This window comes from Pontibacter saemangeumensis, assembly GCF_039541895.1.
Taxonomy (GTDB): domain Bacteria; phylum Bacteroidota; class Bacteroidia; order Cytophagales; family Hymenobacteraceae; genus Pontibacter; species Pontibacter saemangeumensis.
Window position 1 is genome coordinate 230,287 of record NZ_BAABHC010000004.1, and the last position, 115,343, is coordinate 345,629.

At 50.8% G+C, this 115,343-nt stretch carries 99 protein-coding genes and 2 tRNA genes (1 of these 101 running past the window's edge); 41 read left to right on the forward strand and 60 right to left on the reverse strand.

Annotated elements, in window-relative coordinates; all coding sequences use genetic code 11:
- Positions 1–2,338, reverse strand: the 5' portion of a protein-coding gene (locus ABD920_RS05620) for an MBG domain-containing protein (RefSeq protein ID WP_345157411.1). 3,122 nt of this gene lie to the left of the window's left edge; 2,338 of the gene's 5,460 nt are visible here — the first part of the coding sequence; its start codon is at positions 2,336–2,338; the stop codon falls past the left edge of the window.
- A gap of 427 nt (positions 2,339–2,765) precedes the next feature.
- Between ABD920_RS05620 and ABD920_RS05625 the strand changes: the two genes are divergently transcribed.
- Complete coding sequence (locus tag ABD920_RS05625) at positions 2,766–3,626, forward strand: DUF2911 domain-containing protein (RefSeq protein WP_345157412.1); 861 nt, start codon at positions 2,766–2,768, stop codon at positions 3,624–3,626.
- 80 nt (positions 3,627–3,706) lie between these two features.
- On the opposite strand, the gene ABD920_RS05630 is transcribed toward ABD920_RS05625, so the two are convergent.
- The 5 genes from ABD920_RS05630 to mnmA all read right to left on the reverse strand — a co-directional run bounded on the left by ABD920_RS05630 (position 3,707) and on the right by mnmA (position 10,430).
- Complete coding sequence (locus tag ABD920_RS05630) at positions 3,707–6,142, reverse strand: TonB-dependent receptor (protein ID WP_345157609.1); 2,436 nt, start codon at positions 6,140–6,142, stop codon at positions 3,707–3,709.
- Positions 6,143–6,151: 9 nt separating this feature from the next.
- Positions 6,152–6,808, reverse strand: coding sequence for a ribulose-phosphate 3-epimerase (gene rpe / locus ABD920_RS05635; protein ID WP_345157414.1), 657 nt, complete (start codon positions 6,806–6,808; stop codon positions 6,152–6,154).
- Between the two features lie 69 nt (positions 6,809–6,877).
- Positions 6,878–8,398, reverse strand: a complete 1,521-nt coding sequence (locus ABD920_RS05640; protein WP_345157415.1) for a S8 family serine peptidase — start codon at positions 8,396–8,398, stop codon at positions 6,878–6,880.
- Positions 8,399–8,550: 152 nt separating this feature from the next.
- Positions 8,551–9,300 (reverse strand): hypothetical protein, encoded by a 750-nt coding sequence (locus ABD920_RS05645; RefSeq protein ID WP_345157416.1) that lies wholly within the window; start codon positions 9,298–9,300, stop codon positions 8,551–8,553.
- On the reverse strand, positions 9,300–10,430 hold the full coding sequence (mnmA, locus tag ABD920_RS05650) for a tRNA 2-thiouridine(34) synthase MnmA (protein WP_345157418.1): 1,131 nt from the start codon (positions 10,428–10,430) through the stop codon (positions 9,300–9,302). Before mnmA ends, ABD920_RS05645 begins: the two co-directional genes overlap by 1 nt.
- Before the next feature lie 240 nt (positions 10,431–10,670).
- On the opposite strand from mnmA, the gene trpF reads away from it, so the two are divergent.
- Positions 10,671–11,294, forward strand: coding sequence for a phosphoribosylanthranilate isomerase (gene trpF, locus ABD920_RS05655; RefSeq protein WP_345157419.1), 624 nt, complete (start codon positions 10,671–10,673; stop codon positions 11,292–11,294).
- Positions 11,295–11,407: 113 nt separating this feature from the next.
- Complete coding sequence (locus ABD920_RS05660; protein WP_345157421.1) at positions 11,408–12,337, forward strand: alpha/beta hydrolase; 930 nt, start codon at positions 11,408–11,410, stop codon at positions 12,335–12,337.
- 84 nt (positions 12,338–12,421) lie between these two features.
- On the opposite strand, the gene trmB is transcribed toward ABD920_RS05660, so the two are convergent.
- From trmB to ABD920_RS05710, 10 genes are all read right to left on the reverse strand, one after another.
- Positions 12,422–13,090 carry a tRNA (guanosine(46)-N7)-methyltransferase TrmB gene (gene trmB, locus ABD920_RS05665; RefSeq protein ID WP_345157422.1) on the reverse strand — a complete coding sequence of 223 codons (669 nt, stop codon included), beginning with the start codon at positions 13,088–13,090 and terminating at the stop codon, positions 12,422–12,424.
- A gap of 6 nt (positions 13,091–13,096) precedes the next feature.
- Entirely contained in the window at positions 13,097–14,389 is a 1,293-nt protein-coding gene (locus tag ABD920_RS05670) for a bifunctional folylpolyglutamate synthase/dihydrofolate synthase (RefSeq protein WP_345157424.1), read from the reverse strand.
- Between the two features lie 22 nt (positions 14,390–14,411).
- Positions 14,412–15,338 (reverse strand): hypothetical protein, encoded by a 927-nt coding sequence (locus ABD920_RS05675; protein ID WP_345157426.1) that lies wholly within the window; start codon positions 15,336–15,338, stop codon positions 14,412–14,414.
- A 10-nt stretch (positions 15,339–15,348) separates the two neighbouring features.
- Positions 15,349–15,744 carry an ExbD/TolR family protein gene (locus ABD920_RS05680; RefSeq protein WP_345157427.1) on the reverse strand — a complete coding sequence of 132 codons (396 nt, stop codon included), beginning with the start codon at positions 15,742–15,744 and terminating at the stop codon, positions 15,349–15,351.
- A gap of 2 nt (positions 15,745–15,746) precedes the next feature.
- Positions 15,747–16,451 carry a MotA/TolQ/ExbB proton channel family protein gene (locus ABD920_RS05685; protein ID WP_345157428.1) on the reverse strand — a complete coding sequence of 235 codons (705 nt, stop codon included), beginning with the start codon at positions 16,449–16,451 and terminating at the stop codon, positions 15,747–15,749.
- Position 16,452: 1 nt separating this feature from the next.
- Entirely contained in the window at positions 16,453–17,607 is a 1,155-nt protein-coding gene (locus ABD920_RS05690) for an HU domain-containing protein (RefSeq protein ID WP_345157429.1), read from the reverse strand.
- A 10-nt stretch (positions 17,608–17,617) separates the two neighbouring features.
- Positions 17,618–19,312 carry a porin family protein gene (locus ABD920_RS05695; RefSeq protein ID WP_345157430.1) on the reverse strand — a complete coding sequence of 565 codons (1,695 nt, stop codon included), beginning with the start codon at positions 19,310–19,312 and terminating at the stop codon, positions 17,618–17,620.
- A gap of 47 nt (positions 19,313–19,359) precedes the next feature.
- Positions 19,360–22,539 (reverse strand): tetratricopeptide repeat protein, encoded by a 3,180-nt coding sequence (locus tag ABD920_RS05700; RefSeq protein WP_345157432.1) that lies wholly within the window; start codon positions 22,537–22,539, stop codon positions 19,360–19,362.
- A gap of 242 nt (positions 22,540–22,781) precedes the next feature.
- Positions 22,782–23,828 (reverse strand): DNA polymerase III subunit delta, encoded by a 1,047-nt coding sequence (holA, locus tag ABD920_RS05705; protein WP_345157433.1) that lies wholly within the window; start codon positions 23,826–23,828, stop codon positions 22,782–22,784.
- A 157-nt stretch (positions 23,829–23,985) separates the two neighbouring features.
- Positions 23,986–24,996 carry a nucleoside hydrolase gene (locus tag ABD920_RS05710; RefSeq protein ID WP_345157434.1) on the reverse strand — a complete coding sequence of 337 codons (1,011 nt, stop codon included), beginning with the start codon at positions 24,994–24,996 and terminating at the stop codon, positions 23,986–23,988.
- Between the two features lie 296 nt (positions 24,997–25,292).
- On the opposite strand from ABD920_RS05710, the gene tyrS reads away from it, so the two are divergent.
- Positions 25,293–26,597, forward strand: a complete 1,305-nt coding sequence (tyrS, locus tag ABD920_RS05715; RefSeq protein ID WP_345157436.1) for a tyrosine--tRNA ligase — start codon at positions 25,293–25,295, stop codon at positions 26,595–26,597.
- Positions 26,598–26,674: 77 nt separating this feature from the next.
- Here the strand turns inward: tyrS and ABD920_RS05720 are convergent, their stop codons facing one another.
- Together ABD920_RS05720 and ABD920_RS05725 are read right to left on the reverse strand one after the other, a co-directional pair.
- Positions 26,675–26,866 carry a histone H1 gene (locus tag ABD920_RS05720; protein ID WP_345157438.1) on the reverse strand — a complete coding sequence of 64 codons (192 nt, stop codon included), beginning with the start codon at positions 26,864–26,866 and terminating at the stop codon, positions 26,675–26,677.
- 105 nt (positions 26,867–26,971) lie between these two features.
- On the reverse strand, positions 26,972–28,210 hold the full coding sequence (locus tag ABD920_RS05725; protein ID WP_345157439.1) for an aminotransferase class I/II-fold pyridoxal phosphate-dependent enzyme: 1,239 nt from the start codon (positions 28,208–28,210) through the stop codon (positions 26,972–26,974).
- Positions 28,211–28,420: 210 nt separating this feature from the next.
- Between ABD920_RS05725 and ABD920_RS05730 the strand changes: the two genes are divergently transcribed.
- A complete protein-coding gene (locus tag ABD920_RS05730) occupies positions 28,421–29,929 on the forward strand; it encodes an acetyl-CoA carboxylase biotin carboxylase subunit (RefSeq protein WP_345157440.1) in 1,509 nt (502 codons plus the stop codon).
- 71 nt (positions 29,930–30,000) lie between these two features.
- Here ABD920_RS05730 and bshB1 read toward each other — a convergent pair whose 3' ends face one another.
- The 8 genes from bshB1 to ABD920_RS05770 form a co-directional block, all read right to left on the reverse strand.
- Positions 30,001–30,720: a bacillithiol biosynthesis deacetylase BshB1 gene (gene bshB1 / locus ABD920_RS05735; protein ID WP_345157442.1), complete on the reverse strand. Its 720-nt coding sequence runs from the start codon at positions 30,718–30,720 to the stop codon at positions 30,001–30,003.
- A 12-nt stretch (positions 30,721–30,732) separates the two neighbouring features.
- Complete coding sequence (locus tag ABD920_RS05740; protein ID WP_345157443.1) at positions 30,733–31,779, reverse strand: peptidoglycan DD-metalloendopeptidase family protein; 1,047 nt, start codon at positions 31,777–31,779, stop codon at positions 30,733–30,735.
- Between the two features lie 141 nt (positions 31,780–31,920).
- Positions 31,921–32,859, reverse strand: a complete 939-nt coding sequence (gene trxB / locus ABD920_RS05745; RefSeq protein ID WP_345157444.1) for a thioredoxin-disulfide reductase — start codon at positions 32,857–32,859, stop codon at positions 31,921–31,923.
- Between the two features lie 148 nt (positions 32,860–33,007).
- Complete coding sequence (locus ABD920_RS05750; protein WP_025605096.1) at positions 33,008–33,871, reverse strand: sigma-70 family RNA polymerase sigma factor; 864 nt, start codon at positions 33,869–33,871, stop codon at positions 33,008–33,010.
- A 189-nt stretch (positions 33,872–34,060) separates the two neighbouring features.
- Positions 34,061–36,202: a polyribonucleotide nucleotidyltransferase gene (gene pnp / locus ABD920_RS05755; protein WP_345157453.1), complete on the reverse strand. Its 2,142-nt coding sequence runs from the start codon at positions 36,200–36,202 to the stop codon at positions 34,061–34,063.
- A gap of 136 nt (positions 36,203–36,338) precedes the next feature.
- Entirely contained in the window at positions 36,339–36,614 is a 276-nt protein-coding gene (gene rpsO, locus ABD920_RS05760) for a 30S ribosomal protein S15 (protein ID WP_345157455.1), read from the reverse strand.
- A 114-nt stretch (positions 36,615–36,728) separates the two neighbouring features.
- Positions 36,729–38,150: an LptF/LptG family permease gene (locus ABD920_RS05765; protein WP_345157457.1), complete on the reverse strand. Its 1,422-nt coding sequence runs from the start codon at positions 38,148–38,150 to the stop codon at positions 36,729–36,731.
- Positions 38,151–38,249: 99 nt separating this feature from the next.
- Positions 38,250–38,654 (reverse strand): START-like domain-containing protein, encoded by a 405-nt coding sequence (locus ABD920_RS05770; protein WP_345157459.1) that lies wholly within the window; start codon positions 38,652–38,654, stop codon positions 38,250–38,252.
- Positions 38,655–38,788: 134 nt separating this feature from the next.
- Between ABD920_RS05770 and ABD920_RS05775 the strand changes: the two genes are divergently transcribed.
- The 3 genes from ABD920_RS05775 to treZ all read left to right on the forward strand — a co-directional run bounded on the left by ABD920_RS05775 (position 38,789) and on the right by treZ (position 42,681).
- Positions 38,789–38,862: transfer RNA gene (locus tag ABD920_RS05775), tRNA-Met, on the forward strand.
- A 295-nt stretch (positions 38,863–39,157) separates the two neighbouring features.
- Positions 39,158–40,765 (forward strand): alpha-amylase family glycosyl hydrolase, encoded by a 1,608-nt coding sequence (locus ABD920_RS05780; protein ID WP_345157460.1) that lies wholly within the window; start codon positions 39,158–39,160, stop codon positions 40,763–40,765.
- 68 nt (positions 40,766–40,833) lie between these two features.
- Positions 40,834–42,681 (forward strand): malto-oligosyltrehalose trehalohydrolase, encoded by a 1,848-nt coding sequence (gene treZ, locus ABD920_RS05785; protein WP_345157461.1) that lies wholly within the window; start codon positions 40,834–40,836, stop codon positions 42,679–42,681.
- A 125-nt stretch (positions 42,682–42,806) separates the two neighbouring features.
- Here the strand turns inward: treZ and ABD920_RS05790 are convergent, their stop codons facing one another.
- On the reverse strand, positions 42,807–44,741 hold the full coding sequence (locus ABD920_RS05790) for an ABC-F family ATP-binding cassette domain-containing protein (protein ID WP_345157462.1): 1,935 nt from the start codon (positions 44,739–44,741) through the stop codon (positions 42,807–42,809).
- 352 nt (positions 44,742–45,093) lie between these two features.
- Here ABD920_RS05790 and ABD920_RS05795 point away from each other — a divergent pair, with 352 nt between their 5' ends.
- Positions 45,094–45,645, forward strand: coding sequence for a 2'-5' RNA ligase family protein (locus ABD920_RS05795; protein WP_345157464.1), 552 nt, complete (start codon positions 45,094–45,096; stop codon positions 45,643–45,645).
- A gap of 324 nt (positions 45,646–45,969) precedes the next feature.
- Here ABD920_RS05795 and ABD920_RS05800 read toward each other — a convergent pair whose 3' ends face one another.
- The 8 genes from ABD920_RS05800 to ABD920_RS05835 all read right to left on the reverse strand — a co-directional run bounded on the left by ABD920_RS05800 (position 45,970) and on the right by ABD920_RS05835 (position 53,731).
- The gene (locus ABD920_RS05800; RefSeq protein WP_345157466.1) at positions 45,970–46,941 is read right to left on the reverse strand and encodes a deoxyhypusine synthase family protein; all 972 of its coding nucleotides are present in this window, start codon (positions 46,939–46,941) and stop codon (positions 45,970–45,972) included.
- A 222-nt stretch (positions 46,942–47,163) separates the two neighbouring features.
- Positions 47,164–47,703, reverse strand: coding sequence for an ATP-dependent protease subunit HslV (gene hslV, locus ABD920_RS05805; protein ID WP_345157468.1), 540 nt, complete (start codon positions 47,701–47,703; stop codon positions 47,164–47,166).
- Between the two features lie 244 nt (positions 47,704–47,947).
- On the reverse strand, positions 47,948–48,280 hold the full coding sequence (locus ABD920_RS05810) for a cytochrome C (protein ID WP_345157470.1): 333 nt from the start codon (positions 48,278–48,280) through the stop codon (positions 47,948–47,950).
- 252 nt (positions 48,281–48,532) lie between these two features.
- Positions 48,533–49,816 carry a sulfite oxidase gene (locus ABD920_RS05815; protein ID WP_425568553.1) on the reverse strand — a complete coding sequence of 428 codons (1,284 nt, stop codon included), beginning with the start codon at positions 49,814–49,816 and terminating at the stop codon, positions 48,533–48,535.
- A 180-nt stretch (positions 49,817–49,996) separates the two neighbouring features.
- A complete protein-coding gene (locus tag ABD920_RS05820) occupies positions 49,997–50,527 on the reverse strand; it encodes a hypothetical protein (RefSeq protein WP_345157472.1) in 531 nt (176 codons plus the stop codon).
- Positions 50,528–50,603: 76 nt separating this feature from the next.
- Positions 50,604–51,086, reverse strand: coding sequence for an RNA polymerase sigma factor (locus ABD920_RS05825; protein WP_345157473.1), 483 nt, complete (start codon positions 51,084–51,086; stop codon positions 50,604–50,606).
- Between the two features lie 159 nt (positions 51,087–51,245).
- Positions 51,246–52,982 (reverse strand): pyruvate dehydrogenase complex dihydrolipoamide acetyltransferase, encoded by a 1,737-nt coding sequence (locus ABD920_RS05830; RefSeq protein WP_345157474.1) that lies wholly within the window; start codon positions 52,980–52,982, stop codon positions 51,246–51,248.
- 110 nt (positions 52,983–53,092) lie between these two features.
- Positions 53,093–53,731 (reverse strand): histidine phosphatase family protein, encoded by a 639-nt coding sequence (locus ABD920_RS05835; protein ID WP_345157475.1) that lies wholly within the window; start codon positions 53,729–53,731, stop codon positions 53,093–53,095.
- Between the two features lie 112 nt (positions 53,732–53,843).
- Here ABD920_RS05835 and ABD920_RS05840 point away from each other — a divergent pair, with 112 nt between their 5' ends.
- The 10 genes from ABD920_RS05840 (at position 53,844) to ABD920_RS05885 (ending at position 63,374) form a co-directional block, all read left to right on the forward strand.
- Positions 53,844–54,209, forward strand: coding sequence for a PaaI family thioesterase (locus ABD920_RS05840; protein WP_345157476.1), 366 nt, complete (start codon positions 53,844–53,846; stop codon positions 54,207–54,209).
- 129 nt (positions 54,210–54,338) lie between these two features.
- Positions 54,339–55,433, forward strand: a complete 1,095-nt coding sequence (locus tag ABD920_RS05845; protein WP_345157478.1) for a chorismate-binding protein — start codon at positions 54,339–54,341, stop codon at positions 55,431–55,433.
- Positions 55,434–55,615: 182 nt separating this feature from the next.
- Positions 55,616–57,319 (forward strand): 2-succinyl-5-enolpyruvyl-6-hydroxy-3-cyclohexene-1-carboxylic-acid synthase, encoded by a 1,704-nt coding sequence (gene menD / locus ABD920_RS05850; protein ID WP_345157479.1) that lies wholly within the window; start codon positions 55,616–55,618, stop codon positions 57,317–57,319.
- A gap of 213 nt (positions 57,320–57,532) precedes the next feature.
- Positions 57,533–57,991: a DoxX family protein gene (locus ABD920_RS05855; RefSeq protein WP_345157480.1), complete on the forward strand. Its 459-nt coding sequence runs from the start codon at positions 57,533–57,535 to the stop codon at positions 57,989–57,991.
- A 226-nt stretch (positions 57,992–58,217) separates the two neighbouring features.
- Entirely contained in the window at positions 58,218–58,673 is a 456-nt protein-coding gene (locus tag ABD920_RS05860) for a DoxX family protein (RefSeq protein ID WP_345157481.1), read from the forward strand.
- 239 nt (positions 58,674–58,912) lie between these two features.
- On the forward strand, positions 58,913–59,737 hold the full coding sequence (gene menB, locus ABD920_RS05865; protein ID WP_345157482.1) for a 1,4-dihydroxy-2-naphthoyl-CoA synthase: 825 nt from the start codon (positions 58,913–58,915) through the stop codon (positions 59,735–59,737).
- A gap of 197 nt (positions 59,738–59,934) precedes the next feature.
- A complete protein-coding gene (locus tag ABD920_RS05870) occupies positions 59,935–61,047 on the forward strand; it encodes an AMP-binding protein (protein WP_345157483.1) in 1,113 nt (370 codons plus the stop codon).
- 172 nt (positions 61,048–61,219) lie between these two features.
- A complete protein-coding gene (locus tag ABD920_RS05875; RefSeq protein WP_345157484.1) occupies positions 61,220–62,140 on the forward strand; it encodes a DUF1835 domain-containing protein in 921 nt (306 codons plus the stop codon).
- A gap of 78 nt (positions 62,141–62,218) precedes the next feature.
- Entirely contained in the window at positions 62,219–62,638 is a 420-nt protein-coding gene (locus ABD920_RS05880) for a hypothetical protein (RefSeq protein ID WP_345157486.1), read from the forward strand.
- A 106-nt stretch (positions 62,639–62,744) separates the two neighbouring features.
- Positions 62,745–63,374 carry a class I SAM-dependent methyltransferase gene (locus ABD920_RS05885; RefSeq protein WP_345157487.1) on the forward strand — a complete coding sequence of 210 codons (630 nt, stop codon included), beginning with the start codon at positions 62,745–62,747 and terminating at the stop codon, positions 63,372–63,374.
- 381 nt (positions 63,375–63,755) lie between these two features.
- Here the strand turns inward: ABD920_RS05885 and ABD920_RS05890 are convergent, their stop codons facing one another.
- The 13 genes from ABD920_RS05890 to ABD920_RS05950 all read right to left on the reverse strand — a co-directional run bounded on the left by ABD920_RS05890 (position 63,756) and on the right by ABD920_RS05950 (position 78,064).
- On the reverse strand, positions 63,756–64,709 hold the full coding sequence (locus ABD920_RS05890; RefSeq protein ID WP_345157488.1) for a sugar phosphate isomerase/epimerase family protein: 954 nt from the start codon (positions 64,707–64,709) through the stop codon (positions 63,756–63,758).
- 47 nt (positions 64,710–64,756) lie between these two features.
- Positions 64,757–65,569 carry a hydroxypyruvate isomerase family protein gene (locus ABD920_RS05895; RefSeq protein WP_345157490.1) on the reverse strand — a complete coding sequence of 271 codons (813 nt, stop codon included), beginning with the start codon at positions 65,567–65,569 and terminating at the stop codon, positions 64,757–64,759.
- Positions 65,570–65,668: 99 nt separating this feature from the next.
- On the reverse strand, positions 65,669–66,934 hold the full coding sequence (locus tag ABD920_RS05900) for a nucleoside permease (protein WP_345157492.1): 1,266 nt from the start codon (positions 66,932–66,934) through the stop codon (positions 65,669–65,671).
- 112 nt (positions 66,935–67,046) lie between these two features.
- The gene (locus tag ABD920_RS05905) at positions 67,047–67,682 is read right to left on the reverse strand and encodes a 3-keto-disaccharide hydrolase (protein ID WP_345157494.1); all 636 of its coding nucleotides are present in this window, start codon (positions 67,680–67,682) and stop codon (positions 67,047–67,049) included.
- Positions 67,683–67,797: 115 nt separating this feature from the next.
- The gene (locus ABD920_RS05910) at positions 67,798–68,358 is read right to left on the reverse strand and encodes a c-type cytochrome (RefSeq protein WP_345157496.1); all 561 of its coding nucleotides are present in this window, start codon (positions 68,356–68,358) and stop codon (positions 67,798–67,800) included.
- A gap of 24 nt (positions 68,359–68,382) precedes the next feature.
- Positions 68,383–69,435, reverse strand: coding sequence for a sugar phosphate isomerase/epimerase family protein (locus ABD920_RS05915; RefSeq protein ID WP_345157497.1), 1,053 nt, complete (start codon positions 69,433–69,435; stop codon positions 68,383–68,385).
- Between the two features lie 9 nt (positions 69,436–69,444).
- Positions 69,445–70,620 (reverse strand): Gfo/Idh/MocA family protein, encoded by a 1,176-nt coding sequence (locus ABD920_RS05920; protein ID WP_345157498.1) that lies wholly within the window; start codon positions 70,618–70,620, stop codon positions 69,445–69,447.
- Positions 70,621–70,753: 133 nt separating this feature from the next.
- Entirely contained in the window at positions 70,754–71,317 is a 564-nt protein-coding gene (locus tag ABD920_RS05925) for a gluconate 2-dehydrogenase subunit 3 family protein (RefSeq protein ID WP_345157499.1), read from the reverse strand.
- Between the two features lie 81 nt (positions 71,318–71,398).
- A complete protein-coding gene (locus tag ABD920_RS05930; protein ID WP_345157500.1) occupies positions 71,399–72,865 on the reverse strand; it encodes a Gfo/Idh/MocA family oxidoreductase in 1,467 nt (488 codons plus the stop codon).
- A 108-nt stretch (positions 72,866–72,973) separates the two neighbouring features.
- Positions 72,974–74,653 (reverse strand): GMC oxidoreductase, encoded by a 1,680-nt coding sequence (locus ABD920_RS05935; RefSeq protein ID WP_345157502.1) that lies wholly within the window; start codon positions 74,651–74,653, stop codon positions 72,974–72,976.
- Positions 74,654–75,211: 558 nt separating this feature from the next.
- The gene (locus tag ABD920_RS05940; protein ID WP_345157503.1) at positions 75,212–76,072 is read right to left on the reverse strand and encodes a pirin family protein; all 861 of its coding nucleotides are present in this window, start codon (positions 76,070–76,072) and stop codon (positions 75,212–75,214) included.
- A 181-nt stretch (positions 76,073–76,253) separates the two neighbouring features.
- Positions 76,254–77,135 carry a cysteine synthase CysM gene (gene cysM, locus ABD920_RS05945; RefSeq protein ID WP_345157504.1) on the reverse strand — a complete coding sequence of 294 codons (882 nt, stop codon included), beginning with the start codon at positions 77,133–77,135 and terminating at the stop codon, positions 76,254–76,256.
- A gap of 248 nt (positions 77,136–77,383) precedes the next feature.
- Positions 77,384–78,064, reverse strand: coding sequence for a type 1 glutamine amidotransferase domain-containing protein (locus tag ABD920_RS05950; protein WP_345157505.1), 681 nt, complete (start codon positions 78,062–78,064; stop codon positions 77,384–77,386).
- Positions 78,065–78,447: 383 nt separating this feature from the next.
- Between ABD920_RS05950 and dinB the strand changes: the two genes are divergently transcribed.
- The 13 genes from dinB to lepB all read left to right on the forward strand — a co-directional run bounded on the left by dinB (position 78,448) and on the right by lepB (position 91,708).
- Positions 78,448–79,536, forward strand: a complete 1,089-nt coding sequence (dinB, locus tag ABD920_RS05955) for a DNA polymerase IV (protein ID WP_486357929.1) — start codon at positions 78,448–78,450, stop codon at positions 79,534–79,536.
- Positions 79,537–79,822: 286 nt separating this feature from the next.
- Positions 79,823–81,436, forward strand: coding sequence for a CTP synthase (pyrG, locus tag ABD920_RS05960; protein WP_345157508.1), 1,614 nt, complete (start codon positions 79,823–79,825; stop codon positions 81,434–81,436).
- Positions 81,437–81,467: 31 nt separating this feature from the next.
- Positions 81,468–83,300: a membrane protein insertase YidC gene (gene yidC, locus ABD920_RS05965; RefSeq protein WP_345157509.1), complete on the forward strand. Its 1,833-nt coding sequence runs from the start codon at positions 81,468–81,470 to the stop codon at positions 83,298–83,300.
- Positions 83,301–83,387: 87 nt separating this feature from the next.
- On the forward strand, positions 83,388–83,987 hold the full coding sequence (locus tag ABD920_RS05970; protein WP_345157511.1) for a hypothetical protein: 600 nt from the start codon (positions 83,388–83,390) through the stop codon (positions 83,985–83,987).
- Positions 83,984–84,496, forward strand: a complete 513-nt coding sequence (locus ABD920_RS05975; protein ID WP_345157512.1) for a DUF6438 domain-containing protein — start codon at positions 83,984–83,986, stop codon at positions 84,494–84,496. The genes ABD920_RS05970 and ABD920_RS05975 overlap by 4 nt, the downstream gene beginning before the upstream one ends.
- 169 nt (positions 84,497–84,665) lie before the next feature.
- Positions 84,666–85,241, forward strand: a complete 576-nt coding sequence (locus ABD920_RS05980) for a YsnF/AvaK domain-containing protein (protein ID WP_345157513.1) — start codon at positions 84,666–84,668, stop codon at positions 85,239–85,241.
- Positions 85,242–85,289: 48 nt separating this feature from the next.
- On the forward strand, positions 85,290–86,129 hold the full coding sequence (locus ABD920_RS05985) for a DUF2382 domain-containing protein (RefSeq protein WP_345157514.1): 840 nt from the start codon (positions 85,290–85,292) through the stop codon (positions 86,127–86,129).
- 660 nt (positions 86,130–86,789) lie between these two features.
- Positions 86,790–87,470: a metal-dependent hydrolase gene (locus ABD920_RS05990; protein ID WP_345157515.1), complete on the forward strand. Its 681-nt coding sequence runs from the start codon at positions 86,790–86,792 to the stop codon at positions 87,468–87,470.
- Between the two features lie 7 nt (positions 87,471–87,477).
- The gene (locus ABD920_RS05995) at positions 87,478–88,260 is read left to right on the forward strand and encodes a ParA family protein (RefSeq protein WP_345157516.1); all 783 of its coding nucleotides are present in this window, start codon (positions 87,478–87,480) and stop codon (positions 88,258–88,260) included.
- Positions 88,261–88,273: 13 nt separating this feature from the next.
- Positions 88,274–89,188, forward strand: coding sequence for a ParB/RepB/Spo0J family partition protein (locus ABD920_RS06000; RefSeq protein WP_345157519.1), 915 nt, complete (start codon positions 88,274–88,276; stop codon positions 89,186–89,188).
- A gap of 7 nt (positions 89,189–89,195) precedes the next feature.
- Positions 89,196–89,873 carry a DUF5683 domain-containing protein gene (locus tag ABD920_RS06005; RefSeq protein ID WP_345157520.1) on the forward strand — a complete coding sequence of 226 codons (678 nt, stop codon included), beginning with the start codon at positions 89,196–89,198 and terminating at the stop codon, positions 89,871–89,873.
- Entirely contained in the window at positions 89,870–90,586 is a 717-nt protein-coding gene (gene dapB, locus ABD920_RS06010; RefSeq protein WP_345157522.1) for a 4-hydroxy-tetrahydrodipicolinate reductase, read from the forward strand. The genes ABD920_RS06005 and dapB overlap by 4 nt, the downstream gene beginning before the upstream one ends.
- Positions 90,587–90,601: 15 nt before the next feature.
- Positions 90,602–91,708 carry a signal peptidase I gene (gene lepB, locus ABD920_RS06015; RefSeq protein WP_345157524.1) on the forward strand — a complete coding sequence of 369 codons (1,107 nt, stop codon included), beginning with the start codon at positions 90,602–90,604 and terminating at the stop codon, positions 91,706–91,708.
- A gap of 764 nt (positions 91,709–92,472) precedes the next feature.
- Here lepB and arsC read toward each other — a convergent pair.
- A complete protein-coding gene (gene arsC, locus ABD920_RS06020; RefSeq protein ID WP_345157526.1) occupies positions 92,473–92,814 on the reverse strand; it encodes an arsenate reductase (glutaredoxin) in 342 nt (113 codons plus the stop codon).
- 90 nt (positions 92,815–92,904) lie between these two features.
- Positions 92,905–93,567, reverse strand: a complete 663-nt coding sequence (gene ung, locus ABD920_RS06025; RefSeq protein ID WP_345157527.1) for a uracil-DNA glycosylase — start codon at positions 93,565–93,567, stop codon at positions 92,905–92,907.
- Positions 93,568–93,664: 97 nt separating this feature from the next.
- On the opposite strand from ung, the gene apaG reads away from it, so the two are divergent.
- On the forward strand, positions 93,665–94,051 hold the full coding sequence (gene apaG, locus ABD920_RS06030; RefSeq protein WP_345157528.1) for a Co2+/Mg2+ efflux protein ApaG: 387 nt from the start codon (positions 93,665–93,667) through the stop codon (positions 94,049–94,051).
- 99 nt (positions 94,052–94,150) lie between these two features.
- On the forward strand, positions 94,151–94,936 hold the full coding sequence (locus tag ABD920_RS06035) for an O-methyltransferase (protein WP_345157529.1): 786 nt from the start codon (positions 94,151–94,153) through the stop codon (positions 94,934–94,936).
- 68 nt (positions 94,937–95,004) lie between these two features.
- On the opposite strand, the gene kdsA is transcribed toward ABD920_RS06035, so the two are convergent.
- Together kdsA and ABD920_RS06045 are read right to left on the reverse strand one after the other, a co-directional pair.
- On the reverse strand, positions 95,005–95,817 hold the full coding sequence (gene kdsA / locus ABD920_RS06040; RefSeq protein ID WP_345157530.1) for a 3-deoxy-8-phosphooctulonate synthase: 813 nt from the start codon (positions 95,815–95,817) through the stop codon (positions 95,005–95,007).
- A 141-nt stretch (positions 95,818–95,958) separates the two neighbouring features.
- Positions 95,959–96,555 (reverse strand): methyltransferase, encoded by a 597-nt coding sequence (locus tag ABD920_RS06045; RefSeq protein ID WP_345157531.1) that lies wholly within the window; start codon positions 96,553–96,555, stop codon positions 95,959–95,961.
- 110 nt (positions 96,556–96,665) lie between these two features.
- On the opposite strand from ABD920_RS06045, the gene ABD920_RS06050 reads away from it, so the two are divergent.
- The gene (locus tag ABD920_RS06050; protein ID WP_345157532.1) at positions 96,666–97,607 is read left to right on the forward strand and encodes a hypothetical protein; all 942 of its coding nucleotides are present in this window, start codon (positions 96,666–96,668) and stop codon (positions 97,605–97,607) included.
- Positions 97,608–97,887: 280 nt separating this feature from the next.
- On the opposite strand, the gene cphA is transcribed toward ABD920_RS06050, so the two are convergent.
- The 8 genes from cphA to tsaD form a co-directional block, all read right to left on the reverse strand.
- Positions 97,888–100,515 carry a cyanophycin synthetase gene (gene cphA, locus ABD920_RS06055; protein WP_345157533.1) on the reverse strand — a complete coding sequence of 876 codons (2,628 nt, stop codon included), beginning with the start codon at positions 100,513–100,515 and terminating at the stop codon, positions 97,888–97,890.
- 354 nt (positions 100,516–100,869) lie between these two features.
- Positions 100,870–100,940, reverse strand: a tRNA-Cys gene (locus ABD920_RS06060).
- Positions 100,941–101,069: 129 nt separating this feature from the next.
- Positions 101,070–102,962, reverse strand: coding sequence for a 30S ribosomal protein S1 (gene rpsA / locus ABD920_RS06065; RefSeq protein ID WP_345157534.1), 1,893 nt, complete (start codon positions 102,960–102,962; stop codon positions 101,070–101,072).
- Positions 102,963–103,486: 524 nt separating this feature from the next.
- The gene (locus ABD920_RS06070; protein WP_345157535.1) at positions 103,487–103,990 is read right to left on the reverse strand and encodes an HNH endonuclease; all 504 of its coding nucleotides are present in this window, start codon (positions 103,988–103,990) and stop codon (positions 103,487–103,489) included.
- Positions 103,991–104,072: 82 nt separating this feature from the next.
- The gene (locus ABD920_RS06075) at positions 104,073–104,849 is read right to left on the reverse strand and encodes a C40 family peptidase (RefSeq protein WP_345157536.1); all 777 of its coding nucleotides are present in this window, start codon (positions 104,847–104,849) and stop codon (positions 104,073–104,075) included.
- 117 nt (positions 104,850–104,966) lie between these two features.
- Positions 104,967–105,434: an SsrA-binding protein SmpB gene (gene smpB / locus ABD920_RS06080; RefSeq protein ID WP_345157537.1), complete on the reverse strand. Its 468-nt coding sequence runs from the start codon at positions 105,432–105,434 to the stop codon at positions 104,967–104,969.
- The gene (locus tag ABD920_RS06085) at positions 105,435–105,821 is read right to left on the reverse strand and encodes a thioesterase family protein (protein ID WP_345157538.1); all 387 of its coding nucleotides are present in this window, start codon (positions 105,819–105,821) and stop codon (positions 105,435–105,437) included.
- 165 nt (positions 105,822–105,986) lie between these two features.
- A complete protein-coding gene (gene tsaD / locus ABD920_RS06090) occupies positions 105,987–106,994 on the reverse strand; it encodes a tRNA (adenosine(37)-N6)-threonylcarbamoyltransferase complex transferase subunit TsaD (protein ID WP_345157539.1) in 1,008 nt (335 codons plus the stop codon).
- A 3-nt stretch (positions 106,995–106,997) separates the two neighbouring features.
- Between tsaD and ABD920_RS06095 the strand changes: the two genes are divergently transcribed.
- From ABD920_RS06095 to ABD920_RS06120, 6 genes are all read left to right on the forward strand, one after another.
- On the forward strand, positions 106,998–111,548 hold the full coding sequence (locus tag ABD920_RS06095; protein WP_486357928.1) for a translocation/assembly module TamB domain-containing protein: 4,551 nt from the start codon (positions 106,998–107,000) through the stop codon (positions 111,546–111,548).
- A 115-nt stretch (positions 111,549–111,663) separates the two neighbouring features.
- The gene (locus ABD920_RS06100; RefSeq protein ID WP_345157541.1) at positions 111,664–112,548 is read left to right on the forward strand and encodes a cell division protein FtsX; all 885 of its coding nucleotides are present in this window, start codon (positions 111,664–111,666) and stop codon (positions 112,546–112,548) included.
- 1 nt (position 112,549) lies between these two features.
- Positions 112,550–112,768, forward strand: coding sequence for a DUF3098 domain-containing protein (locus ABD920_RS06105; RefSeq protein ID WP_345157542.1), 219 nt, complete (start codon positions 112,550–112,552; stop codon positions 112,766–112,768).
- Complete coding sequence (locus tag ABD920_RS06110) at positions 112,769–113,602, forward strand: undecaprenyl-diphosphate phosphatase (protein WP_345157543.1); 834 nt, start codon at positions 112,769–112,771, stop codon at positions 113,600–113,602. It abuts the gene before it with no gap.
- Positions 113,603–113,604: 2 nt separating this feature from the next.
- The gene (gene truB / locus ABD920_RS06115) at positions 113,605–114,303 is read left to right on the forward strand and encodes a tRNA pseudouridine(55) synthase TruB (RefSeq protein ID WP_345157544.1); all 699 of its coding nucleotides are present in this window, start codon (positions 113,605–113,607) and stop codon (positions 114,301–114,303) included.
- Entirely contained in the window at positions 114,287–115,219 is a 933-nt protein-coding gene (locus ABD920_RS06120) for a bifunctional riboflavin kinase/FAD synthetase (protein WP_345157546.1), read from the forward strand. Before truB ends, ABD920_RS06120 begins: the two co-directional genes overlap by 17 nt.
- Positions 115,220–115,343: the final 124 nt, after the last annotated feature.

Consider the following 115,343-nt stretch of genomic DNA (forward strand, 5'->3'; position numbering starts at 1 on the left):
CATCCAATCCACCCGCTCCTGTCACGTTGGCAGAACCTGCTTTAGATGAACCATCATATGTAGCATTGCTTACAGTTACTAAAATTGTGGTATGAGCTTTAGCAATTACAAGAGATCCTGTACCGTTGGGAGCTGTGTAGTTGCTGTTGTTCAGGGCAGCTACCACAGCGTAAGTGCCGGCAGCGGTTGGAACATTGGCAGAACCAGCATACGTCACGTTCACTGATAAACCTTCAGGTGAAGTGGTAGCTGTGGCACCTTGGGCAGATCCGTTGTAGGTCTTCTGCAGGTCAGCCAAAGTGATCCTTGCCTGTGCCGGAGTGATTGTTACTGTAGCAACTTTGCTGCTGCCGGAATGGTTGGCACCACCTGCGTAAGTAGCCGTCACACTGTAAGTACCTGCATTAGTTGGAGCAGTGGCACTGGATGGGTAAATAGTTGAACCGGTTCCTGCGTAGCTGTAAGTGATGTCTTCAGCTGTGTTCAAACCACCAGCACCAGTTGCCGTAGCAGAAGCAGCGTGAGCACTACCGTTATAAGTGGCCGTTACGTTTTCCATGCTTACAACAGAAGAGGCCTTGCTGATGCTAAGCATGCCGCTTACAGCAGTGGCCGTGTAGTTGGCATTGTCAAGGGAAGCATTTGCTTCATAAGTACCGAAGTCAGTACCGGAGCCAGACACACTCACACCAGTTAAACCTACTGGATAAGTAGTTGCCGTAGCTGACTTCTCAGTACCATCATACACATGAGACAGAGTAGCCAGAGTAAGTGTAGCAGTTGCTTTGTTGATAGTGAAGTTCTTGCTGTCGGAAGAAGCCAGGTAGTTGGCACTCTCAGCATAAGAGAAAGAAGCCGTGGCCAGGCCGGCATTGATGTTGTTGCTGTAAGCGGCAGCGGGCGTGATGGCCAGACCAGGACCTGTTACGCTTACGGAAGCGGGCGTGATAGCCTCACCGGTGTAAACGAAAGGAGTTCCAGTGATAGTTACTATTGTAGTAGTAGAAGCCTTATTAACTGTTAATGCAGCATTACCACTACTAGCTGAATAAGCTGCATCAGCTGCAAAACTTGCTGTAACTCCAGTTGGATAAGAATCTGCATTTATACCTGCTAAACTGGTTCCGCTGAGTGTTGCAATGCCAGCGCTATTAGTTACAGCAGTTACTACAGAGTTTCCATTCAAGGAAAATGAAATTGTTTTACCCGCTACTCCATTAGTATTTGAAGTTAAAGTAGCTGAAAGAGTAGTTGTACCACCATAAGTTCCAGTTGCAGGGGCTACAGCAAGAGAAGTAGGCCATATATTATTAATTACAACATTAACTGTACCTGCTAGACTTGTACAGCTTCCCACTGTTGCAGTTACCGAATATGTTCCACCAGCTGTAGAAGTGATATTCGAAATAGAAGGCTCTCGTAAATTTGATGTGAAATTATTTGGTCCAGTCCAAGAATAAGTAGCTCCAGATATTGCTGAGGCTGATAAATTTAAAGTTCCGCCTACAAAAAGTGGGCTGTTGCTCGAAGCTGTAGGGGCAGAAGGAACTGGATTAATAGTAAAATTTATTCCATTAATGGGGTTATTAGTTTCAGGATTTATTGATCTTATTCTTACTCGATATGATGTGCCTTGAGCAGCTGTGGGTATCGCTCCCTCTATAGTTAAACCTCCGTTACCACCACCTGTATCAGTAATTCGACCAATCTCACCTAAATTAGATGTTCCAGCCGTATTTGTAAGTTCTGCAATAAAAGTGGCCCCTGCTTTAAATTGGCCAGTCACACTATTATTTTGAGCAGAAATTTTATCAAAGCTAATGGAAATAGGACCTCCTATACAGAATGTAGAGCCAACTACTGTAACATTACTAATTCCAGCATCCGTGAAGTTTGTTACAGCTATACTTCCAGACTCACCAGTAGCCGTTAACACAAAAGCAACCCCTAAGTGATTTTCCTTAACTAAAAACTGGTTATTAAAAATATTTCCATTCTGATCCGCAATAGCAAAGAGGTCATGAGGATTAACGCAGGTAGCTGGCTTGGGAGTTTCTTCGAAGCTGAAGTCCACTCTTTCACCCGGCTGCCAGCCTGAGCCGGTAATGGTCACATATTGACCTGGAGAATAATCATCTTTGTCAGTCGTGACCGTTTGCGCCTGTGCTCCAAAAGCACTAAGCAGAAAGAACACCAGCACCAGCAGCCCCCGCTGGAAGTTTAGATTATCCCGTAAATGTTTATTGCGTAAAAATTCTACATTCATGTGTAAAAAATTAAGTTGTTGAATTTGATTTTCACGCAGCAATGCCCTTACCAGGGCAAAATGCTGCGGCATCAGGCGTAGCTGTCCTTATGTCTTCCTGGAAGCAAACGGGACTACAGTGGAACTCTCTGAAATTAATTGATATATTTTAAGATAAAATGAAATGCTATTCGGAATGAAACTTTAGCAATGACTCGATAGTTCAAATTTACGTTAGTATTATACCAAAAACCAAACTATTTGTTTCAAATATTTATATATTTAATTTATATATTTATATATACGAGTTCAATAAGTTATATTATATTATGATAAGTTGTTCATAGTCAGGCCGGTATGAAATCCATTTAATTCATATACATCTTACTTTAGCATTTAGTGAGCCGCCATCTGAGCTGCTTTTATGCTATCTTTGCTGCTTCTGAAAAAATGGTTACTCTGGCATAATTTTTTCTCTTGCACCAGCTATAATTAACATCGCTAAAATTTCTTTTTCACTATGAAAAAACGTCTTTCCCTCCTCTTGCTGTTTTTCTTCTTCGGCCTATATGCTGCCTCCGCACAGGTTGTGTTGCCGCAGGCCAGCCCGGCAGCAATGGTGAAGCAAACAATCGGTTTAACAGATGTTACCGTTAATTATCACGCCCCGAGCGTGAAAGAAAGAAAAATATTTGGCGACTTGGTGCCCTATGGCTCTTTATGGCGGGCGGGTGCTAACGAGGCTACTCTTATCACTTTTACTGACGAGCTGTTTCTGAACCACGAGCGAGTGCCTGCCGGTACGTACTCCTTCTTCATCTTTCCACAAAGCGATTCGCTGTGGCAGGTGGTCTTGAACAAGGATACCGGCCTATGGGGACTGGAAGGATATAATGAGTTGGATGACGTGGCGTACCTGGAGGTAGAGCCAGTGAAAAATGAATTCAACGAGACCATGCAGTTCTCCTTCTCCGACATTAGTGCCAACAAGGGCAAGCTAAACCTGGTGTGGGAAAACATGAAAGTGAGTCTTGATATCGAGACGGAGGTAGAGAAAAAAGCGCTGGCTAACATCAACGATGCGCTTGCCAAAGCAGCTCCGGACGATTGGTATGTTTGGGCGCAGAGTGCCGAGTATATGCTCTCCAGAAAAGAGCATCACCAGAAAGCGCTGGAGTGGATCAATAAATCCATCTCCATCAAAGATAATTTCTTTAACAACTGGATCAAAGCCAAGCTTTATGCTACGAACAATGAGTACCAGATGGCTTCGAATCTTACGGCCAAAGCCATTAAGTTGGGATCATCTGAGCCGGAAAGCTACAAAGAGTATGCAAGCCAGATAGAAACGGCTTATAACGACTGGAAAAAGCGCAGGTAATACCTGTAAAGAGTCAGAACGAGCAGCGGGAAGTATATTTCATATATACTTCCCGCTGCTCGTTTAAGCCATCATCAACGTCAGAATTTTGCTACAAAACGAAGGTTGAGGCGCCGGCCGGTCAGGAAGTTCGGAACGGCATATGTCAGACCGTTGACATCACTCACGTAGGTATAAGACACCCTGTTTTTCGCGTCAATCAGGTTCAGCACCTCCAGCCCGATCCAGAGGCTTTCGAGCGATACCGTTTTCCGCTCCACAAGGTCGCTTTCCAATACAATGAGTTTGGAGAAACCCAGATCAACGCGCTTGTATGATTTGCCTTCAAACGCATTGCGGTACTCCGGGCGCCGGGGCGGGCCAAAAGGAAGCCCGCTTCCATAAACTAAGTTGAGGTACATCCGGATGGTCGGGTTGTCGGGCAGATGGTCCTGGAAAAATACGCCCACATTCACCAATTGGTCAGATGGCCGGCGGATGTAGCCCTGCTCCTGCTTCCCGGTCACCTCACCCTGTGGGTTATATATAGTTAATGAATCGCCCTGCACATCCTCCCTCGTCGTTAAAAGCCCAAGGCTCAACCACGATTCTGCCCCTGGTATAAACTCGCCGTTCACCCGCACATCAAATCCTGCGGCATAGGCTTTGGCGTTGTTTTTAGCATAGTAGCGCAAGCGCACGTTGTCAATGTCATAGGGAATAACATTGGTCATCCATTTATAATACGCCTCTGTCGTGAGCTTAAAGTCCCGGCCCCAGGCTTTGAACAGGTAATCGCTCCCCACGATGGCATGCACCGCCCGTTGCGCTTTCAGCTGTGGGTTGAGCTCCCCGGCAAAATTGCGCAGTTCCCTGTAAAAAGGCGGCTGATAATACAACCCGAGTGCTGCCTTGAATGAGAGATCCGGATTATGGCGTGTGATGAAGGCATACTGTACGCGGGGTGAGATGTTCAGTTCACGGTTATAATTCCAGTAGGTGGCACGTAGGCCATAGGTAACCGTTTTCAGCGAATCCAGTTCTAAGGTATGTTGCATATAGCCACTGTAGCGCATCGTGCTCAGGTCGAGCTGCGAACCTAAGAAATAATTTTGAGAGACATAATCAGCTGAATCCACAAAGCCGTACTCCGCTAGCTCATCCGAAATATTCTCTGCGCTTGCCTTGGCACCGAACTGCAGGTGGCTGCCCTGGTGCAGGCGCCAGCTGTTGCGGATCTCCGCGGTGCCAAGGCGCGCGCGCAGTGTGTTGCGGGCATGGTCATACTGTGTGCCAAATCCTAATTCCTGCTGACACTCGCCTATGTTGCTGCCTGAGGTGCTCACATCGCAGAGACGGTAGTACGCCTCCACATCCCGGAATTCGCGCTCCCATGAATGCACGGCCGAGAGCAGCACTTCCGTGGTATAGGTCTCCGAAAAGCGGTGCGTCAGGTTCAGGCCCGCCTGGTAGGTAGTGTATTCCATCAGCTCCTGCCCGTCAAAGCCTACCTGTAAGCGCAGCGGCGCCTGCCGTGTGCCAAAGGTCGTAACCTGCGTCTCGGGCTCTACCGTATAGTTGTTGCGGGCATAGCTCCCCAGGATGCCCAGCGTAGTGCGGCCTTGGGGAACAGTGTCTTTGCTGAGGTCAATAGTTATATAGGCTTGCGCATCTGTAAATACAGGATTGTACTTGCCATCTACGGGCAGCCCCTGCAGCAGGTACCTGCCGTTTTTGTGACGGGCCCCGAAGAGGTAAGAAACCTTTTTATTCTTTGAGGCAGATTCCAGGTGGAGGGTGCCTCCCGTTAAGCCGCCGCTCACCGAACCGGCGAATTTAAGGGGCTTTTTGTATTGTATGTTGAGGACGGAAGAAAGCTTGTCGCCGTATTTTGGCTGCCATCCCCCAGAAGAGAAGGCAATGTCCGCTACAAGGTCAGGGTTAACAAAACTGAGCCCTTCCTGCTGCCCTGCCGTAATCAGAAACGGGCGGTAAATCTCTATGTTGTTGACGTAGACCAGGTTTTCGTCGTAATTTCCGCCCCGAACCGCATATGTGCTGGATAATTCGTTGTTGCTGGTAACTCCCGGAAGCGTGATCAGCACCTTGTTGAAATCGCCGTAGGCAGAGGGCAGTGTTTTAATGTCGCGCGGGTCCAGTTTTGTGACACTCACCTGCTCGCGCGTATCCTGCTCGTTCTTGCCGCGTACGTCTAATGTTCCCAGTTGCTGGTTGTTCGGCTGCAGTACCAGTTCCAGGTTCAGGGTTTCTCCCGGCATCAACAGTACCGGACGCTCCAGTACCTGATAGCCCAAATATCTTACCAGCAGCACGAGCTCTTTCTGCGCCGCTACCCGCAGTTCAAAAGCACCGGTGGCATTAGTCTGTGTGGCCAGCGAAGTGCCCTTCACCGCGACTGTTGCCAGCTCCAGGGGCTGCTGCTCCGGATTACGTAAGGTACCCTTGATCAGGGCATTTTGTGCTGAAGCGGCTAACGGTAAAAGCAGCAAGACCCACACCGACAGGTATTTCAGCATCACAGAAAACTATTTGGAAGAAAGCTTGAGATCTGCAATGGTCTGCAGCGGATCTGAAGAAGTGAAAACAAAACTCCCGGCCACCAGCACATCCGCGCCTTTTTCCAGCAGCAGCGGGGCATTGTCCTGGTTTACTCCGCCGTCAATCTCAATAATCGCCTTCGAATTCCGGGTAATGATGAGGTCTTTCAACGCCTCTATCTTGCGATAGGTGTTATGGATAAACTTCTGGCCGCCGAAACCAGGGTTGACCGACATCAGGAGCACCATATCCAGATCCTGGATCACATCTTCCAAAAGCTGCACCGAGGTATGCGGGTTCAGCGCCACACCGGCTTTGGCCCCGGTGGCCTGGATCTGCTGCACGGTGCGGTGCAGGTGGTTGCAGGCTTCTATATGCACGGAAATGGTGTCTGCGCCAGCTGCCCTGAACCGCTCTATATATAGCTCAGGCTCCTGGATCATCAGGTGCACGTCCATCGGCTTCTGCGCATAGCGTTGAATTGCCTCCATCACCGGAAAGCCAAAGGATATATTAGGCACAAATCGGCCATCCATGATATCAATATGCAACCAGTCGGCCTGGCTCTTGTTGAGCATCTCTACTTCTGCCTGCAGGTTCGCGAAGTCAGAGGCAAGTACTGAAGGAGCTATAAGTGGGGTCATGGCTGCAAAGGTAAATCTTTAATTAAACTAAGGAAGAAAATTTGCCACGGATTATGGCGCTAAAGGCTGTTATAACTTCACGAAACGGAGCGTAACCACACGGCTGCCCGAGCGTAGCCGGCACAAATACAGGCCCGTTTTCAGTTGCCGGGGCTCCGCCTGCAGTACCTGTTCTTTTCCTGCGTTTGCAAAATCCTGCCTGTACAGCACCTTCCCGGTCATATCCAGAATATGCACCTGCACCGGTTGGCTCCACCAGTCCTGCCCAAGGGCCAGAACGATGGCCTGATCCTGAACCGGGTTCGTGATATAAGCGGTGCTGCTTAACGGCATTTGTGGCAAAGCGGTTAAGGTTCTGCTGTAAACCGGTATGCCATACCCGACAGCGCTGTCCGGTGCGGCCGCATTACTCCCGCTCTGGCGCAGGAGCTGTATCATTTGCATATTTGTTTTGCGCGGATTGGCCTGCCAAAGGCTTGTGACGAAGCCTGCCATAATGGGGCCTGCAAAGGAAGTGCCGTTGGATTGGACTACAGCACCGCTCGTAGAAAGCACATACGCATTGCGACCAAGCGCCACCACATCCGGCTTCACCTGCCCGTCTGCGGATGGGCCGAAGGAACTAAACCCTGCTTTCACGCCAAGGGAATCCACAGCCCCAACCGCAAGCACGGAGTCCGCATCGGCGGGTGCGCTTATATAGTGCCAAGGTTTGCTGCCGTCGTTTCCGGCACTTACGACTACCAGCATACCGGTGGCCGCGGCCATATCGGCTGCTCTTGAAACCAAGGTGGTGTTTCCGTTGAGGTCTTGGTAGGTATAACTGGTGGAGGGGCTGTCGAAAGTGGTGTAGCCTAAGGAAGAGTTGATGACGTCGGCTCCGGCGCTATCGGCAAATTCCGCGGCCAGCAGCCAGTTGATTTCTTCAATGTTATGCTCCGTGGCGGCGTCTTCGGTGCGCAGCAGCAGGTAACTAGCCGCGTAGGCCGTACCTATTATACTGCCGGGTGCATAAGCGGCCATTGTCGACAGTACAGCTGTGCCGTGTCCGTCGGCGCCAAAGGCATTCTGCTGCTTCTGCACAAAATCATAAGTGCCAACCATTTTTTCCTGCTGGAAAAGATGCGAAAAAGCAACCAGCGTATTCACCTCCGGAAAGCCAGCATCCAATACCGCAATGGTCATGCCTTCTCCGGCATACCCGGCTTCGTGCAAGGCTGTTGCCCCCAGCATAGCCGCCTGGTGAAAAGCCGGCCCGTAGTCTCCTTCTGCCGGGGCAGTCTTGGCAAGAGCTGTCAGAGGTTGCACGTCCAGGTCCTGCATTGATTTTGACAGCAATCCCTTAGAAGGTGCGGCAATTCTATTCAGGGTCCGGGTGCTTTGCACAAAAGGCAAAGCTTCTATTTCCTGCAGTTTCCCTACCTCGCATTCCACCACGGCTGCATTGAACCACCGGGAGGTATACCAGACCTGTACGCCCAGCGACTTTAAGCCTTCCACGTAGGCAGGATTCACGGGTAAGTCCCGTGATGAGAGCGGTATATGCTGCCGCTCGCGCCGCTCCAGCGCCTTGGGAGAAAGAAAAGCCAAGGGCTCGTTGAGGGAATAAGGCGTATTCGCCTTATCCGTAAAATAAATCAGACGCTTTTGCTCCGCTTTACCTGCCTCACTTGTTGACTGCCCATATGCAGAAAGGAATGTTAAATACAGGATGCTGAATAAGAGGAGCCGCTGTCGCATTGCTATCTTGTTCCGTAGGTAATCAATTCTTCGTGCCGCTCATGGCCGTCCAGTTTATAACCTTCACCAAACTCACATTGATCATCAGCACAAGGTTCAAATACAACCCGGTTGTATATTCTATATACAAGTCCTACTCCCTCAGCATAGACTTCCTTGCGCTCATCAATTCTTATTGGGTAAGTTTCAGGGCTATTTTGTATAACAGTAACTGTATTAGGAAAATTTATTTCACCTACATCATATGAGGCACCAACATTAGCATAAGTATATAATTCTTTACCATCACGAATTTTAGAATTCCGTATCAATACAACATTATCATTATAAAAATGGTCATTAAAAGCATCGCCCACCCATTCACCACCTTCTTTTATAGGAAATACAAGCTTTACATATTTTGTATTATCTCGTGTTAACTGTACCATATTATTTGAAATTGATACAGTCATAACTGAGTCATCCTTCCAAATACTGTTTTCATTAGTTCGAACTGATCTTATAACTTTGTAGACTAATGCGTTAGTCTGATCATAAAAAGAGGTGTCAATGCGCTCACGCATTTGAAAGCGTAAAGTATCACCCTTATTGAATTTAAACTTGATATCGGTCACATTGTAAATGCGATAGGCACCGATCTCGAGTGGGTAATAGTCGTAGCCCATGGCCTTCGGGTCAGGGTCTTTGTACTTATCTTCACAACCGGCCACGATGCCAGCCAATACCACCAGGAGCAACAGCGCTTTTCTCATTATTGTAACACGTCGAGTTTGATATAATCCAGATTGTAATTCGACTCTATCCAGCCACCGCCAACCACATCGTCGCCTTCATAAAATACTGCTGCCTGTCCTGGAGCAATGGCATGTACACCCGACAGGAAATGCACTTTCATCTTGTCGCCTTCCTGCTCAATAATCGCCTCGGTGCCGGCATCGTTGTAGCGTACCTTGGTTACTGTAGGAATTGGCTGATCAATCAGGTGCTCGTATTTAGAGAGGCTGAGCTTGCCAACGGTCATCGCGTTTTTTGACAGCTCCTCGTAGTTCCCAAGCACTACCTGATTTTTATCCTTCTCAATGCGTGTTACATAGGCCGGAAAACCTAAAGCGATGCCTAAGCCTTTGCGCTGCCCTATGGTGTAGAAAGGATAGCCCTCATGCTTGCCTACCACCGTGCCATCCTCCAGCACAAACTCGCCTCCGGCCACCCTTTCCTCCAGGCCTTCAACGCGGCGCTTCAGGAACCCACGGTAGTCGTTGTCCGGGATAAAGCAAATTTCGTATGACTCCGGCTTGTTCACGAGTTCGGTGAAGCCACGGTCCAGCGCCATCTGCCTGATCTCTGATTTATGCAGTTTGCCCAGCGGGAAAATTGTGCGGCTCAGGCTCTTCTGGGAGATACCCCATAGCGCATAAGACTGGTCTTTGTGCTCATCGAGCCCCTTCGATATGATATAACGCCCGTTCTCTTCGCGCACGTTGGCATAATGCCCGGTCGCGATAAAGTCGCAGCCCAGTTGGTCAGCGCGGCGCAGCAAAGCGTCCCATTTTATATGGGTGTTGCACAGCACGCACGGGTTGGGGGTGCGGCCGGCCAGGTACTCGTCAGTGAAATGGTTGATCACATAGTCGCCAAATTCCTCGCGGATATCAATGATATAATGCGGGAACCCCAGCTGTACGGCAATGTTACGGGCGTCGTTAATGGAGTCGAGACTGCAGCAGCCGGTTTCTTTCTTGCTGGCGCCGCTGGAGGCGTAGTCCCAGGTTTTCATGGTCATCCCCACCACTTCGTAGCCCTGCTCGTGCAGCATCACGGCAGCCACCGAACTGTCGATGCCGCCGCTCATGGCTACCAATACCCTTCCTTTGTAACTCATCTATATAAAAAGTGTATTTCTGCTTAAATATTTTAATTTCATGCAAATATAGCAACAACTATACAGTTATAAAGATTCAGGAATGCAAAATTGGCTCATCGGTTCTGCCCCTTCTTCCTATTAACCAGCTTATCCTACAAAAAAGACATAAAAAATTGGCATGGTTCGGGAAATGGGATTTACTTTGAGTGACAATACGAGTATATATACTTTTTACATATAAACAAAGCAAACAGTACCATGGGCTTACGTACCTCTGTGATAGTGAATGGCATAAACAACCTGAGTGACGCTCGTTACTGCGCCGGCATGGGTGTGGATATCATCGGCTTCAACCTGAAGCTGGACGACCCGGAGCGCATGAAACCGGATAATCTGAAAGAAATAACTGGCTGGCTGTCCGGCGTTCAGATAGCCGGGGAGTTTACCCGTGCGCGGCCGGAGGTGATCAATGATATGGCGGAAGAGTTCGGCCTGAATTATATACAGCTCGACACGCCATACCTGATCGATGAGATCGAGGAAATAAACCGGCCGGTTATCCAGAAGATTTTCATCAATAAGGACACCGTGGAGAGCGAGCTCCTGGAGATGATGGAGCTATATAGCCCGGTGGTGCATTCCTTTATCGTTTACTCCGATGATTTCGTGACAGTGGACGAGACAAACATGAAATTCCTGAAGAGCCTCGCCAGGGAGTATAACGTGTACATCGGCTTCGGCATCGACAAATCGAACATCAGCACTATTCTGCGCAAAATAAAGCCAGCCGGCATTGGGTTACACGGGGGCCATGAGATTAAGCCGGGCCTCAAGGACTTTGATGAACTGCAGGAAATTTTTGAGGAAATAGAGGAAGCCTGACTTACTTCATTCATCGCTTTTGCAGTTTCTTGCTGATTTACAACCAGATCCCATCTTACATTAAGTTGCTTTTTTACAGGTAATTAATGCTACACATCTAAACGTTAAATATAATGAAGAAGCAACAACTGCTCCTGCTTTTGCTCACACTCTTCTGTATGCCGCTCCTAAAAGCCCAAAGCCAGAATGACAGGGTTGAAATTCCGCTATATGGCACTAAAATTCCGAATGAAGTTGCAGGACCGGATGAAGAAACTGCCTCGACAGAAGGTGGAATCCTTCGCTACAGCAAAGTGCGTAAGCCGACGCTTGCCGTTTACCTACCGCCCAAAGGGAAAGCCACCGGTACCGCCGTCCTGATATGCCCCGGCGGAGGCTATGGTATAATTGCGGCGCAGCATGAAGGGTATGATGTCGCGAAGAAGTTCAATGAGCAAGGAATCGCGGCATTCGTACTGAAATACAGGTTGCCAGATGTTAAAACATCCTCTCAGCCGGAAGTTGCACCGCTGCAGGACGCGCAACAGGCCCTGCTCCTCATCCGTGAGCGGGCAAAGGAATGGCAGGTGAATCCTAATAAAGTGGGCATCATGGGCTTTTCCGCAGGCGGGCACCTCGCCTCCACCGCCGGGACGCACTTTCAGAAGTCTTATATTAACAACCCAAAGCAGACAAACCTGCGTCCCGACTTTATGCTGCTCCTGTACCCCGTGATCAGCAGCGACACAAGCATCGCTCACCAAGGGTCTTTCGACAACCTGGTCGGTAAGAACGCTCCTGCGGATGAAGTAAGTGAATTCTCAAATGAGACAAAGGTGACCGCTAAGACACCTCCAACCTTTCTGGTGCATGCCTCCGATGACAAGGGGGTGCCGGTGCAGAACAGCCTCGTCTTTTACGAGGCGCTACTCGAGCATGAAGTACCGGCAGAACTGCATGTTTATCAAAACGGTGGTCACGGATTCGGTTTGAATAATAAAACTACGACTGATGCCTGGTTTGAACGTTGCATCAACTGGCTAAAGAGCAACAAATTCATATAGCAAGTAGCTTATAAAGTTTATATATAAAAAAGGGCCCGTGAAGAGTTTAAGCTCACGGGCCCTTCTTTTATATATAGGAAACAATTACCTCAAGTTGAATTTGAACTGCAGGTATTTAATCGGCATTCCCTCAGCTATATAGTGTCTCTCGTACGTGGTGTAAATCCCCATTGTGTGCTGCTGCAGGTCCGATTTATATAAGTCTGAGGTGCAGCGCAGGTCTTTTATATGAGCACTACGCTCCTGCAGCACTTCAAGTGTATATTCGTATAGCAACAGGTTATCGGTTTTGAGGTGCAGGATCCCCTCAGGCTTTAGGATCGTCTTATATAACTCCAGGAATCGTGGCGAAGTAAGGCGGCGCTTGATATCACGGTCGCGCGGGCGCGGATCCGGAAAGGTCACCCATATCTCATCCACCTCCTGTGCCGCGAAGTTATCATCCAGCTGTTCTATAAATGTGCGCAGGAAGGCTACATTATTCAGTTCCTCCTCCTCCGCCATGGTGCTCCCTTTCCAAAGGCGGGCACCTTTTATATCGCTCCCGATAAAGTTTTTGTCCGGGAACAGGCGAGCCATCCCAACCGTATATTCCCCGCGTCCGCAGCCCACTTCCAGCAGGATCGGGTTATTATTCTGGAACTGAAGTTCACCCCACTTTCCTTTTATCTGTCCGTAAAGATCATCCCCCGGCTCTATTACATTATCCCGCTCTCCGATGGCGGCAAACTTTGCTAACTTAGATCTTCCCATGAAGTGTTATAGTTCCTCAATTTCTGCGACTACAAAGGTACTGCCTCCGATAAAAATAACCTCATCCGGGGCAGCATTTGCTTTGGCCGCGGCTACAGCCTCCGACACGGTGTAAAATTTTGCCCCCTCCAGCCCAAGGCCCTGTGCTTTAGCATATAAGTCCTGCACAGGTAATGCCCTCGGAATAATTGCCTGGCAGAAATAATACCTGTAGCGCTTTGGCAGCAGGTGCAGAATGGCGGTGATATCCTTGTCGTTTACAGCGCCGAACACCATGTGGACCTGCTTTGGCTTTAATCCCTCCAGCTGCTTTAGCACTTGTTTAATACCGTCCTCATTGTGACCTGTATCACAGATTGTTAAGGGTAAATGATTCAGCACCTGCCATCTGCCCTTAAGCCCTGTCAGCGCCTTCACATTGGCAAGTCCACTGCGCAGGGAGGTATGGGTAATGTGATACCCTTTCTCATGAAGCAGCACCAGTGTGAGCAATACGCCAGGCAGGTTGTATTTCTGATAATTGCCTGCCAAGTCCAGCTCTAACCCCGGCAGAAACGACTTTTCATTCCGGTATACCTGCATTACCTGCCGCTCCAGGTTGGCTTCCGTCACTTCTATCCTGAACTGATCGGGTGCAAAGAACAAGGGAGCGCCTGCTTCCTCCGCCCTTGCCTCGAAAACCTCCTGCGCCTCCAGCTGCCGGGTACTTATCACGGCTGGCACACCGGGCTTGATGATGCCGGCTTTTTCAGAAGCGATGGCGCTGATGGTGTTGCCGAGCAGGGCCTCATGGTCGTAGCCGATGTTGGTAATCAGGGAAATGTCCGGGTGAATGATGTTCGTGGAGTCTAAACGGCCGCCAAGCCCTACTTCTATCACGGCCACGTCTACCTGCTCCTCTGCAAAATACTTGAAGGCAAGCGCGACCGTCATCTCGAAAAAGGAAGGCTGTATCCTTTCAAACAGTGGCTTGTGTTCTGCTACGAATTGAACCAGGTAAGCCTCCGGCAATTCCTGCCCATTGATGCGGATACGCTCTGTGAAAGACTTGAGGTGCGGTGAAGTGTAAAGCCCGGTCTTATAACCTGACTCCTGCAACACGGCCGCTAGCATATGCGAACTGCTTCCTTTGCCGTTGGTACCAGCCACGTGGATCGTTTTGAACTGTTGCTGCGGTTGCCCCAGGGCCTCGCAAAGAGCAATTGTGTTATGCAGGGTTTTCTTAAAAGCAGCATTGCCGATGCGGTGAAACATCGGCAATTGCTGGTATAAGTAATCAAGACACTCTTGATAAGTCATATATAAAATGTACTAACGCGGCTTAGCGCGAGGTAATCCTGAAAGTAACGACACCGGAAGCCCCGGAGTTTGCGGCTCCTGAACCTGTGCGGCTGAATGTTGTTTTCTGAAGCTGCTCTTTGTACCAGGCAACCACTTGCGGCGAAACATTGCTCTCCACCACATTGATCCCGGTCAGGTTGCCATCCGCATCAATCTTGATAGAGAATTTGATGATGCCGGTCACATTGCTATAGGGGTCCTTGCGGGGCTCAATATCATACCGCCACCCAGGCATGTTCAACGATCCTCCTGCTCCGCCTCCGGCTTTACCGTACAATGATTTGGCGTCTACTTTGCCTTCAGGGTCTCCTTTGTCTCCTACCGCCCCGTCGTCATCCCCATTGTTGTTGCCTGTGGCTGCATCCGTTGTGCCGCTTTTTCCGTTGCCGGTGCTGGTTGTGGGCTTGCCGGGATATAGAGATTTTGGCTTTTCAGGTTCCTTCTTCACCACTTCCTCTGTCGGCTCCGCTTTCGGCTGCGGCTTTACCTCTTCCTTGGTAGGTTGGGGCTTGGGCTGTGGTTTGGTAACCTCCTTCACAGAGACAGGAGCTTCGGCTGTGGTGGTCGTAACTTTTGGTGTCTCGACCGGCTGAGGAGGTGACGGGGGCGTTGCCTTGGCAACAGGCTCAGGTTCCGGTAAAGGATCCGGCTGCGTAGGGGCTGGTTTGCTGTCCTCCACATTTTTAGAAACGTTTGCCGCCGCCATGGTCTGCACATCACCGCTCCCCACGGCATCCAGGCCAAAATTCAGCTCTATCCCATATTCCGGGGCAGGTGGGTCCGGCGCACGCCAGGCCAGCATATAGATCAAGAAAAGCAAGAGCAGCACGTGCATCCCGATGCTGACACCAGCTGCGATGCGCCTGTTCTTTTCTTCCTCCTCTGATTGGTATTGGGCAATAGCCATATCTACGTAATTATTCTGTTGGTACGGTAGCCAATGTTACACTCGCGTTCAGGTTTTTAGCGATACCTGCCACTTTTACCAGGTGCTCTACCGGCACGCTTTTGTCTACATGTAACACCACAGCCCCCTCTTCTGTTCCTTGCAGTAGCGCCGTAAGCTGTGGCTCGATTTCCTCGAGTGCGATCGGCTTCTCATTCAAGTAATACTTTATGTCTTTGGTAATGGTCACGCTTACCTTTTGCATGACGATATCGGAGGTCTTGCTGCTTGGTAAACTAACCGGGAGGCCGGACGGGGTTACAAAGTTGGAGGTAAGCATGAAGAAAATCAGCAACAGGAAAATGATGTCAGTCATAGACGACATGCTGAAATCGGCGTTTATCCTGTTTTTAGAGCGAATATTCATTACTATAGCTGTGGTTCTTGTAAAAGATCAAGGAACTCAATAGAAGAGTATTCCATGGCGTGCACGATACTGTCGATCTTAGACACGAGGTAGTTATAACCTACATAGGCCGGCAGGCCGATGATCAGACCGGTAGCCGTTGTTACCATGGCCTCATATATACCGCTCGACAGCAGCTTCGGGCTAACACTTCCCTCTGCCTGCGCAATCGCGATAAACGCACCGATCATACCGGTCACAGTCCCTAGGAAACCAAGCATTGGCGCAGCACCCGCCACAGTAGCAAGGGCAGCAAGGTTCTTCTCCAGTCGGCTAATCTCTATCTTGCCCACGTTCTCAATCGAGGTCTCAATGTTCTTCAGCGGGTTCCCGATTCGGGTAAGGCCTTTCTCCAGCATGCGGGAAACGGGGGTGTTGGTCTGGGCGCAAAGCATTTTGGCTCCGTTAATATCGCCGGCCAGCACCATCTTCTTAATCCGCTCATTGAACCCATCGGGGTTTTTAGCGGCTTTCTTCAGTGTCAGGAAGCGTTCCACGAAAATGTAAATGGCCGCCAGCGAAAGCAGGGCCAGCGGAATCATCGCCCAGCCACCCGCGAGAGCGAGGTCAATTAGCCTTACAGATTCCGGTGCCGCTTCGGCGCCCTCCGCCAGGGCTGCAGTAGTATCAGCTGCTGTTGTTGTGATTTGTAATAAGAGTGAGGTCATGTTAGTAATTAAGTACCCAAATAGTTTCTCCGAATGATTTTCTATAGCTTTTTAGAGCCGCCTTCGCCTCATCTGGCGTTGCAAAGTCGGCTATTGATACGCGATACAGTTTAGCATTTTGCCCTGGCAGCAGCATTTTGGAGTCGTATCCCTCCTTGCGTACGGCCTCACGGCGGACTTCTGCATTTCCTGAAGTGGAATATCCCCCGATGATGATATATGAACGCCCAGTTTTGGCGTTAATTGTGAGTACCTCCTCTTTGGGTTTCACAACCTCATCAGACACCTCCTCCGATGAATTAACCTGCTGGTTTACCGCATTATAAGCAGATTCATCTAATGCACTGCTTTCACTTGCGTCAGTTACTGTACCTGCTGGTGAAGCCTCATTTTCTATATCCTCATCTGCAGCGACTGTCGCAGCACCTGGTAAAATGGATATATAGGTTGAATGCTTCTCATCCTGTGTAAATGGCACAAAGTCAGCAGCATACCTGTTTGCAGCTGCATCAGTACCTGCGGCATAACTGCTATTGAAGAGAGACACCGGGTTCAGGCTGCTGATATTATAGTCGGCCTGAAGCGACAGGAAATACAGCGCAGTACCCGTTAAGCCTGCCAACGCCAATCCGGCGGCTACATTGTAAGCACGCTTCAGGCGCTTACGCAACGGCTGCCTTTGCAACTGATGCTCCTGCTGGCGCTCTTTAATGAGGGCGCGCAGCACAGCCGGCTCCTCTACCCGTACAGGACGGGCAACCAGTTCAGGCAAGCCGAAACTGGCCTCCAACAGGTTATCGCCTTCCACATACTCAAATTCTATTTTGTGCTCTTGGCTGTACCTGAATACTCCAATTCCGCTTAAGTCGTAGCGTTTGTCTGTCTGCAGATGGGTTTTGGCCTGGTGCACAAAGGAAGCCACCAACTGCTGCGCCTCTTCCAAGGAGATGTTGTTATGGTAGGCGATTGTACTGATCAGCAGGCCGTCGTTCAGCACCAGCTTTTCGTTGAACGCAATCTTTTTGGAAGGCGGAGCAAAAGCGTGCTTCACCGGATTGATTTTAGCAGACACATACCGTGTGATCAAACCGCCAAATTCGGGGATGATGACACAGTCATGGTCATAGAGCAGTGACTTAATATGCTTTTCAACCATAAGCAATTAGTTAGAATGAGTAAGTAACGCCTCCAATCAGGTTAATACTTTTGCCTGGGTAGTTCACGAACCTTTCGTATTTCTTCCCGAACAAGTTATTGGCCATCAAAAATACAGTAAAATTGTTTGTGAAGCGATAATCCGCCTTCACATTCAGGTCTACAATTGTATCTGTTTCCCGCAGCACAGTGGCTCCATCTGGAAGGGTATCCTGTCCATATGAACTTCCAATATAATAAAGTTCTGAGTTAAAGAGAATCTTGTCGTAGAAGTTGTAGGTGCCGTAAATACTCGCCATCAGCTCCGGACGATGGAAGGGTTGCTCTAAGGAAGACATGTTATAGCTGTTATAATCAGCCTTTACACCCAGGCGGAATTCATCCGAATAATTAAATGAAGCTTCTGTATAAAAGTTTAAAACATTTGTCACACCGTCATCATACAGCAACTCAAATTTTGCCGGGTCCAGCAGGGAGTTGTTGTAGAAGTACAGGTTCCTGAAATTCTGGTAGGCCACCCGGGCATTCAACTGCACATAGTTGGCAATGTTCGCCTGCATTCCCCCATATATCTCCAAGCCTTTGTTGATGTCTGCTACCTGTGCCTCAGGCGCCAGCCAAGGGTTTTCCTGGGTCAGCTGATATAAAGTAACTCTTTCCAGATCGCCCCCTAACCCAGCATATAACAACAGGTTACCCTCTATTGGCTCAACCCCAAGTCGAACCATCGGGTATATGTTAAACTTGCGAGCGTCGTTGATGGTATCGCCAGTATAGGCTACTTTGGCACCTAATGTCAGGCGGAAAGCGCTAAGCTGACGCTCGTAAGCGGCATTTAACTTTACAAAATTCCGGCCAACGGTAACAGAGTCTTTCTGCGACAGAAACGACAGATCTGCGTCAACTTTAAAGGCTGATGCTTCGTCAATGCCGTACTCGCTGCGCAGCTTCAGGGCAAGGTTGCTCTCGCTCATGTCGTAGCGGTCGTTCAGGTACCGGAACTGCACATCGGCCTTGTACTGGAAAGGCGCATCAGAAGAATGGTTGTGCAGAAAGCCTTCCGCCGATATACGGTTAAACACCTGCCGGATGGAGTCTTTGTCTACTTCCTGATCTCCTTCTAAGGCAGGCTCATATCCATAGAAATAGTACTTATCCCGGCCGTAGTTCAGTTTTCCTCCTGCAGTAAAGCCCTGCATATAGCGCTCGCCATGCAGGCTGATGGCAGAATTAGCGACGGCGGAATTGCTTTTATCCACTGGTCCGCGGCCAGAACCTATATGGCTCACTTCGGCGCCGATATCTGATGTTTCGCTGCGTTTGTTATGGAAATACCCTTTCAGGTATAAGGAGGCATAATTCCCGATTCCCGCTTTCAGGTAATTGCCGTAAAGCTTTGTCAGCTCGTCCTGCTTTATGGTCAGCACCCGCATCTGCAGTTCTATATCCTGCTCCGGCAAACGGTAGTCAGCAAAGCGATAGCGCACGTTGCGGTCACCGGATACTGGAGGGTCAATTCGAAATTTCTCGAAGTTCCGGGCGGCCTGCGGCAGTTCAATGACGCGGTCCTTCTCAACTACCACTTCCGTGTCTTCCAGTTTGGCTCCTTCACCCCATCCCTGCGTTTGCGCCTGTACATTATTGAGGTAACTGTACCCAACACTCAACACAACGGCAAGAGAGGCTAATCTTAATTTATTCTTCATGATAATGCTGATCCTGTTCTAAACTTAAAGCACTTAAAATTCCAGACCTACTCCAGCCCTGTTGTATCGCTTTGCGGCTCCATATCAAGGGAATCGACTTGTGGCAGTACATCCAACGAGTCGTTTTTCTGCTGCAGGTTCAGAGAGTCGCTGCCGGGTGCCAGCTTTGGCTGGGGCGCCTGCAGCTGTTGCTGCGTTTGTGGGGTTGGATTTCCTGTCGTTTTCCCCTCCATCTGTGCGAGTTTTTGCTTTGCCTCCGCCACAATCTCCTTGTTCGGCGCATTTTCGATGATAGAGTTTAGCGTAGCCTTTGCCTGGAACATCTCGTTCTGGGCCGCATAATTATCCGCGATGATCAGGAAGGTCTTGCCAAGCCAATAGTCGTAGTTTGAGTATTTGTTATTAAAGTCAAAGGCTACGTCAGTCGACTCCTTGTATTTTTTCTGCTTGTACAGGATCTCGGCAATCAGGTACTGCGCCTCTGCGCCGTTCACGTCTGTGGCTGAAGCCACCGTTTCCCGAAGCTCCGTAAGTGCCTGTTCGAGGTTGCCCTGTGCGTACGTGGCCTTGGCCCTGTATAGTAAGGCGGAATTATAGGCGTTCAGCGAAGCATTGCCCTGGCTGATCAGCTCGTTGGCCGCTCGCTTGGTCGCAGTATAATCATTGGTCTGGTAGTAGCTTTGCATCAGGCCTGTCAACGCTGTCTGCTGCTCTTTCCTGTTGGTTGCCAGGTCGCGTAGCCGGCTGTAGTACTTAATGGCCTCCGGGTAGTTCTTCGCTTCAAGCTCCAGGTCAGCCACCCGCTGAATACCCCTGTTTACATACTCAGACCGGTTTTCCTCAATTACCTGCTTCATGCGCTGCAGGCCTTCCTGCATGTTGTTCTGGCGCAGGTAAGAGTCGGCCAGAAAATAGCGGGCATCGGCTGCAAAGGTGCTTTTCGGGTAAGCCTTTAAGTAAGACTCGAACTTCGGGATCGCCTGATTGTATTTCTGGCTGAAATACAAGGTCTTGGCCGCCTCATACTCTACGCTTTCTAAAGCATCGCTCTCAGGGTTCGCGGACTTGAACTTGTCCAGGTAAGCATCAAATTCATTGCTCCTGTTCTCGGTACCGAGCATCTCCTGCAGGCTGTACAAGGCGCCGCTGGCTACGTTGGCAGAGGGAAACTCCTCCAGCACACGCTTCTGGTCGGCGATCGCCAAATCGTTCTGCCCAAGGTTTGCATAGGCTGTGCCACGCTTCTGCAATGCGTTCGGCACCAGCTTGCTGTCGGGCATGGCACTGATCAGCGTGGTGAACCCTTTTACCGCTGCCTGATAGTTGCCTGACTCATAATCTATTACAGCGATCTGGTAATAGGCATCATCGAGGTAGCGGGATTTTGGATACTTACTGATCAGTTCCTGCAGTGACTCCTTGGCATTATCGTTCCGGTTGTTGATGCTCAGCACCACCCCTTTCTGGAACAGCGCATAATCACGGTCCGGGGAGCTGGAGGAAATCACCCGCTCATATAGCTTCAGGGCCTCATTGTAATTTTTATTTACATAGTAGGTGTCAGCCAGGCGCAATGTCGCATCGTTGTAGTTGGGGTTGCTCGGCTGTATCGCGTCCACATATGCTTTGAAGTGGGTCTGCGCTTTGTCATATTCCTTGGTGTTGAAATAGGCGTAGCCAATGCCGTAGCGCGACTTGGTGTAATAGTCTTCCTTGGTGTTCTGCGCGGTGCGAAACACGGCGGCATAGCTGTTGATGGCGTCTTTGTAGCGGTTCCCGATGGAATAGGCTTCGCCTTTCACAAAGTGGCTGGAGGCGGTTACCTCCTTGTCGTAAGGGTACTGCAACGACTTATCCAGCATCTGCACCGCCTGCGGGAACTTCGCATCGTTGAACAGGTTGACCGCGTAATAGTACGTCACGCGCTGGTAAGTCTGCAGAATGCGCCAGCTTTTGGTGGGCAGGTTCTCGATATGGCGAATGGCCTCGGCATAGTTGTTAGAGCCAAAGTAGGCCTCACTCAGCAGTTTGTCCGCTTCCTCCCCCTGCTCCGAGCCAGGGTATTTCTCGTTGAATTCAGCAAGAGAATTAATCACCTCCCGGAAGTTCCCGAGCTCATAGTTCACCTGGGCGTACTTTAGCGTGGCGGACTCTGTCACGCTCTTGTCCTGGTCGTTTTTTCTTGCCTGGTCGAAGGCTGTCAGCGCAAACTGCTTGTTGTTATCCTTCAGGTAGCTCAGGCCAAGGTAATAAGCGGCATTCTGCCCCAGGGAGTCTTTCTTCAGCGCGACTTCCTTGAAGTTGGCGATCGCATTTTTATAATTATTGTTCTTATAATCCGTAAAGGCTATTTTGTACTGCACCGTCGGGTCCAGGGTGCGTTTGCCGTTGGCAAACTGGCTGAAGTATTGCTCCGCGGTTTTGTAGTCAGCCTTTTGGTAATAGGCATCTCCCACCAACAGGGCGATGTCGTCCGTCTGCTGCACAGGAGGTGTTTTTGCGAGCGCTGCCTCCCCATATCGGATCACTTCATATATGTCATTCTCCTTGTACAGGATCTCCGTGATCATATAGGGGACGATCTTGGCATATGCTTCGTTCTTTTCCGCAATCTTCAGGTCGGCTTTGGCGGCGGCATAATCGCCTTTGCGGTAGGCTATATAGCCGGCATAGTAGTTTGAGGCGTACGCGAAGCGGTGGTCGTCGTCCCGGAAGCCGGTGGTTTTGTTCTTGTCGAAGTAGATCTTGGCGTTGTCAAAGTCCTTGGTTGCGAAGTAAGAGTAGCCCAGCTTGAACTCCAGTTCCTTGTTCTGCTTGATGCCGAGCAGGTGTGTGGGGGCCTGCTTCAGCAAGTCGATGGCTTTCTTGTAGTCTTTCTGCTCGAAATAATAAAGGCCCAGCTCGTAATTGGCCAGCGCCGTTTTCGGGTGCGAAGGGTAATTGCGCGCAAAGTTCAGGATAAGCTGCTCCGCGTCCGGGTGAAACAGGTACAGGCCACTGAGGGCATAATAATACTGGGCATCGGCAGTTTTGGCATCATCGCCCATCAACTGTATATACTTCTGAAACGCCTCCTGCGCAGCGCCATACTTGGCTCTGTCGAAGAGCTCCAACCCCTCATGGTAATACCGCTCTTCATTGGTAAAAACTTGCGTGTGCTGGGCAACCGCTATATGCGATCCACCGGTCAGAACAGATGCAAGTGCTATTTTATACGCTATCTTCATATTTACATCAATTGCCTTTACAGGCCTTCAAACAACTCTTCGTTTCAGGAATAAACTCTTGTGCGGATTGGATTTGCCCCCTGTTGCTGCGGTGCAGCCACCTCATCCAAAGTTAACAAAATTTGATTAGCAGCTGCCTACAAAATGAAATTCTTCTGCATCGGAAGACATAAATATCGTCGATTATATATACAATGACAAGATGCCTCTGATTATTGTACGCTGTGGATAAAATGGTGCAATCAGGAAGCCAGGGCGCGCGGCACCGGGTGCAGCACCTTAAACACAAGTTCGCGCAGAATCGCGGCGTCGGACATGTCTCCGCCCGTTATGCCTTTTACCTGCAGGTCGGCCACGCGCACAAAATGGATGATGTCGATGCAACGCTGCAGCGGGAACACGCGCAGGGCCAGCATATACTCTTTCACCAGGAAGCCCCGGTTTCCCAGGCTCTTGCGCACGCCTGCCTCCGATTTGTCTGCGGCGGCGTGCAGGCACAGCAGCTTGGTGAAAAAAGAGAAAAGCAGCGTCAGGTTAGGGATAAGCGGGTTGTTCTTCGGGTTGGACTCGAAGTACTGCACAATGCGGTAAGCTTTCAGCGCGTCGCGTGCTATCAGCGCCGACTGGAGCTCAAATATGTTATATTCTTTGCTGATGCCCACATTCTCCTGCACCACCCGCTCATCGAGGGCCGCGCCCGGCTTCAGGCTAATCAGCAGCTTGTCGATTTCATTCGCCAGACGCGACAGGTCTGCTCCGATGTATTCACTTAGCAGGGCTACTGCCTTCGGAGTGGCCCTCACGTTTTTTTGCTTCAGGTAGCTGTTTACCCAACCGGGCACCTGGTTGTCGTACAGCTTTTTGGTGGTGAGCAGCACCGCTAGCTTGCCTACTGCCTTGGCCAGCCCTTTCCGGCCGTCCAGCGTCTTGTGTTTGTAGCAGAGCACGAGTATGGTAGAAGGCAGCGGGTGATTCAGGTAGGCCTCCAGTTGCTTCATGCCCTCCTCCTTCTCCATATCGAGTATGCTCTGGGCCTCTTTTACAATCACCACCGACCGCTCCGACATCATCGGGAAGCGTTTGGCCTGCAGCAACACCGTCGCCACGTCCACATCCTTGCCATATATAACCACCTGGTTAAAGCCCTTTTCGTGCTCCTGCAGCGCATGCTCCTCTATATAATCCGCAATGAGATCGATGTAGTAAGGCTCCTCGCCCTGCAGAAAATACACAGGGGCGAACTGCCTTTTTTTGAGCTGCTCCAGAATGCCTTCGGGTGTATGGGACATCAGGTATAGGGGTAAAGTGAATTTGCGTGGGAACATTGGGCTAAGGCCACAGCCCGGTCTGCCCGCCACAAATTTAAAATATTGCCAGCAAAGACAAAGAAGGAAGCGGGTAATAAGGGCAATTATTCTAAGGTAACCGCCCTATCTGGCTAAATGGCTAAAGCGGGCTTTGATTGCCTGCCAGCTGGTAGTGCTCCATGGTCTGGTAAAAGTCATCCATAATTTTTTCCTTGTCAAAGTTTTCCCATATAGTAATGGTCCGTTTGTTCTCCGGGCGCTCTACCCATTTGTTATCCCTCAGAATGGGCGCCGGGATCCGCTTTGACTGCGCCCAGGAAGGATCTTTCACGATGGCCACGGCCGCCATATCGAATAAAGCGCGCGCAGGCGGGTTCCCGTGGTACTGTATATGCTCGAAGAGGTTAACGGAATAATCGCCGAAGTTATCAAAAGCAACACCGTGCCTGCCCGTTACCGGGGTGGCAACTTTCGGGCCTTTCCCGGGCATGTGCTGGTTCACTTCTTCCTGTGTTACCCGAACGGCATCTGTACCGGATGGCTTGCCATAACGCACCGTCACCATCTCAAAAGCCACACCTGAGTTCAATATATAGTTCATGGCCAGTGTGTCGTTGTCCTGGTTGTACTCCCCCGGCTCAGGATAATTAGAACCCAGCCACACCACCCTTACATGCGGCGCGATGGTGGAGTCTTTTTCAAGCGCCAGCGCGACGTTTGTCAGCTTGCCCACCGCCAGCAAAACAAGTTTCTCTGGCGTTGTTTGCTTTGCTGTCTGAATAATGAAATCCACTGCCTCGGCTCCGTCGAAACTATCCAGACCAATTTGCTCTTTTATCTCGGCAAAGTCCGCGTTCGCCCCTTTCAGCAAAGGGACTGTCCCCTCCAGGCCCGCCAGTTGCAGCACCCGCTGTGCCTCTGCATACTGCTCCTCTATATCCCCTCCGTTGTACGTTGCATTCACTGTGATCCCCTCAACGCGAAAGCTATCGCCGCTAAACAGCAGGTATGCCAGCGCATGCTGGTCGTCTAACTCATTGTTTGCGTCTGTATCAAAGATGACCGGGATTTTATCCTCCTCCTGCTTCATTTCTTCGTTTTCCTGCTGAGCTGTGGCATTACTATCTTGCTGCTCCCGGCATGCTGGCATCGCAAGGGCTATACAAAAAACGCCTGCCAAAGAAAATAGCCGATGGATTTTTTTCATCTGTTTTGAGTCTACTCTTACTGATAGTTTAGGTACCTAATCCAGCTCCGATTCTTGGTATAGGATTGGTGCTTAATATAGCCTTCCTCCTGCTACGAAGCTAATTTTTATAAAAGTTACGGCTGAATCCGCAGCAGCATTCTTTTCGGGGTGAGGGTGACCCTGCAGTAAACGGTTTTCACCACCCCTTTCTGCCAACTCTTTTATATATTTGCCTTGAAAAGACGATAGACGAATCCATGAATCTTATAGAAGAATTGCGCTGGAGAGGCATGCTCCATGATTTCATGCCGGGTACTGAAGAACAACTGGCATCCGGAATGACCACTGGCTATATAGGGTTCGACCCAACAGCCCACTCCCTTCACATCGGAAACCTTGCCACCATCATGCTGCTGGTGCACCTGCAGCGGGCGGGGCATAAGCCTATTGCCCTGGTAGGCGGTGCCACTGGTATGATCGGAGATCCGTCAGGCAAGTCGGCCGAGCGCAACCTGCTGTCGGAGGAAGTGCTGCAGGCCAACCTGAGCGGCATCAGAAAGCAGTTGGAGAAATTTCTGGACTTTAACGCGGGCGCAAACTCCGCTGAGATCGTGAACAATTACGACTGGTTCAAGGAGTTCAGCTTCCTTAGCTTCCTGCGGGAGGTGGGCAAGCACCTAACCGTAAACTATATGATGGCGAAGGACTCGGTGAAGAAACGCATCTCAGCCGATGAAGACGGTGACCGGGCCGAGGGCTTATCCTTTACGGAGTTCTCGTACCAGCTCATCCAGGGCTATGACTTCTACCATCTGTACAAATATAAAAACACGAGGCTGCAGATGGGCGCCTCCGACCAGTGGGGCAACATCACGACCGGAACGGAGCTGATCAGGCGCATAGACGGTGGTAAAGCCTTCGCCCTCGTAGGCAAGCTGGTTACAAAAGCGGACGGCACCAAGTTCGGCAAGTCAGAGGGCGGCAACGTGTGGCTCGACCCGAACCTGACTTCCCCATACAAGTTCTACCAGTTCTGGCTGAACCTGTCGGACGAAGAGGCTGAAAAACTGATTAAAGTGTACACGCTGCTCCCACAGGAGGAAATCAGCCGCATAGCTGAAGAGCACAAACAGGCGCCGCACCAGCGCGCTTTACAGAAAGCCTTAGCTAAAGATGTTACAATTCGCGTGCATTCCGAGGAAGACTACCTTGCTGCTGTAGATGCATCAGAAATTTTATTTGGTAAAGGCGATTTAGAGACCTTAAAAGGCCTTCGGGAGGATATTTTGTTGTCGGTATTCGAAGGGGTGCCGCAAATTGAGGTAAGCCGGGAACAATATGCCACGGCAGGCACCGTGACAGACTTACTCTCGGAGCTGACAGGCGGGCAGGTGTTTGAATCGAAGGGCGAGGCAAAGCGCATGATCAAAAACGGTGGCGTGAGCATCAACCGGGAAAAGGTGCAGGGAGCGGATGACGCCGTGAGCTTCGAGCTGCTGCAGGGCAAATACCTGGTTGTGCAGAAAGGGAAAAAGAATTACTACCTTGTCTGTGTTAACTAACACAGGTACAACTCGTTAACAAAAAAAGGTGACCGTTATGGCCACCTTTTTTGTTTTATCTCTTTTGAGAAATGATTTTATTTTGTGCTCTCTGTACTGTTTTTCATGTCCTGTACTTCCTTGCGGATGTCCTGCGCCATGTTTTTCAGGTCCTGCATTCCTTTGCGTACACGCGTACCGGCAGCTGCATTTCCTTTATCGTAGAACTTCTCGAAGTCGCCTTCCATCGACATTACCAGATCCTTTAGTTTGCTGAAGTTGTTGTTCATTTGTGCTATTGATTATGTGAAACATATGTTTTTATAGCTCTAATATACACATTTAATGATAACAAGCAAAAATTAAGGATTTTTAATATAAGCCTTTACAGGGCATTAGACGGTAACTGCCGGACTTGAGTACAGGCCTTTGTCCAATTTTTGTGCAATTTTCTCGAAGGCTGCGATTGTCTCTTCCACATCGGCCAGCGTATGCACAGCCGTTGGAATCAGGCGCAGCATGATAACATCCTTCGGCACCACCGGGTATACCACGATTGAGCAGAATATGCTGTAGTTCTCGCGCAGGTCCAGGGTAAGTTGTGTCGCATCTGGGATCTGGCCATTCAGGAACACGGGCGTCACCGGGGAATCCGTTGTGCCGATGTTAAAGCCTTTTTCACGCAGACCGCTCTGCAGCGCCCTTACGACTTCCCACAGCCTGTCTTTCAGCTCAGGCTGCGTGCGCAACAGTTCCAGGCGCTTCAGGGCACCCACCGTAATCGGCATCGGCAGCGACTTAGCGAAGATCTGGGAACGCATGTTGTAACGCAGGTACTCCACCACCTGCTCGTTAGAGGCCACGAAGGCTCCTATGCTGGCCATGGATTTTGCGAACGTAGAGAAATAAACGTCTATCCCGTCCTGGCAGCCCAGGTGTTCCCCCGTACCGGCACCAGTGACGCCCATGGTCCCGAAGCCATGCGCATCATCCACGAACAGGCGGAAATTGAATTTTTCTTTCAGGGCCACCACTTCACTCAGTTTGCCCAGGTTGCCGGACATACCGAATACGCCCTCTGTGATCACCAGAATCGCACCGCCAGTGTTCTCCGTCCAGCGCGTGGCACGCTCCAGCTGTTTTTCCAGGCTCTCCATGTCGTTGTGGCTATACACAAAGCGCTTGCCCTGGTGCAGGCGCACCCCGTCGATGATACAGGCATGCGACTCGGCATCATATACAATTACATCGTGGCGGTCGACAAGGGCATCTATGATAGACACGACACCCTGGTAACCGAAGTTGAGCAACAGTGCATCCGGCTTTTTCACAAAGTCTGCCAGCTCCGCCTCCAACTGCTCGTGCATGTTGGAGTTTCCGGACATGATGCGCGCCCCCATTGGCGTGGCCATTCCCCATTCGGCGGCAGCTTCTCCGTCAACTTTGCGAACCTCAGGGTGGTTGGCAAGGCCAAGGTAGTTGTTCAGGCTCCAGGTTAACACCTCTTTGCCTCTGAACTTCATGCGCGGACCTATCTCTCCCTCCAGTTTCGGGAATGTGAAATAGCCATGTGCATAATGAGAGTGGCTGCCTAACGGGCCTCTGTTGGTCAACAACTTTTCAAATAAATCCACTTGTGTAATAATTAGGTTATCAGGATAGTTTCAAACTTAACACTAGCTTTACACAGTATGTTATATATAAGTGCAAGGCTGGGCAAAGTTAGGATTTATTCAAATCATATACAATCGCTATATGTGCCGCTCAAAAGCTTTTTCACGCCCTCCTTTTTAGTTTGGCGGTAATATCTTTTCTTTGGAGTAAATCAAAAAGCAAGCCCCTGCATGAGAAAAATAAACAAGATTCTGGTTGCCAATCGCGGTGAGATCGCACTGCGTGTGATGCGCACGGCCAAAGAGATGGGTATCCGCACCGTCGCCATCTATAGCGAGGCCGACCGCAATGCGCTTCATGTGCGCTTTGCTGACGAAGCGGTATGTGTGGGCGGACCAAAGTCGAGTGAGTCTTACCTGCGCGGGGATGTCATTATTGACGCATGCAGGCAGTTACAGGTAGATGCGATACACCCCGGTTACGGGTTCTTATCGGAGAATTCGGTTTTCGCCCAAAAAGCCGAAGCGGCCGGCATCATTTTCATAGGCCCCTCCCCTCAAGCCATCGAACTGATGGGGAGCAAACTGGCGGCAAAAGCGGCAGTGGCCAAATACAATATCCCGATGGTGCCGGGCACGGAGGAAGCCATCACCGATGTGGAGGCTGCCAAGCAGATCGCCTCGGAAGTCGGCTTCCCTATCCTGATAAAGGCCAGCGCGGGCGGTGGCGGCAAAGGCATGCGGGTGGTGGAAAACGTCGGGGTTTTTGAGCAGCAGATGAAAATGGCCGTCAGCGAGGCAACCTCTGCCTTCGGGGACGGCTCCGTTTTTATTGAGAAGTATATAGGGTACCCCCGCCACATTGAAATACAGGTGCTGGGCGACATGCACGGTAACATCGTGCATTTATTTGAGCGGGAGTGCTCCATCCAGCGCCGCCACCAGAAGGTGATTGAAGAGGCGCCATCGGCGGTGCTTACGCCTGCCCTGCGGGAGGAAATGGGGCGTTGCGCCGTAAATGTGGCCAGGGCCTGTAAGTATGTCGGGGCTGGTACCGTAGAGTTCTTGGTGGATGAAAAACTGAATTTCTACTTCCTTGAGATGAACACGCGCCTGCAGGTGGAACACCCGGTCACGGAGCAGATAACCGGGCTGGACCTGGTAAGGGAGCAGATCCTGATCGCGGAGGGCAATGCGCTGCGTTTTAAGCAGGAGGAGCTGCATATAAACGGCCATGCGCTGGAGTTGCGGGTATATGCCGAGGACCCTGCCAACAACTTTCTGCCCGACATAGGCAGATTGGAAACCTATATACGCCCTCAGGGCCTGGGTGTGCGGGTGGATGATGGCTTTGAGCAGGGCATGGATATCCCGATTTACTACGACCCGATGATCGCCAAACTCGTGACGTTCGGCAAAGACCGCCCGGAGGCCATCGCCAAGATGCTACGGGCCATCGAGGAGTACCAGATCACGGGCATTGCCACGACACTGCCTTTCGGAGCTTTCGTGCTGCAGCACGAGGCGTTCGTGAGCGGAAATTTCGACACCAAGTTCATTGACCGGTACTTTACACCGGAGGCACTGCAGCAAAAGCCAGCAAAAGCGGAAGAAGAGATAGCCGTGGCACTGGCCGCCCTCCTGATGCAGGAAAAGAAACCAAGCAACCCCGCAACAAGCGGGGTTGGAAAAGCAAGCGCCCCTGTGGCAATCTCCAACTGGAAAAAGAACAGAACCTAATCCATATATAACGCAAAGGGGCTGCAGTTACTGCAGCCCCTTTGCGTTATATATGGATTAGGTTCTAAGCATCAGATCAGGTCGAAGAGGTTGCGGACACCAATCAGCCTGTCGCTGCTGAAGCCCTCGCCGTATTTTACGCCAATGGCATGCCCCAGTTCCTGCGCCCTTGACTCTATGAAATTCAGAAATTCCGGAGAAGAGATATAAGTGTTTGGAGAGGAGTCGTCGGGATTGTAAAACTGTGACCGGAAGGCCCGGATGGTTTCCATTTTCTTATCCCAAAAAGGAGTCACATCCACTACTATATCCGGCGTGATGAGGCGGTCCTGGATGAAATGGTAAACCACTTTGGGACGCCACGCCGCCTGCTCCTGCCCCTGCCCATCCTTGGTGCTAACCATCTTGAGTCCGGCCTTAAAGCAAGCCTCCGTCACCAGCTCAGAGCCGCGGCCGTGGTCCGGGTGCCTGTCGTGCAGTGCATTGGCTAGCACGATTTCAGGGCGGTACTGGCGTATCTTTTGCATCACCTGCAGTTGGTGCTCCCGGTCGTTCAGGAAAAAACCGTCTGCCATCCCAAGATTTTCCCGTACGGACACCCCCATTATCTCAGCTGCCGCCTCCGCTTCCTGCAGCCTGATTTCGGGCGTACCGCGCGTGCCCAGTTCTCCCTCGGTAAGGTCTATGATGCCAACTTTCTTACCGGCGGCTATATGACCGATCAGTGTGCCTGCGCAACCTAACTCTATATCATCCGGATGCGAGGCAAAGGCTAGTATGTCTAATTTCATGTGGTTGTAAGATTATCTGATGCGGATCGACTTCCCTATGCGCAATGTCGAACGGGAACTCATGCCATTGAGCTTCGTGAGCTGCTTTACCGGCACACCGTATTTTTTCGATATGCCGGAGAGGGTGTCGCCCTTACGGATCTTATGGTAGGCGGCCCGCCTGCCGCCACTGCTCCCGCTCTTTGCCTTGTTGTAATAAGTAAAGAGCGCGGACGTGATTTGAAAGCTCTCTCCTTTCAGCAGGTATTGCGGGAAATCATATATGTTTTCCGGGTCGATCGGGTTACCCTGGTAGCGTACTTCATAGTGCAGGTGCGGGCCTGAGCTTCGTCCGGTGCTGCCTCCGTAACCTATCAGTTCCCCGGCTTTCACGAAATTACCGGGCTCGGCAATGGCTTTGCTCATATGGCCATACAGTGTTTCAAGGCCGTTGTAGTGCCGCACCACGATGTAGTTCCCGTAGCCGCCGCCGTCCCATTTGTTAATGCGCACGACGCCGTCAAACGCCGCCACAATGGAATCACCTGTGTTCAGGTCAATGTCGGTGCCGTAGTGCCAGCGGCCGCCCCTGCTGCCAAAGTGGCTGGTAATGGGAGTCTTCTCCAGCGGCATGTCGTAGGTGCGGTTGCTGGCAAGGTCATATAATTTGATGTCGACCGTGTCTTGCAACTGGCGGCCATCCATCTTGTACGGGTTAAGGTTTTGCGTGTCCCAGATAGCGTAATAGCCGGCAATCTTGATCCAGCTGGAGTCCACAAGCACCTCCTCCGACATCTCAACGATATGCTGCTCCCCCAGGTCCAGTTCAGAGGTATCCTCACTTACAATAGAGAGCTCTTTTTTGGGGTTGAAAAAGACGGACTCGTCCGCATCAGAGCCTTCATCCGGGAAATCCTCATATTTAATCAGGATGGTCGTGTCGGGGCGTACGTACTGTATCTTGGGTGTCTTCACCTTAAAAAGGTCTTTCACCTTACCCTGTGCCGCGGCGCCTCCGGTACACCCAAGCAGGCAGAGCATGAACAGTAGAAAGGTAACAGGTGCTTTGATTTTGTACATTCGGTTTTTGAGGTTGGCTTTGCTGCTTCGTCCACAACACATAATCGCTATTTTAACTACATCAAAGCCTTTTTATTGTAACGCCCCGGCTGCGCTGTCCTAATATACCCCACAGCCGGGGGAAGCAGTTGTAACAGGGTATTAGTGCAAGTTCTGGGCTGCCAGGTATCTTTCAGCATCCAGTGCGGCCATGCAACCCGTGCCTGCGGCCGTAACCGCCTGGCGGTACGTAAAGTCCTGCACATCGCCACAGGCGAAAACCCCGTCAATGTTAGTTTTGGAAGTGCCGGGTATCGTGCGTATATACCCGTTCTCATCCAAGTTCAGGTAATCGGCAAAAATATCAGAGTTTGGCTTATGGCCAATGGCGACGAAGAAGCCTGACACCGGGATCTCGCGGATTTCCTCCGTCAACACGTTTTTCACACGCACGCCCTCCACCGTATGCTCGCCTAAGATCTCTTCGGTGAGGGTATTCCAGAGAATCTCGATGTTCTTGGTGTTTTTTACCCTGTCCTGCATGATTGTGGAGGCGCGCATCTCATCGCGGCGCACAATCATATATACCTTCTTACAAAGATTAGCCAGGTAGGTGGCCTCTTCCGCAGCCGTATCCCCTGCGCCGATGATGGCAACATCCTGGCCACGGTAGAAGAAGCCGTCACACACCGCACACGCTGACACCCCGCTCCCATTCAGCCGGGCCTCTGACTCCAGGCCCAGCCATTTTGCGGAAGCGCCCGTGGATATGATCACCGTGTCCGCCTCAATCACCTGCTGATCATCGATGGTTACTTTATGGGGCTTAGAGGAAAAATCTACTGCAGTGGCAATTCCATAGCGCACATCCGTGCCAAAACGCTCCGCCTGCGCCTTGAAGTCTTCCATCATCTGTGGCCCGTTAATACCCTGAGGATAACCTGGGTAATTCTCCACATCATTCGTTATGGTTAACTGACCGCCAGGCTGAAGTCCCTGGTATAGAACAGGATTGAGGCCTGCCCTTGAGGCATATATAGCTGCTGTATACCCAGCCGGACCTGAACCGATGATCAGGCATTTTATTTTTTCTATTTCCATTCGTTTGGTGTATCAAAAGAAATCAGGATGCAAACATACAAAATTTCTGTGCCTCTGCCTGCATCCGTCGGGCATTTTGCTTTCGCCCTATATAACAAAGAAAAGCCCCGGCTGTTTGGCCGGGGCTTAGACTCTTAACGGAGTGCTGTTATCCTAAATAAGGTTTCAGTGCTTTGCTTCTGGATGTATGGCGAAGTCTTCTGATCGCTTTTTCTTTGATCTGGCGCACGCGCTCGCGTGTCAGGTTAAACTTCTCCCCTATCTCCTCCAGCGTCAGCGAATGCTCGCCGTTCAGGCCAAAGTAGAGCGTGATCACGTCGGCTTCGCGCTTTGTAAGCGTTGAGAGAGCGCGCTGAACTTCCTTCCGCAGTGAGTCGTTCATCAGCCCCATATCCGGCGACTCTTCGTCCTCGTTCTCCAATACGTCCAGCAGGCGGTTCTCCTCTCCCTGCACGAAGGGCGCATCCACGGATACGTGTCGGCCAGAGATTTTGAGAGTATCCACCACCTCAGCCGTGGTCAGTTCCAGTACTTCGGCAATTTCTTCAGGTGATGGCTCACGCTCAAACTTCTGCTCGAGCTCTGAGAATGACTTGGAAATCTTGTTCAGGGAACCCACGCGGTTCAGCGGCAGGCGCACTATGCGCGATTGCTCTGCCAATGCCTGCAGAATAGACTGGCGGATCCACCAAACGGCATATGAGATAAACTTGAAGCCCCTTGTTTCATCGAATCGCTTGGCGGCTTTGATCAGTCCCAGGTTGCCTTCGTTGATGAGGTCGCCCAAAGAAAGGCCCTGATTCTGATACTGCTTTGCCACCGATACAACGAAGCGCAGGTTAGCCTTGGTTAATTTCTCAAGCGCAAACTGATCTCCTTCTTTGATTCTCTGTGCCAGCGACACCTCTTCGTCCGGAGTAAGCAAATCGACTTTGCCAATCTCCTGTAGGTATTTGTCAAGCGATTGGCTTTCGCGGTTCGTAATCTGTTTGCTTATCTTGAGTTGTCTCATCAGAGTGTATGGTTATTGCAAAAAATGTGAAAATTTAAATTGGGCTCGGTGCAGTAACATCAGAAAATCGTGCAAAGTTCTTATATCTTTCAAATATAAGCAAGATGCATTCGTTCCTTGACGAAAAAAACTCTTGGTACCAAGTCTATAACCTAAGCCAGGCACCAAGAGTTCTATATAATTCAAATACTACTGATTTTGTTCCGGAGCGCCGGGCTTGGGCAAAATTGCCTTGCGGGAAAGCTTAAATTTGCCTGTCTTCTTATCCACGTCGATCAGTTTCACTTTCACTTCCTCTCCAATCTCCAGCACGCCGTCCATTGTTTCGAGGCGCTCATGCCTGATCTCAGAAATATGCAATAATCCATCTTTGCCGGACATGAACTCCACAAAAGCACCGTATGGCTGGATTGACTTTACTTTGCCTATATAAACTTCCCCAACCTCTGGCTGAGACACAATCGCTTTGATCCTTGCAACGGCACTGTCCATTGCGTCCTGATTGCTGGCGAAAATGTTTACATGGCCACGTTCGTTTTTCTCTTCGATGATGATCGTAGCGCCGGTGTCTTTCTGAATCTGCTGGATCACCTTGCCGCCTGGCCCGATCACCGCTCCGATAAATTCCTTATCGATTACGATGTTGAACGAACGCGGTGTGTGCGGCTTGTAATCTGCGTTCGGTGCCGCGATCGTTTTCGCCATCTCGTTCAGGATATGCTTACGACCCGCGTTTGCCTGGGCAAGCGCCTGGCTCAGCACGTCATGCGACAATCCCTGCACTTTTATATCCATCTGGCAGGCTGTGATACCATCTTTGGTACCGGCCACTTTAAAGTCCATGTCTCCCAAATGATCCTCATCACCCAGGATGTCAGAAAGCACGGCGAATTTGCCTGTTTCCTTGTCGGTGATCAGTCCCATAGCGATACCTGACACGGCGCCTTTAATTGGAACACCCGCGTCCATCAGCGCTAAGCTGCCTGCGCACACAGTGGCCATGGAAGAAGAACCGTTCGACTCCAGGATATCAGAAACGATGCGAATTGTATAGGGATTCTGATCTTCAGCAGGAAGCACCTTTTTCAGGGCACGCAACGCCAGGTTACCGTGTCCTACCTCGCGTCGGCCAGGACCTCTGTTCGGTTTTACCTCGCCGGTTGAGAATGCCGGGAAGTTATAGTGCAGCAAGAACTTGCTTGTGCCGGACACCATCGCACTGTCAATCATCTGTTCGTCCAGCTTGGTGCCCAGTGTAACCGTAGTTAGCGACTGCGTTTCACCGCGCGTGAAGATGGCAGATCCGTGCGTGGCAGGAAGGTAATTCACCTCAGACCAGATAGGGCGGATCTCATCCAACTGGCGGCCGTCCAAACGGACACGGTCGTTGAGGATCATGTTGCGCACAGCCTCTTTCTCCACATCGTGGAAATAAGTTTTGATCATGCCCTTATCATAAGTGTGATCTTCGGGCAAAGTAGCGATAAACTCTTCTACAACGCTTGCAAAACCTTCTTTTCGTTCAGTTTTGTTGGCGCTGCCTCTTTTCGCTACCTCATATGCCTTGGCGTAAGTGGCATCATATATGCGCTGGCGTAGTTCCTCGTCGTGGGTTTCGTGCGAGTACTCGCGCTTCACAGTTTTGCCAACCAGCTCCGCCAGTTCGATCTGCGCCTGGCACTGCACCTTGATGGCTTCGTGGGCATACTGGATTGCCTCCAGCATTTCCTCTTCCGATACTTCGTTCATCTCTCCTTCCACCATGGCCACGCTATCGATAGAAGCACCTACCATCAGGTCGATGTCGGCACGCTGCAGGTCAGAGATTTTCGGGTTAATGATCAGTTTTCCGTCTACACGGGCGACGCGCACTTCCGAGATAGGGCCGTGAAACGGGATATCAGAAACGGCAAGGGCGGCAGAGGCTGCCAGCGCGGCCAATGCGTCCGGCATGATTTCCTGGTCAGCAGAGATCAGGTTTATCGTCATTTGTGTTTCAGAGTGGTAGTCAGACGGGAACAGCGGGCGCAGCACACGGTCTACCAGACGGGACACCAACACTTCATAGTCAGAAAGGCGGGCTTCTCTTCGCAGGAAGCCGCCGGGTATTTTTCCGGAGGAGGCGAACTTCTCCTGGTAATCCACGGAAAGCGGCAGGAAATCCACCCCTTCGCGGGCATCTTTGTTTGAAACCACGGCAGCAAGCAGCATGGTGTTACCCATTTTCACTACCACTGAGCCGTCGGCCTGCTTGGCAAGCTTCCCGGTTTCGATTGTTATCTCCCGGCCGTCCGGGAGAAGAATGGTTTTGTTAATCGCGTTGTAAGGCATTTTCAGTTTTCTTTAACATCAAAAAGACAGGGCTACCCATTGTGGCCGCTGTCGGTACTGGCACTAGAGGAAGAAAGGGGGAGCTTTAAAAAAGATTAGGGAATCCCTTTGGAGGAATTCCCTAACGCTCAAGAGCTTATTTACGGATACCTAACTCAGCAATGATTGCTCTGTATCTTTCAATATCGTTTTTCAGCAGGTAGTTCAGAAGCCTTCTTCTTTTACCTACCAGTTTCAACAGGCCCAGGCGTGTGCTGAAATCCTTCTTGTGGATTTTCAGGTGCTCTGTGAGGTCGGCGATGCGTGTTGTGAACAGCGCGATCTGCGACTCGGCAGAACCTGTATCAGTCTTAGACTTGCTAAGGCCGTGCTTTTCGAAAATTTCTTGTTTCGCTTCTGTGGTTAATCTCATTGCGTAAAATATATCAATCTGTTTTATCTTGCAAAGACTACTATACAAGCCACAAAGGTATATAATTAACTTTTACAAAAAAAGCTTTTGCCTAATCTTTATATATCAAACGGGCTATAGTTTATTGCGCCGGAGGCGGGCCATCAGCTTGCGCCAGAAGTCCACCTCCAGCAGGCTGGAGTCGTTTCGTGCCTGGTTCAGGAAAAACAACCCGATCGGAAACAGGATGAGGTTGCCCGCCCATAATCCGGCTCCCACCGACACCATCCCCTCGCGCGCCCACTTTTCCCCGAGGATAGACATCACGTACATCAGGATAAAGAACATGATGGAGATAAGCACCGGCACCCCTAGCCCGCCTTTTTTAATAATAGCGCCCAGCGGTGCGCCTATCAGGAACATGATCAGGATAGCCGTAGACTGCGTGTACTTCTTCCATATCTCGATCTCGTAATTGTTCGCCTCGCGCAGCGTGTTCTTGATGCGGTCTACGTAACCGCCGGTGAAGCTCTTGATGTTGCGGGCTTTGTTGGTGGCCAGTTTAAGTGTTTCGATGTCCGGTGCGGGCAATACCTTTTCCTCCTTCAGCGGCTTCAGGTCTTTGAAACGCCTGCCGTTCTTCACCTGCCCGGTATCCGCTTTGAAATAACTGTAGAAAGGGTCAACGTTGGGTGCGAAAAACTGCACCTCCCGGTCCCGGTGCCGGCGCAGTGAGTCGGTCACCACGTTCAGTTCCGCAATGTTCTTCATCATCTTGTTATCCGAGAAAAGCTCCTCACGGGTGCGGTCCAGGTTAAAAGAGGCCATGCTCAGGATGATTTTACTCTCATCGAACTTCTGCCGCACAAACTGGTCGTTGGAGTTGCGGAAGGAGCCGGTATTCTGGGCGACGTAGGTATTGCCCCGGAAAAGCTCCAGTATGAGGTAGCTGTCGTTATAGGCCATATACATCTCACCGGAGTCTGCCAGGATAACAGTCGTATTGGATCCGCCTTTGGAGTGGTCATAGATCATCACCTCGCCCAGCGTCTGGCCGTCGTTCAACTTCTTGTTCACCTTAATGCTGTAACCCGGAATCCCGTTGTAGAAAGCGCCTTCCTTAAAGTTCATCGCCGGCTTTTTCTGCCTGATATCCCAGAGCAGGCTATATGCCTTCAGGTTAGCCTTCGGCACGATGTTGTTATTGAAGTAAAAAGCGCCGATGGTGAGTAAGGTGACGGCAATAAAGACAGGGCGAAGGATGCGTGTAAGGGTGATGCCGGAGGTTTTGATGGCGGTAAGCTCATTGTGCTCGCCCAGCGTGCCAAAGGTCATCAGCGAAGAGAGCAGCACCGCGAGCGGAAGCGCAACAGGTGCCATGTTGATGCTGAAGTAAAAAAGGAGTTCCCCGAACACCTCGGCCCCCAGGTCCTTGCCCACGAGTTCGTCGAGGTACTTCAGCATGTACTGGGTGAGCAGAATGAACTCCACCACAGCAAAGGTCAGGATGAACGGCCCGAAGAAGGCCTTTAAAATAAGCTTATCTAATTTTTTCATGCGCAACAGTGGGCGGTGTGGTTGGACACTACCTCGCCCGAACCTTGCTTAAGGCTGTCAAATATCGTGCAAAGATAAGCAGATACGGGCGCAAACCCGCTACCCCCCCACTAATTCGCGCAGATTTTGCATCAGGCTCTCCCAGAGCTCCTCCAGTTCTTCGGCATCCTCTTCGCTGTTATAGTCCATCACTTTCAGAAACTGCTCCTGGGTCAGTTCGCTCGACTCGATGGAGAAATCAACATAAGCTGGGTCAGACGTGTGCGTTTTGGATTCGTTGAGGAAAAGAAAGCGGACAGAGCGGTTTGTGCGGTAACTGGTCATCTCGGCGAAGTGGTTGCGCCCGTCCCAAAGGAAATTATAAATCTTGTTGGAGTCTACTTTCACATCGTCGCAGAACCACTGCGAAAGTCCGCTTGCCGTTGAGAGATAAGGGTAGAGAAGCTTTGCAGAAGCATTGATCGGGTACTCGCGAACAAACTTCGTCTTCGTAGCTTTCGTCATAATAGGTGGTATAAGTATCTGAGTAAGTATAAGATTTATTTCCGATTGTTTATATATCTAAAAAATAAAATATTTTTTTCAACACGAAACTTGCTTCAGTAAAAAACAATCTGTTATATTTGCACCCACAATTCGGCGGGGTAGCTCAGATGGTTAGAGCGCAGGATTCATAACCCTGAGGTCGGCAGTTCGATTCTGCTCCCCGCTACTGCAAAAGCCGCACCGTCTCTTGATGGTGCGGCTTTCTTTTTTATATCTCCCTGATTTTCATTTCCCTGCTCCCTTTACAACAGGCAAACTGCAGAATTGATTTGCCTCTTTCCCCAGTAGCATCTCCTGCCGAAGCGGCGAGATGTGCTTTTTATGCGGGGTATCATTTTGCCCAGTTTGTATATAACGAAGCCTTACGTATACCCTTCCCCGTTTCCTCCCCCTTCTGTAAGCTAAACATCCTCAAGCGATCTGTTCCGTAAAACAAGTCGAAATCAAAAAAGACACTACACATGGAGGAAACACAGGAACAAAAATACCTATGGTGGCACGAAGGAATCATTTACCAGATTTACCCCCGCTCGTTTCAGGACAGTGATAACGATGGCGTCGGCGACCTGAAAGGCATTATCAGCAGGTTGGACTACCTGAAATGGATGGGAATCACAGCTGTGTGGATATCGCCCATCTACCCTTCTCCGATGGCTGATTTTGGCTATGACATCGCTGATTACCGTGGCATCCACCCGCTGTTCGGCACCATGGAGGACTTCGATGAGTTGCTAAATGAAGTGCACCAGCGGGGCATGAAACTGATCCTGGACCTGGTCCCCAACCACACGTCCAACCAGCACCCCTGGTTCCTGGAGTCGCGCTCATCGAAAGACAACCCGAAACGCGACTGGTATATATGGGAAGACCCCAAAGAAGACGGCAGCGAACCGAACAACTGGCTCAGCGTGTTCGGCGGAAGCGGCTGGGAATGGGACGAGCAGACGCAGCAATATTACTACCATGCTTTCCTGGTGGAGCAGCCCGACCTGAACTGGCGCAACCCCGAGGTGCAGCAAGCCATGTTTGATGTGATGCGCTTCTGGCTCGACAAAGGCGTGGATGGTTTCCGGGTGGATGTGATGTGGCATATGATCAAAGACAAGCACCTGCGTGACAATCCGCCGAACCCGGACTACCAGGAGCACATGGCGACCTACGAAAAACTGGTGCCGGCTTATTCGACCGATCAGCCTGAGATACACGAGATCGTGGCAAAGATGCGGGCTGTGATGGATGAGTATGAGGAGCGAATGATGATCGGCGAGATATACCTGCCTGTTCACCGGCTCGTGACGTACTATGGCACAGACAACAATGGCGCGCACCTGCCTTTCAACTTCATGCTCGTCAACCAGGACTGGAACGCCAGCACGCTCTCTCTGCATATCAACGAATACGAAGGCGCCCTGCCGCCCGGCGGCTGGCCCAACTGGGTGATTGGGAACCACGACCAGCCCCGCATTACCAGCCGCGTCGGTTATTCGCAGGCAAAGGTGGCGGCGATGCTGCTGCTCACCCTGCGGGGCACCCCCACCATGTACTACGGCGACGAGATTGGCATGCGCGACGTGCCCATTCCTTTGGATGAGGTACAGGACCCACAGGGCCTGAACATGCCTGACAAAGACCTGAGCCGTGACCCGGCCCGCACGCCCATGCAATGGGACGGCAGCGAGAACGCCGGCTTCTCCGAGGCAAAACCATGGCTTCGACTGCCAGATAATTTCCGGCGGGTGAACGTAGACGTGCAACGCGAGGATCCGTATTCGATGCTGAGCTTTTACCGTCGCCTGATACAGTTGCGACAGCAGGAGCCTGCCCTGCATGTTGGATACTATGTGCCGGCGCCCACCAAAGGCACCATTATTTCATTTCAGCGCATACACAAGGAGCAAAAATTCCTGGTGTTGCTCAACCTGAGCCACCGGCCCAGCCTGTTCCGGCCTGAGCATGCAAGTTACGCGGGCAAAATCGTGCTAGCCACAGACCCTGAACGCGAGGGCAGGCAGGTGGAAAAAAACATCAGCCTGTCAGGTGACGAAGGAATCATCGTGCGGTTAAACTAGCCGGGGCCATATATACTTTCAGTCAGCAGGAGGTGGATAAAGCCACTTCATACATCAATTTAATCTACATGAAAATAGTAGGATCTGATTACCAGGGGAATGGGCGTTGCCGTTTTACCGTGTGGGCGCCTGAAAAGGAGAAAATGGTGCTTCATATTGTGCATCCAGAGAAGCGGGAAGTGAAAATGGAGCGCGCTGAATGGGGCTACTTTACTGTTGAACTGACAGACGCTGTTCCTGGCATGCGATATTTATATATACCGGACGGTGAGGGAAGCTTCCCGGATCCGGCTTCGCACCACCAGCCGGAGGGCGTGCACGGGCCGTCGGAAGTGATCGACCACTGCACTCACACCTGGCGAGACACTAAATGGAGGAACCTACCCCTCCAGGACCTCGTGCTGTACGAGCTGCATGTGGGTACCTTCACGCCCGAAGGCACGTTTGAGTCTGTTATCCCTAAGCTGAGTGAACTGACTGAAATTGGCATCAATGCCCTTGAGATTATGCCGGTGGCGCAGTTCCCGGGAAACCGGAACTGGGGCTACGACGGTGTTTTCCCTTACGCTGTGCAAAACTCTTATGGCGGCCCGTCAGGGCTGAAGAAGCTGGTAGACGCCTGCCATGCCAAAGGCATCGCGGTGTACCTGGATGTGGTTTACAATCACCTGGGGCCGGAGGGGAATTACTTTGGGAAATTCGGCCCCTATTTTACTGATACCTGCTCCACGCCCTGGGGAGATGCCATCAATTTCGATGGGCCTCATGCCGACGGCGTTCGGGAATATTACTCAAACAACCCGCTCTACTGGCTCGAGCATTACCACCTGGACGGGCTGCGCCTGGACGCCATCCATACCATTCACGATAGCAGCGCTGTTTCGTTCTGGGAGCTGATGCAGAATAAGATACAGTCTTTTACGGAGCAGGCGGGGAAGCCTTTCTACCTGATCGCGGAAAGCGACCTGAATGACCCGAAAGTCGTGAAAAGGCCCGAGGCAGGTGGCTTTGGTTTCAGCGCGCAATGGCTCGACGATTTTCACCATTCCTTGTATGTGCTGCTGGATAAAAAGGGAAAATCGCGGTATGAGGACTTTGGGAAAATGGAGCAGTTGGCCAAAGCGTATACCGACGGGTTTGTCCACAGCGGTGAATACGTCAGTTTCAGGAAGAAAAAGTTTGGAAGGTCATCCGCCTCCGTCCCGGGTAACCACTTTGTGAATTTTGTGCAGAACCACGACCAGGTCGGGAACCGGGTAAGGGGCGAACGCCTGTCGGTGCTGGTAGGCCATGAGGGACTTAAGCTTGCCGCAGCCGCCACCCTGCTGGCGCCCTACATCCCGATGCTGTTTATGGGTGAGGAGTACGGCGAGGATGCTCCCTTCCTCTATTTTGTGAGCCACTCAGATGAAAAACTGATAAAAGCCGTACAGGAGGGCCGAAAAAAAGAGTTTGCGCATTACAAAACAGAAGGCACCTTTCCGGACCCACAGGCTGAGGAATCTTTTGAAAAATCGAAGCTACAGTGGCAGAAAAGAAAGCAGCCGAAGTACCAGCAACTCCTGAAGTGGCATCAAAAGCTGATTCAGCTCCGCCGTTCACTGCCTGCCCTTCATAACTTCAACAAGGTCGACTTACAGGCGCAGCCCCTCGGGCAAGAGGGCCTGGTGCTCATTCGGCAGAGCCATGACAGACTGCAGCAGCTCCTGTGCCTGTTCAACTTTTCTGAAAAGGAACTCGGTTTCTCCATGCCTGAAACGGCTGTAGATTGGAAGCTGGCCCTGAACTCGAAAGCGGATGAGTGGCTGCAGCAGCCCGAAAAGTCGCCGGCGAATGATGCACCCAAACAGGTGGAAGCCGGCAAGCCGGTCACGCTTCCTCCCTTGAGTGTCCTGCTATATATAAACAGTATATAGGACTCGCAGGAATTTATTAGTCTGTTTTCAGGACGTATATAAGTAAATCCTAAATAAAAGAAGCACTGGCGATTTCCTGGTGCTTCTTTTATTTAGGTAATTTGGCGATTACCAGTGAGCGGCGTTTAATCCGCTATTTTGGCTTCCAGTTCCTCCACTTCCAGCATCAGTTCTTCCCACTTCTCCTGGGTGGTGCTGATCTTTTTCTGAACAGCCTCGAACTGCTGCGTTACTTCCTGCAGTTTCTCTATATCCCCGTAGACCTGGGGGTCAGCCAACTGCTTCTCGTAAGCGGCGCGCTCCAGCTCCAGTTTCTGTACCTGGTTCTCTGCCTCGCTCAGTTGCCTGTTTACCTGCTTCAGCTGATTCGTAAGCTGCGCGAAGTCGCTTTTCTCGCGATGTGGTTTCGGCTTTTCCTCCTGCTTCGTTTCCGGCACTGCCGCCACGGCCTTTTTGTTATCCTTTTCCCGCTTCTCCATCCACGCCTCGTATTCGTGGTAGGTGCCTGGGTAGGTTTTCAATTCGTAATCCTCTATATACCAGATTTTAGTCGCCACGTTCTCCACAAAGAAACGATCGTGGGAGATGATGACGAAGGTGCCCTCGTACTGCTCCAGCGCCTGTATGAGAATGTTCACCGACTGCATATCGAGGTGGTTCGTCGGCTCGTCGAGCATCAGGAAATTTGCCTCTGAAATCAGCGTTTTGGCCAGCGCCACCCGGCTCTTCTCCCCTCCCGACAGCACTTTTATCTTCTTGAACACAGAGTCGCCGGTAAACAGGAACGAACCCAGCAAGGTGCGGAGTTCCACCTCCGACTTCTTGGATCCCGCCTGCTGGAGTTCCTGCAGTATCTCGTTTTCCACGTTCAGTGACTCCAACTGGTGCTGCGCATAGAAAGACATGATTACGTTATGGCCCAACTCCCGCTTGCCCTTGATCGGCTCTGTGCCGGCGATTATGCGCAGCAGCGTTGACTTTCCTTTTCCGTTTGCTCCCAGCAGCGCAATCTTGTCACCGCGCTCGATGTGCACGTTCGTGTTCTTGAATATAACCTTGTCGCCAAAGCTCTTGCTCATATGCTCGAGCCGGAATATATGGCGGCCGGGCTGGGTATTAAATTTAAAGCTAAAATTCACCTTGGCTGCGTCCGGGGCCACATCCTCTATGCGCTCCATGCGGTCCAGCTGCTTCATGCGGCTCTGAGCCTGCTTTGCCTTTGTCGCTTTGGCTTTGAATCGCTCGATAAAACGCTCAGCCTGGCGTATCTGCGACTGCTGGTTCTCAAAGGCGCCTTTCTGTATCTCGTTCCGCAGCACCTTCTCTTCCATATAGAAGCTGTAGTTGCCGGGGTACAGGTTCAGCTTGCTGTTCGAAACCTCTACCGTGATGTTGGTGGTCCGGTCCAGAAACTCCCGGTCGTGCGACACGATCACCACCGCACCCTCAAATCGCTCCAGGTAAGACTCCAGCCATTTAATGGAAGGAAGGTCGAGGTGGTTGGTGGGCTCATCGAGCAACAGCAGCGAGGGCTTTTGCAGCAGGATCTTGGCCAGCATCACGCGCATGCGCCAGCCACCTGAGAAAGTAGCCAACGGCTGCTTCAGCTCTTCCGTCGTAAAGCCAAGCCCTTCCAGGATTGCTTCGGCGTTGGCCTGCATTGTGTAGCCGCCGAGCGCCTCAAAGCGCTCCTGCAGGTGCGCGAGCTTGTCCACCAGGTTATCATGAAAGTTGTTCTCGAACTCCACAAGCACCTGGTCAATCTCGTGCTGCAGGCTCATCGCCTCCTCAAAGGCCTGCATGGCGACCGAAAGGATGCTTTCGTGCGTTTCGTAGCTCAGCAAGTCCTGGTTCAGGAAACCGATGGTGGTTTCCTTGCTCATCTGGATGCTTCCGCCATCGGGTTTGTACTCCCCCACGATGATGCGCAGCAAGGTTGATTTTCCCGTGCCGTTCAACCCGATAAGCCCAATTTTATCTTTCGGTTTGATGTGCAGGTTGGCGTCCTCGTACATGGGGCGGCTGCCAAAATGGAAATTGAGGTTGTTGATCGAAATCATGTGCTAGCTTCTACTGAAACCACAAAGGTACTTAAATTTGTGCGTCTGTTAAAAACACTTCGCAAAGCCAGATGGTGCCCCAAGGTTCTGTAGCAGGAATTGTGCCGCCAGCACGTGCAGGCTGGTATACCTAATCTTGGCACTTTGAATAGCCCAAAGCAGCTATATACATACCCATGGCTTACCACAACTAAAATTTACAGAAGCAGTACCATATAGAATGCTATATAGCTGCTGCTTCCTGCTTAATTGGTTTATGCACTTAACAACAAATATTGAGGCGCATTTCATATCTTTGGCCATAGCGCAAGCCTTTTTGCCTACAGCTGAAATGTACTAAAAGCTATACCCTATGATTGCGATTGCTTCGCTTTTAGACCTGACTGCGACGGAGCGTGTGACAGATCTCACGAATAAGCTTGAGAAAAAGTTTGGCCTGAGCGGTGTTAAAATTACGCCATACCCCCATCTGACGGCGCTCACGGCCGAAATACCGGACATGGAAGAATTTAAAGAGTACCTGGAACTGACGTGCCTGGAAACACGCAAAATTACTGTCCGCACCACCGGCCTCGGGATTTTCCCCGGCCAAAATCCGGTCATTTTCATTCCTGTGCTCCGCACGCCCCCCCTAAACGACCTGCATGGCCGCCTGCACCGCGATGTGGCTGAGATGAGTACCGAGATGGGTGTGTTCTACAACCCAAACCTATGGCTGCCGCACATTAGCCTGGCTCTCGGCGATACTACCCCCGAAATACTCGGCCCTGTTCTGTCTTTCCTCTGCGATTATAATTTTAACTGGGAGATAACTTTAGACAACCTCACCATTCTGCAAAAATGCGGGGATTATTTCCTGAAAGACGAGGAATATCACTTCGGGAGAAGAGAGTTAATCAGCTAATTTGACTTCATTGGTTTTGGCCATATAGGCTGGTGTAGCCGGTTGCGTCATAGAGGAGGCTTCCTTCTTGTGTGTATGTGGCACTAAAGTCTTGGGATTGTTCTTGGATAGTAAACAAGGAAAAGTCATTAATTGGGTCAGTTCGTATCCTACAGATGCTTTACCCGACTTTATCTTTTCCCTTCCCCATTCTGGTGCATTGGGCAGTTCTTTAGTAGTCTACAAAAAAGGCTTATAGTTTCCTTTTTAAACTCGTCTATATATAAGCAAGGGGGCTGCAAAATTTGCAGCCCCCTTGCTTATATATAGAAGATGCCCGAGGTTTTACATATCCAGCACAATTGCAAAGATAAGGGGTGCTACAATAGTCGCATCCGATTCGATCATATACTTTGGCGTGTCCTTGCCTAACTTACCCCACGTGATTTTTTCGTTCGGCACTGCTCCTGAATAGGAGCCGTAGCTAGTAGTCGAATCTGAAATCTGGGCGAAGTAGCCCCAAAGCGGAACCCCGTCGCGCTGCAAATCCTGATGCAGCATCGGTACCACGCAAATCGGGAAGTCTCCTGCGATGCCACCGCCTATCTGGAAAAAACCGATGGTGGATTCTTCTTTCGCCGTTTGAGTATACCACTCGGCAAGCTCCATCATATACTGAATACCCGTTTTCATGGTATGCACATTTTTGATGTCGCCGCTGATCACGTGCCCGGCATAGATGTTGCCCAAAGTAGAGTCCTCCCAACCCGGGCATATGATCGGTAGGTTCTTCTTGGCCGCCTCCAGCATCCAGCTATGCTTCGGATCGATCTGGTAATACTGCTCTAACTCCCCGGACAGCAGAATCTGGTAGAAGAACTCATGGGGGAAGTAGGACTCCCCGGCTTTATCCGCTTTTTCCCAGTATTTCAGTACCACATGCTCCAGACGGCGCATGGCTTCCTCCTCCGGGATACACGTATCCGTTACGCGGTTCAGGTGGCGGCTCAGGAGGGCTTCTTCATCGGCGGCCGAAAGCTCCCGGTAGTGCGGCACCCGCTCATAGAAATCATGTGCCACCAAGTTGAAAATGTCTTCTTCGAGGTTTGCGCCGGTACAGGAGATCGCCTGGATTTTATCTTGTCGGATCATCTCGGCCAGGATGATTCCTAACTCCGCGGTGGACATGGCCCCTGCCAGTGTCACCAGCATCTTGCCACCATTGTTCAGGTGTGTCTTATATCCTTCTGCAGCATCTATCAGAGAGGCCGCGTTAAAATGCTTATAGTGTTTCTTTAGAAAATCTGTTACCTGCATAGTTGATTATTTTGTTCTACCGCCTCCCTATAATGTAGTTTGGCCCGGCAATTTATGAAATAATTACTGAGTTATGCTTTACGTTATATAGTCAGCCCCTGTTCGAAGCAAGGGTAAACACTCAAAGCTCATAAAGCCTGATGTGCCTTTGGAAGCTGCGTTTTAAAGAAAAAGCTTGCAAAGGAAGCTCAGCAGATTAGATGACTGACTGTTGATTAGAAGTTAAAGCGGCTTCTCTATTACCAGGTTGTGGTTGGTGTAGATACAGATATCGGCGGCAATGTTAAGCGCCTCACGCACCATTTCTTCCGCAGACAGCTGTGGCGCGTGCTTCTTCAGGGCTAAGGCGGCCGCGTGGGCGTACATGCTTCCGGATCCGATGGCGGCAATCTGGTTATCGGGTTCCAATACATCCCCGGTACCGGATATAATCAACAGTTCATTCTTACTGGCCACCACCATCATCGCTTCCAGTTTGCGCAGGTACTGGTCTTTTCGCCAGTCTTTGGCCAACTCGATGGCAGCCCGCTTCATGTTGTTCTGGTAAGCGCCCAGTTTCTCCTCGAAACGCTCTAAAAGGGTAAACGCATCTGCGGTTGACCCTGCAAACCCTGTCACGATCTTGCCGTCAAGCAGCTTCCTGATCTTTTTTACGTTGCTCTTGGCAATATGCTTGTCCATCGTGGCCTGACCGTCGGCTCCTATAGCCACTTCGCCGTTATGGTATATCCCTACTACTGTCGTGGATCTTATCTTCGTCATAGTTCATTAATTTAGTTTCTCCTTACACAAAGAAAAAGCCAGAGGTCGTGACTGTGCCAAAATGGCTGTGTTCACATCGGTGTAAAGCTATTCTTAGGGATGGAGCTATAATGGTATAGTGTAGTTTACTTTCTCCTTGCGCGTTAGACTTTCATTTATATCCGATTGTTAGCTGTAAAAGTACTGCCATATATACATATAGAGGCAGCCGGAAATGAAAGCTGAAGCAGCTGATAGCGTAAAGCTATTCTTTCAGGATATACCATTCTATACCGGTGAGTTGTTTGCGCCTTCCCATGTCCTCGGGTGCGTAGTTCTTTGCCAGGTAGTCGAGGATCGGCTTCTCATTGCTGCCCAGGTCCCAAAGGCCCTGCGTCTGCTGCATCCACCGGATCGTGGAAAGCCAGCCTTCTCGGGAAGCGCGCTTGTCCTTCACCAGGTCGAGGGAGTGGCAGCTGCTGCAGTTATTTTGGATCAGCAGGTATCCCTCATCCGCAATCAATCCAGTAGGCACATGAACACCGTTAATAACCTGGCTGTCAGCAACGGAGCTTCCTGTTACTGGGTTCCCGTTCATAGCTACTGCGCTTTCTCGCTCGCGTTCTTCCTGGCGCTGTTCGCGAGTGTCGGATTGAGACTGGCAGCCAGCGCCAAGGAGAAGCGGGAAGCTCAGCAGAAACGGCAGAACAAGAATTTTTATTCTGCTCCCGATAGCCTTGAGAGTTCCTGCACGAACAACCATATATAGCTTTCTTATATTTAAACCAAAACCAGCAGCTTGATCTATTGGCAGCGGAGCGGGCCTCACCTCTTCCTTAATCATAATAAATCAAGCTACCTGCACTGCGATTCGATGGCAGGCATTATTTAAATAGCCGCCGGGGTTCCAGGCTGGTACAACCATGGGCTGCATCTTACCCAGTGAGTCGGTTGCGCGGGCCCAGATCTCATAGTATCCCGCAGAAGGAAACGTTACCTTCGTACTCCAGTCCTGCCAGGCCAGGCGGTTAACGGGTTTTTCCAGTTTGCAAAGCTGCCATGTAGCGCCGAAGTCAGTAGAGACATGCATTTCCTTCACCTCCAGGTCACCGGCCCATGCATGGCCACGCAGGTTAAGTGTTTTTTTATTTTGCAGAATGGCGCCCGTTTTCGGGTACGAGATGAGCGAACGCACCGGCATCGACTCTATAATTTTCATGTCTTTATCTGCCGGAGCAGGCGCACCGGGCGCAATAGGCTGTGCCGGCACCATATAGCTGCCATGCGTCATTTTGGGGCCATCATGCACCTTATTCCGGATCACGAGGCGGTTTACCCATTTACCGCTTGCAGAGGCGGGCCAGCCACCGAAAACCAGGCGCAGGGGATAGCCGTGTATCAAGGGTATATCTTTCCCGTTCATCGCCCACGCCAGCAACGACTCATTTTCCAGGGCTTTATTTACCGGAACTCCCCTGGAAATCGGCACTTTCTTCGGGTCACCGCTTATATGACGATCTTTGCCGTAGTAGGCCACATATACCGCATCGGGTTTTATGCCAGCTGCCGCCAGCACATCCTTCACCCGCACCCCAGTCCATTGGCAACAGTGAATAGCCCCGTTGCCCCATTGGTTGCCTTTGCCTGGCGGGCTGAACTCTCCCCGCCCGTTCCCGCCGCACTCCAGCTGCAGTTGGTAGGTGTAATGCTTGAAGTTAGATTTTAGCTCGTCCAGTGTGTAAACTTTCCTGTTCACGGCCGACTCTCCATCAATGGTAAGCGTCCAGGTCGCGGCATCTATCTCTTCAGGCACCAGGCCATTGTTCCGGATGAAAGCATGCGCAGTGGAGGTTACAGGGGCATCGAGCAAGTGCGGCGGCGTGTCCACATTCCAGGGGCGGTCGCTGAGCACGACTAAATCAGGGTGCTTGCCTTTCATCTGGAAGCCGTCAGGTTTTAAAGCGCCTGCCTTGGCTGCGGCCTGAAGCGTCTCTGCACTCATGGCGCTTCTCCCAAAAGCCAGACTCAACGTGAACAGCACCCCCCTTGCCATGAAAGCACGCCTGCCTGTTGAGCCGGCAGCTTTGCCTGCCGGTGTTCCTGCTTGTTCTGTCTGTTGTTGTTGATTATCCATAATGGGTGATCGTGCTCCCGAAGAGCTGCAATGATTCTAAAGTAAAGCTCCGTAAAATATAAAGCTAATTCGTGAGAAGCGGAAACAAGCATCTGTTTTATATAGCATCACGCACCGCAGTCCGTAAAGCTGAACACGCCCAAGTAAGCTATATATAAATTCTACGCTTATATATCCCGCTTAAGCCGCATGCTCATATTCAGCCAGGTACGCTTTCATTTCCTTAATCTTTCCCCGGTAGCGCCTGATAATAAGGTATACCATCGCCCCTGAAAACAAAATGGCCAACGGTAACCCGATGAGCACGCCCGTGTCGTCCAGGTCCTGTAGCCCCTTGCCGTAAAAGAACCTGCCGATGAAAATTACACCGACGAAAAATGCCACGACAAATATCACCTCCGTCCGGTAATTCCGCTGTAGCATTAGTAAAAGCTGCTCCATGCGCTCCTTTATATGGTCACTGAGCTGCAGGTGGTTGATGTTCTTTAGTTTCTGCCAGTAAAAAATAAGTAGTACCACGTAAAAGAACATAGCCTTCACGAAGCCGTTGATCGACCCCGGATAGGTAAAGCCATCGGTGAGGATGGGATGCACCAGCACGAAGAGCAGCATCCCGCCCAGCATAATGCTGATAATTTTCTCGTACTTCCGCTTCAGGGAAGTGACCATATCCTCTGTTCTGCTGTTCAAAATCTGTTGAAGCTGTTCCATTGTTTTATAGGGTAAGTGAGCATTGTTTTCCGTCTCGCGCTGCCATGTAGCCTTTAAGTCATCTAGTTCCATATACTCAAGGGTTAAGGGTTTCTTTTAATTTCTTTTTGATTCTGTTGATCTTCACACCAATATTCGACTCTGACATCTCCATGATTTCTGCCATTTCGCGGTAGCTTTTTTCATCCAGGTAAAGCATCACCAGGGCCTTGTCCAGCTTATTCAGTGCGTTAATGGCCTTTTGCAGTTCCTGATCGTATTCCACGTCAAGCCGGTTGGCTGCTGGCTCCGAGAAGTTCAGGTGCTGCAGTTTTAGTGGCTGCCATTTCACGCTGTGGCTGCTCCTGCGGAGGCTGGTGATGGCCGTGTTCAGCGCCAGGCGGTACATCCAGGTAGTCACTTTTGCCTCGTGCCGGAAGCCGGGGTAAGAACGCCACAGTTGCAGCACGATCTCCTGGAAGAGATCCTCCGCTTCATCGCGGTTGTTGCCGTACATCCTGCAGATCTTCAGCAGGATGCCCTGGTGCCGGGAGACGATTTGTAAGAATTCTTTTTCCAATTGATGGGGGGACTTTATATAGTAGTCGCGGCGGACACCAATAACTTACAGTGATTTTGTAAAATTATCCTACACGCTCATAATGCTTGAGAGGCTTTGAAAATAGAAAAGCCTCTCCGTTTCCGAAGAGGCTTTTCTGTGCTATAGGATGTAAGGTAGTTACACCAATATCCTAACCGGGTTCTCCAACAGGTTCTTAAAGGTTTGTAGGAAAGCAGACCCTACCGCACCATCCACTACACGGTGGTCGCAGGAGAGTGTTACTTTCATGACGTTACCAATCCTGATTTCACCATTTTTCACCACTGGCGTCTGCTTGATGCCGCCCACTGCCATGATACAAGCGTCCGGCGGGTTGATGATGGCGGTGAACTCCTCGATGCCGAACATGCCCAGGTTAGAGATGGTAAAGGTGCTTCCCTCCCAGTCGGATGGCTGCAGCTTTTTGCTCTTCGCTCTAGCCCCGAAGTCTTTTACCTCGGCAGAGATGGCAGAAAGCGATTTGAAATCCGCATTGCGTACCACCGGCACCAAAAGGCCTTCTTCCACCGCTACTGCCACTCCTATATTGATGTTTTTGTTATAACGGATCTTATCGCCTAACCACGAGGTGTTCACAGCCGGGTGCTGGCGAAGCGCAGCGGCAGCCGCTTTGATCACAAGGTCATTAAAGGATACCTTCACCGGTGACACCTCGTTCATGCTCACCCGCGCCTCCATGGCTCTGTCCATGTCAATCTCCATGGTGAGGTAGAAATGCGGTGCAGTGAAAAGGCTTTCGGACAGGCGACGCGCAATCACCTTGCGCATCTGCGATACGTTCACTTCCTCATAGGCTTCTGAAGGAAGGCCAGGGATAGCGGCAGCCGGGGCAGCCTGCGGGGCAGCTGTTTTAGTAGCCGCCTGTTGCTGCGGTGCCGCGGTAGAAGGTGTAAAGTTCTCGATGTCGCGCAGCACGATGCGGCCACCCTCACCAGAGCCTTTTATCTGTGATAGGTTGTAGCCTTTGTCCTGTGCCACTTTCTTTGCCAATGGCGATGCTTTGATACGGCCGTCTTCAGACGTTGCAGCTGCGCCATTGGCGGCGGCCTCCGCCCCAGGAACTTTCTCCTCTTCTACTTCCTGAGAGGTTACGGCTTCTACGCCAGCCTCGATGGCCTCATCTGTCTGTGCATTCTCCTCGCGTGGCTGATTGTTGGAGGAGGCGGCATCCAGCAAGGCTTTATAGTTTGCGCCTTCTTCCCCGATGATGGCGATGATGGCGTCTACGGCTACTGATTCACCTTCTTTCACACCGAGGTAAAGCAGCGTGCCGTCCTCATAGGATTCCAGCTCCATGGTCGCTTTGTCAGTTTCCACTTCCGCCAGTATATCCCCGGACTTCACTTTGTCTCCCTGTTTTTTCAGCCAGCTCACGAGCACACCTTCTGTCATGGTGTCACTCATTTTTGGCATGCGGATGATGTTCGCCTTGATGTTGCTTACATCCACAGCCGGTTTGGCAGGGGCTTCTTCTCTGGCGGCGGCAGGCTTGGTTTCCACCGGCTTCTCTTCCTGTGGCTTATCTTCCTTCGTTTCGGCTTTGGCAGCCGGTTCAGCCTTGGCAGCGGGCTGTCCGCCACCTTTCAGCTCCTCCAGCAACCCTTTTATATCTTCCCCTTCCTTCCCAAGGATTGCGATCACGGCATCCACTGGTACAGAATCCCCCTTCTTCGGACCGATGTATAAAAGTGTTCCATCTTCGTAAGATTCCAGCTCCATTGTCGCCTTATCGGTTTCCACCTCGGCCAGGATATCGCCGGAGCTCACCTTATCGCCTTCTTTCTTCAGCCAAGATGCAATCACCCCCTCAGTCATCGTGTCGCTCATCTTGGGCATTCTTATAACTTCAGCCATATATTTCGTCTTATATTATTCGCCCAATTGGTCTTTATATTATCAGCCCAAATTTAGTTTTAAAAATATTTTATTCAAACTATATGCTTCTTATTTGTTAGCAGGCCTCATTATGGCAAAAGTTCTTCCTGCGCCTCCTGCAGGTGCGTCACATCGCAGTACTTCTTCACAGTGAATATGCTGCCGGTATAATCGAGCTGGTAGAGGCACAGGTTCAGGTGCTCGAACTCGTCCATGCAGCGAAGCGGGTAATGTAGCAGGTTGCACAGCAGGACACGCATTGCGCGGCCGTGCATGCAGATCAGCACGGTTTCCTCCTCAGGCCGGCTCAGGAGCAGGTCTATAAACGGCCTTTGTCTTGCAGCCACCAGCTCCGGGCTCTCCCCTCCTTCTATGCATACCCCGCAGTTGCCGTTTCGCCAGGTCTGCAAAATATCATAATAGTATTTGTCCTCCTCCGGCGTCATGCGTGTGCCTTCGCGGGTGCCCCAGTGGATCTCGTTCAGGCCGGCGTGCTGCTCGTGCGGCAGCCCCAGGTCCAGGAAGCCCTGTACCGACTGAATGCTGCGCTGTAGGGTGGAGGTATATACTTTATCGAACGGCACATCCTTGTAATGCTCATAAAACAACTGGGCCTGCCGCCAGCCGGTGGCGTTTAGGGAGGAGTTGATGCCGCTGCCCTGCACGATGCTCTGCAGGTTGTAATCGGTTTGCCCGTGTCGGATAAGGTATACTTTCTTGTTACTCAAAATTCTTCTACTTTTGCTGTTTTACTTCAATTTAGCCCTAATTTAGGCATCTATGTCTGTACAGAAAAATATAACTACGTTAGAACAGGTAAAACAGTGGTGCCAGAACACCATGATTGACTATTTAGGGATAGAAATAACAGAGGTTGGCAAGGATTATGTATGTGGCAAAATGCCTGTCGACAAGCGCACCCACCAACCCATGGGGCTGCTGCACGGGGGCGCCTCCGTCGTGCTGGCAGAGTCGCTGGCGAGCATGGGGGCCGCCCTTCAGGTTGATCTAACAAAGAAGGATTGTATTGGTTTAGAAATCAATGCGAACCATATCCGCAGCGTGCGCGAGGGCTGGGTATATGCCAGGGCCACCGCCTTGCATGCCGGGCGCAGCACACAGGTATGGGAAACTAGGATTACCACTGAGCCTGGTGACCTGGTGTGCATCTGTCGCATGACTGTGGCTATCATAGATAAAAAATAAACAATGCATACAGAAGAGGCTATTTATTCTTCAGGACATATAAATATGGGGTTTCCCCCGCAAAGCAGTTCGTTAGATCGTATTTTCAAAACAGCTATATCTCAGAATTTATCCATTGCTGTCTGGCGGTTGCCCGATTCCGGAGAGGTGGAGGCCTGCATCGCGCTGCGGCCAAATGCGGTGGTGCCGCAGCCTGACCTGGAGCAGAGCCCCTTTGGTTTTTTATTTTGTCCGTTTGCGGAGCAGGGGAAGCACCAGAAACTTTTCCTCAAAGCCGACCTCCACTATAATGCTGCGTCAGGCATTCTCAGCGCCGCACCTGAAACACCCGCGGCAGTGGTAAAAGCTTTCCGTGCAGCCATGGAAGCGGAACCGGAGAACAACTGGCATATCTCCGCCCCTGCTGCGCAGCACGTTTACCAGCAGGAAAAATGCTTTACCGGCGCTGTTGTTAAAGCAATAGAGGCCATCCGGGCCGGCGAAATGGAGAAGGTGGTGCTGTCCCGCGACATTGGAGAGCAGCTTCCAGCCGGATTTAGTCCGGTTGCTGCGCTGGAGGCCATGGAGCAGGAATATCCCAGGGCCTTTGTTTCGCTGGTTTCCATTCCGGGCGTCGGGACGTGGATGGGCGCCTCCCCGGAGATACTGGTGAGCGTGAACGAGGAAAAAGTATTCCACACGGTGGCGCTGGCGGGCACACAGCCGGCAGCAGCCGGTGAGTCGGTGGCGACGGCCATCTGGCGGCAGAAAGAGATTGAGGAGCAGGCCATGGTAGAGCGCTATGTCTTGAAAAGCTTTAAGGCGCTGCGCATGCGTGATTATACCGAAGTGGGTCCACGCACTATCATTGCCGGCAACCTGATGCACCTGCGAACCGATTTCAGGGTAGACCTGAAGGAAGTGGATTTCCCGACGCTGGCCTCCGATATGCTGCAGTTGCTGCATCCCACGTCAGCTGTATGCGGCCTGCCGAAAGATCCGGCCCTGCAGTTCATCCTGGAGAACGAAGGGTTTGACCGCAGTTACTACAGCGGCTTCCTGGGCCCTGTCAATAGCACCTCCGGCACGCACCTGTACGTGAACCTGCGCTGCATGGAGTTGCTGGAGGAAAAAGCGATTCTATTTGCCGGTGCTGGCATCACGGCCGAATCAAATCCCCAAAAAGAGTGGCTGGAAACGCAGCACAAAATGCAAACAATGCGACGGATTCTGGCTCAATTTTGATATTCGCTGTAGGTTTTAGGTTGTTCTTTTTCCTATATGTAAATCAAAAGAGCGCCTCTCAGTTAGCTATTTTTGGATAGACTACCTTATTCCCGCAGGATTTATATATAGAAATGAGTTATGAATATATAACGAACAACAACTCTTAAAATCGAAAAACGAACAACGATAAAGGACACCACATGCTCATTCAACCTGTTGTTAACATAGCCGATATTTGTGCCCGCAAGGGAGTGGAGCAGGTGGTGCTGTCACCCGGATCGCGCTGCGCCCCACTTACCATTGCCTTTGCCCGGCACCCGAAGCTGACTGTACGCACAGTGAGCGACGAGCGATCCGCAGCCTTTATCGCTTTGGGTATGGCCATGACAACAGGAAAGCCTACAGTGCTGGTGTGTACTTCCGGCACAGCCGCACTTAACTATGCGCCTGCTGTGGCAGAGGCTTATTTTCAGCAGGTACCGCTGCTGGTGCTCACCGCTGACCGGCCACCGGAATGGATAGACCAGCTGGACGGGCAAACTATTCGGCAACAGGAGGTATATGGCCGGCATATAAAGCAGAGCTATACCTTCCCAGTGGATATAGCTCACCCGGATGCGGTGTGGCACAGCGCGCGCTTGGTGTCGGAAGCGCTGAATGAGGCGGTCGCTTTTCCAGCTGGGCCTGTGCACATTAATATTCCGCTGCGGGAGCCTTTCTACCCTGCTCTGGGTGAAACTGTTACTTACAGCGACAGCATCAAGGTGATTGAAGAAGAACAACCTATATATACCTTAAGTGACCTGCAGGCCCAGCGTTTCGTTCAGGAATTACAGGCATACAAGCGCATACTGATAGTAGCGGGCCAACATCAACTTGATATGGAGCTGGTGCGAACGCTGGAAAATTTTGCTCAAGCCACCAGTGCTGTAGTGGTGGGCGACATCATCAGTAATGTGCAGCAGAGTCCCGGGACGGTGCGGCATCAGGATGTTATTTTCTCCTGCACGAATGAGGAACGACTAGCGAAGTTGCAGCCAGACCTGCTGCTGACATTCGGGAAATCCGTCATTTCCAAGAGCCTGAAATTATACCTCCGGAAATACAAACCAAAAGCACACTGGCACCTGCAGCAGGCCGGGCAGGTAGCTGATACCTTTCAGTCCCTGTCAAAGATCATCCGCTGTGCTCCTTCAGAATTCTTCAAAGCTGTCACAAAAGACCCAAGCCCCTCCAACACTTTCACCAATGCATGGAAGTATATGGATGAGAAGGCTGGCAGATTTCTTACGGACTATACAGGCAGCGCAGCATTCAGCGAGCTCGCTGTGGTGGGGCGGGTGCTGGCGGAATTGCCGCAACAAAGCAACCTGCACCTGGCCAACAGCATGTCTGTGCGTTACGCCAATATCCTGGCGCTGCAGCCGGAGCAACAGGTAGCCGTTTATGCTAACCGGGGCACCAGTGGCATAGACGGCAGCACCAGCACTGCCGTCGGCTGCGCGCTTACCAGTAAGGGCATCACCACGCTCCTGACCGGTGACCTCGCCTTTTTCTATGACCGTAACGGGCTGTGGCACAACTATCTCCCGGAAAACCTCCGGATCGTGCTGCTCAACAACCACGCGGGCGGAATTTTTCGGTTAATAGACGGACCGAAGCAGCAGCCGGAGCTGGCACCGTACTTTGAAACGCACCAGGCGCTCGACGCACAAAATACGGCCCGAGACTTTAAGATGGATTACGCTGCCGTCCGTAGCCTGCACGAACTAGAAAAGGTGCTTCCTGTTTTCTTCTCTTCTGCGGCCGGGCCGGGTATACTGGAAATTTTCACTGACAGCGTAGCAAATGCAGAAGCTTTTGCAGCATATAAGCAGGCTGCACGCGAGGCAGTTTCACTTTGAGAGGTTCCCTCCTCCATTCTTTTGGTAAACTAGCAGTACCGTTGAGCATTAATAGCTGCTTCACTTTGTGGCTTTTTTTATAAGCGTGGACTTATATATTTTACAAAGTTTTTGACCGCATATAAAAGCAATTAACCGCTCAAAAACTGTCATGTCTTACCTGAAAATCGTACATTCATATATATAGCATTCGTTTAAACTAAGCCTATAGATATGAACGTAGCACATGATATGCAGCACTCAGGGCGCGTAAACAGTGCCAGCAACCCCGTCTGGATGGATGGCTTGCGCATCCTGCTGGGTCTTTTCCTTTTTTTGAAGGGGATTATGTTTCTGGAGCACACCAGCGACGTGTTTTATATATTAAGCTCGAGCCAGGACATCCTCTCGCTAGAGAGAGCAACCATCCTCACCAGCGTCGTCCATATAGTAGGTGGGCTGATGATTGCGTTTGGCTGCCTGACGCGCCTCGCGCTGCTTTGCCAGTTTCCAATCCTGATCGGGGCAGTGCTGATTGTAAACCCGCAACGGGGGGTGCATGTGGGTAATACCGAGTTATGGCTCTCTATTATTGTAACTGGCCTGCTCCTGTTCTTCATGATCGTGGGGCCGGGGCGTTATTCCGTTGATAACAAAATCCTGCGGCAGAAGCATCCGGATCAACCTTCCTGAAAAGGCAATGTGACTGTTTAACAGCCTGCAGCCGCACGTACCCTTACAGGTAAGAGCGGCTGCGTTTTTATTTTAGCGCCATCTATAGATCAACTTTCTTTTAACCCATTCCCTAATATGAGGGTATCTGGATTCTTCTATAATAATTTCCCCATATACCTGCACCTATCCTATTAATATTCGTTTAAAATATTAAATTTCAGTCTATTACTTAAACTATACAGCCATGAACCTGTCACAAAACATGAACCAAATGGAACGTTGGGCAGATACCCACCATCCGATATGGCTCGATTTCCTTCGCATTGGGCTAGGTATTTTCCTCTTCATCAAAGGAGTCATGTTCATCCAGGACACAAGCGCCTTGATGGCCATCCTTCGAAAGAGCGAGTTCCCTTGGGTATCGGTGGGATTAGCCCATTACGTAGCCATGGTGCACCTGGCGGGTGGCGCCATGATTGCAATGGGATTGAAAACCAGGGCTGCGATACTTTTCCAGTTGCCTATCCTGATTGGGGCGGTATTCTTCGTGAATCCGGATAGGGGTTTTTACTCTGAAAACACAGAATTGTGGTCTTCCATCATTGTGCTGCTGCTGCTGGTCTTTTTCCTGATTTTTGGCTCAGGCCGCTTTTCAGTGGACCACGCCATCCACAGATCAGAGAAAGACTGGCTCTATTAACACGATGTTTCCCCTTCTTTTCTTGAAACAGCGCCATTTTTGGTGCTGCATATTACTTTGTTGCTGTATTTTTTTGGTGCCGTAACAAGCTGGTTGGTGGCATATCGATTTTTTCAGTTATATCTGCGTTTAAAAGGCGCAGCTGCCTTTAAACAATTGGCGCAAAGTCGTACTTTTACATGTAGATGCGGAGCACGCGTAAGGCTGCTATCGCCTGTTTTATACTGAAACAATTATACATGGAAAGCAAATACAACTGGACTACCCTCAAAGAGTATAAGGAAATTCTTTTCCAATTCTACAACGGCATCGCCAAAATCAGCATTAACAGGCCTGAGGTCCACAATGCCTTCACACCGCTCACGGTAACGGAGATGAGCGAGGCCATGGAACTGGCCCGCCAAAACCCGGACGTGGGCGTAGTGATCCTAACTGGCGAAGGGGGGAATGCCTTCTGCAGCGGGGGTGATCAGAGCGTGCGGGGGCATGGCGGGTATATAGGCGAAGATGCAGTGCCACGCCTGAACGTGCTGGACCTGCAGATGCAGATCCGTCGCATCCCGAAGCCTGTGGTGGCCATGGTGGCTGGCTGGGCGATTGGCGGCGGGCATGTGCTGCACGTGGTGTGCGACCTGACCATCGCCGCTGTAAATGCTCGTTTCGGCCAGACCGGCCCCAAAGTAGGGTCTTTCGACGGCGGTTTCGGGGCCTCCTACCTGGCACGTGTCGTTGGCCAGAAAAAAGCCCGCGAAATATGGTTTCTTTGCGACCAATACGATGCACAGGAAGCACATGAGATGGGGCTGGTGAACAAGGTGGTTCCGCTCGATCGGCTGGAGGAAACAACAATTGCCTGGTGCGAGAAAATGCTGGAGCGTAGCCCTTTGGCCCTTCGTATGTTAAAGGCCTCCTTCAATGCAGAACTTGATGGGCAGGCAGGGATCCAGCAGCTGGCCGGTGATGCGACGCTGCTGTATTACCTTTCTGACGAGGCGAAAGAAGGCAAAGACGCATTTCTCGAGAAGCGCAAGCCGGACTTTTCTAAATACCCAAAATTTCCTTAACCAAAGTCAACCAGAATAGACTATCCTATATATAACTGCTTTAAGGCTAAGGGTTATATGTGCTTATAAAGCAGGCAAAGTGTAAGACACGCTTGCCTGCTTTTTTTTAAGGTGAAGCTGCATACAGGTAAATATTTAATCTCATCGTAACAGCTTTGCCTGCTATATATCAAGGATTGAAAAGAACATCTACATGCATGGCTGAAAAGTATCTTCTCCTGAACGGTAATAAATTTTACTACGACGAGATCTCCGAATATTCCTTCCGCAACAGCATTCCCCTGAACGGCTATGAAACCAAGACGCTGGAGTTCTGCCGCAACTGGCTGAATGGCGTGCAGGAGTTCCCAATGCAGACTTCGGGCTCGACGGGGGTCCCGAAAACGATCAGCCTGACGCGGCAACAGATGGAGGCGAGCGCCCGCCGCACTATAAAGTTGCTGAACCTGGCGCCTGGCGATCAAGCGTTTATATGCCTGAACACTGATTTTATAGCCGGAATGATGATGCTGGTGCGGGGCTTCATGGGGGAACTGCAGATGACAATTGTGGAGCCAATCGGTAACCCGCTAACCCTGCTGGGACGCGAGCAGAAAATCGACTTCACTTCCTTTGTGCCGATGCAGTTGCAAACAATTCTGCACGAAACGCCTGAGGCGCTGCCACAGCTGAACCGGGCAAAAGGGATTCTGGTTGGCGGCGCTCCTGTTTCCCTTTCCCTGCACCGGGAGCTCCAGCGCATAGCGACACCCATTTACCTGACGTACGGGATGACCGAAACCGCCTCCCATATCGCCGTTCGCCGCCTCAACGGACCGGGTGCAGCTGATTATTACGACGTGCTGGACAATATAAAAATTGGCATCGACAAACGTGGCTGCCTGACCATTCTAGGCGATGTCACAAACAAGGAACTACTGGTGACAAATGATATCGTAGAGCTCCTCACCCCTACCCGCTTCCGTTGGATTGGTCGCCTCGATAACATCATCAACACGGGCGGCGTGAAAGTACAGGTGGAGAAAGTAGAGTTAGCTGTCGCTGAGGCTTTTTCCGATGCAGTTGAGTCGCCCCGGTTCTTTGTTGCCCCACAACCGGACGAACTCTTAGGTGAAAAAATTGTGCTGCTAATAGAAGGCGGGCAACTGGCGCCGGCTCAAGAGCAGGAGCTCTTCCGCCGGCTGCATGCGCTGCTGCAAAAGTTTGAGGTTCCGAAACAAATTCTTTACACACCATCTTTCTCAGAAACAGCCACCGGAAAAATCTCCCGTCAAACCACCATGCGCAAAATGGGCTTACCCACTGATTAGGCGTATATAAAAGTTGGCTTTGCTGCTTCAATGGGATAAGCAGGAGAAGAATAAAATCTTTATGGGTTACTACCTAACTATCTACTTAACAAATACTTATATATACTTAAGGTTGTTAATTCTGGAATAGCAGTATGCGCATATACACTTAGCATCATCATTTAAACCTGCCATGAAGAAGCTTTCAACCTTGCACGTACTAAATGGGGATGGGACGATGCCCGTCTTTACCACGGCAAACATTCCGGGCAAGGTGCTGGTGTGGCGGGAGGTTTTATCCGAAGGCCCGGCTGTAGCCTCCCTCCCCGAGCAAGAATTCTGGCAACAGCGGCAGGCCTATATAACAGCTACTTACCTTGAATCCCCTGAAGGCTATCAGGAAAAAGTGCTGCAGGAGCTGCCGAAGCTAAGGGCATCGGGCGGCATGTTCGAGGTTGTGCTTTGGTTCGACGCAGACCTGATGTGCCAGGTAAACCTGCTTTACCTGCTGCATCATCTGTCCCGACAACATCCGAAAATAATCTCCATTTGTACGCCACCGCCAGGGCAAAGCATTGGTCTGATGAAACCAAAAGAGCTGCAGCAGCTATTTGAAAACAGACTCCAACTCTCAGATTCACAGCAAAAGCAGGCTCATGCGATATGGCTGCTCTACGCCAGCCCTGATCCGCTGGAACTGCAGCGTTACCTAACGGAAAACATTATCTTGCTGCCACATCTGCAGCAGGCACTGCATCTGCACCTTCGTCGCTTTCCCGACTGCGGAAATGGTTTAAACTATCCGGAACGGGTGTTGCTGGAGTTGTTGCAGACGGAAAGGTTTACAAAAGAAGAACTGCTAAAAAAATTCTGGGAAACAGAATCTGGAAATGGCTATGGCTACGGAGATTCACAGTTAGAACACATCCTGCAACGCCTTCAGCCAGCAATTGACCAGGAAGAAAACCATCTAACTATTTCTACAGTTGGGAAGCAGTTGCTGCAGGGGAAAAAAGCTCTTGTACCAGAAAGCAAGTGGCTTGGAGGCGTGCTCATAAAGCCAGCCGATTTTTACTGTTTCGACGATAAGAGCCAGTTGCTTCAGAAATCCTGATCAGCTACTGCTTCGTTGCAGATTTCTGGCCCCAAATCTGCATATAACCTGCTACACCTGTACTTTTAAGAAAAGATTATGAAGTTAAAGCAAAAGTATACGCTGGTGCTCGCACTAAGCCTCCCCCTCACTGCCTCTATCTTTAGTTTTACGTCGGCACAAAAAAAGATCACTAAAATGCCGTCGCAGCAGAAACAACACGTGCTGGTAAATGCATATGGCAGCAGCGACAATAAGTTCGAAACGCTCTCCGGCATTCATTTATATCCCGCTAAGAAGGGTACCTACGAACTAAACTTCAGCCAGGACTTAAAGGAAAACGGCGTACTTGAGATCAAGAACAGAGCAGGAAAAATTGTATATCAAAAGTCGGTCAGTATTTCTTCGAAGCAATCATCGTGGCGCTATAACGTCGGCAAGTTGCGTCCAGATACTTATCTGATCGAAGTAAAAACAAGCGACACTACCTACTGGACGAAATTTAAGGTAGGCAAATAAAATTCAGGCTGTTATAGGAATAGCCCAAGCTTATATAAGTGCCCGGGCTATTAGTATAATGACAATGAAATATAATAACTTCTCCTTCTATAACTGATAATAACCAATGCCAGCGCCTGCTCTTACTGATTTACCCGGCCTGTTCAGTAACATAGACATATACCTGTTCGATCAGCTGCTAAAAGGGCGAATTAAAAAAGGTTCGCAGGTTCTGGATGCAGGATGTGGGGAAGGCCGCAACGTGCAGTACCTGATGGAGGCAGGTGTCACTGTCTACGGAGCAGATGTTTCGGGTGAAGCCATAGGGGCAGTTCGCCAACTCGCCCGGCAGGTGGCACCCGAACTTTCACCGGAAAACTTTGTAGTCGCAGATTTAGCCCAGCTGCCTTTCGATGACGGGCAGTTTGATGCAGTGCTCTGCAGCGCGGTACTTCATTTCTCAAAAGACGAAGACCATTTCAGGCGCATGCTCAAAGAGCTTTGGCGGGTGCTGCAACCAGGTGGCATGTTTTTCTGCCGCCTTAGCACAACGATTGGAATTGCCGGAAAGCTGCAGCAACTACATGGAAGGCACTATCAGATGCCGCATGGCCCAGCTTGGTTTTTAGCCGATGAAGAATTGATCCGTTCCATCACCACCTCGCTTGGAGCAACTTGGCTGGAGCCCTTAAAAACAGTGTTGGTGGAGCATGACAGAAGCATGACGACCTGGGTACTGCAGAAAACCTTTATTTAACATTTGTTAAAACAGGTATGATCATATCCACATCAACTCGAAACACTTTTGGATTCATTACCGGACAAACCAAATTATTAAACACCTGGTTTTCATCAACTTAATAATAACAGCCTTTAGTATCTATTAGCAATAATAGCGGTAGGTTTTTCGTAATGCATTTCACCTTTCTACAGCGTCCCCTCCTGGGAGGTGCAAGGGTGTGTTCAGAAGAACAGCTAAGTAAGGAGGAGATGGGATATAAGGTGTATAACCGGTTCCTGTTGCTAAAGAACCTCCTGTCATTCTTTAATAATAAAAAACACCCTCCCCTCGGCCTGCAGTAAATAATGAGGTCCGGGAAAGGGTGCTTTTATAAATTAATCCTGCTATTCCTTAATCTTAAGAATTCAGCAGGTTATTGACAATGTAGTCGTGGCTTTGGCTGATGCTCTTGTAAGGATCCATACCTGCAGCAAAGTTCTCCTGCTCCACAAAGATGTGCTCCGCCTCAGCCTGTACTTTCGAGAACAAAGTTTTGTAATCAATGCTACCGCTTCCTATTTCCGTATTTAGTGACTTGTCGTTTTTGTCCATGTCCTTCACATGCCACATCACAAAACGGCCTGGGTGTTCCTGCATCATGGCAACAGGGTCTTTGTCTGCTCTGTAAGCCCAATACAGGTCTAACTCCATCTTCACCAGTTCAGGGTCGGTTTCGCTCAGCAGAATCTCATATCCTGTGGTGTCACCAAATTGCTTGAACTCGAAATCGTGATTATGGTAAGCCAGCTTCAGGCCCTCATCATTCACCTTTTTAGCAGCCTCGTTGATGCGCTGCGCTAATTTTTTATAGCCGGCTGCATCCTGTCGAAGATTGTCACCCAGGTAAGGAATGGTGATATAGGTCTGTCCGATTGTTTTGGCGGCGTCTATATAAGACTGCAGCAGTTCCTCATTACCACCTCCTAAATAAGGATCCAAACCATAGTGTCCGCTTGGGCTCGTCAGGTTATTCGCTTTCAGCAGCTCATTGAATGCATTCGCATCTAAGCCCCAGAAGCCATTCTCTTTGGAGTAGCCATAAGTCTCAACCTCCTTATACCCTGCTGCGGCAACTTTGGGGATCACAGCTTCAATACCTTCCGCTTTGATCTGATCGCGCAAAGAGTACAACTGTAAACCAATAACGGCATCAGATGCTGTTTCAGTAGTGGCTGCATCAGCATCTGCTTCTGCCGTAGCAGTTTCCTCGGCATTTTCGGTATTTGAACTGCACGAGATAATGGCAGGAGTCAGGAATACACCGGCAGATAGTAAACCCGCCTGGCGCAGAAAAGATCGTCTTTTATTCATTAGCTTTAGTTGAAGTGTAAGTATGGATGTATCTATTTATCAAAAAGTTAAACGTCGCATATCTGAATTGCATGTCGCAGTGAAGCAAGCTTATCAGGTTTTGCAGGTATAAACTCCTGGGCTACAAAACCTTTGAAGCCGGTATCTTTGATGGCTCTCATGATAGCAGGATAATTCAACTCCTGCGACTCATCGATCTCGTTACGACCCGGCACGCCTGCGGTGTGGTAGTGGGCTATATATGGGTGGCTGTCTTTGATGGTGCGGATTACATCACCCTCATCAATCTGCATATGGTAAATGTCGTAAAGCAGTTTGAAATTCTCAGAACCGGTTGCTTTGGCCAGTTCCACCCCCCAAGCCGTGTGGTCGCACATGTAGTCTTTGTGGTTAATTTTGCTGTTCAGCAGTTCCATCACCAGCACCACCTTGTGCTTCTCTGCCAGCGGCAGCACCTTCTTCAGGCCCTCAGCGCAGTTTTTAAGTCCTGTAGCATCGTCCATGCCTTTACGGTTGCCACTAAAGCAGATGAGGTTCTTGTATCCTGCTTTGGCCACACGCGGTATCATATCCGAATAATTCTTAATCAGGGTAGCATGGTGTTTTGGATCATTCCAACCTTCTGTGAGGCTAATCTCTGCCCCGTTACACATCGTGGATTCTAATCCGTGCTTCTGCAAAATAGGCCAGTCTTTTGGCCCTACAAGGTCAATCCCTTTAATGCCCATGTCCTTGGCGGCAGCGCAAAGTTCTTCTACAGACAACCCGTCGAAACACCAGCGGCAGACGGAGTGGTTAATGTTTCCCTTCAATTTAAAGGCAGAAGTCTTTTCGGCAAACGCCGCTAGAGGATGTAACATACCCGCTGTGGTTACGGCTGCTGTGCCTGCTAAAACATTTTTTATGACAGATCTTCTGTTAGGGTGCTGTGGCATAAGGTAAATTAAAGCTTTATATACTTAAGATAAACTATTCACTTCTGTTGTGCCTGACGCAATTATGGTTGGATTTTCCTCTACAGCCTTATTCCCTCCTGTCCTGTCTTTGAAAAGGAGCAGGAACAGCAGGAGCACCCCACCGGCTATTCCGGCCGGTATAAGCCAGACGGATTGCCAGTCGTGCCCACCTCCAGCGGATTGATAGGCATCTACAATCACACCTGACAACAGGGAGCCCATCAGCATCCCCACTCCATATGTTGCCAAAGTTATCATGCCCTGTGCAGCGCTTTTAAAGCGCGGACCAGCCAGGTTATCGGTATAGATCTGGCCAGTTACAAAAAAGAAGTCATAGCAGATACCGTGCAGGACAATACCCCCGATCAGCATCCAGTAATTGGCTTCTATATCCCCGAAAGCAAAAAAAGCATAGCGAAGCACCCAGGCAAACATACCAATCGCCAGCATTTTTTTTACCCCGAGCCTGACAAAGAACAGCGGCATCAGGAGCATAAACAGCAGTTCCGACATCTGCCCCATCGCCTGCTTGCCTGCAGCGGATTCCATACCGAGCTCGTTCAGGAACGGGTTTGTGAAATTGTAATAGAAGGCAAGTGGTATGCAGATGGCCACAGAAGCCAGGAAGAATGTCAGGTAAGAGCGGTTCTTCAGTAAAGCAATGGCTTCTAAGCCGAGCATATCTCCTATGGAAGCCTTCCCGGCCCCTTTCACAGGCGGTGTATTGGGCAAGGTGAAGCTGAAAAGGCCAAGTATGGCGGAAGCAATGGATGCCATCCGGAAAGTTAAGCCGAGGTTGCCATTCTGTTCCCAATTGAGCCAACCAATGGTCAGGCCGGCGATGATCCATCCGAGGGTACCCAGCACCCTGATCGGGGGAAATTCCTTGCTTGGATCCTGCATCTGCCGAAATGAAACAGAGTTTACCAGCGCCAAGGTGGGCATATACAGGATCATATAGACCAATATAACCGGATAGAAACTATCAAAGTCCGGAACAACGGAGGCATACCACAGCAGCGCCGCCCCTACCAAATGCAGCACGCCCAAGATGCGTTGCGCTGGGAAAAAACGGTCTGCGATAAGACCAATGATAAACGGAGCAACGATGGCTCCGATAGACTGCGTTAAAAAGGCAACCCCCACCTGTGTGGCGGAGGTTGCCAGTTCAGATAAAAGATAGGTTCCCAATGTCACAAACCACGCTCCCCAGATAAAAAATTCCAGGAACATCATAAACGACAGCTTGACACGGGTGACCAGAAGCATGCTTATTATATTAGCTTATAAAGGATTTATCGCAACTTGAGCGAGAACTACCGTGCTTCATGGGAAGTGATAGATTATAAAGCACGGAAGGTATTATGCCTGAGAGCTTTTTTTAAAGCTCTTTGATCATAATATCTTTGTACCACACTGCATCGCCATGGTCCTGCAAGGCGATTTTGCCAGACTTGAAGGTACCAAAGTCCTCCATGTCTTTAAACTTGCTTCCGGCAACCATTTTCTTCCAGTTATCATCCCACAGCGTGGTGGTCACAACCTTCTCCCCGTTCTGGTATAGCTCTAGTTGCCCATCGTTGCTGATGATCTCCACATGATTCCATTCGCCTGCAGGCTTGACAGTTTCCGGGCTGCTTGCGATCAAGTCGTATAGGTCACCGGCGCGGTGTTTATTGATCTTTGCATCCGGGTGCCCTTCATTGTCCAGCACCTGCATCTCAAGCCCGGTATTATAGGTGTTCTGGTACTTCGCGGGATCTTCCTTGACATAAAAGATGATCCCGCTATTACCGTTCTTAGCCACCTTCCAGTCGAGTTTCAGATGGTAGTCACTGTATTCTTTGTCCGTAACGAGGTCGCCGCCTGTTTTACCGCTTTTCTTGGCAGCTGGGTCGAGGTAAAGCGCCCCATCCACCACCTGCCAGGCCTGCCCTACACTGTCTGAGCCGTAGGTGTGCCAACCCTCCGTGGTTTTACCATCAAAAAGCGGGGTCCATTCTTCATTTTCTGCCATAGGTTCAGCAGTTTCTTGTGTCATGGCTGTGTCAGTTTCTGTTTCTGATGTATTCGACTGGCAGGATATAAGCGCTGCCAGGGCGCAACAGGCGGCTATGTTTCGGATCATAAACTTACTTTCTTAGAGATAGAATGTATTTAGACATTTCCTGGGCATCTTCCATTTTCAGGTCAGGATGCGGCGTCATCGGGATTTGCCCCCAAACACCAGATCCACCTTTAATGATTTTATCCGCCAGGTAATCCACGTTTTTATCATTCATCTCATATTTGGCTGCAACCTCCTGGTAAGCTGGCCCAACCAATTTCTTGTCTACCTGGTGGCAGGCAAGGCAGTCAGACATCGCAATGAGGTTTTTTCCCTTCTCGAAGTCATCTCCGGCAGCCGGTTTGGTTTGGGATGCGGCAGGCGCACTTGCCGTTGCCGCGGCACCGCTGGCGGGGGTGGCTTCTTCTTCAGACGCTGTGGCATCGGTAGCGGCAGGAACCGTGGCCGTACGATCAGTGCCGATGTCGTTGATGCTGGTATCCACTTCTGACTGACGTGTTGCCGCACTCATCTCTGCCTCCGAAGTAGAGTTATTGTAGTATTCCTCTCCTTCTACCTGGTTTTCAGAGTTGCTGCAGGCAGCGAAAATCGCGCAGCAGCTAAAAACAAATAATACCTTTTTCATAATGTTGTTTTGTTTGAATGGTAATTAAAGGCCTAATATAGTGCGATTTTTTGCGTCATCTATACCCGTGGCGGCAAAATCATCGAAGGCTTTTTCTGTGACCCTGATTATGTGGTCTTTAATGAAAGTGGCTCCCTCGCGGGCTCCGTCTTCCGGGTGTTTTAATGCGCATTCCCACTCCAGCACGGCCCATCCCTTGAAATCATATGCTGTGAGTTTGCTGAAAACTGACTTAAAGTCTACCTGCCCATCTCCCAATGAACGGAAACGACCGGCTCGATTTACCCAGTTCTGGTAACCGCCATATACTCCCTGGCGGCCGGTTGGGTTAAACTCCGCATCCTTAACATGGAACATACGGATTCTTTCATGGTATATATCGATGTACTCGAGGTAATCAAGGCACTGCAGCACAAAATGGGAAGGGTCATATAACAGACAGGCTCTTTGGTGGTTATTTACTTCCTTCAGGAACATTTCGTAGCTCACGCCATCGTGCAGGTCCTCGCCGGGGTGTATCTCGTAGCACAGGTCTACTCCTGCCTCATCGAAGGCATTCAGGATTGGGGTCCAGCGCTTGCCTAATTCCTTAAAACCTGCTTCCACCAGTCCTGCCGGGCGCTGCGGCCACGGGTACACAGTTTGCCAGAGTAAAGCGCCACTGAAAGTAGCATGGGCATTTAAGCCTAAGTTCTGAGAGGCTTTGGCGGCGTATTTTAACTGCTGCACGGCCCACTCGGTACGCGCTTTAGGGTTGTTGTGGTATTGTTCCGGGGCAAAGCCGTCAAAAAGCGTGTCGTAAGCAGGATTCACCGCAACCAGTTGCCCCTGCAGGTGCGTCGAAAGCTCCGTGATTTTCAGCCCCTGGTCTTCCACAATACCTTTTATCTCATCGGTATATGCCTTGCTTTCTGCGGCTTTCTGTAAATCAAAGTACTTGCTGTCCCATGTCGGGATTTGAACGCCTTCATAGCCGAGGCCTTTTGCCCAACGGCATATGTTCTCTAAGGTGTCGAACGGAGGCTGATCGCCTAAAAACTGCGCTAAAAATATGGCTGGTCCTTGTATCGTCGTCATAGTTTAATATTAGATAGTAAAGTCAATCCATTTCTGATCTGATTTGCCCGATGCAATCACGTTCTCGATGAAGGCCATGCCCCGCACCCCGTCCTGAATGCCCGGGTAGTCCTGCCACTCCGGCTGTGGCTCCTCTCCTCTCATACGCGCCTTCACGCACAACGCGAAATTTCGGTACAGGTTTGCAAATGCCTCCAGATATCCCTCCGGATGGCCGGCGGGGGTACGTGTATTATGCTGTGCAAAAGAGCTTAGGTAATTGCCTCCCGCTGTGCGGTAAATCTCTGTAGGGTGGTTTAGCCTTTTTACCTGCAGGGAGTTCGCGTCCTCCTGCTGCCACTCCAGCCCGCCGAGTTCTCCATATACGCGAATTTTAACATTGTTTTCTTCACCGTTGGCAATTTGCGTGGCAAAGAGCACCCCGCTGGCACCGTTGTTAAATTTAAGGAGAGCAGCGCCGTCGTCGTCAAGCAGCCGGCCTTCTACCACCACGTTAATATCGGCGTTGATCTTCGTTACGGATAAACCGCTTACGTATTCGGCAAGGTTGAAGGCATGTGTCCCAATGTCTCCCATTGCGCCGGCGATTCCGCTTTGCTTCGGATCGGTGCGCCAGGTGGCCTGCTTAATGTCATGGCTTTCTACGCTCCCACCCTCTTTAAACGTACTGAGCCAGCCTTGTGGGTACTCCACATACACTTTCCTGATCTTACCCAGTTTGCCGGAAGCCACGAGCTGACGGGCCTCTTTCACCATAGGGTAACCCGTGTAGGTGTGCGTAAGGCAGAAGAGATTCCCTGTTCTTTCCACTACTTCCTGTAGTTTCAGCGCCTCCTCCAGGGAGAATGTCATGGGCTTATCCAAAATGACATGGAAGCCATTTTCGAGGGCGAGTCTGGCAGGTTCGAAGTGCACGTGGTTCGGTGTCACGATGCTGATGACCTGCACGCGCTCGTTTTCCGGTAGCTGCTTTTCCTTCTCAAACAGCTCCTGGTAAGAGCCATATACACGCGAGGCTGGCAGCCCGAGATGCTCGCCGCTTGCCTTTGATTTATCGGGGTTGCTGCTGAAAGCACCACACACCAGATCATATTCGTTATCTAATTGTGCTGCGTTGCGGTGCACGCCTCCAATAAAAGCGCCTAGCCCTCCGCCTATCATGCCCAATCTGAGTTTTTGATGCATTTACGGTTTTTTGAGGTTTAACTTTGTCTTATAATTTGCAAAGGATATTTAACGTACGTAAGTGCCAGCTATATATAACTTATCTTGCGGGAAGTTATATATAGCTGGCACTTAGCAAAATGCACTCTGCCGATCAGGTGGCCCAGGCTCTGTCGCCTTTCTTGTAAGGCATACAGCCATCATATCTCCCCGGAACTGGATCATAGCGAAGGGCCTGTGTAGCTCCCACCTCTGACGAGAAGTAACCCAACAGTGTGAGTTCTTTCATCATACGGAAATAGTGGTTCGGATCTTCCGGACCTTTGGTTCGCTGGTGTTCCTTCTGTTCCGCATCCAGGGCTGTAAGCAAGTCAGTGCGCTGCTTTGGATTTAGTTGCATGAACTCCTTGTCGAATTTTTCATCGCTGGCCTTGTTCAGCTTATCGAAGCCTTCCAGGAAAATCTTCTGATCTTCCGGTGTGTAGCAATCCCTGACCATGACGGCCATAAACTCCCCTACATTGGCAGCTTTAGCGCCGGGGGTATTGGTCGTGGGGAGAATAGTATCCCCTACCTCATTCAAAAATGAGATCTGCTCGGGCTTAAATAGATCGCTGACGTCTTTCGACTTGGTGGTGCAGGAAACCAGCATCTCGGCGCTGATCAGGGTACCTCCCATTAGCCAGGCTACGGCTGTTATTGCTTCGCGTCTGTTCATATACTTCAAATGACAGCTTATTTATATATCTTTTTTATGGCAGCACAAACAAATGCTGCGAATGAACATGTTTTCAAAACTTTAAGCACCTAATTTCCAGCCCTTCCGATACTCCCGCTTCACAAACTGGTTTACCTCGTCAAAATTGGTGATGCGCATGTTCTGGTTATCCCACAGCAGCTTTACATATCTGCCAGGGTAGTCGTATCCTTCGCCGGAAGCCTTTGGCTTTCGGATATCATAACCGCGGATAGCGAGGTTTGCCATGAGCAGTGCCTCTGTAAGCGGTCCGGATATTTCGAAGGGCGCGCTCAGCTCTTTCTTGCCGTAGCCCGCGATGGCACCTTCTACCCACTGTGCGTAATGCCCGCTGGCGCTGCCTGGCACCCGTGCAAGCTTTTGCGGCACTTTTACCTCTGTTGTTCGGGAAGTAGGCAGCAGGCGGGGATTCTCAGCATAGGTGCTGGCCATCATTTTACCTTTTGTACCTACGAATAGTACCCCGTTGCCTCCGTCACCGAAAACCTCGTTCGGGCCTAATTCTTCCGGGCGCTCCGGCTGTATACCGCCATCCATCCAATGAAGTTTTACAGGGCCTTTCGTTTTTGGGGTTTTCGGGAAGTTCAATACCACGTGGCTAGATGGCGGGCAGCTTTCAGGGAAATACCCCCGCTTAAACTCATCCACGTACACACTGCCCACACTGGCCTGTACATCAGTGGCATATTGCAAACCCAGCACGCTGAATGGCGCCTCGATCAGGTGGCAGCCCATATCGCCAAGGGCTCCGGTTCCATAGTCCCACCAGCCGCGCCAGTTAAAGGGCACGAGCTTTTCTACGTATTCCTTGTAAGGGGCGGTGCCTAACCACAGATCCCAGTCCAGGCCTTTCGGTACCTGACCGTTACCGGTAGGCCATGAAATTCCCTGTGGCCAAACGGGCCTGTCGGTCCAGGCGTAGATGGTGTGCACATCGCCGATCACATCCGCATCGTACCACTCGCGTAACTGCCGAACACCGTCTCCTGAAGCCCCCTGATTACCCATCTGCGTCACCACCTTATATTTCTTGGCGGCATCCGTCAGGGCGCGCGCCTCGTAGATGTCGTGTGTCAAGGGTTTCTGCACGTAAACGTGCTTGCCCAGCTGCATGGCGGCCATTGCCTGCACGGCGTGGTTATGATCCGGGGTCGAAACAGAGACCGCATCTATGTGCTTGGCCTCCTTGTCGAGCATTTCGCGGTAATCTTTGTAATATTTTGCCTTCGGAAAGTTTTTGATCGAATTGGCAGCCCTCCTGTCGTCCACATCGCAGAGGTAGGCGATCTCCGCCTTCCCGCTCTTATGGAAGCTGGCAAGGTCGCTCTCGCCTTTGCCCCCCACACCGATACCGGCTATCACCAGCCTGTCGCTGGGTGCCAGGAAGCCTGGCCCACCCAATACATGGCGGGGAACAATCAGGAAACTGGCTGCCGCTACGGCACCTGCTTTCAGGAAATTTCTACGCGAACTGTTCGCTGCTGTATTGTCTGTTTCTTTTTCTGACATAACGCCTGATGTTTTACTATATAGCCTCCGCTGCAATAGGTGAAGCTATTATCATTATGAGTTTATAAGCCGGAAAATGCTGCGCCCTCCGGATCTTTAAAATAAGAATTAAATGTTTTGTCGCTTCATCTCGTTTACGGCATGGTCTACGGCTCGCGCAGTCAGTGCCATATAGGTGAGCGAAGGGTTCTGGCAACCGGCAGATGTCATAGCAGCGCCATCGGTCACGTACACATTGGTTGCGTCCCACACCTGGTTGTGCGCGTTCAGCACCGAGGTCTTCGGGTCTCGTCCCATGCGGGCGGTTCCCATTTCGTGTATTCCCTGCCCCAAACCGTAGTCAGCGTCGTAGGTGTTCACGTTTTTCACACCGGCGATCTCCAGCATTTCCTTGGCGTCGTTCATCATGTCCTTGCGCATCTTCCGCTCGTTCTCTTTTATCTCTGCGTCGATGGCCAGTACAGGCAAACCCCACTTGTCTTTCTTGTTCTTGTCGAGCGTCACCTTGTTTTCGTGATAAGGCAAGGTTTCGCCAAAACCGTTGATGCCCATGGTCCAGCTTCCAGGTTCAGTCAGCGCGTCCTTAAACTCTCCGCCGATGTTCATTTCTGCGATCTCACGGCTCCAGCCTTCACGGCCGGCACTGCCCTGGTAACCGAAACCGCGGATATAGTCACGCTTGTCTTCGCCGATGTTGCGGTAACGCGGTATATAGATGCCGTTCGGGCGGCGGCCATAATAGTATTTATCTTCATAACCCTCTACCATACCGGAGGCGCCCACTTTAAAGTGGTGGTCCATCAGGTTGTGGCCAAGTTCCCCGCTGCTGCTGCCGAGTCCTTCCGGCCATACATCGGTGGCAGAGTTCATCAGCACCCATGTAGTATTGAGAGCAGAGGCATTCAGGAAGATGACCTTCGCGAAGTACTCATAGGTTTGGTTTGTTTCCGCATCCAGCACCTCCACACCCTTCGCCTTCTTGGTATCCTTGTCATATATCACTTTGGTCACGATAGAGAAAGGGCGCAGGGTCAGGTTTCCGGTGGCCATGGCGGCTGGCAGCGTTGCCGACTGCGTGCTGAAGTAGGCGCCGAACGGGCAGCCAAGCCAGCATTTGTTGCGGTACTGGCAATTGGAGCGGTCGTGGTGTGGCTGCGTCAGGTTTGCCGCACGGCCGATAATCATATGGCGGTTGTTGTTGTAGTGCTGCTTGATGCGTGCTGCCACGTCTTTCTCCACGCAGTTCAACTCCATCGGGGGCATGAATTCACCATCCGGCAGGTGCGGGATATTCTCTTTGGAGCCGCTGATACCGGCAAATTTCTCCACGTAGCTATACCACGGGGCCATCTCGTCATAGCGAATAGGCCAGTCCACGGCTATGCCATCCTTGGCATTGGCCTCGAAATCGAGGTCGCTGAGGCGGTAGCTCTGGCGGCCCCACATCAGGGAACGCCCCCCCACATGGTAGCCTCTGTACCAGTCGAAGCGCTTCACCTCCACATATGGACTCTCCTTTTCGTTTACCCAATAATCGAGGTTGCGCTCATTCAGCACGTAGTCGCGCCGCAACACCGGGTAATTCTTGATCATTTCCTGTGTGCGGCCGCCGGCGTGCGGAAACTCCCAGGGGTGCTTGTTTGCATTGGTGTAATCCTTCACGTGCTCTATGTTGCGGCCACGCTCCAGCATAATGGTTTTAAGGCCTTTTTGCGTCAGCTCTTTGGCAGCCCAGCCACCGGATATCCCGGAGCCAACAACTATTGCATCATAAACATTTTCAGCCATAATTCAGGGTGATTAGCTATTTTGAGTTTAAGCTTCATAAGCTCCAAAACTGTGGAGCAATCAGTTAAAAAGATCAATCAGACACAGAGGGGCAAGAAATGATCGAATAAGTTTAAAGCTAAATTTCATTATTTGCAAGTTTAAGCGCTAAATACTGCTGTATATAGTTGAGTACTCACTACGCAAGGGCCTGTCTGCTACCTTTCCCCCTGCTACCGGACGCGCTTTACCTCTTTAATAATCAAAACCTTATGATACACCTAACATGAAAGCCTTCCTTTGGAGTTCAATAAAGCATCTTTCCTGTGCCTGAGGTAGTGATTTAAGCAGTTTCTAGATAGAAGCACACCAGGGAGTGAGCCTGTACTTCCTTCACGGTTACATTGCTCAAACTTAAATCATCAACTGCCCCATCCGGTATAGGCACAGCGAGTCAATGCGTACTAGCGGAGTTTGCTAGCTAAATGCTATAAGGGCCAAAAAAAACCTCACAGGTTATCAAACCTGTGAGGTGCTTATATATAATATATATAACATTACTTTGGAAGTTTGTAGCAGTTATTCGGTCCAGCGGCCCATCTTGCCTAACTGGTAATCTTGGAAAGCTTCCTGAATCTCCTGCTCTGTGTTCATCACAAACGGTCCATGAGAAACCACCGGCTCATTAAAGGGCCGGGCATGACCCAACAAAATATAAGCATCTTCCAGGGCCTCTACTTTTATTTCCTCACCCTCCTGCTCAAACTCCACCAGGTGCAACTTGCTGATGTGCTGCCCGTTCACATTTACCTGTCCCCTTACCACATAGAAGAAAATATTGCGCTCCGCCGGTATGGCTGCAGTAAAGGTGCCGCCCTGCTTTAGTTCGATGCTGCCCATGGCAATGCCACCCAGGGATGCGATGGGCCCCTCCACATCACCCCATTTGCCAGAGATCACGTTTACTATCACGCGGCCTCCGTCCTCTGTCTTCGTCGGAAGCTCGCCCTGCTGCAGCCCGATGTAATTCGGCTTCACCATTTTATGCCTTGCGGGCAGGTTAAACCAGAGCTGCAGAATTTCCAACGGACCGCCCTCCCGCTTGAATTTGTCGGAAGAGACCTCCGCGTGGATCAGGCCGGAGCCTGCGGTCATCCACTGAACACCTCCCTTTTCAATCACGCTTTGGCCCCCTCCGGTGTCCTGGTGCATGATATCACCTTTCAGGATAAACGTGAGCGTTTCAAAGCCCCGGTGCGGGTGGGGCCCAAAAGGCAGACCGCTGTTGTTGGGGCCGTACGTCTGCGGACCGTGGTGGTTCAGAAACAGGAACGGGTCTATATACTCCACCTCCCGCGTCGGCAGCGCCCGGTACGTGACCAGGTTTCCAATGGGGGCACTTACCGCTTTGTGGACCTTCTTTATCTTTCTTGTTGCCATATATAAATCTTGTTGTGATAGCTTAACCATATATAAAAACACTCAATCGTGAAGATGCTGCGCCCTTGCCTTTTTTACTGCCAATCACTCTTGCTCCTTTTCTCTTGATATGACCATTGAATGAAAAAGCCGGAGAAACAGCGAACACTGCTCCTCCGGCTTAAACTCATTTCAAATCACTCTAAGCAAATAAGTCGGAGGAGAGATAACGGTCGCCGCGGTCGCAGATGATGCATACGACCACCCCCTCGTCCAATTGCTCTATCAGCTTGGTGGCGGCAAAGATAGCCCCGCCGCTGCTCATGCCGGCAAAAACCCCTTCTTCTTTGGCGAGGCGGCGTGTCATCTTGGTGGCTTCATGCTGCGAGACGTCAATGGTCATATCCACGCGCTCTTTCTCAAATATCTTTGGCAGGTACGCTTCCGGCCAGCGCCGAATCCCAGGAATCTGTGAACCCTCCACGGGTTGTGTACCCACGATCTGCACTCCGCTTTTCTGTTCCTTCAGATAGCGCGACACGCCCATGATCGTGCCTGTGGTGCCCATGGAAGAAACAAAATGCGTGACCTGGCCATCGGTATCGCGCCAGATCTCGGGGCCGGTGGTGTGGTAATGTGCCAACATATTGTCGGGGTTGGCAAACTGGTTCAGCAGGAGATACCCCCCCTGCGACACTTTATGGTTCACATAGTCAATCGAGCCTTCCATTGATTTCTCAGCGGGTGTCAGAATAACTTTGCCGCCGTAGGCCTCCATTGTCTGTACGCGCTCCTGCGTAGCGTTGTCAGGCATCACAAGCTCAATGTCCACCCCGAAAAGTCGCGCGATCATGGCGAGGGCGATGCCTGTATTGCCGCTGGTAGCCTCTATCAGCTTCATGCCCGGTTTCAGCTCTCCCCGGTCCAGGGCCCCTTTGATCATGCCGTAGGCGGCGCGGTCTTTCACGCTGCCGCCCGGGTTGTTGCCTTCAAGCTTGCCATACAGCTTTACACCGGGTTTTGTATTGATATGCTGCAGCTCCACCAGGGGGGTGTTGCCGATTAAATCGAGTAAAGTAGCCATTCGTGTTCGGATGTGAAGTTTACTTTTTCCTAAACCACAAAAGTAAAAGGTTTGTTGTAAAACGGGTAAGGTAAGAAGCGCATTGGCAATATCGACCAGGAAGTACTATAACGGAATCTCCCATGCCACTTCAACCTTCTAGCTGAAGCGCATGAATTTACAGAACTTCCCAGAAGATGATTGTATATATAAATCCTACGCTGCTATATCCGTCTGGGCGGGATTTATATATCAAATCAACAAAAATGCTACTTGTTCATCAGGCGCAGCAGTTCTTCTGCGGCCCCCTCTGAGGAAGCGGGGTTCTGCCCTGTGATCAGGCGGCCATCGCGTACCACATGCGGCTGCCAGTCTTCGACCTTGGAGTAATGCCCTCCCAGCGCTTTCAATTTGTCTTCCACCAGAAATGGCACCACCTCCGTCAGTTTCACGGCCTCTTCTTCAGTATTGGTGAAGCCGGTCACGTTTTTCCCTTTCACCAGTGGTTCGCCATCCCCTTTCTTTACTTTAGCAAAAACAGCCGGGGCATGGCATACGGCCGCTATCGGCTTTCGCTGCTTTTCGAATTCCTCCAACAGCCGGATAGAATCCTCACTTTCGGTAAGATCCCACAGTGGGCCGTGGCCTCCGGGATAGAAGACGGCATCAAAATCTTCTGCCTTCACGTCACTTAGCTTCACCGTCTGAGACAGTTTCTGCTGCAGTGCCTTGTCATCGTAATAGCGCTTAGTGGCCTCTGTCTGCGCGCCCGGTGCTTCACTGCTTGGGTCAATAGGCGGTTTCCCTCCTTTCGGTGACGCCAAAGTGACTTCCACGCCTGCGTCGGCGAGCACGTAGTAAGGTGCCGCGAATTCTTCTACCCAGAAGCCGGTTTTATGGCCGGTATCGCCCAGTTTATCATGCGAGGTTAATACAATTAATACTTTCATAGTTTTAGTTTTATTATAATGGAGTATAACCCCAAACCTATTACTGCAATTTTGTTCAATCTACAATTTGATATACAGCGATTAATATGATTTAGAACGAAAGTTCTTTTCATAGACCAGGAGAGAAGCAAAAGATGGCCGGGCGAGTCAGAAACCTTTCCTCCTTAGCCATATATAAAACGTATACGGCACGGCATCGCTGATGAGTTATATCCTTTTCACTTCCTCTTTCCCGTTTTAACAGGAGTTGTCAGTGAGCCTGGAAAATTTAAACCGCAATTCAACTCATAAGTTTTACAAACTGATTTCCGAAAACATCCAAAAGGGGCGGCTGCCCTGCAGGCTGATAGAAACGAGCTATTTTGTACCTTTGCCCCCTAACCCTGCCAGCTTTGAGCCAAGCCATCCGAAAGATCATCCACGTGGACATGGACGCCTTTTTTGCGTCGGTGGAGCAGCGCGACAACCCGGCGCTGCGGGGAAAGCCGGTGGCAGTAGGCGGCTCGCGGGAGCGCGGCGTGGTGGCTGCGGCCAGTTACGAGGCGCGCAGATTTGGGGTGCATTCGGCGCTCGCCTCCAAAATTGCGGCGCAGCGGTGCCCGCAGCTGCTGTTTGTAAAACCGAGGTTTGAAGTGTACAGTGCCGTGTCGCGCCAGATCCGGGAAATCTTCTTTTCCTATACCGACCTGGTGGAGCCGCTGTCGCTTGACGAGGCGTACCTGGACGTGACGGAGAACAAAATCGGGATGCCTTCTGCAAGCATCATTGCCAAAGAAATCAAACGGCGCATTTTCGAGGAAACAGGCCTGACGGCGTCGGCGGGCGTGTCATACAACAAATTCCTGGCGAAGATTGCCTCGGACATGGATAAGCCCAATGGTTTCACACTCATCACGCCGGACCGGGCGGAGGAACTGGTGGCCAGCCTGGCAATAGAGAAATTCCACGGGATCGGCAAAGTGACGGCGGCCAGGATGCAAAGCATGGGCATTGTAACGGGGGCCGACCTTCGGCAGCGCACGGAGGAAGAACTGGTGCGTAACTTCGGGAAGGTGGGCCGCTACTATTACCGCATCTCCCGCGCGCTGGACGAGCGCGAGGTGCAGCCGCACCGCGTCCGCAAGTCTATTGGCGCAGAGCGGACCTTTGACGTTGACCTGACGGAGGAACAGGAGATGCTGGAGCGCCTGCACTACCTGGCGGCGGAAGTGGCCCAGGATATGGCGCGGCTGCAAGCGACAGCGAAAACAGTGACCGTTAAAATAAAGTATTTCGATTTCACGCTGAACACCCGCAGCAAAACCTTCCTCAGCGGGTTCAGTTCCGCGGACGCCATTTACACCATCGCCCGCGACCTGTTACGTACGCCCCAGCTTCCCCCATACCCGGTGCGCTTGCTCGGTATAGCCGTCTCCAGCCTCCTTTACCAGCACGACAAGCAGGAAGGCTACCAGCTGACGATAGAGTTTTAGTCATTGCCTTCGCTATATATAACATGGTTCATTCCCCTGGGCTGCAATGCCTCCTGCTTTACTGCCTTTCCGTGGGGCAAACAACTTGCGCAAAGCAGCGGCTTCTGTCCCACATACATAGGAGAGATGTAGCAGCTGATTTATTTTTTAAAAGAAGCACACCTACCTCCACTCCTATATAAGTCGCTAAAAGGAATCTTGTAAGTTATCTGATATGGCTCCCGTATTTATCAGGATAATCAAATAATAACCGTAACTTTGCAGCCCATAAGACTTACCCTAACTTATGGCTACTAAATACATTTTCGTTACAGGCGGCGTTACGTCATCCCTTGGCAAAGGCATCATTTCCGCCTCTCTTGCTAAACTGCTACAGGCAAGAGGCTTCTCTGTAACCATCCAAAAATTTGACCCATATATCAACATAGACCCCGGCACGCTGAATCCCTACGAGCACGGCGAGTGCTTCGTGACGGAAGACGGCGCTGAAACCGACCTAGACCTGGGCCACTACGAGCGCTTTCTCAACACCCCTACCTCACAGGCGAACAATGTCACCACCGGCCGTATCTACAACCATGTGATCACGCAGGAGCGCGAGGGCGCTTACCTGGGCAAAACCGTGCAGGTAATTCCGCACATCACGGATGAGATCAAGCGGCGTATGCTGCTTCTGGGCCAGAATGGCGAGTTCGACATCGTGATTACAGAGATTGGTGGCTGTGTGGGCGATATAGAGTCACTTCCGTTTATTGAGGCCGTCCGCCAGTTGCGCTGGGAACTGGGTGTGCACGAGTCCTGTGTGATTCACCTCACGCTGGTGCCGTACCTGAAAGCGGCCGGCGAATTGAAAACCAAGCCGACACAACACTCGGTACGCGCTTTATCGGAGGCCGGGGTGCAGCCGGATATTCTCGTGTGCCGTTCTGAGTACCCGCTTCCGGCGGAGATGCGCAAGAAGATAGCCCTCTTCTGTAACGTGAAGACTAATTCCGTGATTGAGTCGCTGGATGCGGAAACCATATATGACGTGCCGCTGCTGATGCGCAAGGAGAAGCTGGACGAGCGCGTGATCAGCAAGCTGAAGCTGCCGCACCGCATGGACCCGAACCTCGACAGCTGGAAAGAGTTCCTGGGACGCCTCAAAAACCCGACCGCTGAAGTTACCATTGCCCTGGTCGGCAAATACGTGGAGTTGCCGGACGCTTATAAATCCATCATCGAGTCGTTTGTGCACGCGGGCTCTGCCAACGAGTGCAAAGTGCACATCAAATCATTCCAGTCAGAGAACATCACCGATGAGAATGTGGAGTCTTTGCTGCGGCAGATGGACGGAGTGCTAGTGGCACCGGGATTTGGGGAGCGCGGGTTCAGAGGCAAGCTGGAGGCCATCAGGTTTGTGCGGGAGAACAACATCCCTTTCCTGGGCATTTGCCTGGGCATGCAGTGCGCCGCCGTGGAGTTCGCGCGCAATGTGCTGGGCCTGGTGGGCGCCGCCTCCACCGAGATGGACGCTAACACGCCCTACCCGATTATCGATATGATGGAAGATCAAAAACAAGTGAAGCAAATGGGAGGAACTATGCGATTAGGTTCCTATACTTGTGAACTAAAACGCGGGTCTAAGGCTTATTCTGTATATGGCAAGGCTAAAATATCGGAGCGCCACCGCCACCGTTACGAGTTCAACAACAAGTACTTAGCCGATTTCGAAGCGGCAGGAATGATGGCATCGGGCATCAACCCGGACACAGGGCTGGTGGAGGTGATCGAACTGCACAACCACCCCTGGTTTATCGCGGCACAATACCACCCGGAGCTAAAAAGCACAGCTTTAACGCCGCACCCGCTCTTCGTGAAGTTTGTGAAGGCGGCTATTAATTACGCTAAATCTAAATAAGCACAATACACACAATTCAACATATTAGTAAATGGATAGAAATCAAGCAATTGGCTTTGGATTGATTGCCTTGCTGCTGCTGGCCTACTCGTTCTTTTTCTCGGGTACGGAAGAGCCGGTTAAACAGGCAGCATTGCAGGAGACAGCCAAGGTAGAGCAACTGCAGCAAACCGCGGTTGTGGAAGAAGACGACTCGCTGGCCCAGGCCCGCAGAGCCACGGCTCTGGGTGCTTTTAGCGCTGCCGCCACCGGCGAGGAGAAAACAACTACCCTCGAGAACCAGAACCTCCGCGTTTCCTTCAGCTCCAAAGGCGGACAGGTGGAGGAAGTACTGCTGAAGAATTACGAAACCTATCAGGGAGAGCCGCTGGTGCTGTTCGACAGCGAAAGCAGCAATACCGATATCACGTTTACGACCAGCGATGGGAAGCAGGTAAAGCTCTCTGACCTCTATTTCACGGCCTCCGAAATAAAGGATGTGAAGGGCGAAGGCAACACCTCCGGCAAAACGCTTACCTTCCGGGCGCAGCTGGGCGACGGGCAGTACATCGAGCAGGCATATACGCTGTTCGACGAAAACTTCCTGCTGGGCTACAAGCTTGATTTTGCAGGGCTGGAGCGCCAGGTGAGCGGCAATACCATCACCTTTACGTGGAGCGACCGCCTGAAGCAACTGGAGCGCGATATAGCGCAGAACCGGGCAAAGTCCACAATTAACTTTGCGACTGTGGAGAGCGGCTACGACTATCTCTCTATTTCTGAAACAACAGAAACGGAAGTGCTGGAGGAGCCCGTGAAGTGGGTGGCCAACAAGCAGAACTTCTTCACCGCCGGTATCATAGCGGGCAACCAGTTTGCCGGTGCCAAAATGGAGGCTTCCGTTGACCCGGCCGATTCTTCAGTTGTGAAGACCATGGCCTCCCAGATCCTTATCCCGACACAGGACGTGCTAACCGGCAAGGGAGAGTTCATGTTCTACTTCGGACCGAATGATTACAAGATCCTGAAGCACATCGGCCATGACTTTGATAAGAACCTGGACCTTGGGTGGGGTATTTTCTCATATGTGAACAAGTGGATCATCATCCCGGCCTTCGATTTCCTGGAGAACTATATTGGCAACTACGGACTGATCATCATCCTGCTTGTTTTATATATTAAAACCATCCTCTTCCCGCTCACCTATAAATCATATGTGTCGATGGCGAAGATGAAGGTGCTGAAGCCTGAGATTGACGCGATCAAGGAGCGCAACGACGGCGATATGCAGAAGACGCAGATGGAGACGATGAAACTCTACCAGGAAATGGGCGTGAACCCCGTCAGCGGCTGTATCCCGATGCTACTGCAGATCCCGATCCTGTTTGCGATGTTCAACTTCTTCCCGAACTCCATCGAATTGCGGCAGGAGGCTTTCCTTTGGGCCTCTGACCTTTCTACCTATGATGTATTCATGCGTTTGCCATTCACCATTCCTTTTTATGGCGATCACGTGAGTATGTTCACACTCCTCATGACGGCTTCCACCATCCTTTATACCTGGTCGAACAACCAGGTGAACACGATGCAGGGGCCGATGAAGTTCTACAGCTACCTCATGCCGTTCATCTTTATGTTCGTACTGAACTCATATCCGGCGGGCCTCTCCTTCTATTACTTCATGTCTAACATCGTGACGTTTGGCCAGCAGGCAGCCATCCGCAAGTTTGTGGACGAAGGCAAGATCAGGGCGCGGCTGGAAGAAAACAAGCACAAGCTAAAGGAAAAGAAGAAAACAGGCGGGCCATCCTTTACAGAGCGTATGCAGGAAGCCATGCGCCAGGCCTCCGAAAAAGAGCAGCAGAAGCGAAAAGCCAAAAAATAACCTCATCATGCCTAAGACAGAAAAGCCTCTCCAGCCAAGGAGAGGCTTTTTTTGTAGCTATACCCGCCCTTGGCACGTAAGAAAACTATGCACAGAAAGAGAAACTACATCCTATATGGTTTGCTGCTGCTTGCCCTCCTTCCCAGTAGTTGCCAGCAGGGCACTGAAGAGGACGGCACTTTAGCCAGCACACACCCGCAGCTTCAGGAGCAATTGGCCGAAGACTCCATTGAAATGCCTATCACGGACAATGAGAACCCGGACCTATATGAGCGCTACCGCATTACGATGGAGAAATACCGCACTGACGGGCAGTATGCTGTAGGCGATATGTACCGGGGACGGCTCGCCCCGCTGGATGAAAGCAGCCACCGCGATGCCCGTGCCTATCGCACCGCCATCCGCAAGGCCCTGCATGAAGGAGTGAATTTTGCCGGTAAGTATACTGTAGTAACTATTGGCTGCGGAACAGGCTGCCAGACACATTATGTCGTAGACCGGGAGAGCGGCAGGGTGCTGTATAAACTGCAGGGAAACGCAGGCGCCAGCTTCACGCCAGACAGCCGCCTGTTCATTCTCAATCCCCCCGACTCTGCTTTAAACTATGCCGCGTGCCCGGACTGTGCCCCGCAGGCGTATGAGTTCAGAGATGGGAAATTCAGGAAACTCCCAGAACCCGCGCCATGAGCTTTAGTAGCATATATAACAGGGCACCAAAGTCACTTTTGCTGCTCTACTATATTGCTTGCTTCTTGTCGGCGGGCTGCAGCACCTTTTCGGCACAAAAGAAGCCAGCCTTGCAGGAGGTCGTGCAGCCGCTGCTGTCATTTCAAAAAACGCCCTGCCTTGGATCTTGCCTGGCCTATAACGCCGCAGTCTATATGGATGGCAGCGCTACCGTTGTGCCTTTCAAAAATGCGCACGCGCAGGACACACTTCGCCTCCAACTAACAGTCCAGGAGTTGCAGCAGCTTAAACAGAAAATAGCTGCATTGGACTACAAACTTCTCCAGAACAGCTATCTCTCAGATTGGTCCGATATATCCTCCACTTACCTCACTTTTTACAAAGAGGGAAAAGCAGTGAAGCGCGTGAAGCACGAGGAAGGAGGCCCCGCAGCATTAGTAGAATTTATTGCATTTACAGGCGCCCTCTTAGAGCACAGGACGAAGCAAAAAAGCTTGCCCCCCAATTAATTGTCACCCTTTTATATCCACTGATAAATCCGCCATAATGATTGGCTAAACGAGTTGCCGATCCCGGAAAAGTTAAACAATAAGCCCGCTGCCCCGTACAAAAATACAGAGGCTTTAACAGTTATATACTCGTAAAAGCTATATTTTAATATGGCCATACTAAAATAAGATGAAAAACAGAGGAGATAAAGTACAATCGGAATTCGAGCAAAAACTCAGAGAGAGTGAGCTTGCAGCAAAGCGAGAAGATACCTCCCTGCGAGATGCGGACACTGTCAGAAAAAGGGACTCTTTCAGAGAAGAAACCTATGACAGAGACAATGCGACGCCCGCTCCCACACAGCGGGTGAATGATGAAACGGAGTATATACCGGTTGTGGAAGAGCAGGTGAGAATTAACAAGAAAACTGTTGAAACCGGCCGGGTGAACATATACAAAGATGTGCACGAGGAAGATGTCTCAGTAGACGTGCCTACCGTGCACGAAGAAGTGAATGTAGAACGTGTGCCTATAAATGAATTTGTAGAATCGGCCCCGCCCTCTATCCGTTACGAAGGCGATGTAATGATTATCCCGGTCGTACACGAGGAGTTGGTGCTGGTGAAGCGACTTAAACTAGTTGAAGAGTTACGCGTCACAAAAAGGAAGATTGAGACACACGAAACACAACATGTTACACTTCGCAAAGAAGAGGTGAACGTGGATCGGGTAGATCCCAACGGAGATAGCCCGAGACGAGTCTGATAATCAGGCTTTAGATTTATCGCAACCAAATATAAAGGAGAACAAACTATGAAAGGACAAACAGTAATAGGAATATTCGATTATGGAGTAGACGCACAAATGGCAGCTCAGAAATTAATGAGCAACGGAATTCCGGAAAGCAAAATTGATGTAGCCGTAAGAGGCGCAACAGACCGGCACGGAAACCCTTTAAACAAGGCCACTACTCCCAACACAGCAACTACCAACAGGACGGATACCACACCCGGCACCAGAAACGACAAGGACACGGGCTTTTTTGAATCATTGTTCGACAACAAAGACGAGTCAATTAAATATTCTGAGGTAGCGCAGCATGGTTCGATTGTAGCCGTGCACACGCAGTCAGATGAGGAGGCCAAGCGCGCCGCAGAGTTACTGGACAAGTATGGCGCGATAGACGTGGACGACCGTGCTGAAAAGTACAAGAAAATGCCGCGTGAAGAAAGAAACAAATGGATAAACTCTTCTATACCAGTGGTGCAGGAGGAGATGAAAGTAGGAAAGCGTGAAGTTGAAACTGGTGGCGTGCGGGTTAGAAGCCGTATCGTTGAGAAGCCGGTAGAAGAGCACCTGCGCCTGCGCGAAGAGCACGTTCATGTAGAACGGCAGCCAGTAAACCGTCCGGCAACAGAAAAAGACTTTGCTACCTTTAAAAGCGGTGAAACTGAAATTATAGAACATGCAGAGGTGCCGCTTGTTAGCAAGGAGGCCCGCGTAGTGGAGGAGGTTAAACTAGGAAAAGAAACCACCACGCGTGATGAGACTGTGCGGGAAACGGTCCGTAAAACTGATGTGGATATAAATGAGATCGACGCAAAGCGAAATAACTCGAACAGCAATGATGTGCGGAATCAGAGAAATAAATAATTATCTTTGATTGAGAGGCTAAAGCCTTCCTATTTAAAGCGGCAGCTGAACTTTCAGCTGCCGCTTTTTGGTATATATAGGCTGGCCTAATAAACTTTTGAGTATGTACTGGTGCCGAGGAGATACAAAGTTACAGGGTATTATTATTTACACCTGATCCTACTAAACATACCCTATTGTTTGGGAACCTTATATATAACTCCAGCAGGCCGTTACACTCTTAATGTAATTCTTAAAGTCAACATAGTCCTTACCTCAAACAAAAGTGAAAACTAGTGGCAAACTTTAACGACCTGAGAAAGGATAACAAAGCCATGTCTATTGCTGAAGCTTATTGAATCTAATTTTTAGCGATCTCATCTACACCAACTCCTCGAGCCATAGGGGTTCATTATGGCACATTCAGGTTTTCGAATATTAGTATTAAGTTGCCGGATAACGCAAGTGAAGGGGGCTGTTACATTACCCATATATACCGAAATGTCTTTTTGTCCGTTCCAGTTTTATAAACCTGCACCCCAGGGATTCGGGTGCCTCTGCTGTGTATAAAAATATACTTTGTGTTCAAACTTGCGCCCGTCTTTGTGGGTAAAATATCGTATCTTTGTGCCAGCGTTCGGTATCGTGCCCGGACATATAAATCACCAAAAACGCTACATTATGAATATTACGTACTACGGTCAATCTTGCTTCTTATTTGAAATCGGGCAACATCGCGTCTTGTTCGATCCTTTCATCTCTCCAAATGAGCTTGCTTCCCAGATAGACGTTAATGCCATAAAAGCTGATTATATCCTGCTCTCGCACGGCCACCAAGACCATGTATATGACGCAGAGCAGATCGCGCGCAACAACAATGCGACTATTGTGGCCATCCATGAGATCGCCACCTGGTACAGCAACAAAGGAATCGGCAAAACACACCCCATGAACATTGGCGGGAAGGTGACCATGCCGTTTGGTACAGTGAAAATGGTGAGCGCCGTGCACTCCAGTTCGTTGCCCGACGGCTCTAACGGAGGCGTGGCAGCAGGCTTTGTGATCGAGACAGAGGGCACGACCTTCTACTTCGCCGGTGACACGGCCCTGACCTTTGACATGAAGCTGATACCGGAGCAGTATGACCTTGACTTCGCGCTGTTGCCGATCGGCGATAACTTTACCATGGATATACATGATGCCGTGCTGGCCGCTGATTTCGTGCAGACAGACACGATCATCGGCATGCACTACGATACCTTCCCTTACATCGAAATAGACAAAGCCGAAGCGAAGGAAGTGGCACAGTTGGCAGACAAAGAACTTATACTAATGGAGATAGGTCAGACTATTAACCTATAATTCTAGAATGGGAAAAATAATTGCAGTTGCAAACCAAAAAGGTGGGGTAGGTAAAACCACGACGGCCATCAACCTGGCAGCGAGTTTGGCAGCGCTTGAATATAAAACGCTTTTAGTTGACGCAGACCCGCAGGCAAACGCCACCTCGGGCCTAGGCTTCGACCCGGCGACCATCACCAGCAGCATATATGAATGCATGGTGGAGGAAGTAGCCGCAGAAGAAATCATCCTGCAGTCGCCCAACATCGAGTTCCTCGACCTCATCCCGTCCCATATAGACCTGGTAGGCGCTGAAGTGGAGATGATCAACATCCCCAACCGGGAGGAGAAGATGCGGGAGGCCCTTAAAAGCCTGAAGCAAAACTATGACTTCATTATCATAGACTGCTCTCCCTCACTGGGTTTGATCACGGTGAACTCGCTCACGGCGGCTGACTCTGTGGTGATCCCGGTACAGTGCGAGTATTTTGCGCTGGAGGGTTTGGGTAAGCTCCTGAACACCATCAAGATCATTCAGTCGCGGCTGAACCCGGAACTGGCCATCGAAGGCATCCTACTGACGATGTATGATGTGCGCCTCCGCCTGAGCAACCAGGTAGTGGAAGAGGTGAAGACACACTTCCAGCAGATGGTGTTCGACACGATCATACCGCGGAACGTGAAGTTGAGCGAATCGCCGAGCTTTGGCATACCGGCCCTCCTGCACGACGCAGAGAGCAAGGGGGCTTTGAGTTACCTGAACCTGGCCCGCGAAATTGCAGAGAAAAACAGCGTAGCGCTGGAGAAATAATTTTAAAGATTACATGTCTGACAACAAAAATTCAGCAGCGAAACGCAAAGGCGGCCTCGGCAGGGGCCTTGGTTCTCTCCTGGAGGGTAACAAGTACACCGGAAAAACCGAATCTTCCACCACTAACGAAGTCAACACCATCGCAGACATAGCTATTGATCAGATCCAGACGAACCCTTACCAGCCCCGCACGCACTTTGACCAGACGGCACTGGAAGAACTGGCAGAGTCTATTAAAGTGCAGGGCATTATCCAGCCCATCACGGTTCGTCAACTCGACCAGCATACTTACCAGCTGATTGCAGGCGAGCGTCGCTACCAGGCCTCTAAAATCGCCGGCCTTGCAGTGATACCGGCCTATATACGCAAGGCCGATGACCAGCAGATGCTGGAGATGGCTTTGATCGAGAACATTCAGCGCGAGAACCTGAACGCCATCGAAATCGCCCTCTCCTACCAGCGCCTGCTGTCGGAGTGCAGCCTGAAACAGGAAGAACTCGGCGAAAGGGTTGGTAAAAAGCGCACCACCGTTACAAATTACCTGCGGCTGCTTAAGTTGCCGCCTGACATCCAGATCGCGCTGCGCGACAACATCATCAGCATGGGGCACGCCCGCGCCCTCATCAACATAGATACAGTAGAGAAGCAACTGGACGTGTTTAAGGAGGTGGTGGCAAAAGAGTTATCGGTACGCAAGGTAGAAGAACTGGTGCGCAACCTGCAGAACGCCAACAAGAAGCCGGATGCGCAGCATAAGCTCAACTTCAACAAATACGACGACGAGCTGAAAACCGTGGAGACAAAGCTCTCCTCCCAGTTCGGCACAAAAATCCAGGTAAAGGCTAATAACGAGGGAAAGGGTGAGATAAAAATTCCCTTCCTGACGGTGGAGGAGCTGAACCGGATCCTGGAGATCTTAAATTACTAAAAGGCACATGAGGCTGAACGCTGGCTTAGCGGCACTCCTGACAGGATTTCTCCTGTATTTTGCACCGGCTCCTGCCCAGGCGCAGGTCATTACCGAAGGTGCAGATTCAGTCCGTGTGCTAGTGCCTGACACACTGGAGGGTGACAAGGGCTTCTTTTTAGCGAACTTCAAGAATATAAAAAACCTTGATCGACCTGCCAAAGCGGCGCTATGGTCTGCCGTGATACCGGGCGGTGGCCAGTTTTATAACAAAGCCTACTGGAAAATACCGATCGTATATGCAACAGGCGCTGTGTTGGGATACTTTTTAATTGACAACAACACTAAATACCAGAGCTTCCGCACTGCGCTGCTGCTTCGGTCAGACAAAGATTCCACGACAGTAGACGAATATGCCAATAATCCGGAGTTTCCCTCCCTTAACGAAACGTTCGGGGGCGATGCGCTCCGAAATATAAAATTCCGCCGCGACTATTACCGCCGCAACCGCGACCTGACTGTGCTGCTCTCGATCGGGGCTTATGCGCTGCAAATGGCAGAAGCCTACGTGCACGCACACCTGAAAGAGTTTGACGTAAGCGATGACCTGGCCCTGCGGGTGCAACCCAACCTGATACCTGTTACTGCCGCCACAACAACTATGGCGCCGGCACTGACTATTACACTCTATACACGACCGAAATGAAAATACTACTGATAGGCTACGGCAAAATGGGAAAGACCATTGAGCAGACGGCTTTGGCAAAAGGCCACCAGATCATCGGGACAGTTGACCACGAAAATGCCCAGGAGCTAAAGAACTTTACTTCCGCCAACACCGATGTTGCCATTGAGTTTACGCACCCTGAGGCTGCCTTCGGCAATATAAGCTACTGCCTGGTGCACGGTATTCCGGTAGTGTCCGGCTCCACGGGCTGGCTGGACAGGCTGGAGGAAGCCGTGGCCCTGTGCCTGAAGCAGAAGGGAGCCTTCTTCTACGCCTCTAACTACAGCGTGGGCGTTAATCTTTTCTTTCATTTTAATGAGTACATTGCCAGCAAAATGAAGGACTATAAGGCATATGAGGTTTCAGTCCGGGAAGTGCATCACCTGCAAAAAGTAGACAAGCCCAGCGGAACAGGCATCACCACAGCCGAGGGTATTCTATCCAGTTACACAAACTTAGAAGGATGGGTGGCTGATAATCCGGAAGAAAAAAGTAAATTAAACATCATTTCAGAGCGCGAGCCGGATGTAGTAGGCACGCATGTTGTAACCTACAGCTCTGAAATTGACCAGATAGAGCTCGGCCATATTGCCCATAGCCGAGCTGGTTTTGCCGAAGGTGCCGTGATGGCAGCAGAGTGGCTCGTTGGCCGCGTAGGCGTATATGGCATGAAAGACATGCTGAACCTGTAACCATAGCTATTGCAGATGAATGTAAAATTTTGGGAGAAATCGCCGCAAACGAAAGCCCCAAAGAAAAAGAAAAGCTTTGCCCGGGAATGGGGCGATGCTATCCTGTTTGCCGTTGTGGCTGCCAGCTTAATACGCTGGGCCACGTTTGAGGCTTATACCATCCCCACTCCTTCCATGGAGAAGTCGTTGCTGGTGGGCGATTTCCTGTTTGTGAGCAAGCTGCACTATGGCCCGCGCACGCCCATGACGCCCCTGCAGGTGCCGCTCACGCACCAGACGATCTGGGGCACCAACATCCCCTCTTATTCCGACGCCATCCAGCTCACACCGCACCGCCTGCCGGGCTTCTCCGAAGTGCAGCACAACGATGTGGTGGTGTTTAACTACCCGCCTGAAGAGCAACACCCTGCTGACCTGCGCACGAACTATATCAAGCGAGGAATCGGAATGCCCGGTGACTCCCTCGAAGTGCGGGACATGCAGGTATATATAAACGGTAAGGCCGCCGACAACCCGGATGGGCTGCAGTATAAATACCTGCTGGTACCCAATACGCAGCTGTCGGAGAAGTTTTTCCAGGACCGTAACATCAACCTGCGCGACGTGATCCCTTATGAGAACGGCTACGTGGTAGACGCCTCCCCTGAGCTGGCCAGCGAAATAGGGAAGCTGGATTTTATCAAAGAGGTGATCCTGCTGAAGGACCTGCCCGGCAAGGCTGACCCGGAAGTATTCCCGCACGTTCCGAGCGTATATGAATGGAACAAAGATAATTACGGCCCGATCTATATACCGAAGGAAGGTGCCACCGTGGCCATTACACCGGAGTCGCTCCCTTTTTACGAAAAAGTGATCCTGGAGTATGAGCACAACGACAATGCGGAGGTACGTGACGGAAAGCTCTATATAGATGGACAGGAAGCGAACCAGTATACTTTTAAGCAGGACTACTACTTTATGATGGGTGACAATCGCCACAACTCCCTCGACTCCCGCTACTGGGGCTACGTGCCGGCTGACCACGTGGTGGGAAAGGCCGTCATGATCTGGATGTCCACAGACCCGGAGGGCAGCTTCCTGGACAGGATACGCTGGAACAGGATATTCAAAACGATCGAGTAAGACAAACTATATATAGCAGAAAAAAAGCCGGGCTTCATATACCCGGCTTTTTTCGTTCTCGACTTCACTATAAAATTTAAATTAGCTGGAACATATATGATAAAGTGGCTATAGCACCTATAGCACCTATAGCTATAGAGCCTCTAAGATTAAGTTCACGTATATCCGCAAGTTGTGAAATATAAGTAATGATGTATTTTAAGAGTTACCTCTTCATAAGAGACATACAAGCTACAGAAGAGTATCGGTCTCGGAAGGGAGAGATGTACCAGTATGGCATTATCTTTTATCTTATTGCCGCTATTTTCGCAAGTTTAGAGGTGACTTGGGGGGCAATAGTATCTTTCATAATAGCTACCACTTTGTCCACAATTGGCAAGTTCGTTTTGCTTAGGACGAGAGACAAAGGAATAGTACCCAGTAACCTAATTATAGAAGATAACACTATCACTCTACTTAACATAAGATTCAATATATATGAATTGGAAAACCTCCGTCTCAATCTTTTGAATTATGAAGGAGGTCCCTCTTTTAGCCAGTACCAGAATGCGCAGGGAGATGAGAACGAAGTGATGTTTACTTTGGAGGGCAAACACTTGAAGTACAATTTTTACATTCCTTCAGGATGGCATTACAATGAACTTATCAATTATTTTCAAGAGAAGAAGCTAAAGTACAAAGCTAAAGAAGGGTTGTTATGGACTTAAAATTACATTTCAAAATTAAACCTTTACGATAGCTACGCCACCGCAAAGCCAAGTACGTTACAGCAATTCCAACACCTTCTCCGGCGGCCGCCCAAGTACGGCTTTTTCACCTTTCAGCACGATAGGCCGCTCTATGAGCACCGGGTTTTCCACCATCACCTTTAGCCACTCCTCATCCGTCAGAGTTTTGTCCTTAAAGCTTTCCTTATAAAGCGCCTCCCCTTTCCGTAAAAGCTGCTCCGGCTTCATATTCAATTTTTGCAGAACAGCCTTTAGCTGCGCGGCTGTCGGTGGCTTTTTGAGGTACTCCACCACCTCCACCTCCTGCCCCGAACGCTGCAGTAATTCCAATGCCTGCCTGCTCTTGCTGCATCGGTTGTTGTGGTATATCGTCAACATATAATATATAAAAAGCGTGTTTAAAAGAAGTTGTGCTACGTGAGCAGCAAGCTATATATAAAAATCCCTTTGATGAGTTCTGAAAAGTAGTTACCAGTCAATGGGCTCCTTGCCATGCTCCTGCAGGTATTTGTTGGCCTTGCTGAAATGGTGGGTGCCGAAGAAGCCCCTGTCTGCGGCGAAAGGCGACGGATGCGCGGCCTTTAACACCAGGTGCTTCCGCTCATCAATAATAGCCCCTTTTTTCTGTGCATAGGCGCCCCACAGCATAAACACCACGTGCTCCTTCAGATCGTTCACTTTCTGTATCACGGCGTCCGTAAACTCCTCCCAGCCTTTTTTCTGGTGCGACCCGGCATTGGCGGCCCGTACCGTGAGGGTGGCGTTCAGCAGCAGCACGCCCTGCTCTGCCCAGCGCTCGAGGTTCCCGGTGGCGGGCATCTCTTTCCCGAGGTCGTTTTTTATCTCCTTAAAGATGTTCAGCAACGAGGGCGGGACCCGCACGTGGTCGCTCACGGAGAAGGCGAGGCCGTTAGCCTGGTTAGGCCCGTGGTAAGGGTCCTGGCCCAGTATCACGACCTTCACCTCGTTAAAAGGGCATTTCGCAAAAGCGTTGAAGATTTGGGTGCCCGCCGGATAAACTTTTTGCGAGGTGTATTCGTCTTTAACAAAAGACACAAGATTTTTGAAATAAGGCTTTTCAAATTCATCTTGCAGTACATTTTGCCAGCTTTCTTCTATCTTTACATTCATGCTGTTTTAATCGGTCAGGTTAGGAAAAGCATATAAAGCCACTGTAGCAACAGGCTGCCGCTGCATTGGTTTCTTAGTATACAAAAAACGCACGGTCATGGATACAAAAACAACAGAAGGTGTTAAAGTGACGGTTACGGCCAACTACCTGCCCGACTACTCGAGCCCGGTGCAGCAGCACTTCGTTTTTGCCTATAAGATCCGAATTGAGAACCACAGCGAGTTTACCGTGAAGCTGCTGCGCCGCCACTGGCATATACACGATGCCACAGGTGTGGTGCGGGAGGTAGAGGGCGAAGGTGTGGTTGGGCAGCAGCCCGTGCTGGAGCCTGGAGAGATGCATGAGTACGTGTCTGGGTGCAACCTGAAGACCGGCATTGGCAAAATGCGCGGCACCTACCTGATGGAGCGCATGATCGACGGACGCCAGTTCCATGTCTCTATCCCTGAATTTACCCTGGTGGTGCCCTATAAACTCAATTGAAATCAGGCTTTAACTAATACCACAGGTTCAGGCACTTTGTACTGCTCCTGAACTCGCTGCCATATATTGCCTTACACTCAAAGTCCTGTATCAATCGCTTTGTCTCCCCTCCGATTAGCCGCTGACTACCTGCTGTACCGTGCCCGTGCCTTCAAGTTACATGGCGTCCACTCCCCTTTTATCTTTGATCTCTACCACAACGTTCTGAGGCATACAGGCTATTTCCCGGCCTACACCCACGTGGAGACCCTGCGCCTCAAATTGCTGCAGGATAACCGCCAGTTGAAGATAACAGATTTGGGGGCCGGTTCTAAAAGCCTTCCTTCTAAGCAACGCAAGGTAAAGGACATTGCCCGTACCTCGGCAAAGCCGCTGAAGTACGGGCAACTGCTTTTCCGGCTCGTGAACCACTTTCAGCCCAAGACGATCTTTGATTTAGGCACTTCGCTTGGCATCACCACCTCCTATTTAGGCGAGGCGCGGAAGCAGGCGGCCATCTACACGTTTGAAGGGTGCCCCAATATTGCAGGCGTGGCCAGGGAAAACTTCCGGCAGCTTGGCCTGCACCATATATGCCTGGTGGAGGGGAACCTGGACGAGACGCTGGAGCAGCAACTGCAACAGGTTCAGCAACTTGATTTCGCTTTCTTCGACGGGAATCACCGCTACGCCCCGACAATGCGCTACTTTGAGTTGTGCCTGGCCAGGCACCACGAACAAAGCGTGTTTGTGCTGGATGATATTTACTGGTCTGGCGAGATGAAGCGCGCGTGGAAGGAAATAAAGGCGCACCCGCAGGTGATGCAGACCGTGGACCTGTTCTTTATAGGTATCGTCTTCTTCCGGACCACGCAACCCAAAGAGCACTTTACGCTGCACTTCTAAGAGAGGCTGACCGACAAAGGACTGGAAATTTATATATGGATTCTGTTGTCCTTTGTCGGTCAGTATATTTATGAAGCGATTGCCTGCCGGATGCGGATGAGTTTTTTCAGGAGTTCCTCCAGCTGGTCGAGCGGCAGCATATTGGCTCCGTCAGACTTAGCAATGCCTGGCTGCGGGTGCGTCTCGATAAACAGGCCATCGGCTCCTACTGCGATGGCCGCTTTGGCAATCGTTTCGATCAGCGCCGGTTTGCCGCCGGTCACACCCGAGCTCTGGTTCGGCTGCTGCAGGGAGTGCGTCACGTCCATCACCACAGGCACCCCGAAAGACTGCATTTCCGGCAGGTTCCTGAAATCCACCACCAGGTCGGAATAGCCAAAGGAGTTGCCCCTGTCCGTCAGAATCACTTTCTGGTTTCCGGAGTCATTAATTTTCTCCACGGCAAAACGCATGGCGCCCCCTGACAGGAACTGGCCTTTCTTGATGTTCACTACTTTGCCTGTTTCGGCAGCGGCAATCAGCAGGTCGGTCTGCCGGCAGAGGAACGCCGGTATCTGCAACACATCCACGTACTCGGCAGCCATTGCCGCTTCTTTTGTCTCATGTATGTCCGTTACCGTGGGCACGTCAAACTCCTGGCTTACTTTCTGTAAGATGCGCAGCGCCTTCTCATCCCCAATGCCCGTGAAAGAGTCGAGGCGCGAGCGGTTGGCTTTACGGTAGGACCCTTTGAATATCCACGGCACCTGCAGGTTATCTGTCAGCACCTTCAGGCGCTCTGCAATGCGCATCGCCATGTCCTCGCCTTCAATCGCGCAGGGGCCGGCCATCAGGAAGAAGTTGCCGCTAGCGGTGTGTTTTAATTTCGGTATCTCAAACATAGCTTATATCCATAGTTAGTTGACTCAACAAAGGTAAGTTTTCATTTTAGATTTAAGAATCCCGCTTCCCGAATTGTTCTACAGCGACCTCCTCCATATATATAATCTCAGATGATCTACAGGCGCTGAAACCATCCGTATTTAATGGTTTTTCTTTTGCAGTAGCATAAACAGCTCACGCCCTTGGCGTGGCGGTATCGAGTTGTAGGCAGGCTCGAAGTGCAGGAAATTGAAGTAAGGTTCAAAATAAGCGCTGTACTCTTCGCTGCTGCCCCCAAAAGGAGGCCCGTCGTGTGTGAAGGAGGTATTGAAAAGGAGCCCCACCAGCTTACCACCGGGTTTAAGCAAAGCGGCACACTGCCGGGCATACGCGGGCCGCAACGTCGGATCGAGCGCACAGAAGAAGGTTTGCTCCACGAGCAGGTCATAAGTACCGCTGAGCGAGAAAAAATCCTGTCGCAAAAGATGCTCCTTCGGAAACCCGGGGACACGCCGGGCGAAGTGCTCCAGCGGAGCGTCCGCCACATCCGCCACATATACCTGTTTAAAACCCTTCCGGAACAGGTATTCGGCTTCGTAGGCGTGGCCGCAGCCCGGAATCAAGATGCGCAAATCCTTCTCCTGCAGCTGGTCAAAATATTCTTTCAAGGGTGTCGTTATCCTACCGGTGTCCCAGCCGGTGTTGCCGCTTTGATAACGCTGCTGCCAGTAGGCCGCATCAAATTGTTCTTCCATCATTTTAGTTTGTTTGAGCAAAAGCATTATATTTGATACTTGCTCTCACTATGGTGCTACTTGTTTCCTGAAAATAAACCCAAATTTAACCGAACAACAACCAAAACCTATATATGTCAGCCAACACCCCTGAAACCCGAAGCAATAGAAAGCTTTTAATTGGAGGCCTGCTTGTCGTTCTGATCAGCATCAACGGCATTCTGATTTACATGAACTATCAGAAAAAAGAGAAGACGGAAGAGCAAGCCGAAATTATCCGCGTGAAGAACACGGAACTGGAAGACCAGATTAAAGTATACGAGGCCCTGAAGGCCGACTTTGAGCGACAGAGCCAGGAACTGCAGGCCATGGGCCTTGAGAACGATTCACTGGACAACCAGATCGCGGCTATCACCGCTGACCTGGATGAATTGCGCGGCTTCCGCAAAAGAAGCTACAGCCTGGCCGACCAGCGCCGCTTCCGCGACAGGGCTTCTGCCTTTGAGCAGCAGCTGAAGCAGAAAGACGAGGAAATTGTAAAACTGAAGGCTGATAATGAGGTGCTTTTCACTGAGAACACGTCCCTGAAGACCACACAAACGCAGCTTGCTGACAGCCTCACTACCGTAAAGTCCACGAATCAGGACCTGAGCGAGAAAGTGAAGCTTGCCTCTCGTTTAGAGGCGCAGAACCTGAATGTGAACATTATCAACCAACGTGGCAAGGAGAAAGACGACTCCGACAACGAGTTCCGCGCCCGGCGCGTGGAGAAGATCCGGGTGGAGTTTAAGCTTGCCAAGAATGATGTGGCTGCCAAAGAGCCCAAAACAGTATATATGCGCATGATCGAACCTGACGGCGCGGCATTATATAACCTGGCTACCGGCTCCGGCTCTTTCCAGATTGATGGGGAGGATATGTACTATACCGCCAAGCGCGACTTTGTATTCGACAATACACAGCAACTCCTTAGCTTCACTTACAACAAGAACGCCGCCTATAAGAAGGGGCAGCATATCATTGAACTCTACGCGGATGACTACCTCATCGGTAAAACAACTTTTGTCCTGAAGTAGGAGGTTCATTTATATATAAAAAGGCCCTGCATTGCTGCAGGGCCTTTTTTGTGAACTTCTATTTCCTACCCCGATCACCTGCATAATGCGCACGACGCTGCTCTGCAGAACCTATCCCTCCAAGGAGCGGAATCCGCAGAAAGTTTATATATAATGCCTAAGCACCATCTAAAGAATTTATCAGGTCAGGCGATGCTCCTTTAAAGCGATAGTTTGCAATATGTATGGATTCAGAGCTGTGCAAACCTGCCTTGTTTGTAGCCTTGGCTGCTGAGGTCAGTTACTCCACCAGAATTCTTCTGTCCTGAATAACCTTAAAGCTCTCCACCATCTTCACCGCCTCCTGTACGTCTTCGGTAAAAATGGAAACGATGGAGCCGGGAACTGCGTTTTCCAAGGCGTAGGCAATGGCCCGCATCTCCTCCGGAATCAGCTTTACCTTTATTTCCGGTGCGGTATCCTTTATACCGCTAATCAAAGGTCCCGTAATTTCGTCCGCCGCCTTGCCGCGCAAGTCTGCATCCAGGCGCACGATCACCTCATCAAACACCTGGCCCGCCACCTGCCCGAGCGCGTAAATGTCCTCATGCCGTCGGTCGCCCACGCCAGCCACTATACCTATTTTTCTGGTCACGTCCAGGCTGCTGATGTACTCACCAACTGCTTTAAGCCCACCCACATTGTGAGCATAATCCACCAGTACCTCAAAAGCCGGGAAATGGAACAGGTTCATACGGCCCGGCGTCTTGGCTGGAGAAGGAATAAACGTGCGAAGGGCCGTTTTAATATCCTCGATCTCCAGGTGAGAGAGGTAACCGGCTAAAGCAGCAGCCAGTATGTTCTCAATATTGAATTTCGCTTTGCCACCAAACGTCAACGGCACGTCTGCCACCCGGTCAATCCTGATCTTGTAGCTGTTCTTGAAGATGGATATATAACCGTTCTCAAAAACGGCCGCTATGCCCCCGCTGGCTATATGCTTCAGGATGCGTGGGTTGTGCTCGTCCATGCTAAAAAAGGCCACCCTGCACTCCACTTCTTCGGCCATGGCATATACCAGGTCATCATCGGCGTTGAGTATCGCATACCCTTCTTTGCTCACACTTTTCGGGATCACAGATTTTACCTTTGCCAGTTCTTCCAGGGTATGGATGTCGCGCAGGCCCAGGTGGTCGGAACTCACGTTCGTGACGATCCCGATGTCGCATTGCCCGAAGCCGAGACCGGTGCGAAGCAATCCCCCACGGGCGCATTCCAGCACCGCAAAATTTACCGTTGGGTCTTTCAACACGAACTCTGCGCTGTAGGCGCCAGTGGTGTCGCCTTTCTCCAGCATTTTGTCCTGTATATAGATCCCATCAGTGGTGGTATAGCCAACTTGGTAACCGATTGATTTCACTATGTGCGCCACCAGCCGCGTGGTGGTGGTTTTCCCGTTGGTGCCGGTTACGACTATAATCGGAATGCGTGCAGGGCTATCGCGGGGGAAAAGCATGTCCACCACAGGCTCCGCCACGTTGCGCGGCAGGCCATAAGTGGGTGATATATGCATCCGGAATCCCGGTGCCGCATTCACTTCCAGCACGGCGCCTCGGGTCTCGTTCAGTGGGATGGCAATGTCAGAGGTCATCACGTCAATTCCGCAGATGTCCAAGCCAATCAGCCCGGCAATTCGCTCCGCCATTAATATGTTGTAGGAATCCACCAGGTCCGTCACGTCTGTGGCGGTGCCACCTGTACTGATGTTGGCAGTGCTCTTGAGGTATAGCACCTCGCCCTCTGGCAGTACAGAACCCAATGTAAGACCTCTTTCTTTGAGAATATTGTTAGTATGTTTGTCTGCTCTTATCTTTGTGAGCGCCTTTTCATGCCCGATACCACGCCTCGGATCGCTGTTTTCCCGCTCTATTAACTGGCTGATGGTGGAAGTGCCGTCGCCGGTTACCATGGCCGGCGTGCGCATGGCAGCAGCCACAAACTTGCCGTTGATCACGAGCAGCCGGAAATCAAAGCCTTCTATATATTGCTCTACCATCACGCCCGCTGAATATTTTTTCGCCTCTAAAAAGGCTTTCTGCGCGTCTTTCAGGTTCTGGATGTGGATAGTCGCACCTTTGCCGTGGTTTCCATCCAGGGGCTTGACCACCAGCGGAAAGCCCAGCCACTCCGTAGTGCGCTTCACCTCCTCCTGTGCATAGATGGTGGTGCCTTTCGGCACCTGTATGCCCGCATCTCGCAGCATGTCTTTGGTAGCCTTCTTGTCTCCGGCAATTTCTACGGCAAAGCAGGCGGTGCGACAGGTCATGGTAGCCTGGATGCGCTTCTGGTACTTCCCGTATCCTAACTGGATCAGCGAGTGCCGGTTCAGGCGTATATAAGGGATCCCGCGGCTCACCGCCTCCGAAACAATGGAATAGGTACTGGGTCCGAAATACTCGTCTTCCCGTATATCGTGCAGGCGGTTGATATCCTCACTTAACTTGTATTTCTCGCCGCGTGCCAGCGCATCGGTAACGCGCACGGCAGCGTAGGCGGCAAACTCACCTGCCCGCTCTTCCTGGTAAGAGAATACCACCATCATGTGCCCATCCTCCTGCGCGGGGTAGCAGCGCCCATAACCGCTCTCCATACCGGCCATGGTCTGTAGCTCGAGGGCCACATGCTGCACCACATGCGCAAAGGTTATACCTTGTTCAACCATCTTGAAAAAGCCGCCCTCCACACCTTCCGTGGAGCGGTGGTGCTGTAAGCCTGGCAATATTTTCTGCAGCCTGGCGAGGAACTGCGGCAAATCGTTGGTGAGTTTGTTTTGGAAGTCATCCAGCGCCAGTTTGATGACGATAATCTTGGGATGTTTAACAGACCAGTAGTTAGGTCCGCGCATTACGCGCAAATCTACAATCTTCATGCGTTCTCAGCTCGGTAAGCTCTATATACTTTGATTAAACGAAGGGAGGACGCTGAACTTGCCTTTCTGCCGGGGAAGCTGTGCAGTACAGTCCAATTAGCCTGAACAGCACATATTTTCCGCTGCGATGACTGATTGACTATATTTAATCCTTAATAGAATGTCACAGCAGTGCCGTCTCTCCTTTTTTGTATGACTGCGTACGGATACGACCGTTAAAAGATTAACAGGGCAATAAGTGGCTGTAGGGAATACCTGTGTCTCAAATTTAACCTGAAGCAAGCCAACAGTCTGAAGATTTGGAAGCTGAAGCTAAAACAAAAACCCCTGCTAAGTTTCCTTAGCAGGGGTTTGAGGTAACGAGCGGATTCGAACCGCTGTAGCAGCTTTTGCAGAGCTGAGCCTAACCACTCGGCCACGTTACCGTGTTGATCGATTGGAGTGCAAACATACGTAGAAAAACATACTTGTCAAATTAAGCGGGCGGTTTTTTCCGCAAAAACAAAGAAGGCCCCGGTTTCGCGGGGCCTTCTCGTTTATAACAAGCTAACAACCTAAGCGTTGCTCTCTTCTTCTGCTGACTCGTCTTCATTCGAAGCGTCTGACTTTTTAGCAGCAGCCTCTAACTTCTTCACGCCAGCCTCTTTCTCGTTCTCCAGCATCTGCTCTTTCAGGGCCGAAAGTGCATCCAGGTCGCCGAGTGTAGAACGATCCGCCTCTTTCTGAACTTTAGGGGCTTTGTCTTTCTTGTCACCGGCAGCAGGAGCAGCTCCAGGAGTAGCTTTCTTCGTAGCTCTGGTAGCTCTTGAAGACTCTACCTCTGAATGAGAAGCTGTGTGGGAAAGGATGATCTTACGATCTTCCTTCGAGAACTCCGTTACTCTGAAGTCGAGGCTCTCGCCGGCTTCCACCTGCGTTCCGTCTTCCTTCTGAAGTCCTTTCGGGAACGCGAAACCTTCGATGCCATAAGGCAGTTCCAGTGTAGCGCCTCTGTCTGACTTCTCAAGTACAGTAGCCTTGTGTACAGAACCGATATTGAATACTGATTCAAACGTATCCCAAGGGTTCTCTTCCAGTTGCTTGTGGCCCAGGGCAAGTCTTCTGTTCGGAACATCCAGCTCCAGTACAACTACATCCAGGTTCTCACCAACTTTCACAAACTCCGATGGGTGCTTGATTTTCTTCGTCCAGCTCAGGTCCGATACGTGTACCAGCCCGTCTACGCCTTCTTCCAGTTCCAGGAACAGGCCGAAGTTAGTCAGGTTGCGAACAATGCCGGTGTGCTTGGTGCCCACGGCGTATTTCGTCAACACATCCTCTTTCGTCCAAGGATCTTCAGTCAGCTGCTTGATGCCGAGTGACATCTTGCGCTCCTGTCTGTCAAGCGTCAGCACGACTGCCTGCACCTGATCACCTTGCTTAATGAAGTCCTGCGGGTTGCGCAGGTGCTGTGACCATGACATTTCTGAAACGTGGATCAGGCCTTCTACGCCTGGCATCAGTTCCAGGAACGCGCCGTAGTCAGCTACATTCACTATGCGGCCTTCCACTTTAGAACCAACCTCGATCTCAGCAGGAAGGGCATCCCATGGATGCGGCGTCAACTGCTTCATACCAAGTGAAATACGCTTCTTGTCTTCATCAAAGTCAAGAACCACCACGTTCACTTTCTGGTCAAGGTTTAATACTTCCTCTGGGTGGTTGATACGTCCCCATGAGATATCAGTGATGTGAAGCAGACCGTCTACGCCACCAAGGTCGATGAACACACCGAAGTTTGTCATGTTCTTGATAACGCCTTCCAGTACCTGGCCTTTCTCCAGGTTGTTCAGGATAGCGGCACGCTGCTGCTCCAGGTCTTTCTCGATCAGCACTTTGTGGGATACAACCACGTTGTCGAAAGCGGCGTTGATTTTCACAACTTTCACTTCCATCTTCTTGCCTACGAACACGTCGAAGTCACGGATTGGCTTCACGTCAATCTGAGAACCTGGCAAGAAGGCTTCCACTCCGTGGATGTCCATGATCAGACCGCCTTTTGTTCTTCTCTTCACAACGCCGTCCAGAATGTTGTCATTCTCAAGCGCATTGTAAATACGGGCCCAGGCGCTCACGATCTTCGCCTTCTTGCGGGACAAGATAAGCTGACCGTTCGGGTCTTCCTGGTCTTCGATAAATACTTCCACCTCGTCACCCACTTTCAGGTCAGGAAGATCCCTGAATTCTGAAACAGGCACCAGGCCATCAGATTTGAAACCGATATTCAGGATCACGTCACGATCAGTGATGCCTACCACGGTTCCTTTCACAACCTCCTGCTCCTGTACGGTAGTCAGGGTGTCGCCATACATTTGTTCCATCTCAGCCTTCTCAGATTTGCTGTAGCCTGATCCGAAACCCTGGGACTCAATTTTGTCCCAATCAAAGTTATCTGGAGAATTACTCATAATGTTTTTACTGCTCTGGAGTAGCCACCAGCGTAGAGCAATGCGCTGGTTTGGTTTAATTTAACATCCTCCGGGAAATTCTCCCAAAGCCCATTCAATCGAATGAAAGGCAAAAGTAAGAAAATATCATGAGACATGCTATATCCGGCCGGATTGTTAGCTCCTTTTAATGAGCCGTTTAGTGGCGCCAGAAAGTTGTTCAGCTAAATATCCAGAAAAGAAAGTGCTTTGCTGCATATAATAGCTGCTATATGCACTTCAATAAATAATGGAGGTCCATATATATAGGCCACTACTTCGGGCACAGGCACCTCTTCCTAAACTACTCATATATAAGCATATATAAGAAGCAGGCAGCTGAATGAGCAGCAATCCTACAGCCTTATATACCATATATACACGATATGCATTTTCGAGTAAATCGATTTTCACCTGCTTTATCATAAGTAGATATATAAGTGAGGATTTATATATAACCTACTGCTATCGGATTACTTTGGCTTTGAAAGTACAACTACAGGAAGCTACTTCTCCACGCCCAGGTAATCCCGCCAATCCTGGTTGGAGGTGCTGAGGTGCAGTTGCAGGAAGGTAAGCAGGGAAGGCCGGCTTGGCTGCCGTCTGAGTTTAAGCCCTGCCTCTTCCGGGGTGCGGTCGCCTTTGCGGGAGTTGCAGCGCGAGCAGGCGGTGACAAGGTTCTGCCAGATGGTTGCCCCTCCCCTGGAGCGCGGCATCAGGTGATCCAGTGTCAGGTTTTTTGCGGCACCGCAATATTGGCAACTGTAGCTGTCACGGCGCATCACATTATGGCGGCTCAGGGCAATACCGTAATAAGGAACCCGCACGTAGCGCTGCAAGCGAATGACAGAGGGTACAGGGTAGGCAGTGGATATAGTATGTAAAAAGGCGTGCTCCGCCTTTGATACCATCTCGGCTTTATCGAGGTACACCAGCAGAAATGCCTTTTGCACAGAGCAAACTGCAATAGCACTGAAGTCTTGGTTAAGGATGAGTACTTTGTCTTTCATGGCCGTACTAGAGGACGAACGCTCCATTTGTACGGTATAAAATAACTAATTATTACGGATGTTCAAAAAATTCGGCTGCCCCTCAATGTAAAATTCGTTTGATGATGCGCAACTGATGAGAATACTTCTTCTGACTGCTGTTATAGATGCCGACATGGTCAAGCCTGTCAATCCTTACTTCGCCGTGCGCATGTATAATGCGTTGCTCTTCCAGCATCATCCCTACGTGCACGATGCGGCCTTCGGCATTTGAGAAGAAAGCCAAATCCCCCGGGTGGGCCTGCTCCACGAAATGCACCTCCTCGCCATATGCCACCTGCTGCGAGGCGTCGCGGGGCAACTGAAAGCCGCACATGCCATATACCTGCTGCATAAAGCCCGAACAGTCGATGCCGAAAACAGACTTGCCACCCCAAAGGTATGGGGCCTTCAGGAAAGAGCGGGCAATTTGAGTCAATTGCTCCTGGGTGGGTAAAACCTCGGTACTGGAGGCGCCTCCGCTATATATAAACTGCTCACCGTTGATGCGGATGCGCTCGCCGTCATAAAAAGGAAGATAGCTGCCCACACTCACCGGAATCCTCACCTCATCTTTTCGTACCACCTGCAGGAAATCCGTTACCCGTTGGTGCGTCGCCCGCCGCCATTCCTTGTAATATTCAGCTGTTACCGGGGTGTGCTGCTTAAAATCTATCCAGCCACGGTAACCATCGCTGGCCAGCTGCAGCTGCAGCCAGTTCCCCTCCTGCGTCACCACCTCATAGCATTCGCCAAAAAGCAGCTGAGTCACTAACTCTGCCTTGTCAGAGGTCTCTGCGCGCATCGGCACCAGACTCAGCATGCCTATTCCGTAGTCCACTGTTTATTAATTAGAAATTATGAATTAGAAAATACAGCGCTCCTATTCGACTGCATTAGAAACCGGCAAAATCATCTGTCTCAATTTCTTATTTTTAATATAAATTTCATAGTTGACTCAATACCCGCTTCGGTCCATTTCGCGCTTAACGTCTTTCTCCTTTATATCCTGGCGCTTGTCGTACAGCTTCTTACCCTTGGCCAGCGCAATCTCTACTTTAGCAAAGCCCCGATCCGAGATAAAAACCCTGATCGGGATGATGGTGACGCCCTGCTCCTGGGTACCGCTCTCCAGTTTGCGCAGTTCCCGCTTGTTCAGCAGTAGCTTGCGGGGGCGGGTTGGCTCGTGGTTGTAATGCGTGCCTTCGGTGTAGGTGGCTATATGCACGTTATGCAGCCAAAGTTCATCCCGCTGAAACACACAATAGCCATCCTGCAGGTTCACCTTGCCCTCCCGGATTGATTTTATCTCCGTTCCCATCAGCATAACCCCGGCTGTGTACTTCTCAAGGAACTGGTACTCAAACGAGGCCTTGCGGTTGAAAATGTTAACGTGCTTCTGTATTCTTTCTTTTTCTTTTGCCATCTATGATTTCCTGGGAGCCAGTATCCTGGCTAATTTTTCTTTTTTCAAAATTTTCTGACCTGTCTCGCCCGTGGCCACCAGCCGCTCTCCCACCCTCGCCAGGAAAGAGCAGATAACCTCCTGCCCTTCGATCTTTTCCAGGGTAGCCCTTACCTCCAGTGCTTCCCCCTCGAACGCCGGCGCTATATGGTTGATACTTAGAAATGTGCCTATCCCTTCTTCATCCTCCTCTTTCAGCTCCAGCACAAACAAGCGTCCTGCCCATTCTGCCGCCTGCGCCAGCGAGAAGGTAGAGCAAACCGGGTGCACCAGACCATTCTCGAAAACTGCGAAGTCTGCTGCTGTTACCTGCTTTCTGTAGATACGTGTGTCCCCGGGCTTTAGCATCGTTGCTCGATTTTAGTTTGTCGTTGTTCGATTGTAATATAAATAGACTGAACCGAAACCACATGCTTCATACACAACTCGTCAGATACACTTCCTTCAGTATTATCTTTATTTAAAATTATTAAACAAAAGGCGAAACACGTGCTACGACAAACGACAGCTTACTCAAATCTTAAGCCGCGGCTCCGGGCTGACATACTGCGAGGCGAACTCTCCTTTCATATACTGGTAATGCGCCGCCATCGCAATCATACCTGCGTTGTCAGTGCAGTACTGAAAGGCAGGTATATATACCTGCCAGTTGTGTTTCTGAGCGTATTGCTGCAAAGTGTGCCGCAAGCCCGAATTGGCTGACACGCCGCCCGCAATGGCGATTTCATTTATGCCTAAATCCTGGGAAGCCTGCACCAGTTTCTTCAGCAGCGTCCTGATCAGCGTTTTCTGCACACTGGCGCAGATATCTGCCAGGTTATCCTGTACGAAGTTCGGCTGCTCCTTCGTTTTATCCCGCAGGAAGTAAAGCGCTGCGGTTTTGATGCCGCTGAAGGAGTAATTATACCCCGGCATGTTGCCCACCGGGAACTGAAATGCATCCGGGTTGCCCTGTGCGGCGGTTTTATCCAGCATCGGGCCGCCGGGGTAAGGCAGGCCCAGCATTTTTCCGATTTTATCAAAAGCCTCTCCTACGGCATCGTCTGTTGTCTGGCCCAGGATTTGCATGTCCAGGTAATCATTTACGCGCACGATCATGGTATGGCCGCCGCTCACGGTCAGGCACAGGAACGGGAAAGTGGGTTTAGGCTCGTCTATGAAATGCGCCAGTATATGGGCTTGCATATGGTTCACCTCGATGATTGGAATACCCAGCCCGAGCGCGAATGATTTGGCGAAGGAGCAGCCTACCAGCAGGGCGCCCAAAAGGCCGGGGCCGCGGGTAAAGGCCACCGCATTTAGCTCATTTTTTGTTACATTTGCTTTACGTAAAGCCTGTGTCACCACGGGTATAATGTTTTGCTGGTGCGCCCTGGAGGCAAGTTCCGGGACCACACCGCCATATAACTCGTGAATGGCCTGCGTGGCCACAATATTTGAGAGCACTTTGCCCCCGCGGATAACGGAGGCAGAGGTTTCATCACAGGAAGATTCGATCGCTAAAATCGTAGGTTCAGTCATCTTTTGGAAAAAGAACAGGCAACAAATTACTTCAAAGTTATAGGAAAAGCTGTTCTAAAAATAGCTTTAGGGCTATTCCTGTTCCTTTTGCTGGTGTTTGCGGTCGTTTTTGTGGCCATTCGCTTCCCGGGGGTGCAAACGAAGGTGGCCCAGCAAGTGGCGGCGTACCTTTCGGATAAAGTCGGGCACGAGGTAACCATTGGCCGCGTGGACATTGAGTTTTTCAGCAATGTAGTGCTGGAGCAGGTGAAAGTGCTGGATTACCGGGACAACGAACTCATCTCTATAGGAAGGGCGGAAGCGGAAATAGACGCATTCTCCATCTTCGACCCGAACACCCTTTCCATCGACAGGCTGCAACTGGTTCGGCCGCACGCCAACTTAGCCATATATGAAGGGGCCGACACCCTGAACCTGAGCAGGTTTTTACAGGCGATCGGCGACCTCTTTGTGAAAGACACCACCAAGCCAGCCAGGGCGCCCTTCAATTTTGAACTCAACGAGCTGGTGATCCAGGAGGGGCGCTTCACTTACGATGACTTCAACAAAGCCCGCACAGACTATGGCATGGACTATGCCCATATGACGCTGGATGAAATTTCTGGCAGCTTCAGCGAACTGCAACTGGAAGACACGCTGAAGGTACACGTCACTGACCTTACTGCCACGGAGACGCGCTCTAACACGCAACTGCACAACCTGGACACCCGCATGACTTATGCCCCCACCTTTTGGGAATTCGATGAACTAAACCTGCAACTGAACGAGAGCAACCTGCAAGATTACCTCCGGTTTGACTACAACAGGTTCGGCGACTTCTCTTATTTTATTGACAGTGTGACCGTGACAGGCAAGCTGCAGGACTCACGCCTTTACTCCAAAGACATTGCCACCTTTGCCACTTCGATTCGTGATTATGATGAGAACCTGGTCATTAACAACCTGGACCTGAAGGGTAAGGTTAAGAACTTTTCGGCCACTGATGTAGACATTGCCTATGGCGATAACACGCATATAGTTGGCAGCATTAACGCAGACGGCCTGCCAAACTTCAAGGAAACCTTTGCAAACCTGCGCCTGAAGCCATCCTCTATCAATGCCCGTGACCTGAAACAGTTTCTCCCGAAGGATGCTTACGCCACGGCCGCACGGCTAGGCACGGTAAGTTTAGAAGGCCGCTTCCTTGGTTTCTACAACGACTTTGTAGCGAACGGTGACTTTAAAACCGCTTTGGGGAACGTGCAGTCCGATATCAACCTGAAGATTGATGACAACACACGCGCCTCGTCTTACAAAGGCTATGTGAACACCAATGGATTTAACATCGGGAAATTGTTGAACGTAGAAGACCAGATCCGGCGCATTTCTATGAGCGGGCAGTTAGAGGGTACCGGCTTTACACTGCAGGATGCCAACCTGAAGTTGAACGCCACCATCAAGCAGGTGCAGCTACTTGATTACAATTACCAGAACATCAAAGCTAATGGCACCCTCCGCCGCCAGGTCTTTGTCGGGCAGGTGGCCATCCGCGACCCGAACCTCGTGTTCTCGGCCGATGGAGAGGTAAACTTAGCCGACGGAAAACGCGCTTTCAATATGCTCGCCGACCTGGAGCGGGTGGACCTGCAGGCATTGAAACTGACGTCAGAACCCATCGTGATCAGCGGTAAGGCCAACCTGGACTTTGAGGGCCTGCGCCTGGACACGTTTGAGGGCACCGCGAGTTTTGACAGTGCCTTGGTTATGTTCGAGGGAAAAGAACTGGCCATTGACTCGCTGCTCATCCGATCAGAGGTAGCGGCCGACAACCGCAGCCTCTACCTTACCTCCAACCTGCTCGCTCTGCAGGTAAACGGCAATTTCGACTATACCACCTTGATCAAAGACATCGAGAACCTGGTGGAGGAGTACAAACTGAATTTTATGAGTGACCCGGCAGCGACGGGAGCATATTATAGCCGTAAGCCTAATACTTTGAATGAGGAATACGCCGTGTCGTATGATCTTTACCTGAAGCACGTCAACCCGCTTTTCGAGCTGTTCCTGCCAGAACTACGAATTTCTGACTTCTCCAAGGTAGAGGGCTCATTCCGGCACGGCTCAACGGTGATCCTCTCGATGTATGCCGACCTTGACACGATCCTTTACAGTGGTAACAAGCTATATGGGAATAACCTGGAGCTCAACACCTCAAAACTGCAGAATAACCCGGATGTGCTGGCGGCAGCCCAGTTCACTTCACAGCGCCAGGTGCTGTCTACAGGAATCGAAACCGAGGATTTCCTAGTAGAGGGCATATGGAGCGAGCGCACCATTAACTTTTCCACGGCCGCGCGGCAGCCGGCGCAGAACAACCTGGCCGTGATTACCGGTGATCTTAACTTCCTGCAGAACCAGCTGCAGATCATCTTCGACCGTTCCAACATCACGTTGCAGCAAGACCCCTGGGCTTTCGTGCCGGGCAATACGTTATATATAAGCGAGGGGGGCCGTAAACTCGTATTCGAGAACTTCGCCCTCACTAACCAGAACCAGGTAATACGGGCTGAAGGAACAGTTTCTGAAGAGCCGGATAGCAAACTGGTGCTCAACGTGGAGAATTTTGAACTCAACAATCTGAACCCACTCCTCTCGATGCAGATTGCAGGGGAAGTGACAGCCGAAGTAGTGGCACAGGATGTATATGACCGTGCCCTGTTGGCCGCTACCATGCAGGTTGACTCCTTTTACCTCGACGAGGTTTACATTGGCAACATAGTGGGCAACACCAACTGGAACAATACCAGCCAGCAGGCCGAGGTAGACATTGGCATCGAACGCGACAATAGGAAAGTGCTTTCCGTGACAGGTAATTATTTCCCCCAGGCACAGGAGGACCAGCTGGACCTGCTGGCGGTGATGGACCAGGCCAACATAAAGCTTGTGGAACCCGTGCTGAAAACGCTCTTCTCAGACCTGGAGGGTGCCATGGAAGGCCGTATCCGGATTCTGGGCAGGCTGGATTACCCTGTGCTGAAGGGATCGGTGATGGTGAACAACGGGCAGTTTACCTTTAACTACCTGAACACCACCTACAGGTTCTCAGACAGGATATACTTTGGGGCAAACAGCATCAGCTTCCGAAATGCCCAACTCAAGGACATATATGGCAACGGCGCCTCTGTGACAGGGGGTATCGCCCACGATGGCTTCTCTGACATGGTAATTGACCTGGAGGCGCGTTACCGAAATTTTATGGTGCTGAACACCAGCGAGGCGCAGAACGAACTGTTCTATGGCACTGCCTTTGCCACCGGCACGGCAAGCGTGCTGGGCCCGGTCGAGAACTTGGACATCAACGTGGACGCCCGCAGCGAAGAAAACACGCGCATCGTACTCCCCCTAGACTATCAGACAGATGTGGCCCGGAAGGACTTTATTAAGTTTGTGAACCACAACCAGACCGACAGCACCGGGGTGGCAGTGGCTGTGGAAGAGCAGATTGACCTGTCCGGCATCAACATGAACTTTGAGCTGGATGTGACAGACGACGCTTACTTTGAGATCATCATCGACAGAACCACGGGCGACGTTATCCGTGGCTCGGGAAATGGCGACATCCGGATGACAATTGACACGCGCGGGGACTTTAACATGTTCGGCACTTTTGAGATCACGCAGGGAGCCTATAACCTGAACCTGCTGGAGGGCCTGATCACGCGGGAGTTTGATATCGTGCCGGGCGGCACGATATCCTGGAACGGAGACCCGGTGAACGGCCAGATGAACATCACCGCGACCTATACACAAATGGCCTCCCTGGAAACGCTCATCCAATCCACCAGCGCCAGTCAGCGGCGCTACCCGGTGACGGCCGTGATCGATTTAACCGGGGCGCTGTTGTCTCCACAGGTAAAACTGGGCCTCCGGTTGCAGGAACAGGGCGCCGCCTCTACCTCACAGGAGGTGGAAAGCCAGATAAGCCTGATTAACAACGATGAAAGCGAGCTGAACCGCCAGGTATTCAGCCTGCTGGTGCTGCAGCGCCTCTCGCCGACAGGGTCGCTGGCCTTCGACAGCAGGGTTGGCGCAAGTGCCGTGGGGGGTAGCCTGGGCAGCCTCCTCTCCAGCCAACTGAACAACCTGTTCAGCTCCATCGACAGCAACTTAGAGATCGACATTGGCCTTGACGGGATCGGACAGCAGCAGCTCGCCTCTTTGCAGCTGCGCCTGAGTTATTCATTTTTTAACGGCCGCCTGCGCCTGACAAATGAAACAGGCTTTGGGGGCGTGAATGACGATGCCGGCGGCACCTCCTCCTACATCGGCGACTGGACCCTGGACTATTATATATCCCAGAGCGGGGAACTACGGGCGAGGCTACAGTACAGCACTACCCCTGACATCTACACCGGCCGTATCCGTAAGGTGCAGAGCATCAGCGTGCTGCACACCAAGCGCTTCGACTCGTTCCGAGAGCTGTTTATCAGCAACAGGCGGCAGGAACGGCAGCGCGAGCGGGAACTGGAGCGTGACCGCATCATCCTTGACTCTGACCCGAGGCTGGAGTTATAAGAAACCGGGCCTATAAATTACTTTCGCCCAAGCCGCTTTCATGCGGCCCCGTTAACTGCATATATAAAATATATTTCTAATTTTGCGCCGGAAGGCTTCAGGTATGGCGACAAAGGTGAAACACGTAAAAAAGAAAAAGCTCGGGAACTACCCGCACACGATGGTAGTGTTCAGCATATCGCTGGCGCTGTTTGTGATCGGGTTGTTCGGTTTGCTGCTCATCCATGCCGGGAAGCTATCTGAGAAGGTGAAGGAGAGCATCGAGATGCAGGTGTACCTGGACCGCAACCTGACGGAGGTGCAGCTGGTGCGCCTTCAAAAGACATTCGCCGCGAAGGAATACATCGCCTACACAGACAACGCCGCCCAGGTCCGCTTTATCTCCAAAGAAGAGGGCGCTAAAGCATTTCTTGATGAGACGGGCGAGGACTTTATGGCTTTTTTGGGAGATAACCCGCTCCGTGACGCATACGTGCTCCGGATAGACGCCGACCATTCCGGCTCACCAGAACTCAAAAGCATAAAACTGGACCTGGAGGAGATTGACGGGGTGTATGAGGTGCAGTATGTGGAGAGCCTGATTGAGTCCATCAACAGCAACATTCAAAAAACAAGCATCGTTTTACTGGGGTTTGCCATTATCCTGGTGCTGGTGGTGGTCATCCTGATCAACAACACCATTAAGCTGGCCCTCTACTCACAGCGCTTCCTTATCCGGAGTATGCAACTGGTGGGTGCAACGTCTTTCTTTATTCAGCGCCCTTTCCTGAATCGGGCTGCATGGCAGGGCGTTGTCAGTGGTATGATCGCCGCTGCTTTGCTTTACACCCTGATGCAATATGCCTATTACGAGGTGGAGGAGTTGCAACTGCTGCGCGATGAGGAACAGACTTATATCCTGATGGCGGCTTTGGTCGTAATCGGGTTAATCATAGGCTTCATGAGCTCGTACAGGGCCATCAGAAAATACCTCCGCCTCTCACTTGACGAACTATACTGATATGGAAGAAAATAAATCCAACCTTGCCTTCGGCAGGAAGAACTATATCCTGATGCTCACTGGCATCGCCGTGCTGGTCATTGGTTTCGTGATCATGACTATGGACGACGAGCAGTACGGGTTGGGCTTTCTGGGTATTACACTCGGGCCGTTGGTCGTATTGGCCGGCTTCGTAATCGAAATTTTCGCCATACTGGCAAAGGACAAATCACACAGATAAATGAGTGTAATTCAGGCTATCATTTTAGCCATCGTAGAAGGCTTGACGGAGTTTTTACCAGTTTCTTCTACCGGGCATATGATCATCGCCTCCAGCCTGATGGGCATCAACGAGCTACCCATCACCAAAATTTTCGAGGTTAACATACAATTCGGGGCTATCCTTTCGGTGGTAGTGTTGTACTGGCGCCGTTTCTTGCAGAGCTTTGACTTTTACAAGAAGCTGCTGCTGGCCTTTATCCCCGCCGCTGTAATCGGCTTTGCCCTAAACGATATCATCGATGCGATGCTGGAGAGCGTTTTCCTGACTGCTGTCATGCTCGTGGTTGGCGGCTTCGTGCTGCTGTTCGTGGATAAGTGGTTCCGGCATGCCGACAAGGAGAAGGTGAGCTACAAAAATGCGCTTGTCATTGGCTTTTTCCAGTGCATCGCCATGATTCCGGGGGTGTCGCGCTCAGCGGCCTCTATTATTGGCGGCATGACGCAGGGGGTGAATCGCAAGACGGCCGCTGAATTCTCCTTTTTCCTGGCGGTGCCCACCATGCTCGCTGCCGGCGTATATAAATTCGTGACAGACCTGCTGCAATTGGAGATATCCGACCTGATCAGCTTCGACCTCGTAAAAATTCAGAATAGCTTTGAAGTGATTCATCCGAATGATGTGAAGCTGCTGCTGATCGGGAATTTTGTAGCCTTTGTCGTGGCCATGCTCGCCATACAGTTCTTTATCAGCTTCCTGACAAAGTACGGCTTCAAGCTGTTCGGATATTACCGCATAGCTTTGGGGATTGTGCTGCTGGCCCTGCTGGCGATGGGCGTAGACTTAAAAGTTTGATTATGGAATACGATTTTGCCGCTGGCGAAATACTACTGATAGACAAGCCGCTGGACTGGACCTCGTTCGACGTGGTGAAGAAAGTGCGGAACACGCTCCGGGTGAAGAAGGTAGGCCATGCCGGTACCCTGGATCCGCTGGCTACAGGGCTGCTGATCCTTTGTACGGGCAAATACACCAAGCGCATCGATGAGATACAGGGGCAGGAAAAGGAATATACGGGCACCATTCGCCTGGGCGAGATTACCCCCTCTTATGACCGGGAAACCGAGGTAACCGAAATCCGCGACACGAGCCACATCACCAAAGAAGCCATAGAAGCTGCTGCCAAAACCTTTGAAGGCACCATTGAACAGGTTCCGCCTATCTACTCAGCCGTAATGGTGGATGGCAAACGCGCTTACGACCTGGCACGAAAGGGAAAGTCAGCCGAGCTCAAGCCGCGCACCATCACTATCAAAGCCTTCTCTATAACGGCTATAGAAGACAATGAAGTGCACTTTAGGGTGATATGCACCAAGGGTACGTATATACGAAGCCTGGCGCACGACCTGGGGCAGTTATTAGGTTGCGGTGCGCATCTCTCCTCTTTAATCCGCACGCGTATCGGTGATTATATGTTATCGGATGCACTCACCATAGAAGACATTCAGGAAATCAGAAGGAAACAAACCGGGGCGGCGGATGGAAGTAATTCGTGACATAAAGGATTTCCCGCAACTCAGCCACGCCGTTGTCACCAGCGGCACTTTTGACGGGGTGCATATAGGCCACCAGAAAATTCTGAAGCGTGTGAAGGAACGCGCCCGCCAGAGCAACGGCCAAAGCGTCGTCATTACCTATTGGCCGCACCCGCGCCTGGTGCTCTTCCCCGAAGACAATGACCTGCGGTTACTGTCTACCATAGAGGAGCGCATCGAGCAGCTCCGGAGTTTTGGCATCGACTATCTCCTGATCATCCCCTTCACCAAAGAATTTGCCCGCACCAGTTCCCGCAGCTTTATCACAGACGTGCTTGTGCGTGCGATCAATACCAGGGTGCTAGTGATTGGCTACGACCACCGTTTCGGGAAAAACCGGGAAGGGAGTTTTGAGAACCTGAAAGCCCGCTCCGCCCAGTATGGCTTCGAAGTGGAGGAAATTCCGCGCCAGGATGTGGACGACGTGGCCGTGAGCTCCACCAAAATCCGCAAAGCGTTAGAGGAAGGCGACATTGAGACGGCGAACCGCTACCTGGGCCATCCCTACTCCCTGACTTCGGTGGTGGTGGAAGGAAACCGTTTGGGCCGCACCATTGGCTACCCCACCGCAAACTTGGCCCCACCCGCGAACAACAAGCTTGTGCCTGGCAATGGTGTTTATGCCGTGTGGGTGAAGCATGACCAGGAAAAGCATGCGGGTATGATGAATATTGGGCTCCGGCCGACGGTTGACGGGAAACAGTTATCTATAGAGGTTCACATCCTTCACTTCGACCGCGACCTATATGGGCAAACGCTCACCGTAGAGTTTGTGGAGCTGCTGCGCCAGGAGCAAAATTTTGGCAACCTGAAAGCACTGAAAGAGCAATTGGCGAAAGATAAGGAAGCAACCAAACAAGCATTGGGAGTCGTTTAGGCTCCTAAACATATATAAATACTCGAAATGCAGCTGAAGAATTTAGCTGCATTTTTTATGCATGAAGCCCTGTCAAAATAATAAATCAAAGAGAACAAAACCTTGTCCGCTGAAATAACGAACA

What these genes read in the sequence shown, in the direction of transcription:
- ABD920_RS05625 (WP_345157412.1), top strand. Translation starts at nt 2,766, where the DNA reads ATGAAAAAACGTCTTTCCCTCCTCTTGCTGTTTTTCTTCTTCGGCCTA.
- ABD920_RS05630 (WP_345157609.1), bottom strand. Translation starts at nt 6,142, where the DNA reads ATGCTGAAATACCTGTCGGTGTGGGTCTTGCTGCTTTTACCGTTAGCC.
- rpe (WP_345157414.1), bottom strand. Translation starts at nt 6,808, where the DNA reads ATGACCCCACTTATAGCTCCTTCAGTACTTGCCTCTGACTTCGCGAAC.
- ABD920_RS05645 (WP_345157416.1), bottom strand. Translation starts at nt 9,300, where the DNA reads ATGAGAAAAGCGCTGTTGCTCCTGGTGGTATTGGCTGGCATCGTGGCC.
- mnmA (WP_345157418.1), bottom strand. Translation starts at nt 10,430, where the DNA reads ATGAGTTACAAAGGAAGGGTATTGGTAGCCATGAGCGGCGGCATCGAC.
- trpF (WP_345157419.1), top strand. Translation starts at nt 10,671, where the DNA reads ATGGGCTTACGTACCTCTGTGATAGTGAATGGCATAAACAACCTGAGT.
- ABD920_RS05660 (WP_345157421.1), top strand. Translation starts at nt 11,408, where the DNA reads ATGAAGAAGCAACAACTGCTCCTGCTTTTGCTCACACTCTTCTGTATG.
- trmB (WP_345157422.1), bottom strand. Translation starts at nt 13,090, where the DNA reads ATGGGAAGATCTAAGTTAGCAAAGTTTGCCGCCATCGGAGAGCGGGAT.
- ABD920_RS05670 (WP_345157424.1), bottom strand. Translation starts at nt 14,389, where the DNA reads ATGACTTATCAAGAGTGTCTTGATTACTTATACCAGCAATTGCCGATG.
- ABD920_RS05675 (WP_345157426.1), bottom strand. Translation starts at nt 15,338, where the DNA reads ATGGCTATTGCCCAATACCAATCAGAGGAGGAAGAAAAGAACAGGCGC.
- ABD920_RS05680 (WP_345157427.1), bottom strand. Translation starts at nt 15,744, where the DNA reads ATGAATATTCGCTCTAAAAACAGGATAAACGCCGATTTCAGCATGTCG.
- ABD920_RS05685 (WP_345157428.1), bottom strand. Translation starts at nt 16,451, where the DNA reads ATGACCTCACTCTTATTACAAATCACAACAACAGCAGCTGATACTACT.
- ABD920_RS05690 (WP_345157429.1), bottom strand. Translation starts at nt 17,607, where the DNA reads ATGGTTGAAAAGCATATTAAGTCACTGCTCTATGACCATGACTGTGTC.
- ABD920_RS05695 (WP_345157430.1), bottom strand. Translation starts at nt 19,312, where the DNA reads ATGAAGAATAAATTAAGATTAGCCTCTCTTGCCGTTGTGTTGAGTGTT.
- ABD920_RS05700 (WP_345157432.1), bottom strand. Translation starts at nt 22,539, where the DNA reads ATGAAGATAGCGTATAAAATAGCACTTGCATCTGTTCTGACCGGTGGA.
- holA (WP_345157433.1), bottom strand. Translation starts at nt 23,828, where the DNA reads ATGTCCCATACACCCGAAGGCATTCTGGAGCAGCTCAAAAAAAGGCAG.
- ABD920_RS05710 (WP_345157434.1), bottom strand. Translation starts at nt 24,996, where the DNA reads ATGCCAGCATGCCGGGAGCAGCAAGATAGTAATGCCACAGCTCAGCAG.
- tyrS (WP_345157436.1), top strand. Translation starts at nt 25,293, where the DNA reads ATGAATCTTATAGAAGAATTGCGCTGGAGAGGCATGCTCCATGATTTC.
- ABD920_RS05720 (WP_345157438.1), bottom strand. Translation starts at nt 26,866, where the DNA reads ATGAACAACAACTTCAGCAAACTAAAGGATCTGGTAATGTCGATGGAA.
- ABD920_RS05730 (WP_345157440.1), top strand. Translation starts at nt 28,421, where the DNA reads ATGAGAAAAATAAACAAGATTCTGGTTGCCAATCGCGGTGAGATCGCA.
- bshB1 (WP_345157442.1), bottom strand. Translation starts at nt 30,720, where the DNA reads ATGAAATTAGACATACTAGCCTTTGCCTCGCATCCGGATGATATAGAG.
- ABD920_RS05740 (WP_345157443.1), bottom strand. Translation starts at nt 31,779, where the DNA reads ATGTACAAAATCAAAGCACCTGTTACCTTTCTACTGTTCATGCTCTGC.
- trxB (WP_345157444.1), bottom strand. Translation starts at nt 32,859, where the DNA reads ATGGAAATAGAAAAAATAAAATGCCTGATCATCGGTTCAGGTCCGGCT.
- ABD920_RS05750 (WP_025605096.1), bottom strand. Translation starts at nt 33,871, where the DNA reads ATGAGACAACTCAAGATAAGCAAACAGATTACGAACCGCGAAAGCCAA.
- pnp (WP_345157453.1), bottom strand. Translation starts at nt 36,202, where the DNA reads ATGCCTTACAACGCGATTAACAAAACCATTCTTCTCCCGGACGGCCGG.
- rpsO (WP_345157455.1), bottom strand. Translation starts at nt 36,614, where the DNA reads ATGAGATTAACCACAGAAGCGAAACAAGAAATTTTCGAAAAGCACGGC.
- ABD920_RS05765 (WP_345157457.1), bottom strand. Translation starts at nt 38,150, where the DNA reads ATGAAAAAATTAGATAAGCTTATTTTAAAGGCCTTCTTCGGGCCGTTC.
- ABD920_RS05770 (WP_345157459.1), bottom strand. Translation starts at nt 38,654, where the DNA reads ATGACGAAAGCTACGAAGACGAAGTTTGTTCGCGAGTACCCGATCAAT.
- ABD920_RS05780 (WP_345157460.1), top strand. Translation starts at nt 39,158, where the DNA reads ATGGAGGAAACACAGGAACAAAAATACCTATGGTGGCACGAAGGAATC.
- treZ (WP_345157461.1), top strand. Translation starts at nt 40,834, where the DNA reads ATGAAAATAGTAGGATCTGATTACCAGGGGAATGGGCGTTGCCGTTTT.
- ABD920_RS05790 (WP_345157462.1), bottom strand. Translation starts at nt 44,741, where the DNA reads ATGATTTCGATCAACAACCTCAATTTCCATTTTGGCAGCCGCCCCATG.
- ABD920_RS05795 (WP_345157464.1), top strand. Translation starts at nt 45,094, where the DNA reads ATGATTGCGATTGCTTCGCTTTTAGACCTGACTGCGACGGAGCGTGTG.
- ABD920_RS05800 (WP_345157466.1), bottom strand. Translation starts at nt 46,941, where the DNA reads ATGCAGGTAACAGATTTTCTAAAGAAACACTATAAGCATTTTAACGCG.
- hslV (WP_345157468.1), bottom strand. Translation starts at nt 47,703, where the DNA reads ATGACGAAGATAAGATCCACGACAGTAGTAGGGATATACCATAACGGC.
- ABD920_RS05810 (WP_345157470.1), bottom strand. Translation starts at nt 48,280, where the DNA reads ATGAACGGGAACCCAGTAACAGGAAGCTCCGTTGCTGACAGCCAGGTT.
- ABD920_RS05815 (WP_425568553.1), bottom strand. Translation starts at nt 49,816, where the DNA reads ATGGATAATCAACAACAACAGACAGAACAAGCAGGAACACCGGCAGGC.
- ABD920_RS05820 (WP_345157472.1), bottom strand. Translation starts at nt 50,527, where the DNA reads ATGGAACAGCTTCAACAGATTTTGAACAGCAGAACAGAGGATATGGTC.
- ABD920_RS05830 (WP_345157474.1), bottom strand. Translation starts at nt 52,982, where the DNA reads ATGGCTGAAGTTATAAGAATGCCCAAGATGAGCGACACGATGACTGAG.
- ABD920_RS05840 (WP_345157476.1), top strand. Translation starts at nt 53,844, where the DNA reads ATGATTGACTATTTAGGGATAGAAATAACAGAGGTTGGCAAGGATTAT.
- menD (WP_345157479.1), top strand. Translation starts at nt 55,616, where the DNA reads ATGCTCATTCAACCTGTTGTTAACATAGCCGATATTTGTGCCCGCAAG.
- ABD920_RS05855 (WP_345157480.1), top strand. Translation starts at nt 57,533, where the DNA reads ATGAACGTAGCACATGATATGCAGCACTCAGGGCGCGTAAACAGTGCC.
- ABD920_RS05860 (WP_345157481.1), top strand. Translation starts at nt 58,218, where the DNA reads ATGAACCTGTCACAAAACATGAACCAAATGGAACGTTGGGCAGATACC.
- menB (WP_345157482.1), top strand. Translation starts at nt 58,913, where the DNA reads ATGGAAAGCAAATACAACTGGACTACCCTCAAAGAGTATAAGGAAATT.
- ABD920_RS05870 (WP_345157483.1), top strand. Translation starts at nt 59,935, where the DNA reads ATGGCTGAAAAGTATCTTCTCCTGAACGGTAATAAATTTTACTACGAC.
- ABD920_RS05875 (WP_345157484.1), top strand. Translation starts at nt 61,220, where the DNA reads ATGAAGAAGCTTTCAACCTTGCACGTACTAAATGGGGATGGGACGATG.
- ABD920_RS05880 (WP_345157486.1), top strand. Translation starts at nt 62,219, where the DNA reads ATGAAGTTAAAGCAAAAGTATACGCTGGTGCTCGCACTAAGCCTCCCC.
- ABD920_RS05885 (WP_345157487.1), top strand. Translation starts at nt 62,745, where the DNA reads ATGCCAGCGCCTGCTCTTACTGATTTACCCGGCCTGTTCAGTAACATA.
- ABD920_RS05890 (WP_345157488.1), bottom strand. Translation starts at nt 64,709, where the DNA reads ATGAATAAAAGACGATCTTTTCTGCGCCAGGCGGGTTTACTATCTGCC.
- ABD920_RS05895 (WP_345157490.1), bottom strand. Translation starts at nt 65,569, where the DNA reads ATGTTACATCCTCTAGCGGCGTTTGCCGAAAAGACTTCTGCCTTTAAA.
- ABD920_RS05900 (WP_345157492.1), bottom strand. Translation starts at nt 66,934, where the DNA reads ATGCTTCTGGTCACCCGTGTCAAGCTGTCGTTTATGATGTTCCTGGAA.
- ABD920_RS05905 (WP_345157494.1), bottom strand. Translation starts at nt 67,682, where the DNA reads ATGGCAGAAAATGAAGAATGGACCCCGCTTTTTGATGGTAAAACCACG.
- ABD920_RS05910 (WP_345157496.1), bottom strand. Translation starts at nt 68,358, where the DNA reads ATGAAAAAGGTATTATTTGTTTTTAGCTGCTGCGCGATTTTCGCTGCC.
- ABD920_RS05915 (WP_345157497.1), bottom strand. Translation starts at nt 69,435, where the DNA reads ATGACGACGATACAAGGACCAGCCATATTTTTAGCGCAGTTTTTAGGC.
- ABD920_RS05920 (WP_345157498.1), bottom strand. Translation starts at nt 70,620, where the DNA reads ATGCATCAAAAACTCAGATTGGGCATGATAGGCGGAGGGCTAGGCGCT.
- ABD920_RS05925 (WP_345157499.1), bottom strand. Translation starts at nt 71,317, where the DNA reads ATGAACAGACGCGAAGCAATAACAGCCGTAGCCTGGCTAATGGGAGGT.
- ABD920_RS05930 (WP_345157500.1), bottom strand. Translation starts at nt 72,865, where the DNA reads ATGTCAGAAAAAGAAACAGACAATACAGCAGCGAACAGTTCGCGTAGA.
- ABD920_RS05935 (WP_345157502.1), bottom strand. Translation starts at nt 74,653, where the DNA reads ATGGCTGAAAATGTTTATGATGCAATAGTTGTTGGCTCCGGGATATCC.
- ABD920_RS05940 (WP_345157503.1), bottom strand. Translation starts at nt 76,072, where the DNA reads ATGGCAACAAGAAAGATAAAGAAGGTCCACAAAGCGGTAAGTGCCCCC.
- cysM (WP_345157504.1), bottom strand. Translation starts at nt 77,135, where the DNA reads ATGGCTACTTTACTCGATTTAATCGGCAACACCCCCCTGGTGGAGCTG.
- ABD920_RS05950 (WP_345157505.1), bottom strand. Translation starts at nt 78,064, where the DNA reads ATGAAAGTATTAATTGTATTAACCTCGCATGATAAACTGGGCGATACC.
- pyrG (WP_345157508.1), top strand. Translation starts at nt 79,823, where the DNA reads ATGGCTACTAAATACATTTTCGTTACAGGCGGCGTTACGTCATCCCTT.
- yidC (WP_345157509.1), top strand. Translation starts at nt 81,468, where the DNA reads ATGGATAGAAATCAAGCAATTGGCTTTGGATTGATTGCCTTGCTGCTG.
- ABD920_RS05970 (WP_345157511.1), top strand. Translation starts at nt 83,388, where the DNA reads ATGCACAGAAAGAGAAACTACATCCTATATGGTTTGCTGCTGCTTGCC.
- ABD920_RS05975 (WP_345157512.1), top strand. Translation starts at nt 83,984, where the DNA reads ATGAGCTTTAGTAGCATATATAACAGGGCACCAAAGTCACTTTTGCTG.
- ABD920_RS05980 (WP_345157513.1), top strand. Translation starts at nt 84,666, where the DNA reads ATGAAAAACAGAGGAGATAAAGTACAATCGGAATTCGAGCAAAAACTC.
- ABD920_RS05985 (WP_345157514.1), top strand. Translation starts at nt 85,290, where the DNA reads ATGAAAGGACAAACAGTAATAGGAATATTCGATTATGGAGTAGACGCA.
- ABD920_RS05990 (WP_345157515.1), top strand. Translation starts at nt 86,790, where the DNA reads ATGAATATTACGTACTACGGTCAATCTTGCTTCTTATTTGAAATCGGG.
- ABD920_RS05995 (WP_345157516.1), top strand. Translation starts at nt 87,478, where the DNA reads ATGGGAAAAATAATTGCAGTTGCAAACCAAAAAGGTGGGGTAGGTAAA.
- ABD920_RS06000 (WP_345157519.1), top strand. Translation starts at nt 88,274, where the DNA reads ATGTCTGACAACAAAAATTCAGCAGCGAAACGCAAAGGCGGCCTCGGC.
- ABD920_RS06005 (WP_345157520.1), top strand. Translation starts at nt 89,196, where the DNA reads ATGAGGCTGAACGCTGGCTTAGCGGCACTCCTGACAGGATTTCTCCTG.
- dapB (WP_345157522.1), top strand. Translation starts at nt 89,870, where the DNA reads ATGAAAATACTACTGATAGGCTACGGCAAAATGGGAAAGACCATTGAG.
- lepB (WP_345157524.1), top strand. Translation starts at nt 90,602, where the DNA reads ATGAATGTAAAATTTTGGGAGAAATCGCCGCAAACGAAAGCCCCAAAG.
- arsC (WP_345157526.1), bottom strand. Translation starts at nt 92,814, where the DNA reads ATGTTGACGATATACCACAACAACCGATGCAGCAAGAGCAGGCAGGCA.
- ung (WP_345157527.1), bottom strand. Translation starts at nt 93,567, where the DNA reads ATGAATGTAAAGATAGAAGAAAGCTGGCAAAATGTACTGCAAGATGAA.
- apaG (WP_345157528.1), top strand. Translation starts at nt 93,665, where the DNA reads ATGGATACAAAAACAACAGAAGGTGTTAAAGTGACGGTTACGGCCAAC.
- kdsA (WP_345157530.1), bottom strand. Translation starts at nt 95,817, where the DNA reads ATGTTTGAGATACCGAAATTAAAACACACCGCTAGCGGCAACTTCTTC.
- ABD920_RS06045 (WP_345157531.1), bottom strand. Translation starts at nt 96,555, where the DNA reads ATGATGGAAGAACAATTTGATGCGGCCTACTGGCAGCAGCGTTATCAA.
- ABD920_RS06050 (WP_345157532.1), top strand. Translation starts at nt 96,666, where the DNA reads ATGTCAGCCAACACCCCTGAAACCCGAAGCAATAGAAAGCTTTTAATT.
- cphA (WP_345157533.1), bottom strand. Translation starts at nt 100,515, where the DNA reads ATGAAGATTGTAGATTTGCGCGTAATGCGCGGACCTAACTACTGGTCT.
- rpsA (WP_345157534.1), bottom strand. Translation starts at nt 102,962, where the DNA reads ATGAGTAATTCTCCAGATAACTTTGATTGGGACAAAATTGAGTCCCAG.
- ABD920_RS06070 (WP_345157535.1), bottom strand. Translation starts at nt 103,990, where the DNA reads ATGAAAGACAAAGTACTCATCCTTAACCAAGACTTCAGTGCTATTGCA.
- smpB (WP_345157537.1), bottom strand. Translation starts at nt 105,434, where the DNA reads ATGGCAAAAGAAAAAGAAAGAATACAGAAGCACGTTAACATTTTCAAC.
- ABD920_RS06085 (WP_345157538.1), bottom strand. Translation starts at nt 105,821, where the DNA reads ATGCTAAAGCCCGGGGACACACGTATCTACAGAAAGCAGGTAACAGCA.
- tsaD (WP_345157539.1), bottom strand. Translation starts at nt 106,994, where the DNA reads ATGACTGAACCTACGATTTTAGCGATCGAATCTTCCTGTGATGAAACC.
- ABD920_RS06105 (WP_345157542.1), top strand. Translation starts at nt 112,550, where the DNA reads ATGGAAGAAAATAAATCCAACCTTGCCTTCGGCAGGAAGAACTATATC.
- ABD920_RS06110 (WP_345157543.1), top strand. Translation starts at nt 112,769, where the DNA reads ATGAGTGTAATTCAGGCTATCATTTTAGCCATCGTAGAAGGCTTGACG.
- truB (WP_345157544.1), top strand. Translation starts at nt 113,605, where the DNA reads ATGGAATACGATTTTGCCGCTGGCGAAATACTACTGATAGACAAGCCG.
- ABD920_RS06120 (WP_345157546.1), top strand. Translation starts at nt 114,287, where the DNA reads ATGGAAGTAATTCGTGACATAAAGGATTTCCCGCAACTCAGCCACGCC.